The sequence below is a fragment of the Neorhizobium sp. SHOUNA12A genome (assembly GCF_023006505.1).
Taxonomy (GTDB): domain Bacteria; phylum Pseudomonadota; class Alphaproteobacteria; order Rhizobiales; family Rhizobiaceae; genus Neorhizobium.
The window spans coordinates 56,625-171,967 of sequence record NZ_JALBGV010000003.1 but is presented as its reverse complement, the minus strand read 5'-3'; the positions used below and the strand labels follow the sequence as shown (position 1 = coordinate 171,967).

The 115,343-nt window shown below is 61.7% G+C and carries 100 protein-coding genes and 3 pseudogenes (1 of these 103 only partly in view); 35 read left to right on the top strand and 68 right to left on the bottom strand.

Features of this window, described 5'->3' with window-relative positions; genetic code table 11:
• Positions 1-472 precede the first annotated feature (472 nt).
• The 7 genes from MOV63_RS02620 to MOV63_RS02590 are packed head-to-tail and all read left to right on the top strand — an operon-like array spanning position 473 to position 6,471.
• A complete protein-coding gene (locus tag MOV63_RS02620; RefSeq protein ID WP_247031500.1) occupies positions 473-916 on the top strand; it encodes an acetyl-CoA carboxylase biotin carboxyl carrier protein subunit in 444 nt (147 codons plus the stop codon).
• Positions 916-2,307: an acetyl-CoA carboxylase biotin carboxylase subunit gene (gene accC / locus MOV63_RS02615; RefSeq protein WP_247031464.1), complete on the top strand. Its 1,392-nt coding sequence runs from the start codon at positions 916-918 to the stop codon at positions 2,305-2,307. Before MOV63_RS02620 ends, accC begins: the two co-directional genes overlap by 1 nt.
• Positions 2,304-2,726: an acetyl-CoA carboxylase gene (locus tag MOV63_RS02610; RefSeq protein WP_247031462.1), complete on the top strand. Its 423-nt coding sequence runs from the start codon at positions 2,304-2,306 to the stop codon at positions 2,724-2,726. The genes accC and MOV63_RS02610 overlap by 4 nt, the downstream gene beginning before the upstream one ends.
• The gene (gene pxpB, locus MOV63_RS02605) at positions 2,723-3,430 is read left to right on the top strand and encodes a 5-oxoprolinase subunit PxpB (protein WP_247031460.1); all 708 of its coding nucleotides are present in this window, start codon (positions 2,723-2,725) and stop codon (positions 3,428-3,430) included. Before MOV63_RS02610 ends, pxpB begins: the two co-directional genes overlap by 4 nt.
• Complete coding sequence (locus tag MOV63_RS02600) at positions 3,427-4,422, top strand: biotin-dependent carboxyltransferase family protein (RefSeq protein WP_247031458.1); 996 nt, start codon at positions 3,427-3,429, stop codon at positions 4,420-4,422. The genes pxpB and MOV63_RS02600 overlap by 4 nt, the downstream gene beginning before the upstream one ends.
• 28 nt (positions 4,423-4,450) lie before the next feature.
• On the top strand, positions 4,451-5,218 hold the full coding sequence (locus MOV63_RS02595) for a 5-oxoprolinase subunit PxpA (RefSeq protein WP_247031456.1): 768 nt from the start codon (positions 4,451-4,453) through the stop codon (positions 5,216-5,218).
• A 47-nt stretch (positions 5,219-5,265) separates the two neighbouring features.
• Positions 5,266-6,471 (top strand): pyridoxal phosphate-dependent aminotransferase, encoded by a 1,206-nt coding sequence (locus MOV63_RS02590; RefSeq protein ID WP_247031455.1) that lies wholly within the window; start codon positions 5,266-5,268, stop codon positions 6,469-6,471.
• 36 nt (positions 6,472-6,507) lie between these two features.
• Here the strand turns inward: MOV63_RS02590 and nac are convergent, their stop codons facing one another.
• Entirely contained in the window at positions 6,508-7,413 is a 906-nt protein-coding gene (nac, locus tag MOV63_RS02585) for a nitrogen assimilation transcriptional regulator NAC (protein ID WP_040124260.1), read from the bottom strand.
• Positions 7,414-7,646: 233 nt separating this feature from the next.
• Between nac and MOV63_RS02580 the strand changes: the two genes are divergently transcribed.
• The 9 genes from MOV63_RS02580 to MOV63_RS02540 all read left to right on the top strand — a co-directional run bounded on the left by MOV63_RS02580 (position 7,647) and on the right by MOV63_RS02540 (position 15,291).
• Positions 7,647-8,426, top strand: a complete 780-nt coding sequence (locus tag MOV63_RS02580) for an SDR family oxidoreductase (protein WP_040124262.1) — start codon at positions 7,647-7,649, stop codon at positions 8,424-8,426.
• A complete protein-coding gene (locus MOV63_RS02575) occupies positions 8,423-9,130 on the top strand; it encodes an amino acid ABC transporter permease (protein ID WP_040124264.1) in 708 nt (235 codons plus the stop codon). Before MOV63_RS02580 ends, MOV63_RS02575 begins: the two co-directional genes overlap by 4 nt.
• On the top strand, positions 9,127-9,888 hold the full coding sequence (locus tag MOV63_RS02570; protein WP_040124266.1) for an amino acid ABC transporter permease: 762 nt from the start codon (positions 9,127-9,129) through the stop codon (positions 9,886-9,888). The genes MOV63_RS02575 and MOV63_RS02570 overlap by 4 nt, the downstream gene beginning before the upstream one ends.
• A complete protein-coding gene (locus MOV63_RS02565) occupies positions 9,885-10,652 on the top strand; it encodes an amino acid ABC transporter ATP-binding protein (RefSeq protein ID WP_247031453.1) in 768 nt (255 codons plus the stop codon). Before MOV63_RS02570 ends, MOV63_RS02565 begins: the two co-directional genes overlap by 4 nt.
• A 32-nt stretch (positions 10,653-10,684) precedes the next feature.
• Positions 10,685-11,521, top strand: a complete 837-nt coding sequence (locus tag MOV63_RS02560) for an ABC transporter substrate-binding protein (RefSeq protein WP_041364086.1) — start codon at positions 10,685-10,687, stop codon at positions 11,519-11,521.
• A gap of 98 nt (positions 11,522-11,619) precedes the next feature.
• On the top strand, positions 11,620-12,294 hold the full coding sequence (locus tag MOV63_RS02555) for a 4-carboxy-4-hydroxy-2-oxoadipate aldolase/oxaloacetate decarboxylase (protein ID WP_247031451.1): 675 nt from the start codon (positions 11,620-11,622) through the stop codon (positions 12,292-12,294).
• A gap of 54 nt (positions 12,295-12,348) precedes the next feature.
• A complete protein-coding gene (locus tag MOV63_RS02550; protein ID WP_247031449.1) occupies positions 12,349-13,116 on the top strand; it encodes an SDR family oxidoreductase in 768 nt (255 codons plus the stop codon).
• A gap of 185 nt (positions 13,117-13,301) precedes the next feature.
• A complete protein-coding gene (locus MOV63_RS02545; RefSeq protein ID WP_247031447.1) occupies positions 13,302-14,249 on the top strand; it encodes a 2-hydroxyacid dehydrogenase in 948 nt (315 codons plus the stop codon).
• A 10-nt stretch (positions 14,250-14,259) separates the two neighbouring features.
• Complete coding sequence (locus MOV63_RS02540) at positions 14,260-15,291, top strand: L-idonate 5-dehydrogenase (RefSeq protein ID WP_247031445.1); 1,032 nt, start codon at positions 14,260-14,262, stop codon at positions 15,289-15,291.
• Here MOV63_RS02540 and MOV63_RS02535 read toward each other — a convergent pair.
• Positions 15,277-15,465, bottom strand: a pseudogene (locus tag MOV63_RS02535) (IS3 family transposase); the annotation flags it as partial. The gene MOV63_RS02540 and the pseudogene MOV63_RS02535 sit on opposite strands and share 15 nt — an antisense overlap.
• Before the next feature lie 42 nt (positions 15,466-15,507).
• On the bottom strand, positions 15,508-16,425 hold the full coding sequence (locus tag MOV63_RS02530) for a LysR substrate-binding domain-containing protein (protein WP_247031443.1): 918 nt from the start codon (positions 16,423-16,425) through the stop codon (positions 15,508-15,510).
• Between the two features lie 207 nt (positions 16,426-16,632).
• Between MOV63_RS02530 and katG the strand changes: the two genes are divergently transcribed.
• Positions 16,633-18,816 (top strand): catalase/peroxidase HPI, encoded by a 2,184-nt coding sequence (gene katG, locus MOV63_RS02525; protein ID WP_247031441.1) that lies wholly within the window; start codon positions 16,633-16,635, stop codon positions 18,814-18,816.
• A 73-nt stretch (positions 18,817-18,889) separates the two neighbouring features.
• Here katG and MOV63_RS02520 read toward each other — a convergent pair whose 3' ends face one another.
• The 6 genes from MOV63_RS02520 to cyoA form a co-directional block, all read right to left on the bottom strand.
• A complete protein-coding gene (locus MOV63_RS02520; RefSeq protein WP_247031439.1) occupies positions 18,890-19,345 on the bottom strand; it encodes a hypothetical protein in 456 nt (151 codons plus the stop codon).
• Between the two features lie 127 nt (positions 19,346-19,472).
• Entirely contained in the window at positions 19,473-20,222 is a 750-nt protein-coding gene (locus tag MOV63_RS02515; RefSeq protein WP_405029295.1) for an SURF1 family protein, read from the bottom strand.
• A gap of 34 nt (positions 20,223-20,256) precedes the next feature.
• Positions 20,257-20,673 (bottom strand): cytochrome o ubiquinol oxidase subunit IV, encoded by a 417-nt coding sequence (cyoD, locus tag MOV63_RS02510; protein ID WP_040124287.1) that lies wholly within the window; start codon positions 20,671-20,673, stop codon positions 20,257-20,259.
• On the bottom strand, positions 20,670-21,314 hold the full coding sequence (cyoC, locus tag MOV63_RS02505) for a cytochrome o ubiquinol oxidase subunit III (protein WP_247031437.1): 645 nt from the start codon (positions 21,312-21,314) through the stop codon (positions 20,670-20,672). Before cyoC ends, cyoD begins: the two co-directional genes overlap by 4 nt.
• A 4-nt stretch (positions 21,315-21,318) precedes the next feature.
• The gene (gene cyoB / locus MOV63_RS02500; protein ID WP_247031435.1) at positions 21,319-23,322 is read right to left on the bottom strand and encodes a cytochrome o ubiquinol oxidase subunit I; all 2,004 of its coding nucleotides are present in this window, start codon (positions 23,320-23,322) and stop codon (positions 21,319-21,321) included.
• Positions 23,323-23,353: 31 nt separating this feature from the next.
• Positions 23,354-24,544: a ubiquinol oxidase subunit II gene (gene cyoA / locus MOV63_RS02495; RefSeq protein ID WP_247031433.1), complete on the bottom strand. Its 1,191-nt coding sequence runs from the start codon at positions 24,542-24,544 to the stop codon at positions 23,354-23,356.
• A 332-nt stretch (positions 24,545-24,876) separates the two neighbouring features.
• Between cyoA and MOV63_RS02490 the strand changes: the two genes are divergently transcribed.
• A complete protein-coding gene (locus MOV63_RS02490) occupies positions 24,877-26,235 on the top strand; it encodes an MFS transporter (protein ID WP_247031431.1) in 1,359 nt (452 codons plus the stop codon).
• A 69-nt stretch (positions 26,236-26,304) separates the two neighbouring features.
• Here the strand turns inward: MOV63_RS02490 and MOV63_RS02485 are convergent, their stop codons facing one another.
• From MOV63_RS02485 to MOV63_RS02430, 12 genes are all read right to left on the bottom strand, one after another.
• Positions 26,305-27,216 (bottom strand): dihydrodipicolinate synthase family protein, encoded by a 912-nt coding sequence (locus tag MOV63_RS02485; protein WP_247031429.1) that lies wholly within the window; start codon positions 27,214-27,216, stop codon positions 26,305-26,307.
• 55 nt (positions 27,217-27,271) lie between these two features.
• Complete coding sequence (locus MOV63_RS02480) at positions 27,272-28,414, bottom strand: Xaa-Pro peptidase family protein (protein ID WP_247031427.1); 1,143 nt, start codon at positions 28,412-28,414, stop codon at positions 27,272-27,274.
• A 104-nt stretch (positions 28,415-28,518) separates the two neighbouring features.
• On the bottom strand, positions 28,519-29,769 hold the full coding sequence (locus tag MOV63_RS02475) for an FAD-binding oxidoreductase (protein WP_247031425.1): 1,251 nt from the start codon (positions 29,767-29,769) through the stop codon (positions 28,519-28,521).
• Positions 29,770-29,804: 35 nt separating this feature from the next.
• Positions 29,805-30,521: a GntR family transcriptional regulator gene (locus MOV63_RS02470; RefSeq protein WP_247031496.1), complete on the bottom strand. Its 717-nt coding sequence runs from the start codon at positions 30,519-30,521 to the stop codon at positions 29,805-29,807.
• A gap of 115 nt (positions 30,522-30,636) precedes the next feature.
• On the bottom strand, positions 30,637-31,965 hold the full coding sequence (locus MOV63_RS02465) for an FAD-dependent oxidoreductase (RefSeq protein WP_247031423.1): 1,329 nt from the start codon (positions 31,963-31,965) through the stop codon (positions 30,637-30,639).
• Between the two features lie 96 nt (positions 31,966-32,061).
• Complete coding sequence (locus MOV63_RS02460; RefSeq protein WP_247031421.1) at positions 32,062-34,170, bottom strand: beta-galactosidase; 2,109 nt, start codon at positions 34,168-34,170, stop codon at positions 32,062-32,064.
• A 109-nt stretch (positions 34,171-34,279) separates the two neighbouring features.
• Positions 34,280-35,071, bottom strand: coding sequence for a 2-oxo-tetronate isomerase (otnI, locus tag MOV63_RS02455; RefSeq protein WP_247031419.1), 792 nt, complete (start codon positions 35,069-35,071; stop codon positions 34,280-34,282).
• A 12-nt stretch (positions 35,072-35,083) separates the two neighbouring features.
• Positions 35,084-36,790 (bottom strand): ABC transporter ATP-binding protein, encoded by a 1,707-nt coding sequence (locus tag MOV63_RS02450; RefSeq protein WP_247031417.1) that lies wholly within the window; start codon positions 36,788-36,790, stop codon positions 35,084-35,086.
• A 10-nt stretch (positions 36,791-36,800) separates the two neighbouring features.
• Positions 36,801-37,991, bottom strand: coding sequence for an ABC transporter permease (locus MOV63_RS02445; protein WP_247031415.1), 1,191 nt, complete (start codon positions 37,989-37,991; stop codon positions 36,801-36,803).
• 10 nt (positions 37,992-38,001) lie between these two features.
• Positions 38,002-38,988, bottom strand: coding sequence for an ABC transporter permease (locus MOV63_RS02440; RefSeq protein ID WP_040124307.1), 987 nt, complete (start codon positions 38,986-38,988; stop codon positions 38,002-38,004).
• A 109-nt stretch (positions 38,989-39,097) separates the two neighbouring features.
• Positions 39,098-41,206, bottom strand: a complete 2,109-nt coding sequence (locus MOV63_RS02435) for an alpha-amylase family protein (RefSeq protein ID WP_247031413.1) — start codon at positions 41,204-41,206, stop codon at positions 39,098-39,100.
• A gap of 87 nt (positions 41,207-41,293) precedes the next feature.
• A complete protein-coding gene (locus tag MOV63_RS02430) occupies positions 41,294-43,219 on the bottom strand; it encodes an ABC transporter substrate-binding protein (RefSeq protein WP_247031411.1) in 1,926 nt (641 codons plus the stop codon).
• 171 nt (positions 43,220-43,390) lie between these two features.
• On the opposite strand from MOV63_RS02430, the gene MOV63_RS02425 reads away from it, so the two are divergent.
• Positions 43,391-44,440 carry a LacI family DNA-binding transcriptional regulator gene (locus MOV63_RS02425; RefSeq protein ID WP_247031409.1) on the top strand — a complete coding sequence of 350 codons (1,050 nt, stop codon included), beginning with the start codon at positions 43,391-43,393 and terminating at the stop codon, positions 44,438-44,440.
• A gap of 42 nt (positions 44,441-44,482) precedes the next feature.
• On the opposite strand, the gene kduI is transcribed toward MOV63_RS02425, so the two are convergent.
• The 9 genes and pseudogenes from kduI to MOV63_RS02380 form a co-directional block, all read right to left on the bottom strand.
• Positions 44,483-45,331 carry a 5-dehydro-4-deoxy-D-glucuronate isomerase gene (gene kduI, locus MOV63_RS02420; protein ID WP_247031407.1) on the bottom strand — a complete coding sequence of 283 codons (849 nt, stop codon included), beginning with the start codon at positions 45,329-45,331 and terminating at the stop codon, positions 44,483-44,485.
• 153 nt (positions 45,332-45,484) lie between these two features.
• Positions 45,485-46,110 (bottom strand): annotated as a pseudogene (locus MOV63_RS02415) (class I SAM-dependent methyltransferase).
• A gap of 144 nt (positions 46,111-46,254) precedes the next feature.
• Positions 46,255-47,400 (bottom strand): glycoside hydrolase family 105 protein, encoded by a 1,146-nt coding sequence (locus tag MOV63_RS02410; RefSeq protein WP_247031405.1) that lies wholly within the window; start codon positions 47,398-47,400, stop codon positions 46,255-46,257.
• A 6-nt stretch (positions 47,401-47,406) separates the two neighbouring features.
• A complete protein-coding gene (locus MOV63_RS02405) occupies positions 47,407-48,921 on the bottom strand; it encodes a glycoside hydrolase family 28 protein (protein WP_247031403.1) in 1,515 nt (504 codons plus the stop codon).
• Positions 48,922-48,925: 4 nt separating this feature from the next.
• Positions 48,926-50,182: an ABC transporter substrate-binding protein gene (locus tag MOV63_RS02400; protein ID WP_247031401.1), complete on the bottom strand. Its 1,257-nt coding sequence runs from the start codon at positions 50,180-50,182 to the stop codon at positions 48,926-48,928.
• A 33-nt stretch (positions 50,183-50,215) separates the two neighbouring features.
• The gene (locus MOV63_RS02395) at positions 50,216-51,325 is read right to left on the bottom strand and encodes an ABC transporter ATP-binding protein (protein WP_247031399.1); all 1,110 of its coding nucleotides are present in this window, start codon (positions 51,323-51,325) and stop codon (positions 50,216-50,218) included.
• 4 nt (positions 51,326-51,329) lie between these two features.
• A complete protein-coding gene (locus MOV63_RS02390; protein WP_247031397.1) occupies positions 51,330-52,238 on the bottom strand; it encodes a carbohydrate ABC transporter permease in 909 nt (302 codons plus the stop codon).
• Between the two features lie 2 nt (positions 52,239-52,240).
• Positions 52,241-53,125: a carbohydrate ABC transporter permease gene (locus MOV63_RS02385; RefSeq protein WP_040124324.1), complete on the bottom strand. Its 885-nt coding sequence runs from the start codon at positions 53,123-53,125 to the stop codon at positions 52,241-52,243.
• A complete protein-coding gene (locus MOV63_RS02380; protein WP_247031395.1) occupies positions 53,122-53,295 on the bottom strand; it encodes a hypothetical protein in 174 nt (57 codons plus the stop codon). Before MOV63_RS02380 ends, MOV63_RS02385 begins: the two co-directional genes overlap by 4 nt.
• Before the next feature lie 165 nt (positions 53,296-53,460).
• Between MOV63_RS02380 and MOV63_RS02375 the strand changes: the two genes are divergently transcribed.
• Positions 53,461-54,369 (top strand): helix-turn-helix domain-containing protein, encoded by a 909-nt coding sequence (locus MOV63_RS02375; protein WP_247031393.1) that lies wholly within the window; start codon positions 53,461-53,463, stop codon positions 54,367-54,369.
• Between the two features lie 26 nt (positions 54,370-54,395).
• Here MOV63_RS02375 and MOV63_RS02370 read toward each other — a convergent pair whose 3' ends face one another.
• The 5 genes from MOV63_RS02370 to hutI are packed head-to-tail and all read right to left on the bottom strand — an operon-like array spanning position 54,396 to position 60,270.
• Positions 54,396-54,974, bottom strand: coding sequence for a HutD family protein (locus MOV63_RS02370; protein ID WP_247031391.1), 579 nt, complete (start codon positions 54,972-54,974; stop codon positions 54,396-54,398).
• Between the two features lie 4 nt (positions 54,975-54,978).
• The gene (gene hutU, locus MOV63_RS02365; RefSeq protein WP_247031389.1) at positions 54,979-56,652 is read right to left on the bottom strand and encodes a urocanate hydratase; all 1,674 of its coding nucleotides are present in this window, start codon (positions 56,650-56,652) and stop codon (positions 54,979-54,981) included.
• A gap of 13 nt (positions 56,653-56,665) precedes the next feature.
• Entirely contained in the window at positions 56,666-57,484 is an 819-nt protein-coding gene (hutG, locus tag MOV63_RS02360) for an N-formylglutamate deformylase (protein ID WP_247031387.1), read from the bottom strand.
• A complete protein-coding gene (gene hutH, locus MOV63_RS02355) occupies positions 57,485-59,020 on the bottom strand; it encodes a histidine ammonia-lyase (RefSeq protein WP_247031385.1) in 1,536 nt (511 codons plus the stop codon).
• Entirely contained in the window at positions 59,017-60,270 is a 1,254-nt protein-coding gene (hutI, locus tag MOV63_RS02350) for an imidazolonepropionase (protein WP_247031383.1), read from the bottom strand. Before hutI ends, hutH begins: the two co-directional genes overlap by 4 nt.
• A gap of 98 nt (positions 60,271-60,368) precedes the next feature.
• On the opposite strand from hutI, the gene MOV63_RS02345 reads away from it, so the two are divergent.
• Both MOV63_RS02345 and hutC read left to right on the top strand, forming a co-directional pair.
• Positions 60,369-61,715, top strand: a complete 1,347-nt coding sequence (locus tag MOV63_RS02345) for a formimidoylglutamate deiminase (protein ID WP_247031381.1) — start codon at positions 60,369-60,371, stop codon at positions 61,713-61,715.
• Positions 61,712-62,437, top strand: a complete 726-nt coding sequence (hutC, locus tag MOV63_RS02340; protein ID WP_247031379.1) for a histidine utilization repressor — start codon at positions 61,712-61,714, stop codon at positions 62,435-62,437. The genes MOV63_RS02345 and hutC overlap by 4 nt, the downstream gene beginning before the upstream one ends.
• A gap of 61 nt (positions 62,438-62,498) precedes the next feature.
• On the opposite strand, the gene MOV63_RS02335 is transcribed toward hutC, so the two are convergent.
• The 13 genes from MOV63_RS02335 to MOV63_RS02275 all read right to left on the bottom strand — a co-directional run bounded on the left by MOV63_RS02335 (position 62,499) and on the right by MOV63_RS02275 (position 78,971).
• Positions 62,499-64,136: an FGGY-family carbohydrate kinase gene (locus MOV63_RS02335; RefSeq protein ID WP_247031377.1), complete on the bottom strand. Its 1,638-nt coding sequence runs from the start codon at positions 64,134-64,136 to the stop codon at positions 62,499-62,501.
• Positions 64,137-64,138: 2 nt separating this feature from the next.
• Complete coding sequence (locus MOV63_RS02330) at positions 64,139-64,867, bottom strand: SDR family oxidoreductase (protein ID WP_247031375.1); 729 nt, start codon at positions 64,865-64,867, stop codon at positions 64,139-64,141.
• Between the two features lie 86 nt (positions 64,868-64,953).
• Positions 64,954-66,015 (bottom strand): ABC transporter ATP-binding protein, encoded by a 1,062-nt coding sequence (locus tag MOV63_RS02325; RefSeq protein ID WP_247031374.1) that lies wholly within the window; start codon positions 66,013-66,015, stop codon positions 64,954-64,956.
• Between the two features lie 152 nt (positions 66,016-66,167).
• Entirely contained in the window at positions 66,168-67,601 is a 1,434-nt protein-coding gene (locus MOV63_RS02320; protein WP_247031372.1) for an FAD-dependent oxidoreductase, read from the bottom strand.
• A 109-nt stretch (positions 67,602-67,710) separates the two neighbouring features.
• The gene (locus tag MOV63_RS02315) at positions 67,711-69,006 is read right to left on the bottom strand and encodes an ABC transporter substrate-binding protein (RefSeq protein ID WP_247031370.1); all 1,296 of its coding nucleotides are present in this window, start codon (positions 69,004-69,006) and stop codon (positions 67,711-67,713) included.
• A 39-nt stretch (positions 69,007-69,045) separates the two neighbouring features.
• Positions 69,046-69,879 carry a carbohydrate ABC transporter permease gene (locus MOV63_RS02310; protein ID WP_247031368.1) on the bottom strand — a complete coding sequence of 278 codons (834 nt, stop codon included), beginning with the start codon at positions 69,877-69,879 and terminating at the stop codon, positions 69,046-69,048.
• Positions 69,869-70,738, bottom strand: coding sequence for a carbohydrate ABC transporter permease (locus MOV63_RS02305; RefSeq protein ID WP_244447595.1), 870 nt, complete (start codon positions 70,736-70,738; stop codon positions 69,869-69,871). Before MOV63_RS02305 ends, MOV63_RS02310 begins: the two co-directional genes overlap by 11 nt.
• Positions 70,739-70,795: 57 nt before the next feature.
• Positions 70,796-71,896, bottom strand: coding sequence for a LacI family DNA-binding transcriptional regulator (locus MOV63_RS02300; RefSeq protein ID WP_247031366.1), 1,101 nt, complete (start codon positions 71,894-71,896; stop codon positions 70,796-70,798).
• Between the two features lie 95 nt (positions 71,897-71,991).
• The gene (locus tag MOV63_RS02295; RefSeq protein WP_247031364.1) at positions 71,992-73,728 is read right to left on the bottom strand and encodes a M14 family zinc carboxypeptidase; all 1,737 of its coding nucleotides are present in this window, start codon (positions 73,726-73,728) and stop codon (positions 71,992-71,994) included.
• Positions 73,725-74,570 (bottom strand): ABC transporter permease, encoded by an 846-nt coding sequence (locus MOV63_RS02290; RefSeq protein WP_247031362.1) that lies wholly within the window; start codon positions 74,568-74,570, stop codon positions 73,725-73,727. The genes MOV63_RS02295 and MOV63_RS02290 overlap by 4 nt, the downstream gene beginning before the upstream one ends.
• Before the next feature lie 5 nt (positions 74,571-74,575).
• Entirely contained in the window at positions 74,576-75,499 is a 924-nt protein-coding gene (locus MOV63_RS02285; RefSeq protein ID WP_247031360.1) for an ABC transporter permease, read from the bottom strand.
• Between the two features lie 66 nt (positions 75,500-75,565).
• Positions 75,566-77,101: an ABC transporter substrate-binding protein gene (locus tag MOV63_RS02280; RefSeq protein ID WP_247031358.1), complete on the bottom strand. Its 1,536-nt coding sequence runs from the start codon at positions 77,099-77,101 to the stop codon at positions 75,566-75,568.
• Positions 77,102-77,138: 37 nt separating this feature from the next.
• Entirely contained in the window at positions 77,139-78,971 is a 1,833-nt protein-coding gene (locus tag MOV63_RS02275; protein ID WP_247031356.1) for a dipeptide ABC transporter ATP-binding protein, read from the bottom strand.
• Positions 78,972-79,320: 349 nt separating this feature from the next.
• On the opposite strand from MOV63_RS02275, the gene MOV63_RS02270 reads away from it, so the two are divergent.
• A complete protein-coding gene (locus tag MOV63_RS02270; RefSeq protein ID WP_247031354.1) occupies positions 79,321-80,523 on the top strand; it encodes a mandelate racemase/muconate lactonizing enzyme family protein in 1,203 nt (400 codons plus the stop codon).
• A gap of 33 nt (positions 80,524-80,556) precedes the next feature.
• Entirely contained in the window at positions 80,557-81,450 is an 894-nt protein-coding gene (locus tag MOV63_RS02265) for a DMT family transporter (RefSeq protein WP_405029296.1), read from the top strand.
• 61 nt (positions 81,451-81,511) lie between these two features.
• Here the strand turns inward: MOV63_RS02265 and MOV63_RS02260 are convergent, their stop codons facing one another.
• The 5 genes from MOV63_RS02260 to MOV63_RS02240 form a co-directional block, all read right to left on the bottom strand.
• Complete coding sequence (locus MOV63_RS02260) at positions 81,512-82,519, bottom strand: TRAP transporter substrate-binding protein (protein ID WP_040124369.1); 1,008 nt, start codon at positions 82,517-82,519, stop codon at positions 81,512-81,514.
• Between the two features lie 32 nt (positions 82,520-82,551).
• Entirely contained in the window at positions 82,552-83,829 is a 1,278-nt protein-coding gene (locus MOV63_RS02255) for a TRAP transporter large permease (protein ID WP_247031350.1), read from the bottom strand.
• Positions 83,829-84,362, bottom strand: a complete 534-nt coding sequence (locus MOV63_RS02250) for a TRAP transporter small permease (RefSeq protein ID WP_247031348.1) — start codon at positions 84,360-84,362, stop codon at positions 83,829-83,831. Before MOV63_RS02250 ends, MOV63_RS02255 begins: the two co-directional genes overlap by 1 nt.
• A gap of 312 nt (positions 84,363-84,674) precedes the next feature.
• Positions 84,675-85,409 (bottom strand): FadR/GntR family transcriptional regulator, encoded by a 735-nt coding sequence (locus MOV63_RS02245; RefSeq protein ID WP_041364345.1) that lies wholly within the window; start codon positions 85,407-85,409, stop codon positions 84,675-84,677.
• A gap of 35 nt (positions 85,410-85,444) precedes the next feature.
• Positions 85,445-86,890, bottom strand: coding sequence for an FAD-binding oxidoreductase (locus tag MOV63_RS02240; RefSeq protein WP_247031346.1), 1,446 nt, complete (start codon positions 86,888-86,890; stop codon positions 85,445-85,447).
• A gap of 180 nt (positions 86,891-87,070) precedes the next feature.
• Between MOV63_RS02240 and denD the strand changes: the two genes are divergently transcribed.
• Entirely contained in the window at positions 87,071-88,054 is a 984-nt protein-coding gene (gene denD, locus MOV63_RS02235; RefSeq protein ID WP_247031344.1) for a D-erythronate dehydrogenase, read from the top strand.
• Between the two features lie 191 nt (positions 88,055-88,245).
• Here the strand turns inward: denD and MOV63_RS02230 are convergent, their stop codons facing one another.
• From MOV63_RS02230 to MOV63_RS02215, 4 genes are read right to left on the bottom strand one after another with little or no spacing between them, the layout of a single operon-like run.
• Complete coding sequence (locus MOV63_RS02230) at positions 88,246-90,039, bottom strand: ABC transporter ATP-binding protein (protein ID WP_247031495.1); 1,794 nt, start codon at positions 90,037-90,039, stop codon at positions 88,246-88,248.
• Positions 90,033-91,031, bottom strand: coding sequence for a glycosyltransferase family 2 protein (locus tag MOV63_RS02225; RefSeq protein ID WP_247031341.1), 999 nt, complete (start codon positions 91,029-91,031; stop codon positions 90,033-90,035). The genes MOV63_RS02230 and MOV63_RS02225 overlap by 7 nt, the downstream gene beginning before the upstream one ends.
• Entirely contained in the window at positions 91,031-92,134 is a 1,104-nt protein-coding gene (locus tag MOV63_RS02220; RefSeq protein WP_247031339.1) for a glycosyltransferase family 2 protein, read from the bottom strand. The genes MOV63_RS02225 and MOV63_RS02220 overlap by 1 nt, the downstream gene beginning before the upstream one ends.
• On the bottom strand, positions 92,119-93,291 hold the full coding sequence (locus tag MOV63_RS02215) for an acyltransferase (RefSeq protein WP_247031337.1): 1,173 nt from the start codon (positions 93,289-93,291) through the stop codon (positions 92,119-92,121). Before MOV63_RS02215 ends, MOV63_RS02220 begins: the two co-directional genes overlap by 16 nt.
• 344 nt (positions 93,292-93,635) lie before the next feature.
• Here MOV63_RS02215 and MOV63_RS02210 point away from each other — a divergent pair, with 344 nt between their 5' ends.
• The 3 genes from MOV63_RS02210 (at position 93,636) to MOV63_RS02200 (ending at position 98,925) form a co-directional block, all read left to right on the top strand.
• On the top strand, positions 93,636-94,871 hold the full coding sequence (locus tag MOV63_RS02210) for an efflux RND transporter periplasmic adaptor subunit (protein ID WP_247031335.1): 1,236 nt from the start codon (positions 93,636-93,638) through the stop codon (positions 94,869-94,871).
• Entirely contained in the window at positions 94,868-97,924 is a 3,057-nt protein-coding gene (locus MOV63_RS02205) for an efflux RND transporter permease subunit (protein ID WP_247031333.1), read from the top strand. Before MOV63_RS02210 ends, MOV63_RS02205 begins: the two co-directional genes overlap by 4 nt.
• A gap of 278 nt (positions 97,925-98,202) precedes the next feature.
• Positions 98,203-98,925, top strand: coding sequence for a response regulator transcription factor (locus MOV63_RS02200; RefSeq protein ID WP_040124382.1), 723 nt, complete (start codon positions 98,203-98,205; stop codon positions 98,923-98,925).
• Between the two features lie 121 nt (positions 98,926-99,046).
• On the opposite strand, the gene MOV63_RS02195 is transcribed toward MOV63_RS02200, so the two are convergent.
• Complete coding sequence (locus MOV63_RS02195) at positions 99,047-99,895, bottom strand: MipA/OmpV family protein (protein ID WP_247031331.1); 849 nt, start codon at positions 99,893-99,895, stop codon at positions 99,047-99,049.
• A gap of 183 nt (positions 99,896-100,078) precedes the next feature.
• On the opposite strand from MOV63_RS02195, the gene MOV63_RS02190 reads away from it, so the two are divergent.
• Positions 100,079-101,500, top strand: a complete 1,422-nt coding sequence (locus tag MOV63_RS02190; RefSeq protein ID WP_247031329.1) for an ATP-binding protein — start codon at positions 100,079-100,081, stop codon at positions 101,498-101,500.
• Between the two features lie 71 nt (positions 101,501-101,571).
• Here the strand turns inward: MOV63_RS02190 and MOV63_RS02185 are convergent, their stop codons facing one another.
• Positions 101,572-102,441 (bottom strand): hypothetical protein, encoded by an 870-nt coding sequence (locus tag MOV63_RS02185; RefSeq protein ID WP_247031327.1) that lies wholly within the window; start codon positions 102,439-102,441, stop codon positions 101,572-101,574.
• 144 nt (positions 102,442-102,585) lie between these two features.
• A pseudogene (locus tag MOV63_RS02180) lies at positions 102,586-102,705 on the bottom strand (D,D-dipeptide ABC transporter permease); the annotation flags it as partial.
• 74 nt (positions 102,706-102,779) lie between these two features.
• Here MOV63_RS02180 and MOV63_RS02175 point away from each other — a divergent pair.
• Genes MOV63_RS02175 through MOV63_RS02165 form a run of 3 tightly spaced genes read left to right on the top strand, consistent with a single transcriptional unit; the run spans position 102,780 to position 105,565 of the window.
• A complete protein-coding gene (locus MOV63_RS02175) occupies positions 102,780-103,499 on the top strand; it encodes a GntR family transcriptional regulator (RefSeq protein WP_247031325.1) in 720 nt (239 codons plus the stop codon).
• Positions 103,492-104,412: a dihydrodipicolinate synthase family protein gene (locus MOV63_RS02170; protein WP_247031323.1), complete on the top strand. Its 921-nt coding sequence runs from the start codon at positions 103,492-103,494 to the stop codon at positions 104,410-104,412. Before MOV63_RS02175 ends, MOV63_RS02170 begins: the two co-directional genes overlap by 8 nt.
• A gap of 13 nt (positions 104,413-104,425) precedes the next feature.
• Positions 104,426-105,565, top strand: coding sequence for a mandelate racemase/muconate lactonizing enzyme family protein (locus MOV63_RS02165; protein WP_040125716.1), 1,140 nt, complete (start codon positions 104,426-104,428; stop codon positions 105,563-105,565).
• Between the two features lie 46 nt (positions 105,566-105,611).
• On the opposite strand, the gene uxuA is transcribed toward MOV63_RS02165, so the two are convergent.
• The 7 genes from uxuA to MOV63_RS02130 all read right to left on the bottom strand — a co-directional run bounded on the left by uxuA (position 105,612) and on the right by MOV63_RS02130 (position 112,877).
• A complete protein-coding gene (gene uxuA / locus MOV63_RS02160; protein WP_247031321.1) occupies positions 105,612-106,811 on the bottom strand; it encodes a mannonate dehydratase in 1,200 nt (399 codons plus the stop codon).
• Between the two features lie 10 nt (positions 106,812-106,821).
• Positions 106,822-107,877, bottom strand: a complete 1,056-nt coding sequence (locus MOV63_RS02155; protein ID WP_247031319.1) for an L-idonate 5-dehydrogenase — start codon at positions 107,875-107,877, stop codon at positions 106,822-106,824.
• 66 nt (positions 107,878-107,943) lie between these two features.
• Entirely contained in the window at positions 107,944-109,350 is a 1,407-nt protein-coding gene (locus MOV63_RS02150) for a TRAP transporter large permease (protein ID WP_247031317.1), read from the bottom strand.
• Between the two features lie 4 nt (positions 109,351-109,354).
• Positions 109,355-109,933, bottom strand: a complete 579-nt coding sequence (locus tag MOV63_RS02145; protein WP_247031315.1) for a TRAP transporter small permease — start codon at positions 109,931-109,933, stop codon at positions 109,355-109,357.
• 182 nt (positions 109,934-110,115) lie between these two features.
• Positions 110,116-111,090 carry a sialic acid TRAP transporter substrate-binding protein SiaP gene (locus tag MOV63_RS02140; protein WP_247031313.1) on the bottom strand — a complete coding sequence of 325 codons (975 nt, stop codon included), beginning with the start codon at positions 111,088-111,090 and terminating at the stop codon, positions 110,116-110,118.
• 55 nt (positions 111,091-111,145) lie between these two features.
• Positions 111,146-111,859 (bottom strand): FadR/GntR family transcriptional regulator, encoded by a 714-nt coding sequence (locus tag MOV63_RS02135; RefSeq protein WP_247031311.1) that lies wholly within the window; start codon positions 111,857-111,859, stop codon positions 111,146-111,148.
• A gap of 103 nt (positions 111,860-111,962) precedes the next feature.
• Entirely contained in the window at positions 111,963-112,877 is a 915-nt protein-coding gene (locus MOV63_RS02130) for a LysR family transcriptional regulator (protein WP_247031309.1), read from the bottom strand.
• A 177-nt stretch (positions 112,878-113,054) separates the two neighbouring features.
• On the opposite strand from MOV63_RS02130, the gene MOV63_RS02125 reads away from it, so the two are divergent.
• Entirely contained in the window at positions 113,055-113,951 is an 897-nt protein-coding gene (locus MOV63_RS02125) for an MBL fold metallo-hydrolase (RefSeq protein ID WP_247031307.1), read from the top strand.
• A gap of 6 nt (positions 113,952-113,957) precedes the next feature.
• Positions 113,958-114,350: a nuclear transport factor 2 family protein gene (locus MOV63_RS02120; RefSeq protein WP_247031305.1), complete on the top strand. Its 393-nt coding sequence runs from the start codon at positions 113,958-113,960 to the stop codon at positions 114,348-114,350.
• 64 nt (positions 114,351-114,414) lie between these two features.
• Here MOV63_RS02120 and MOV63_RS02115 read toward each other — a convergent pair whose 3' ends face one another.
• Positions 114,415-115,149 carry a GntR family transcriptional regulator gene (locus tag MOV63_RS02115; protein WP_247031303.1) on the bottom strand — a complete coding sequence of 245 codons (735 nt, stop codon included), beginning with the start codon at positions 115,147-115,149 and terminating at the stop codon, positions 114,415-114,417.
• A gap of 146 nt (positions 115,150-115,295) precedes the next feature.
• Between MOV63_RS02115 and MOV63_RS02110 the strand changes: the two genes are divergently transcribed.
• A protein-coding gene (locus tag MOV63_RS02110) for a M20 family metallopeptidase (RefSeq protein WP_247031301.1) crosses the window boundary here: on the top strand, positions 115,296-115,343 show its start. The gene runs 1,266 nt beyond the window's last position; the window shows 48 of its 1,314 coding nt (coding positions 1-48); it begins with the start codon at positions 115,296-115,298; the stop codon falls past the right edge of the window.

The window sequence follows — 115,343 nt, the reverse complement described above, 5'->3', positions numbered from 1 at the left end:
AAGGCCAACGCAGGCGCAAGTATGACGCGTGCAACCGCCGCAGGCCCGTCCCGAAACTCACCCTGACGGATACCTTCATCAATGAGCGCCTGCCCCGTGACGAGGATCGGCTCGACGAGTTCTGCGTAGTGATCACACGATCGCTATGCCGCGCTTGCCCGGTTTGGTGGCGAGCTTGTCAAGGCGGAGGCGCGTGCCCGAGCGAGCGGAGACGTTGGCGTATTGGTCTTCGATGCGGCGGGCGCGGCTGTTGCAAGTCCTTTCAGGCTCGCCGGGCAAATTGCCCGGCAATGACGTCGCCTTCTCCCGGCACGCATCCGGCTGTTTCGTTGACGCGTGCGAGGGCTCCGGTTGACGGTCATTGAAACTTCTTCTGACCCCATCTCGCGATTGGCATGTTACGCAATGGCCAGCCGATCCAGATCCGATTTCCGTGGATTGCGATCGGCATTCCGAAATGCCGAGCACACTGATGGACCTGTCGAAAATAAAGACGCTGATCGATTTTGTCGGACGATCGAATGTGACCGAGTTGTCGGTCACGGAAAAGGACGTCACGGTCCGGATCTTCCGCAACGCGGGCCATGCAGCAATCGTCGTTCCGGTTTCGGATCCGGACGACACCGTGGCTGCGGCAGCGAAGCCTGTTTCCGGCTCGTCGCCTGCGGCCTCGGCAAAACAGGCTTTTCAGCTGAAGGCACCGGTCTTTGGCATATTGCATCGGGCATCCGCTCCCGGACAGGAGCCGTTCGTCAGGATCGGCGATCTCGTGGAAGAGGGGCAGACGCTTTTCATCATCGAGGCCATGAAGGTTTTCAATACGGTCGCGGCGCCGCTTGCGGGTCGCGTTGCGCGGCTGACCGAGATCGATGGTGTGGAAGTTGAAGTCGGCGACGTGCTCGCGGAGATCGCGTAATGGGCGAACCTCCCAAAAACACCGCCTCGGCCAATCGCCGCTTCGATACCGTCCTGATTGCCAACCGGGGAGAAATCGCCCTTCGCATTCAGCGCGCCTGCCGCGAGCTTGGTCTGAAAGCCGTAACGATCTGCTCGGAGGCCGACCGGCAGGCGCCATTTGGCAAGACGGCCGACAGCGTTCTGTGTATCGGCCCGGCGAATGCCGCGAAAAGTTATCTGAACAAAGATGCCATCATCCTCGCGGCAGAGCTGACCGGTGCCGGTGCAATTCATCCCGGCTACGGTTTCCTGTCGGAAAGCGCGGCCTTCTCGGAGGCCGTCGAAAAGGCCGGTCTTGTCTTCATCGGGCCGGATGCTTCGTCGATCTCGACGATGGGCGACAAGATATCGGCAAAGCGGGCGATGATCGCTGCGGGCGTTCCCTGCGTTCCCGGTCCCCAGACGGCGCTGCCCGACGAGCCGGCGACCGTCGAACGGACTGCGCAGGAGATTGGTTATCCCGTCATCATCAAGGCTGCAGGCGGGGGCGGCGGCCGCGGCATGCGCGTCGTGTCCGAGGCCGGCGCACTGCATGAGGCAATCGCGCTGACCCGCGAGGAAGCGCGTCAGGCCTTCGGCTCTCCCGCGCTCTACATGGAGAAATTCCTTCAGCATCCCCGGCATATCGAAATCCAGGTCCTGTGCGACGTCCACGGCAATGCCATCTGGCTGGGGCACCGGGATTGCTCGATGCAGCGGCGCCACCAGAAGGTGGTCGAGGAGGCCCCGGCGCCCGGCATCTCGCCTGATCTGATCGGACCGGTCGGCCTTGCCTGCGTGGCGGCCTGCCGGCAGATCGGCTATCGTGGCGTCGGAACGTTCGAGTTCCTCTATGAAGACGGCGAGTTCTATTTCATCGAGATGAACACGCGCCTTCAGGTCGAGCATCCGGTCACGGAAATGACCAGCGGCATCGATATCGTCCATGCCCAGATCAACGCCGCCCAGGGTATTCCGCTCGAGTTGCGGCAGGACGATATCCGCTGCAGCGGCCATTCGTTCGAGTGCCGCATCAATGCCGAGGCTCCGGAGAGCTTCCTGCCGTCGGCCGGAACCATCACCGAGCTTGCGCTTCCCGAAGGGCCGGGCGTGCGGGTGGACACCCATATTCACGCCGGCTATCGGGTCTCTCCCTATTACGATTCCCTCGTCGCCAAGCTGATCGTCCACGCTCCGACGCGGGCCGAGGCAATGGCAAGGATGCGCGAGGCGCTTGCCGGTACGAGGGTGGAGGGGATTTCCACCAACCTGCCATTCCTGCGGGCGCTCTTCGAGGACGAAGCCTTTGCTCGGGGCGAAACGGACATCCACTACCTGGAGAAATGGCTCAAGCAGCGGAGAGCCGCATGAGCACGATCGATTTCAGTGATCCGGCAACAATCGCCGCGCTGACGGAAGCGCTGACGGCGGCTGGTGTCGACGGCCTCGAGGTTTCCGGTCCGGTTGGGCAACTTCGCCTCGTCGTCTCGAAGGGCGAGGGGCCGCATATCCGTTTGACAGGCGGCATCGGGGCGAACCAGGCCAAAGCGGTGACCGTCAAGGCGCCGATTGCGGGATGCTTCTGCGCCATCCATCCTTCGGTTTCCGAGGAAACCGAGACACTGCCGCGCAGGGTTTCCGACAAGGATGTCGTCGGCTTTATCCGCATCGGATCTGTGCTGCTTCCCGTTCCGGCTGGCCGATCCGGCTTGTTGGCGCGGCGGCTGGCGGAGCCCGGCGCACTGGTCGGATTTGGCGATCCCCTGTTTGAAATCGAGCCCCAGCCATGATCGCCACGTCAAAGCCCCTTGTGTCTTCGCACCAGATCGTCACGGCGACGAAAGGCAGGGCGCGCGTTTCCTTCATTGGAGGGCGCTCCTTCCTGCTCGAAGCGGCGGGTGAATTCGATCTGCCGGCACAGCGTTTCATCTGGGCGCTATCCCATGTGGTCAGAGATTGGGCGGATGTCGCGGAAGTGATACCAGGCATGACAAACCTGCTGGCGATCTTCACGGCAACGCCCGAGGATCCCGAGTTCATCGTCGGCCGACTTCTGGAGGCCTGGGACAGCGTCCCCAGCCTCGATCTCTCCGGAAAGACGATCGAGATCTCCGTCCATTACGGTGGTGCCTATGCGACTGATCTTGCGGCGGTCTGTGATTTTTCCGGTCTGAGCGATCGGGAGGTGGTGCGCCTCCATCACGATGCGACCTATCGGGTCTTTGCGCTCGGAAGCGCTCCCGGTTTCGGTTACCTGCATGGCCTCGATGCCCGTATCTACATGCCCCGCAAGACGGTTCCGTCGCTCAAGATGGAAAAGGGCTGCGTGACGATCGGCGGAATGCAGACGGGCGTCGCGATGCTGACCGGCCCGAACGGGTGGAATTCCATCGGCTATGCCGATCTGCAGATGTTCGACCCGACGTCTTCCACGCCGGCCCTCATGGCACCGGGCGACACGGTGCGCTTCGTGCCGGACAGGATCGAGCTATGATCGAAATCGTCGAAACCGGTCCCTTCAATACGGTGCAGGATCTCGGCCGCCCCGGCTATCGCGATATCGGTGTCTCCGCCGGCGGCGCGATGGATCCGCTCGCGGTCAGGATCGGCAACATCCTCGTCGGCAACCCGCAGGATGCGGCTGCCATCGAGATACAGATGTTTCCCTTCAAGCTGCGTTTCGAGGTTCCCACCGTGTTTGCCGTCACGGGCGCCGATGGTCAGCCACTGCTCGAGGGCCGGGCATTGCTGTCGTGGTGTGCGTATCGGGCCGAGGCTGGACAGATCCTCGAGCTGAAACAGCCGCCGAAGCTTGCACGCGCCTATATCGTGCTCGGCGGCGGGATAGACGTTCCCGTTCTCATGGGCTCGCGAAGCACGGCGCTGCGTGGTGGATTCGGCGGCAATGCCGGCCGGCCGCTCATGAAGGGAGACCGGATCGAGGTCTGTGCCCTTCCTCAACCTCTTCCGCTTCCGGCAGGCGGTATCGCCGCGGTGGCGCCGGCGACCGCGTTGCGCGACGCGTTCCCCGTAGCGGATGACGGTACGCTGCTCATCCGCGCCATTCCCGCCGGAGAACATGAGCTCTTCGCCGATGACGGCGAGGCTTTCTGGAGCCAGGTCTGGAGGATTTCGTCGCGCAGCGACCGCACGGGCTACCGTCTTTCCGGCGCACCGATCAAGCCGGTGAAGACGGTCGAAATGCGCTCGCATGGCGTGGTGCCCGGCGTGGTCCAGGTACCGCCGGGTGGGGAGCCCATCATCCAGATGAGCGACGCCAATACGGCGGGCGGTTATCCGAAGATCGCCGGCGTGATCGAAGCCGATCTGTGGCGGCTTGGGCAGGCGCGTGCCGGCAGCCGACTGCGGTTCGTGCGCTCGACACATGCCGAGGCCCGCGCGGTCGAACAGATAGTCTCCCGGTATGTCGAGGACATCGAGCGGACATCACAAATGGTCAAGCGCGCCTTGAAGGCGATGACCTGACGCCATTCGCGATCAGATGGAGGACGCGATGAAGATTGATCTGAATTCCGACATGGGCGAGGGCTTCGGCCCCTATCGTCTGTGCGACGACGAGGCGATGATGCAGGTCGTATCGTCGGCCAATATTGCCTGTGGTTTTCACGGCGGGGATCCGGACACGATGGCGCGCATGGTGCGCCTTGCCAAGCAGAACGGCGTGGGCATCGGCGCACATCCGGGCCTGCCGGACCGGGCCGGTTTCGGCCGGCGCGAAATGCCTTACCAGCCGGACGAATTGCGCCAGCAGATGCTGTACCAACTCGGCGCCCTGACGGCGATCGCCAAGGCCGAGAACATGACCGTCGGCCATTTCAGCTTTCACGCGGCCATGGGCAACATGGCCAATCGGGATCCCGCGCTGGCGGACCTGCTGATGAATGCCATTTCGAGCGTCGATCCGAACCTCGTGGTGTTCGTGACGCCGGACAGCGAAATCGAGAGGGCCGCGAAGCGCGCCAGGCTGAAGACGCTGGCGCTTTTCCTGGCCGACCGCGCCTATGACGCCGGCGGCAAGCTCGTCGCCCGCGGGTTGCCGGGTGCGCTGGTCAAGGAGGAGGAGGCGGTTCGTGCAAGGGTGCGCCGGTTTCTGACCGATGCGACCGTCGAAGCGATCGACGGGACGATCATCGCCATGCCGGCTCGCTCCATTCTCGTGCACAGCGATACGCCTGGCTCGCTTGAGCTTGCCCGGATCGTCCGCAGCGAAATCGAAGCTTCCGGCGCGACGCTCGCGCCTGCGGCCGAACTCGCGTCCTGACCGGATGCCTGCCATCACAATTTCCGTTTCACCGAGAGACCAAGTCAATGCCGTCCATCGCCGACCGCCTGAAGAACGTTTCCATACCGGCGTCCGCCGCCATGACCCAGCGCGCCCGGGAACTGGCCGCCAAGGGCATCAAGGTCGTCAGCCTTTCCTCCGGGGAACCGGATTTCCCCACACCGGCCCACGCGATCGAGGCCGCTCACGTTGCAGGACTGGGTGGCGATACGAAATATCCGCCGATCGATGGTACGTCGGAGCTGAAGGCCGCGATCGCCAGGAAGTTCAAGCGGGACAACAATCTCGTCTATGACGCCAGCCAGATCGTTGCGTCGGCTGGCGGCAAGCAGACCATTTTCAACGCCATGCTCGCGACCCTGAATCCGGGCGACGAGGTGGTCATTCCGACCCCTTCCTGGGTAAGCTACGCGGATATCGTCCATTTCGCCGGTGGAATACCCGTCGCGGTTCCCTGCTTCGAGCAGACCGGGTTCAAACTGCATCCGGAGGATCTGGACGCGGCGATCACGCCACGCACCAAATGGCTCATCCTGAATTTCCCGAACAACCCCACGGGCGCGGCCTGCTCGCGGGCCGAGATGGCGGCGATCGCGCAGGTCATGCTGCGGCACCCGAATGTCTGGATCCTGACCGACGACATCTATGAGCATCTGGTCTATGACGATTTCGAATTCTGCACCATCGCCGAGGCCGAACCCAGGCTCTACGACCGCGTCCTGACGATGAACGGCGTCTCGAAAGCCTATGCCATGACCGGCTGGCGGCTGGGCTTCTGCGCCAGCGGTTCGAAGGAACTGGTCGCGGCGATCAGCAAGGTCAACTCCCAGAACGCCGGCGGCATCACGACGGTCACGCAGGCCGCCGCCATCGCAGCCCTCGACGGCCCGCAGGATCTGCTTAAGGAGCGTGCGGCGATCTACCGGGAACGGCGCGACTTCGTCGTAGCAAGGCTCTCGGAAATCGAAGGCCTGCGCTGCCACAAGCCGGAAGGGGCATTCTACCTCTATCCCAACATGTCGGGCCTGATCGGCAAGACCACGAAGGGCGGGCGGAAGATCGAGACCGACGTCGATTTCGTCATGGGCCTGATAGAGGAACACCATGTCGCGACCGTCCAGGGGGCGGCCTATGGCATGAGCCCGTATTTCCGCATTTCCTATGCGACCAGCATGGAGATGCTGAACGAGGGTTGCGCGCGCATTGCCGAGTTCTGCAAATCGATGCACTGAGATGAAGTGCCGACTTCCGGCTCGGAAATAGCTTGCTCAGAGTTTCAACCGCTCGGTCAGTTCGACAAGAATGTCCCGGACGGCAAATGCCGGTTCCGACAACGAGTTCTGGTCGGACGTGCAGAGCGAAAGCGTTTCCTCTATCCGGGGCGATACGACCCGGCAGACGAGCGGTTCGCTCGACTCGGAAACGATGCGATCGGCAATGGCCTTCGGCATGATCGTCGCCCCGAGCCCATTTCCGACCGCGCGGGCGAGGGTGCGCACGATTTCCACTTCCGCCACGACCTTGAGATTGATCCTGCTGCGGGTGAAAGCGGTATCGATGGCGCGGCGCACGAAATTATAGGCCGGTGGCAGCAGCATCGGCATTCCATCCAGGGCGCCGAGCGGCACGGGTTTCGAATCCGCCTCGATCGCGAAGTTGCGATGCGCGACGAGATAAAATTCCTCGCTCAGGATCGGTTCGAAGCGAACGCCCTTGATCGGCCCGATACCATGGATCAGCGCCATTTCCAGCCGCCCGTTCATGATCATCTGGCTATAGGTCTGGCCGACGCTTTCGGTCAGGTGAAGCAGAATGCCCGGATGCCGCTTGCGCGTTTCCGCCAAGAGATCGACCGAGAGCGTCGCGGCACTGCTGAACGGCACGAGGCCCACCGAGACCCGGCCCGCCAGTGAATTGCCGGCGGCTGCGGCATCAGCCTGCGCCTGTTCCATCTGCCGCAGGATGATCTGCGCGTGCCTGTACACCGCATGTCCCGCATCGGTCATGCTGACGCCCTGCTGGCTGCGGATCAGCAGTTTCTGGCCGAAATGCTCCTCGAGCGCCGCAAGCTGCTGGCTGAGCGCCGGTTGTGCGAGGTGAAGGATATCGGCGGCGCGGGTGATGCTGCCGCTGTCGACGATGACGATGAAGGATTTGAGGCGCCTAATATCCATGGGGTCGGGTGATGCTCTATTCCGCAGGCCTATGTTTTGCAGACATGCCCGCCTTTGGCAATGCGGCCCTGCAGGATGGCCGCCTACTCCGCCACAAGGAATTCAAGACCTTGGGGCTGGGCGCTCGCCATCCGGCAAGCTCCATAAAACTTGCTTATTACTCCAGAAATAATCGGTCTTAGGCAAGCCGTTAAAGCTTCGATACTGTCCACGCCAACAACAAGGGGATCAGAATGTCATTCTCCGATTACAGGACCGCACTGGTCACCGGCGCATCGTCCGGCATCGGCGCTGCCGTCGTCGAACGTCTCCGCGCCGAGAATATCGAGGTGCACGCGATCGCTCGTAGTGCTGATGCCCTCAATGACCTCGCCGAGCGTACGGGCTGTATCGCGCATGTCATCGACGTCACCGACCGTGCCGCGATCGCTGAACTTGCCGAGAGCGTCCAGTTCGACATTCTGATCAACAATGCCGGCGTCGATCGGCCGAAGAAGTTTCTGCAGGCGGATGCCGAAGACATCGATCTGCTGGTCGACGTCAATCTGCGCGCGGTCCTGCATATCTGCCGCCTGATCGTTCCTGGCATGGTCGAGCGCGACCGCGGCCATGTCGTCAACATTTCCTCGATCGCCGGCAACTACAATTTCGGCGGCAATTCCATCTATCATGCGGTCAAGTCCGGCGTCGCCATGCTCTCCAATCAGCTCAGGATCGACGCATTCGGCAAACGCGTCCGCGTGACGGAAATCTGCCCGGGGCGTGTCGCGACGGATATTTTCAACCACGTGCACGGCAACGATCCGAGCGTACGCGAACGTTTCATCGACGGGTTCGAGCTGCCGCAGGCATCCGACATCGCCGACGCGATCGCCTTTGCGATCGCCGCACCGGTTGCCGTCAATATCGGCCATATAGAAATCACCCCGACATTGCAGGTGATGGGCGGGCTGCAGACTGCCAGGCCCGAAACCTCAGCAGCCGTCTACCAAGCTGAAGGCGCGAAGCGGTGACCGGCTTTGATCTATCCGCGATCCTGACCAATTCCGACTATCGCGCGATGCTGCTGCACGGCATCGAGACGACTTTCGCCATCTATGTCGGTTCGTGGCTGCTGGCGATGACGCTTGCGATCCTGCTGCTGGCGTTCCGCATGTCGCCGGTCAGGATCGGCGAGCCCATCGTCAAGGCCTACATCTCCTACCATCGCAACGTGCCGACCCTGGTGCAGCTGATGCTGTGGTATTTCGGGATATTCACGCTGCTGCCGCAGGGCCTGGCGAATTGGCTGACGGATCACAATGCGGAGGCGATCTTCGCCATCATCGGCCTTGGACTGTGCCAGGCAGCTTATTTCAGCGAAGACCTGCGGTCCGGTTTGCGCTCCGTCAGCCCGGGCCAGATGGAAGCCGCCAAGGCCCTCGGTCACGGCTATATCTCGGCCCTGCGCTTCGTGGTCATGCCGCAGGGCGTGCGCAATGCCTTGCCGCCGCTGATCAATCACAGCGTTTCCCTGTTCAAGAACAGCAGCCTGGCGATCGTCGTCGGCGCTTCGGAACTGACGCACGCGGTCAAGGAGATTGAAAACCTCAGCTTCCGGACTTTCGAAATCTACCTGGTCGGCACCGTCCTCTACCTGTTCTTCTCGCTCATCATCATGGGGGCCGGTGCTTATCTGTCAATGCGCGCTGATCCGGCTCGGAGAGCGCGCGCATGATCCAGGACATCATCACCATCATCCATGACTATTGGCTGCTCCTTCTGATCGGGCAGTATCCCAACGGGCCGCTGGGCGGGCTTGCCAATACGATCATCCTCTCCCTGCTGGCGATCCTGCTTGCCTTTCCGGTCAGCATCCTGCTCGCCCTGGCACGCCTTTCAAAATGGCGGGCGTTGAGATGGCCGGTGACCGGCCTCGTCTACGTCACCCGGGGTGTGCCGCTGCTGATGCTCATTCTGTGGTGCTATTTCCTGGTTCCGCTCTGGACCGGTGCCGACGTACCAAGCTTCCTGATCATGCTCGTGACGCTGGTCGTCTACGAGGGGGCGTTCCTGAGCGAAGTGGTGCGGGCTGGCATCGTCTCGCTGGGCCAGGGGCAGATGGATGCGGCAAGGGCGCTCGGCCACAGCCATCTCAGCGCAATGCGCTTCGTGATCCTGCCGCAGGCGCTCTACAACATGATCCCGAGCATGATCTCGACATTCGTCTCGACGATCAAGGACACGACGCTCGGTTACGTGATCAACGTGCCGGACCTGACCTTCGCGGCAAGCCAGGTGAACAACCAGCTGTTCACCCAGCCCTTCCAGGTCTTCATCATCCTGGCTGCCGTCTACTACGTGCTCTGCTGGAGCCTGACCTATGTGGCCAACAGCCTCGAGCGGCGCATTGCACGCCGCCGCGCAGGTCCGCGCCGCAACGCTCGCCTGGCCACCGAGGCCGTCCCCCTCAAAACACTTGTGGAGCAGCCATGACGATGCCAGTTTCCCCGCTGCAGGATGGCCAGGCCATCCGCCTTTCGGATGTCTGCAAGAGCTACGGCGATTATCCGGTCCTGCGCCACATCAACGCCGAGGTCGGCCGCGGTGAAGTCGTCGTGATCTGCGGACCATCCGGTTCCGGCAAGTCCACGCTGATCCGCACCGTCAACCGGCTGGAGGAAATCAACAGCGGATCGATCAACTTCGAGGGCCAGAATATTCATGCCCCGATGCGCGGACGCGAACTGAACCGGCTGCGCAGCAGGATCGGGTTTGTGTTTCAGAGCTTCAACCTGTTTCCGCATCTCTCGGCGGTCGAGAACGTCTCTATGTCGCCGATCCGGGTGAAGGGCGTTTCTGCGGACGTCGCTCGCGACAAGGCCATCAAGCTGCTCGATCGTGTCGGGCTTGCCGACAAGGCGAATTCCTATCCAGGCCAGCTATCCGGCGGGCAGCAGCAGCGCGTGGCGATTGCCCGGGCACTTGCCATGGAACCGCCGGTCATGCTGTTCGACGAGCCGACCAGCGCGCTCGACCCGGAAATGGTGGGCGAGGTGCTGAGCGTCATGAAGAGCCTGGCTGCCGACGGTATGACCATGCTCTGCGTCACCCATGAGATGGGCTTTGCCCGCGATGTCGCAGACCGCATCTGGTTCATCGATGCGGGCGAGATCCTCGAAATGGCGCCGCCCAAGGATTTCTTCCAGAACCCTCGTCATCCCCGAGCCCAGCGGTTCCTGTCCGATCTGCGCCATTGACCAATCAAGACATCATAACAAGGAGAACAGCAATGAACTGGAAATGCCTGACACTAACCATCGCATTGGCAGCGGCCGGTGCCGCTTCGCCGGCGGTCGCGGACCAACTCGACACGATCCTGGCCAGCAAGACGTTGCGCTGCGCTACGTTCGCCGACGTTCCGCCATTCGCCGCTCCGGATGTGAAGACGCGCGAGATGGTCGGGTTCGACGTCGATCTCTGCAATGCCATCGCCAAGGAACTCGGCGTCAAGGCTGAAGTGAAGCCGGTTTCGGTCGAAGCCCGCGTGCCGGAAGTCAAGCTTGGCCGCGTCGACATCACGGTTGCCAATCTTGCCTATACCCAGGGCCGCGCCGAGCAGATCCAGTTCAGCGATCCCTATTATCTCGCCAAGGAAATGCTGATCGTTCCGGTCGACGATGCCGGCAAGAAGAAGTCCGACTACGAAGGCCAGCGCGTCGCTTCCACCAAGGGTTCGACATCGGAAATGTCGATCAAGCTCAACAAGTCCGATCCGCTGACCTTCCAGGACACCGGCTCCGCCTATCTCGCCGTCCAGCAGGGCAAGGCACGCGGCATGGTCGCCAACACCATGACCACGACCAAGCTGGTGAACGAATCCAAGACAAAGGGCAAGCCGATGCGGATGATCGAGGAGCCGATGCTCTTCCAGCCAATCGGTATCGGCATGGCCAAGGACAATCCCGCCCTGACCGCCAAGGTCAACGAAATCCTGCGCAAGCTCGACACGTCCGGCGATCTCAACAAGATCTGGGACAAGTGGCTTGGCCAGGACACCGAATACAAGATGACCCGCACCGACAAGGTGGTGCCGCTTTCCGAACTGAAGTTCGACCCAATCCCGTAATCGCCTCTCGCTCGGCTCCGCCCGAACTCAATCGCAAATCAACGAAGGCTGCAGGCGGCGGGACGTGCCCGTCGCCGGTCTTGCTATACGAGGTTTCTATGATCCATATCAAAGACATCGCAGAACGGCCAAGCAAGGCCGACATCGAGGCGGTCGCCAAATTCTCGCCGGCCACGATCCATGAAGCGCAGGGGCGCAGGGGGGCGCTTTCCTCGCGCCTCAAGCCGGTCGACTATCGCATGAAGCTGTGCGGCCCGGCCTTTACTGTCAAATGTGCGCCGCGCGACAACATCATGTTGCAGCTTGCCATCAACTACGCCAAACCGGGCGATATCATCGTCGTGTCGGCGGGCGAGTTTGAAGAGGCCGGCTCTTTCGGCGATGTTCTTGCCAATGCCTGCCTTGCAAAGGGCATAGGCGGCCTGGTGACCGATACCGGGGTCCGTGACACGTTGCAGCTGCGGGAGCTTGGCTTCCCGGTCTTTTCGCTCAGCGTCTGCATCAAGGGCACCGTCAAGGAAACCATCGCCGCCGTCAACGATCCGGTTATCGTCGGTGGAGAGATCATCAATCCGGGCGATATCATCGTCGGCGATGCCGATGGCCTCGTTGTCGTGCGCCGCGCCGAGGCGCAGGAGGTAGCGCGTCTGTCGCAGGCCCGTGAAGATGCGGAAGCCGGTTATATCGAAGCCTACAAACAGGGAAAGTCGGTCATCGAGGTCAGCAAGCTTGAACCGGTGTTGAAAGCCAAGGGGCTCGTCGTCGATATCTGAGTAGTCGCTCCAGATGTCGCAGCATTTTTTCCTGTTCAAGGAACGAGGTATCCGATGAGCCATTCCCTGTTTGATTTGACCGGTTTGCGAGCCCTGATAACGGGATCGTCGCAAGGTATCGGCTTTGCGCTGGCCAGAGGCCTTGCGGAACATGGAGCTTCCATCGTTCTGAACGGCCGTGACAGGGCCAGGCTCGAGACCGCTGCAGGACAGCTCAAGGAAACTGGTGCGACGGTTTCGGTCTCTGACTTCGACGTGACGGACGCCGAAGCGGTGAAGCGCGGGATCGATGCGATCGAGGCCGAAGTCGGCGCGATCGACATCCTGGTCAACAATGCCGGGATGCAGTTCCGCAGCCCGCTCGAGGATTTCCCCATCGACCGCTGGGAGCAATTGCTGAAAACCAATATCTCCAGCGTTTTTTATGTCGGCCAGGCGGTGGCCAAGCACATGATCGGCCGCGGTCGTGGCAAGATCATCAACATCGCCTCGGTGCAGAGCGAACTCGCACGCCCGGGCATCGCGCCCTATACGGCGACCAAAGGCGCAGTGAAGAACCTGACGCGCGGCATGTGCACCGACTGGGCCAAGCACGGCCTGCAGATCAATGCGATCGCCCCGGGCTACTTCAAGACGCCGTTGAACCAGGCACTGGTCGACAGCGAGGAATTCTCGTCCTGGCTGGAGAAACGCACGCCCGCCGGACGTTGGGGCGACGTCGAGGAACTGGTCGGTGCGGCCGTTTTCCTGTCGGCCAAGGCCTCCTCCTTCGTCAACGGACACACACTCTATGTCGATGGCGGTATCACCACCAGCCTCTGAGGCAGGAGCCTTCGGGCCGATCGTCGTGATGGGCGTGTCGGGCTGCGGCAAGTGCGACGGCCGATCTTCCGACAGCAGAGCCCGACGTCGTGACCGTCGAACCAGTCGCTTGAATCCATCGTCTCGATGGCAATGACGCTGCTGGCGGCCCGCCAGAGGCGCTCGAACTGAAACCTGGAGGAACCATGAGCAAGCCCGACATTCTTCTGATCGGCCCTTATCCCGAGTGGGATCTCGTCGAGCTGGAGGCGCAGTACAATGTCCTGAAGCTGTACGAGGCGTCCGATCGTGATGCCTTCGTGAGCCAGCACGCCGCCGGTATCCGCGCCATCGCCACGCGCGGCGAGCTGGGCGCATCCGCCGACCTGATCGGCAAGCTGCCGAAGCTCGAAGTCATCTCCGTCTACGGCGTCGGTTACGATGCGGTCAACCTGGATGCCTGCCGCGCTCGCGGCATCCGCGTGACCAATACGCCGGACGTGCTGACCAATGACGTGGCCGATCTCGGCGTGGCAATGATGCTGGTCCAGTCGCGCGGCATGATCGGCGCCGAGGCCTGGGTCCGGGACGGAAGCTGGGGGACAAAGGGTCTCTATCCCCTGAAGCGCCGGGTCTGGGGCCGCAAGGCCGGGGTTCTCGGCCTTGGCCGTATCGGCTTCGAAGTCGCCAAACGCCTTAGGGGCTTCGACATGGACATCGCCTATAGCGATGTTACCGCAAAACCTTATGCGGAAGGGATGACCTTCATCGCCGATCCGGTCGAACTCGCCCGGCATGCGGACTTCCTGTTCGTGACGCTCGCCGCCTCGGCCGCGACCCGCCACATCGTCTCCGAAGACGTGATCGCCGCGCTCGGTCCGGAAGGCATGCTGATCAACATCTCGCGCGCGTCCAATATCGACGAGGAAGCGCTGCTTGCCGCACTCGAAAGCGGAGCACTCGGATCTGCGGCACTCGACGTGTTCGAAGGCGAGCCGAAGCTCGATCCGCGTTTCCTCGAACTCGGCAACGTGCTGGTGCAGCCACACCATGCGTCGGGCACGATCGAAACCCGCAAGGCGATGGGCAAGCTGGTGCGCGACAATCTCGCCGCCCACTTTGCCGGCGCCAGCTTGCTAACCCCCGTTCTCTGAGGACAAGCCCATGAAAGCCGTCGTCATTCATGCCGCCAAGGATCTGCGCATAGAGGAACGGGAGGTCGAGGCGCTCGGCCCCGGACAGGTGGAGGTCGCCATCGAGGCCGGCGGCATCTGCGGTTCCGATCTGCATTATTACAATCACGGCGGCTTCGGCACGGTGCGTGTCCGCGAGCCGATGATCCTCGGTCACGAGGTTGCAGGAACGATCAAGGCACTGGGGGCGGGCGTTTCCGGACTGGCGGTGGGCGACCGGGTGGCGGTGTCGCCGAGCCGGCCCTGCAACGCCTGCGGCTATTGCCTCAAGGGCCAGCAGAACCATTGCCTGAACATGCGCTTCTACGGCTCCGCCATGCCGATGCCGCATATCCAGGGGGCGTTTCGCGAGCGGCTGGTCGCCGAACAATGGCAGTGCCACAAGGTCGCCGACGGTGTCTCCATCCATGAAGCAGCGATGGCGGAACCCTTCGCCGTCACGCTGCACGCGATCGTTCGCGCTGGCGGGCTCGCCGACAAGCGGGTTCTTGTGACCGGCTGCGGTCCGATCGGTGCGCTGGCGATCATCGCGGCACGCGCGCATGGCGCCCGTGAGATCATAGCCACCGACGTGATGAACCCCGTACTCGAGACGGCGCTCCAGGTTGGTGCCGACCGGGTCATCAACGTCGCCCGCGATCCGGAGCTCCTATCCGCCTACGCTGCCAATAAGGGATACTTCGACGTCCAGTTCGAGGCGTCTGGCAATCAGAGCGCCCTGCGCGCGGGCCTTGAGGTCTTGAAGCCGCGCGGCATCCTCGTCCAGCTCGGCCTCGGCGGCGACGTGTCGATCCCGCAGAACATGGTGGTGGCCAAGGAGATCGAGATGAAAGGCACATTCCGCTTCCACGAGGAATTCGGGCTGGCGGTCGACCTCATCAGCAAGCGGCGCGTTGATCTGAAGCCGCTGCTCACCGGAACCTATCCCCTCGAAGACGCCGTCAAGGCATTCGAGGCGGCCGGCGACCGGACGCGATCGATGAAGGTGCAGCTCGCGTTTTGACAATGCGTCGTCAGCAACGAAACCATGAGCAAGGCATTCGCGCCTCACGTCATCAACGACATTGAGGAACCGTCTGCCGCAGGCGAACTGGTCGTGGACGAAATCGAGCGACCGGCGGGAATCGGCCGTCGCCTCGACCAGGATCGGTGCAGACGTGCCGACAGAGTGCCGCCGCTGGTTGGCGAGGTGGCGCAGCTTCGCTGGCAGATCGACGTCTCAACGTCGCATCGCATACTGTTCGCGCACCGTATCGGCTGAGCGGCGTACTACCTCGGAAATCTGCAGGAGCTGGGTGACGAGAGGCGTCGAATGGCGCCAGATCATTCCGATCGTGCGGGACGGCCGGGGCGTCTGGAAGCGGGAGATCGAAACCTGCGCCGAGCGCGTTTCCAAAGGCACCGCCATTTCCGGGATCAGGGTGATGCCGATGCCGGCGCTGACCATCTGGACCAGGGTGGACAAAGAGCTGCCTTCCATGACTTCCCGGGCGCGGGTCGATCCAATCTTGCAGAACGATAAGGCTTGGTCGCGAAAACAGTGGCCTTCCTCCAGCAACAGCAGGCGCATTTCGCGCAACGCCTCGCGTTCGGGGACGGGCTTGTCCTCGTCCTCACGTCGCCGGACCAGCACAAACTCCTCGTCGAACAGTTTGAGCTCGGTCAGGAACGGTTCCGATACGGGCAGGGCGACGATTGCCAGATCCAGTTCGCCCTGCGCCAGTTCCTGGACCAGTTTTGCCGTCTGCGTCTCGCGCACCTGCAATTCGATCCCGTCGAACGTCCTGTTCAGGTCGTTGATGATCGCCGGCAGCAGATAGGGCGCGATCGTCGGGATGATGCCGATGCGCAGGCGCGCCAGGAACGGATCGCGCGACGCGCGGGCGAGATCCGCCAGTTCGTCCACCGCCCGCAGGATATCGCGAACCCGTAGCGCGAAGGTCTGGCCGAAGGCGGTCAGTTTCACTTCGCGCGCATTCCGCTCGAAGAGATCGCCGCCCAATTCCTGTTCGAGTTCCTTGATCTGCATCGACAAAGCCGGCTGGGAAATCGCGCAGGCATCGGCGGCGCGGCGGAAGCGGCCGTCCCGCGCCAGGGCCTCGAAATAACGGAGTTGTTTCAGGGTGACGTTCTTCATAACCTCAGCTTATCGCGGCGATCAGTAAATCCAACTTAAATTTATGAGGCGCTTCCGATAAGAAGGAACCAAGGGAGGGCGCGCGTGACCATGATCCTTGCTCGAAAGGCGGGGACGACAGTCTGAAACAGCGCAGCCGGGCCGGACGGTTCGGCAGAAACAGCCTCTTTTGCACGACAGATAATGAAAACAATCAAGGAGATAGTCATGGATGCGAAATCTAGCGAAAACGCCGGCAAATGTCCGGTCGCGCATACGCCTCGCGGCCGATCGAACCGCGAGTGGTGGCCCAACCAGCTGAACGTCCAGATTCTTCACGGGCACTCCGTCCGCTCCGACCCGATGGGTGAGGCGTTCAATTACGGCGAAGAGTTCAAGACGCTCGATCTCGACGCCCTGAAGAAAGACCTTCATGCGCTGATGACCGACAGCCAGGAATGGTGGCCGGCCGATTTCGGTCATTACGGCGGCCTGTTCATCCGCATGGCCTGGCACAGCGCCGGCACCTACCGTATCACCGACGGCCGCGGCGGCGCAGGCCAGGGGCAGCAGCGTTTCGCGCCGCTCAACAGCTGGCCGGACAACGTCAACCTCGACAAGGCCCGTCGCCTGCTGTGGCCGATCAAGCAGAAATACGGCAACAAGATCTCCTGGGCGGATCTGATGATCCTCACCGGCAATGTCGCGCTCGAATCGATGGGCTTCAAGACGTTCGGTTTTGCCGGCGGCCGCGCCGACGTCTGGGAGCCGGAAGAGCTCTACTGGGGTCCGGAAGGCACCTGGCTGGGCGATGAGCGCTACAGCGGCGAACGCCAACTCGCAGAACCGCTCGGCGCCGTGCAGATGGGCCTCATCTACGTCAATCCGGAAGGCCCGAACGGCACACCCGATCCGCTCGCCTCGGCGCGCGACATCCGCGAAACCTTCGCCCGCATGGCGATGAACGACGAAGAGACCGTGGCGCTGATCGCCGGCGGCCACACGTTCGGCAAGACCCATGGCGCCGGCGACCCGTCGTTTGTCGGTGTCGATCCGGAAGGTGGCGAGCTCGAGGCGCAGGGCCTCGGCTGGTCGAGCAAGTTCAACACTGGCGTCGGTCGCGATGCGATCGGCAGCGGCCTGGAGGTGACCTGGACCCAGACGCCGACCCAGTGGAGCAACTACTTCTTCGAAAACCTGTTCGGCTTCGAATGGGAGCTGACCACCAGCCCGGCCGGCGCCAAGCAGTGGGTGGCCAAGAACGCCGAAGCTTCCATTCCGGACGCCTTCGACCCGTCGAAGAAGCAGCTGCCGACCATGCTAACCAGTGACCTGGCGCTGCGCTTCGATCCGATCTACGAGAAGATCTCGCGCCGGTTCCTGGAAAATCCGGCCGAATTCGCCGATGCCTTCGCCCGCGCCTGGTTCAAGCTGACCCATCGCGACATGGGTCCGAAGGTCCGTTATCTCGGCCCGGAAGTTCCGGCCGAAGACCTGATCTGGCAAGACGTGATCCCGGCCGTCGACCACCCGCTCGTCGACGACAAGGATGTCGCCGATCTGAAGGCGAAGGTTCTGGCGACCGGCCTCTCGGTGCAGGAACTGGTTTCCACCGCCTGGGCTTCCGCCTCGACCTTCCGCGGTTCCGACAAACGCGGCGGTGCCAACGGCGCGCGGATCCGGCTTGCGCCGCAGAAGGACTGGGAAGCCAACCAGCCGGCGCAGCTCGCCAAGGTCCTGGGCGTTCTCGAAGGCATCCAGAAGGATTTCAACGCTGCCCAGGCAGGGGGTAAGAAGATCTCGCTGGCCGACCTGATCGTGCTTGCCGGCGCTGCCGGCGTCGAAAAGGCTGCCAAGGCCGGCGGCCAGGACATCATCGTGCCCTTCACGCCGGGCCGCATGGATGCTTCCGAGGCACAGACCGACGCGGCTTCCTTTGCCGCGCTGGAACCCCGCGCCGACGCCTTCCGCAACTATGTCAACAGCGGCAAGACGCAGTTCATGAAGGCTGAAGAGGCCTTGCTGGACCGCGCCCAGCTTCTGACGTTGACGGCACCGGAAATGACCGTTCTTCTCGGCGGCCTGCGCGTGCTGAAGGCCGGCCAGCCCGAACACGGCGTCTTCACGTCCCAACCGGAAACGCTGACGAACGACTTCTTCGTCAGCCTGCTCGACATGGGCACCGAATGGTCGCCTGTTGCCGGTAAGGATGGCGTTTACGAAGGCCGTGACCGCAGGACCAAGGCACCCAAGTGGACCGGCACCCGCGTCGACCTGATCTTCGGCTCGCATTCGCAGCTTCGTGCGATCGCGGAAGTCTATGGCCAGTCCGACGCCAAAGCGAAGTTCGTCAAGGACTTCGTGTCGGCCTGGACCAAGGTCATGAACGCCGACCGTTTCGATCTCGTCTGATCGATCAAAATCGCCCGGACGTGGCTCAGCTGCGTCCGGGCATCTTTTCAATGCTGATTTACCGCCGAGCTTTTCAGGTCGGCACGAAGGCCGAGGCGATGGCGAGCACGAATCCGAGGATCGTGGCGCAGACGGACAAGGCCTCGCGCGTCTTTTCGGAACTGACGCTCCACCCCTCGCTGGTGAGATACCGTGCGATCAGGCCCAGCGAAAGCAGGCCGACGCAGCCGAGGAAGGCGAAGAAATAAACCCCGTACTGCATGTTCGAGATCTTCTTGGTCAGTACTTCGGTAATCCCGACCAGGGTCGAGAGGGACAACAACAGGCTGCCGATGATCAGGTATTCCGCGTGTCGCGACCTGACTGCCGAATAGAGCGACAGGATCGTGAACAGGAATCCCACCAGAACAATCGCGATATAGTTGCCGCTGACATGCCCGGTCGCGGAGATCGACATGAATACCGACGTCAGGATGAACAGCGCGGCCGTAAAAAGGATCTTGTATTTCGAGTTGAAAAACTGGCGCATAATATCAAATCCGCTCTTAGCCGGCCGCCCGCGGCGCTGGCAAATGCCGTTTATCGAGTATGAGAAATTCGGCGCGCGATGAACAGGTTGCGGACCTGCTATTCCGTGGAAATCCACGCCTCAAGTTTCAGGCGAGCCGCCGGCGCTGGATCGCATAGGCCGCAGCGGCACTCATCACCGCCAGCAGATACCAGGTCGCGGCATAAACGAGGTGGCTGTTGCGGAAGCGGATCACCGTCAGTCCGCCGACGGGCAGGCCGCCGGGGATGGGCGTCGCGTCGGCATCGATGAAATAGGGTGCGACCCTTTCGAGGCCGGTGGCGGCGGCAATCGCGGCCACATCGCGCGAGTACCAGCGATCACTCGCGGGATCGTTGGAGCGCAGGAAGGCGCCCTCCGGCTCGCTGATGCGGATGAGGCCGGTGATCTTCACCGGGCCTACGAGCTGCCCATCCGGCCGCAAGGCCGGATCGCGGCGGTTGGCAGGCACGAAGCCGCGATTGACGAGGACGGTGGTCCCGTCCTTCTGTTCCAGAGGCGTCAGAATCCAGAAGCCGGGACCGAGATCGGTGACCGCCTGGACCAGCGTTTCCGCGTCATGGCGGAAAGTGCCGGTCGCCGTGACGCGCCGATACTCGTCGTCTTCGGCGTTGATGGTGGGCCAGGCTGGCGATGAGGGCGCGGGCGCCGGGGTTGCCGTGACCCGGGCATCGACGCGGGCGATCAGGTCGAGCTTCCAGAAGAGCCGCTGCACCTGCCAGGTGCCGAGTCCGAGGAAAACGACGGTCAACAACAGCATCGCGGCGGCAAAGACCAGTCGGGAGCAGACTGGGTCAGCATCCGCTGTTTCTCCGGTCAAAGGATGGTCGAGAGCCACGCGTCTATCCCTTCCCAGTTTACCCCCGAAGGGGTCACGGCATGTTTTTCATCATCTCCGGCGACATCGGCATCATGTTGGTGTTGAGATGGTGCATGACCCAGAGCGATCCGGCAAGCGTGATACCGACCAGGACAAGGGTGAAGAGCAGCGCCATCATCGTCCAGCCGCCTTCCGAGCGCGGGTTCATGTGCAGGAAATAGACCATGTGCACGACGATCTGAATGACGCCGAGCCCCATGACGAGAAAGGCGGTGAACAGCTTGCTGTCGATGGCGCCGCTCATCACCAGCCAGAACGGGATGGCGGTCAGGATCACCGACAGGCTGAAGCCGATCAGGTAACCTTTCAGCGTGCCGTGGCCGGCCTGATGGCCGTTGCTGTGGCCGTGATGGGCCTCTGAGGCACTTTCGTGAGCAGGGGCGTGCGGGGCTTGGCCGTGCGAGCTCATCCGAGGACTCCCATAAGGTAGACGAAGGAAAAGACGCCGATCCAGACGACGTCGAGGAAGTGCCAGAACATCGACAGGCACATCAGGCGGCGCTTGTTTGCCTCGATCAGTCCGTGTCTGCCGACCTGCACCATCAGCGTGATCAACCAGACGATGCCGAAGGTGACGTGCAGCCCGTGGGTGCCGACCAGGGTGAAGAAGGAGGAGAGGAAGGCCGAGCGGGTCGGTCCGGCGCCCTCATGGATCAGGTGGTTGAATTCGTAGAGTTCGAGGCCGAGGAAGATCGCTCCGAACACGCCGGTCACGCCGAGCCAGAACAGCGTCTCGGTCTTGGCGCTGCGTTCCATCTGCAGCATGGCAAAACCGTAGGTGATCGACGAGAACAGCAGCATTGCCGTGTTGAGGGCGACGATCGGCAGGTCGAACAGGTCGGCCGGCGACGGACCTGCCGCATAATTGCGGCCGAGCACGCCGTGGGTGGCGAAAAGCACCGCGAAGACCAGGCAGTCGCTCATCAGATAGAGCCAGAAGCCCAGCATGGTGCTGCCTTCCGGATGATGCTCTTCCGTGACGTAGAACCGCGGCTTGTCGGTTTCGTGATTGCCCGAGGGGCCGTGGGTCTGAACTTGCGTCTGGCTCATCGTCTCAGGTCCGTTCCGCGAGCAGCTTCGAGCGCGCGTCCTCTGTTGCGGTCACGGTATCGGCTGGAATGTGGAAATCCCGATCGTAGTTGAAGGTATGGCCGATCGCGACGGCGATCATGGCGACAAAGGCGACGATCGCCAGCCACCAGATGTACCAGATCATCGCGAAGGCGAAGACGACACTGATAGCGGCAAGGATGACGCCCGTGCCGGTATTTTTCGGCATGTGGATCGGCTTGAAGCCGCCGAGCGGGCGCTCATAGCCGCGGCTCTTCATGTCGTACCAGCTGTCGTGGTCGTGCACGACCGGCGTGAAGGCGAAGTTGTAGTCCGGCGGCGGCGAGGAGGTCGACCATTCGAGCGTGCGGCCGTCCCAGGGGTCACCGGAGGTCTCGCGCAGCTGGTCGCGCTTCAGGTAGCTGACGACGATCTGGATGATGAAGGCGCCGATGCCGCAGGCGATGATCACCGCGCCGAAGGCGGCGATGACGAACCAGATCTGCAGCGACGGATCCTCGAACTGGGAAACGCGGCGGGTGACACCCATCAGGCCGAGCACATAGAGCGGCATGAAGGCGACGTAGAAGCCGATCAGCCAGCACCAGAAGCTGATCTTGCCCCAGAACGTATCGAGCTTGTAACCGAAGGCCTTCGGCCACCAGTAGACGACGCCGGCCATCAGCCCGAACACCACGCCGCCGATGATGACGTTGTGGAAATGGGCGATCAGGAACAGCGAATTGTGGAGCACGAAATCAGCCGGCGGCACGGCGAGCATCACACCGGTCATGCCGCCGATGACGAATGTCACCATGAAGCCGACCGTCCACATCATCGGCAGTTCGTAGCGGATGCGGCCGCGATACATGGTGAACAGCCAGTTGAACATCTTGGCCCCCGTCGGGATGGAGATGATCATCGTGGTGATGCCGAAGAAGGCGTTGACCGACGCGCCCGAGCCCATGGTGAAGAAGTGGTGCAGCCAGACGATATAGGAAAGGATCATGATCACGCAGGTGGCGTAGACCATCGAGGCGTAACCGAAAAGCCGCTTGCCGCAGAAGGTGGCGACCACTTCGGAAAAGATGCCGAAGGCCGGCAGGACGAGGATGTAGACCTCCGGATGGCCCCAGATCCAGATGAGGTTGATGTACATCATCGGATTGCCGCCGAGATCGTTGGTGAAGAAGTTCGTGCCGGCATAACGGTCGAGCGACAGCAGAACGAGGGTGGCGGTGAGGATCGGGAAGGACGCGACGATCAGCACGTTGGTGCAGAGCGAGGTCCAGGTGAAGATCGGCATCTTCATGAAGGTCATGCCCGGCGCGCGCATCTTGACGATCGTGGCGATCAGGTTGATGCCGGAAAGCGTGGTGCCGATGCCGGCCACCTGCAGGCCCCAGATGTAATAATCGACGCCGACGCCCGGACTGTAGTCGGCGCCCGAAAGCGGCGGATAGGCAAGCCAGCCGGTGCGGGCGAATTCTCCGACGAACAGGGACATCATGATGATGATCGCGCCGGCCGTCGTCATCCAGAACGAGAAGTTGTTGAGGAACGGGAAAGAGACGTCGCGGGCACCGATCTGCAGCGGCACGACATAGTTCATCAGGCCCGTCACGAAGGGCATGGCCATGAAGAAGATCATGATGACGCCGTGGGCGGTGAAGATCTGGTCGTAGTGGTGCGGCGGCAGATAGCCCTCCGAACCGTTGAACGCGATCGCCTGCTGGATGCGCATCATGATCGCATCGGCAAAGCCGCGCAGCAGCATGATGATCGCCAGAACCACGTACATGACGCCGATCTTCTTGTGGTCGACGCTGGTGAACCACTCGTTCCAGAGATAACCCCAGAGCCGATATTTGGTGATAACCCCTAAAACGGCGAGACCGCCGAGCGCGACGACGACGAAGGTCGCGACGAGAATGGGCTCGTGATAGGGAATGGCTTCGAGGGTAAGCCGCCCGAAAAGGAATTCCGTCAGAGTGCTGTTGCCGAACATGGGTCTGTCCAAAATCTCTTGAAATGCAGTCTCAGGGCTGAGTTGCAGGCTGCGCCGGAGCATTGCTGTTGAGTTGAGCCGGCGCCGGACCGCCCTGGTTGCCGTCGGGCGCGGTGTTGCCTCCCGGCATATCTTGCATGTTGTGCATGTCGTGGTTGGTTGACTGCGGCTGGTCCACGCTCTGTCTCGCTTCGGGCATGCGGGAGGGTTCGCCGCTGGCCGGCACGGTCGCGCCAAGCCTTTCTCCCAAGGCATGGCGATTGTCATGCTCCAGACGCGCCCGGTTTTCCTGGCTCTCGGTCCCGCCGCCGCCCGTCATGTCGATATGCATCATTTCGTCCATGCACATCTTGCCGGGCGTGGCGCACATGTTGAGCACGGTCCTGTAGAGCCCGTCCTCGACATTGGCGTAATAGCGCACCGGTTCCTTGGTGCTCGGCTTTTCGAGCTTCAGATAGGCATCGCGGTTGAGCGCGGTGCCGTTCTGCTTCACCCGGGCGATCCACTGGTCGAAGCCTGCCCGGTCGACGCCATGGAACTTGAAGCGCATATGCGAGAAGCCGTCGCCGCTGTAGTTCGATGAAATGCCTTCGTATTCCCCCGCCTTGTTGATGACGGCATGCAGCTTCGTCTCCATGCCCGGCATTGCGTAGATCATCCCGGCCAGCGCCGGCACGTAGAAGGAGTTCATCACCGAGGAGGCGGTGATCTTGAAATTGATCGGTACGTCGACGGGGGCCGCCATCTCGTTGACCGTGGCGATGCCGTATTCCGGATAAAAGAACAGCCATTTCCAGTCGAGAGCCACGACTTCCACGGTGATAGGCTTCACCTCGGCGGAGACGGCGCGTTGGGCATCGATCCGGTCGAGCGGCCGGTAGGGGTCGAGCTTATGGGTGCTCATCCAGGTGACGGCGCCGAGCGCGATGATGATGGCGAGCGGTGCCGACCAGATGATGACTTCGAGCCGCGTCGAATGGTGCCATTCGGGATCATAGGGCGCATTGGTGTTCGAGCCGCGATAACGCCAGGCGAAGAACAGCGTGAGGAAGATCACCGGCACGATGATGATCAGCATCAGCACCGTGGCGACGATAATCAGGTTAGCCTGCTGTCGGGCGATATCGCCGGAAGGCGACATGACGACCAGGTTACATCCGGAAAGCCCCAAAAGGGTGAAGAGAGCGAACAACCGTGCGACGATTTTCAACTGAGGGGTCATCTCGGGCTCGAATTTGTGTTTTGTCTAGTTCGGAATAGTCAGGTTCCTGCATGGGCTGGAATGAGGTCGTTCGTCGCAGTGCAGCAATCTGTCGCAGTGCAGCAAAAAACCGCATGGTCTTCCGAGCCGTTTTGCTGCACCAACCTGCACGCTCAGTATCCGCATTCGCCCATCGGAAATCTAGGACAGCCTGCGGGGGCGACCAGAGGGTGTGGACGAGAAGACGGTGCGGTCCGTCGCATATGTCAGGTTTTTTTAGTCTTGTTCCTTGATCTCGACGGCATGTTGATCAACATTTCGAGGACGAGGCGAACTATCGCCAGGAGGAATTCATGACCACGGTCGTCAATCCCGCGTCAACAGGCCCGACATCGTCCGGCCTCGAAAGGGACGCCCGCCGCATTCATGACGACGGGCCGATCTCGCCGGGCAGCATCGCGCTTGGTGTGATCATCGGTCGCATGTCGGAATTCTTCGATTTCTTCGTTTACGGGCTGGGCTCTGTCCTCGTTTTCCCGAAGCTGATCTTTCCGTTTGCGCCGACCCCGGTCGCCGCGACCCTGATGTCGTTCGCGATCTTCCCGCTCGCCTTCATGGCGCGGCCAGTCGGGTCGTTCGTGTTCATGTGGATCGACCGCAATTATGGGCGCGGCACCAAGCTGACGATCGCGCTGTTCCTGCTCGGCGGATCGACGGCTTCGATCGCCTTCCTGCCCGGCTACGACACGATCGGCTACTGGGCCGTTGCCTTGCTGGCGCTGTTCCGCATGGGGCAGGGTTTTGCGCTCGGCGGCGCCTGGGATGGGCTCGCATCGCTCCTGAACCTCAACGCGCCGCCCAACCGACGCGGCTGGTATGCGATGATCCCGCAGCTCGGCGCGCCGATCGGTTTTGCGCTGGCGAGCATCCTGTTCGGTTATTTCGTCGCCAATCTCTCGGAAGCGGATTTCATTGCCTGGGGTTGGCGTTATCCGTTCTTCGTGGCCTTTGCGATCAACGTCGTGGCGCTGTTTGCCCGCCTGCGCATCGTCGCCAGCAAGGAATTCGGCTCGGCGCTCCAGGCCAACGAGCTGCAGGCCCGGCCGATCTTCGAAATGCTGAGCAAGCATGCCCATGACGTCGTGCTCGGCGCGTTTGTGCCGCTGGCAAGCTTCGCCATGTTCCATCTGGTGACGATCTTCCCGTTGAGCTGGGTGACGCTCTATGGCGGGCAGTCGGCGGCGGAATTCCTGTTCGTGCAGGTGATCGGTGCTGCGGTCGGCATCGTCGGCATCATCCTGTCCGGCCTGATCGCCGACCGCATCGGCCGCCGCAGCCAGCTGATGATCGGCGCTGTGATCATCGCGATCTTCTCGTTCTCGGCACCCTTCCTGCTCGATGCCGGCGGCAAGGGGCAGGATGCCTTCATCATCATCGGCTTCGGGATCCTCGGCCTCTCGTTCGGCCAGGCCTCCGGCGCCGTCTCCTCGCGCTTCGGGCAATATTACCGCTATACCGGTGCGGCACTCACCTCCGACCTCGCATGGCTGATCGGTGCCGGCTTCGCACCGCTGGTGGCGCTCGGCCTCGCCAGCAGCTTCGGCATCATCTTCATCGGTGGATATCTGATCTCCGGCGCGATCTGCACGATCGCAGCGCTCAGCCTCAGCCGGGTCCTGGATCAGAGCGGCGAGCCTGGGCAGCAGCGGTAAAAGAGAAACGAAAAAAGCCGGGCGAGCCCGGCTTTTTTGTATGCGTATCCTGCGGGATCCGTCCCGCTATCAAGCAGCCTTCTTGGCAAGCGTCGGCCGCGTCGCAGCGGCCTTTTCCACCATCGCCGTCACTTCCGCACGGCGGGCACCCGTCAACAGCATGCGCGGCATGCGGACGCGCTCGGAGCCGCGGCCCATGATCTGCTCGGCGAGCTTGATCGACTGGACGAGGTCGTGCTCGGCATCGAGATGCAGCAACGGCATGAACCAGCGATAGATGGCGCGGGCCTCGACCCAGTCGCCGCGATTGGCGGCGGCCACCAGCGCTACGGATTCCTGCGGGAAGGCGCTGGTGAGGCCGGAGACCCAGCCCTTGGCGCCGAGCATCAGGCCTTCGAGCGCCACGTCGTCGAGGCCGGCGAAGATGTCGAAGCGGTCACCGAAGGTGTTGATCAGGTCGGTGAAGCGGCGCGGATCCGGTGCGCTTTCCTTGACGGCCTTGATGTTCGGCACGTCTTCGAGCTGGCGCAGCACGTCGGCGCCGATGTTGACGCGATAGGCCGGCGGATTGTTGTAGAGCATGATCGGCAGCGAGGTGGCCGCGGCAACCGTCTTGAAATGGGCGACCAGTTCTTCCGGCTTAGGCACATAAACCATGGCCGGCAGCAGCATCAGGCCGTCGGCGCCGAGCTTTTCAGCATCGCGGGCATAGGCGACGGCGCGGCGGGTGTCGAATTCGGACACGCCGGTCACGACCGGCACGCGGCCGTTCACCACTTCGACGGCGGCCTTGAGGATGGTGCGCTTTTCTTCCGGATCGAGCGAGTTGTTCTCGCCGCAGGTGCCCATGACGATCAGGCCGTTGACGCCGTCATTGACGAGCGCGTCCTGCACCCCTTGGGTCGCCTTGAGGTCGATCGAGAAGTCTTCGTTGAATTGCGTCGTCACTGCGGGGAAAACGCCGCTCCAGCCTGTGGTCATGAAATGCACTCCTCTGGTTGATGGGTGATAATATGCGCGGTCGCGCCGATATCTGTCACGCGAAGGGCTCGGCCGGGCCTTTCGACGGCAGGGTGAACCATTGCGGCCCGGTTTCGGTCATGTGGATATGGTCTTCGAGGCGGATCCCGAAACGGTCCGGGAAAACGATCATCGGTTCGTTGGAGAAACACATGCCCGGTTCGAGTACGGTCGCATTGCCGCGCACGATATAAGGCTCTTCGTGGATTTCCAGCCCGAGCCCGTGGCCGGCGCGATGCGGCAGGCCGGGAAGGAGGTAATCCGGGCCGAGTCCGTGGCTGGCAAGAACCTTGCGGGCCGCATCGTCGAGGCCGCCGCAGGTGGCGCCGAGGCGGGCGGCATCGAAGACGGCCTGCTCCGCCTCGCGCTCGATCGCCCAGGCCCTGGCGAATTCCGGAGCAGGCTCTTCCAGCACATAGGTGCGGGTGAGATCCGAATGATAGCCGTCGAGCCGGCAGCCGGTATCGACCAGCACCACGTCGCCGGGAGCATAGGTCTGCTCGCCGTCGGCGCCGTGGGGAAGCGAAGTCGCGACCCCGAAGGAGACGATACAGAAGCTCGAACCGCTTGTCGCCCCCAGCGCGCGATGCTGTTCGTCGATATGGCGCACCACGTCGGAGGCAAGCACGCCCGGCTTGATGAAAGCATGCGCGCGGCGATGCACTTCGAGCGTCAGGTTCATCGCATGCTGGATGAGATCGATCTCGGCCTTCGACTTCCGAAGCCTGAGATCGCGGATCAATCGGCCGCCATCGACCAGTCGCTCAGTGCCGAAGACGGCGGCAAGCTGGTGGTAGACGAACAGCGGCAACGCGTCGTCGAGCGCAAGTTTCACATTGGCAGGCAGAAGCGAGGCGACCAGTGCGGCACTCGCCTCATCCTCCTGCCAGACGACGATCTCGCCCGGCAGATGCGGCAGGCTTTCAACCCGGCTCCGCTCGAACCCCGGCACGATATAGGTGACCGATTTGGGCGTCACCAGCGCGCCGAGCAGGCGTTCGCTCTGGTGCCAGACGAGGCCGGTGAAATAACGCAGGCTTTCGCTGGCGCCGAGCAGGATGCCACCCAGCCCCTTTTCGTCCAGCGTCGCCTGGAGCCGGACAAGACGCTGCCGCCGCTCGTCGTCGGTGATCTTCGGGACGGGATGCGACCAGGCCATGTCCGGTTCCTTTCGATTTCACCGACGTTATATCGCGCTGTAGTCAGTTTGTCGACAGAGATATTCAGCACATATAGCCAGCCGCCATCCCGCCGTCGCAAATGTCAGCGAAACCGGCTGATGCTGTAAGGTTCGATATCGACGGCAGGCTTTCGGCGTGCGGCGATATCGGCGACCAGCCGGCCGGTCGCGGCCGACTGGGTGAGGCCGAGATGCCCGTGGCCGAACGCGTAGATGATCGCCGGCGTCGCGCTCGACGGGCCGATCACTGGCAGGCAGTCCGGCATGGACGGGCGAAAACCCATCCACTGGCGGCCGCCCTCGGTTTTCAGGTCGGGCAGGAAGCTTTTTGCCTTTTTCAGCATCGCCTCCGAGCGCTTGTAGTTCGGCGCCAGTGTCAGCCCGCCGAGCTCGACCGCGCCTCCGACGCGGATGCCGGAGGAAAGCGGCGTCACCACGAAGCCGTGGTCGTTGAAATAAAGCTGGCGATGCAGCGGGAAGGCCCCTTGCGGCAGCGTCGTATTATAGCCGCGCTCGGTTTCGAGCGGCGCATGATCGCCGAGGCCGGTTACGATCTTCTTCGACCAGGCGCCGCCGGCCAGTACGACCGTCTTCGCATCGAAGACGGCGCCATCCGCCAGGATGACCCTGGCGCCATCGTTTATCGGCTCGATGCGGATGACTTCACCGATCCTCAGCGATGCGCCACGGGACATGGCGTTGCTGAAGAGGGCCTGGGTGAACTCCAGCGGGTCGGAAACCTGCAGGCCGGAGGGCGTGAAGATGCCGTGCCGGAACTGTGGCGCAAGGCCCGGCTGCAGGGAGTCGATCTCATTGCGGCTGACCTTCTGGAACTCGAAACCGGCCTTGCGCTTCGCCTGCCAGTCGTCGCCGGCGGCATTGAGGCTCGCCTCGCTGTCATAGAGGTCGAGCGTGCCGGTCTGTTTGACCATCGCCCGAAGGCCTGTGCGTTCGACCGTGCGCAGCATTTCGCTGCGCGCCATCGGCATCATCCTGGCATGTACGCCGACGGTGCGCTCATAGGCCGGCCGCGCGCTGGCCCGCCAGAGGCGCCATAGCCACGGCACCATGTTGAGCGCATAGGACGGAGGCAGGCTGAGGGGACCGAGCGGGTCGAGCAACCATTTCGGCGCCTTCCACATCATGCCGGGCGCGGCGATCGGGATGATTTCCGGAAAGGCGAGAATGCCGGCATTGCCGCTGCTTGCACCCCGCGCCACCTCCCCGCGCTCGATGATCAGCACCGAGCGGCCGTCTTCCAGCAGGTAATGCGCCGACATGGCGCCGATTATGCCCGAGCCGATGACGACGGCGTCGACCGAAGAGGAATTCATGATTTCTGTCCTGTGAAGCGAATGCGGAAGGTGGGTCAGGAGACGGCAAGATCGATCGGATTGCCGAGATCGCGGGCGATATAATCCTGGATCTGCCGGACAATCTGTTCCGCATGCTTGATGGCGAGCCTGTCGGAGCGCTCGACGTCACGGGCTTCGATCGCTGCGATCATCTCCTCGTGTTCGTCGACATACTGGCGTGGCAGCCGGTCGTCGAACGTACGATAATAGAGGCGCAGGATGCGCCGCCCCTCGTCGAGCAGCCGGGCGAAGAAGGTGGTGTAATAGGCATTGCCGGCGAGCTCGGCGATCGCCACGTGGAATTCGCGGTTCGCCTCGATCATCGCGAAGGCGTCGTGGGCGGCAACCGCTGCCGCGAACTCTGCCTGTCGCTTGCGGATCTCCCCCATCGCCTGCGACGTCGCGCGCATGGCGGCGCCGCGGGTGGTGACACGGTACATCAGCGTCAGCGCATCGAAATAGGGAGGCAGGGAGGCGAAATCGATCGTCGCGACGATGGTGTTGCGGTTCGGCAGCGTGGTGACGAGGCCATCGGCGGAAAGCCGCAACAATGCTTCGCGGATCGGCGTGCGCGACATGCCGAAACGCTCCGACAGCCGGACCTCGTCGAGCGGACTGCCGGGGGCCAAGGTCATGGCGAGAATTTCCCCGCGCAGGATCGTGTAAACGCTCTGCGTCCCGGAGCCACGCGGGCGGGGGATATCCGTTTCTGCAGGTTCGTTCTTCGCCATCATTTAACCGTTCTGCGTCGCAAGCCAATGCGGCAGGACAATTGCACACGTATTGTCGACAGGAAAGCCCACAAGGTGGCAGAACGGATTTGGTGCGGTTTATCGGGTCGAAGCTTCAGTGGTCACTGGCCTCGGACTGGCCGCGCAGGGTCGCCGCGATGATCCGCGCTGCGGCCAGCCTGCCAGCGACGATCGCGCCGTCGACATAGCCAGGATAGGACGGGGAGAGTTCCGACGACGCGAAATGGACAGGGGGCACGCCTTCGTTGATGATGTTTTCCGCATATCGGGCATCGAGATCGACGACGACGTCGCTATAGGCACCGCCGCTCCAGGGATCGTCGACCCAGTCGCGGACATGGATGTCGCGCGGATTGCCGCCTTCGGGGCCAAAAGCTGCGCTTAGCTGCTCGCGGATGAACCCGGTGAACTCCTCGCGGGGCCGCCCATGCCATTGCTGCGCTTCCGGCCCGCCCACAAAGACGATCAGACCGGCATAATCGTCGTGGCTGGCATCGCACGCATAGAGGCCCTGGGGCTCGTGCCACATGACGGCACCGGAAAGCCCGCGTTCTCGCCAGAACGGCTTGTCGTAGCTGACCTGCAGCTTGATCGACAGGCCGGGCGCCCAGGCGGAAAGCGCCTTCCGCAGCCGCTCGGGAAGAGCGGGCGAAAACGGTAACCGGCGGATCATCACCGGTGGCAGCGCCAGGATGATGTGTTTCGCGAAGAACCGCTCGTCGCCGGCTGCGACGATGACCCCGGTATCGGAATATTCTATCCCGGTCGCCGGCGTGCCGAGGCGCAGCCGGTCGCCGAGCCTGGCCGCCAGCTGCTCGGCCAGTGCATGCAGCGTGCCGGGCAGGAACATTTCCATTTCCGAATAGGTATTGGTGATCCGCCGGTCGTTCGAGGCGAGCCAGGTGAAGGCAACCTCCTCGGGCGCACGGCACCAGAGGCCCTTAATCAGCCGCAGGAAACTTTTCCGCACGTCGGCCGGCACGTCGTCCTGCCGGTCCACCCAATCGGCCACCGTCAGTTTCGCGAGATCCGGATCATCCGGATCGGTAGCGATCATCCGGTCGCGGAGCGCATCGACCCCCTGCCAGCGCGCATAACCCTGCTGCTGCGGGACCGGTGGCCGGTAGATGGCCTCGCCATCATAGTGCGTCATGACCGGGGTTTGGCCGTTTTCCGCGATGAGCGCCATCAGCTCGCTCATGTCGCGGCAGAAGAATTGCCCGCCGGTGTCGATCCGGGTGCCGTCCGGCAGCGTCTCGGACTCGACCTTGCCACCGACCCGGTCGCGGGCCTCGAGCAGCAGCACGTCGAACCCTGCCTCGACAAGCTCCAGCGCGGCGCTCAGGCCCGTAAACCCCGCGCCGACGACGATGGCATCCCGCTCAGGCATTCTTTTCTCCGACAGTCTTCCTGCCTTTGCCATTACCGCAAGCGCTTCGGGACGTCTACGAGGCTGTAGACGAACGATCGGAATCCATGCCGCCCTCGGGCGTCGATGGCTGAGGGCGGCAAATTGGTGTCAGGTGAGCGGCAGGATCAGCACGTCGCGGGCCGGCACCTCGATCTTGCCGCCATCATGGGTGCTTCCGACCGGCCAAACCACCTTGCCGGCAGCGAGGCGGCCATGGCTTTCGGCCAGTTTCACCTCGGTCGCCTGCGCCGAGCGCGTCGGGTTGACGAGCCAGAGGAAGCTGCCTTTTTCGCCCTCGTGGACACGCGCGAACAGCGCCCTGTTCGACAGGGTCGCATGCGGCGCGCAGTCGCTCCAGCGCAGCAATTCGGCGAAAAAGGCGCCGTTCGCCTTGCCCTGCGACTTATAATAGGCGACCGACGGATTGGTGCCGATCAGCAGGGTACGGCCCTTGCCATAAGCGTTCTCGACCACGGCAAGACGCCCGTCGTCGAAATTGCCGCGTGCGGTGCCGCCGGCAAGTACATAGGATTGCAGGAACCCGCCGCCATCGACCGCCGCTCCATCCAGCTTGAAATGGATGCGGTCGCCAATATCCGGCATGAACTCGACCTGATCCTCGCGGACTCCGAACACCTTGTCGAGGCCCATATTCGGCTGCACCTGGCCGACATGGCCGCGGTCGCCGAAATAACCGGGGCAGGCTTCGGCGATCAGCGTACCGCCGTTTTCCACCCAGGCGGCAAGGCGTTTTGCCTGACCCGTGGTGAACATGATGGGATAGGGGAAATAGAGACGATCATAGGCATCGATATCGTCGATATGGACCCAGTCCGGCTGGACGCTGTTTTCGAGGAAGGCGCGATAGGCGCCCCACATCGCTTCCGGATAGGGCTTCTCCTTGCGGTCGTAGTTCAAGAGGTAATCCCATTCCTGCGTCTCCGGAACGACGAGGATGCCGATTTCACCGCGCACCGGCTTTGCCTCCCAGAGAGCTGCCTGTGCCGGGTCGTTCGCCCATTTCGCCATATCGCTCTGCAGCTTCGAGCGCGGCGTGCGGGCGCCGTCCATGCCGTATGCGCCGAACGCACCGAAGAGCGGGCCGTCGAGCAGCGGCCGCCAGCGCAGGTTCAGCACGCCGCGGGCGCCGCCCGCAAACGAGGTCATGCTCCACAGGCGGATATCCTCGGGTTCTGCGACTCGGCCATCGTCCTTGTCGCGGCCGATTACCTGCGGCTGCAGCCAGAGCGGTCCACCCTGGCGCTCGGCATGCCAGAAAGGTTTGCCGCGGGCGGCGGCGCGGTTGATGTCGACGCCGTACCAGTTCTTCCAGGCTTCCGACCCCTTGCGCGCCTGGATCCAGGTGAACCCGTAGATCTCGACCTTGGAGGCGGCCAGCCAGTCGTCGCAGCCGTTCGCCGCCATGTTGGGGATCGCGCCCGAAATGCCGTGGGCGGCGATGGTGTTCTTCGGATCGACGGCGCGGATGGTGTCGATGCGCCATTGCATCTGGTCGTAGAAATTGTCGCGCTTGAACTGCAGCCAGTCTATGCATTCCGGATAGGGCGCCATGTGGACCGGCGGTTCGACATCCTCCCATTCCGCATAGCTGTAGCGATGCCAGGCCTTGGCGAGTACTTTCAGCGTGCCGTATTTTTGCTCCAGCCACTTCCTGAAAGCCGATTTGGCGTAGCTGCTGTAATCGACATCGGCGGAGTAATTGCACTCGTTCCAGACGTCGTAGCCGTAGATTGCCGGATGGTCCTTGTAGTGGGTGGCGAGCGCGGTCAGGAACCTGCCGGCCGCTTCCTTTACTTCGGGGCAATTGAGCGTCAGCGCGCCGGCGCCGCCGCCATTGTTGGAAAAGCCGCCGGTCGCCGCCGAGACGCCCATATAGGAGCCGAGCCTGGTGCCGTCGGCATTGACCTGCAGCGCATCGGCATATTTGCGCACCGCCCAATCGGGCACGGCGTGGATCAATTCGGCGATGACCGTCTTGATACCGTTCTTGGCGGCGAGGTCCATCTGCCGGTCGTATTCCTCCCAGTCGTAGACGCCGGGCGCGGTTTCGATGGCGCTCCACATGAACCAGTGGCGGAAGATGTTGAGGCCGTCTTCCCCCGCCGTCGTATAATCGCGCTCCCAGTCTTCGCGGGGCGGATTGGACTTGCGGAAATAGACGGCGCCGTAGGGGAATTGGATATCGGTTTTGAGCATGGTCCTGTCCTTCTTCATCGATGTTCGGACATGGCTCCGCCTTCCGGAGAAAGGCTCCGGTTTGGAAGTGGCGTCGATGGTGTCCGGTTAGGTCGGAAAAGTGTTGATCTTAGCGTGGCCCTCCGCCGAGATGGGGCTTCATCCAGCCAAGGCCTTCGCTGGTGCCGGCCTTCGGCCTGTATTCGCAGCCGACCCAGCCGTCGTAACCGAGGCGGTCGAGTTCGGAGAGTATGAAATCGTAGTTGATCTCGCCGGTGCCTGGCTCGTTGCGACCGGGATTGTCGGCGATCTGCACGTGGGCGATCCTTTCCTTCAGGCGGGTGAAGGTCGGGATGAGATCGCCCTGCATGACCTGCATGTGGTAGAAATCGTACTGGATGTAGAGATTGTCGGAGCCGACCTTGTCGAGGATGCGTTCGGCATGATCCGTCATCGACAGGAAGAATCCGGGAATGTCGCGCAGATTGATCGGCTCGATCAGCAGCCTGACGCCGGCATCGGCGCAGCGCGGTGCGGCGTATTTCAGGTTGTCGACCAGCACCTTTTCCAGAATATCGACATCGGCACCCTTCGCCACGAGGCCGGAGATGACGTTGACCTGTTTGCAGTCGAGCGCCTTGGCATAATCCAGTGCCAGGGCGACGCCGTCGCGGAATTCCTGGATGCGGTCCGGCAGGCAGGCAATGCCGCGCTCACCGCTGGCCCAGTCTCCCGAAGGCACGTTGAAGAGCGCCTGGACGAGGCCGCTGGCCTTCAGTGCATCGACGACCTTTTCCTTCGGCTCGGCATAAGGGCCGAGATATTCGAGCCCGCCGAAACCGTCCTTCGCGGCAGCCGCAAAGCGATCGAGGAAGGGCAGGTCCTGGTAGAGGAAGGAGAGATTGGCGGAGAATTTCGGCACTGGCGCTGTCCTTTAGAGAACGGGTGCGACGAAGCGGTGCCGGTGCAGCATGCGCTTGTCGCGGGGGTCGGGATTGGGAACGGCGGAAATTAGACTCTTGGTATAGGCCTCCTGTGGCGCCGTGCAGATCTGCTCGGCCTCGCCGAGCTCGACAATCTTGCCACGATGCATGACGGCGACACGGTCGCAGAAATAGCGCACAACCGAAATGTCGTGCGAGATGAAGATGAAGCTGAGGTTCAGCCGCTGGCGGATATCGAGCAGCAGGTCGAGGATCTGGCTGCGGATCGACACGTCGAGCGCCGACGTCGCCTCATCGGCGATGATGATGCGCGGATCGAGCGCCAGCGCCCGGGCAATGCCGATGCGCTGCCGCTGGCCGCCGGAAAAGGCGTGCGGATAACGTTCCATGCCCATCGGATCGAGCCCGACGAGGCGCATCAGTTCGGCGACGCGTTCCTCGAGCGCCTTGCCCTTGGCGAGACCGTTGATGATCAGCGGGTCGCCGATCACTTCCTTGACCGTCATGCGCGGGTTGAGCGAGGCGAACGGATCCTGGAAGACGAGGCGGACCTCCCGATGGAAGCCGCGCAACTCCTTCTTGGTCAGGCTGGTGACCTCGACCTCGCTGCCATCCTTGTTGCGGTAGACGACGGTGCCGGTGGTGGGCTCGACGGTGCGCAGGATCAGCCGGCCGAGCGTCGTTTTGCCCGAGCCGCTTTCGCCGACGATGCCGAGGTTTTCACCGGGATAGAGATCGAAATTGGCGTCGTCGACGGCCCGCAGCGAATTGGTTTTGCCGTGCCAGCCGAACGTCTTGCCGAGATTGCGGACCGAAAGGATCGGCCGCAGCGGCTGCGACGACAGGGCCACCGCCGGCACCCTGCTTTCGACATGCCGGGTGAGCTTCACCGTCGAGGTCAGAAGCTGGCGCGTATAGGGATGCTGGGCGTCGTGATAGATCGCATCGACCGGACCGCGCTCGACGATATGGCCGAAGCGCATGACGGCGACGTCGTCCGCCACTTCGGCGACGATGCCCATGTCGTGGGTGATCAGCAGCATCGCCATGCCGCGCTCCACCTGCAGGCGCTTGATCAGATCGAGGATTTCGGCCTGGGTGGTGACGTCCAGCGCCGTCGTCGGTTCGTCGGCGATCAGGATGTCTGGATTGCCGGCGAGCGCCATGGCGATCATCGCCCGCTGGCGCATGCCGCCGGAAAATTCGAACGTGTAGCGGTCCGCCATCTGGTCAGGATTGGGGATTTCCACCTGGCGCAGCAGTTCGACCGTTTTCGCCCGCGCGGCGCGCTTGTCGAGATCGCTGTGCAGGCGCACGGCTTCGGTGATCTGCGAGCCGATCGTATGGACCGGAGAGAGCGAACTCATCGGTTCCTGGAAGATCAGGCCGATCCTGCGGCCGCGGATGGCGCGCATGGCCTGGCCATCCGGATCGAGCCTGGCGATGTCGGTGACCGCGCCGGCGTTGCGCAAAAGGATGCGCCCGTCGACGATGCTGCCGGGCCTGTCGACGATCTGCAGCAGCGAGCGGGCGGTGACGCTCTTGCCCGAGCCGCTTTCGCCGACGAGGCAAAGCGTCTGGCTGCGCTTCAGCTCGAAGCTGACGTTCTCGACGGCATGCAGGATATGGGTTCTCAACCGGAAATCGATCGACAGGTTCTCGACGGAGAGGACGGTGTCTTCGGCAAGATCGGTCATGGTTACCTCCTCAATTGTCATAGGGGTCGGCGGCATCGCGAAGGCCGTCGCCGAAGAAATTGAAGGACAGCACGGCGACGATCACGGCAAGCGAGGGCCAGATCAGCAGCCATGGCGCGGTTGCCACCGTGCGGATGTTCTGGGCGTCCTGCAACAGCACGCCCCAGCTGACGACCGGCGGTTTCAGCCCGATGCCGAGGAAGGAAAGCGAGGTTTCAGCAACGATCATCGTCGGCACTGCAAGCGTCACGACGGCGAGAATATGGCTGGTCAGGGATGGCAGGATATGGCGGAAGATCAGCCGCTTTTCACTCGAACCGTCGAGCCGGGCGGCGGTGACGAAATCCTCGCTGCGAAGGGCGAGGAAACGGCCGCGCACCTCGCGCGCGAGACTGGTCCAGCCGAGCAGCGAGACGATGATGGTGATGACGAAATAGACGTTGACCGGCGACCATGTGAGCGGGATCGCCGCCGCAAGACCGAGCCATAATGGGATGGTCGGCATGGCGCTGACCACCTCGATCATGCGCTGGATCACCGTATCGACCCAGCCGCCGTAAAAGCCCGATATCGAGCCGAGCACGACGCCCAGCACAAGCGACATGACGACGCCAACGAGGCCGATCGACATGGAAATCCGCGTGCCGTAGACCAGCCGCGAGAAGACGTCGCGCCCGAGGCGGTCAGCGCCGAGCAGATACATCGGATCGCTCGGGTTGATCGGGCCGATCAGGTGGCGGTCCATCGGGATCAGGCCCCAGAGTTCGTAGCGCGGGCCTTTGACGAACAGGCCGACCGGCACGACCTTGGTGTCGTCGACGACGAAGGTGCGGCGCAGCGCCACCTTTTCGATCTCGACCTTGTAGCCCTTCACATGGAAATTGAACTCCGAACTGCCGTCCGGCTTGGTGACGAAGAAGCTCAAGCCCTGCGGCGGCGCATAGGTATATTGCGGCCGCGAGGTCGAGGGCAGGCTGGGCGCCAGGAATTCCGCAAACAGGCCGATCAGATAAAGCATCAGGATGACGATGCCGGCGAACATCGCCACCTTCTGGCGGACCAGCTTGCCGGCGATCAGCTTCCAGGGACCGACGGTTGCGGTCGAAACGGTCTTGCCGGCTTTCAGCGGACTGATCGAAGGGCCGTCGGCGACGGTGGGGACGGGGCCGGAATAGGTTCCGAATGTTTCGTGCGTGCTCATGCGGCCTCCCTCAATTGAACCGGATGCGCGGATCGAGCAGCGCCAGCAGCAGATCCGATAGCAGCATGCCGACAAGGGTGAGGGCGCTCAAAAGCAGGATGAAACTGCCGGCGAGATACATGTCCTGCGACACCAGCGCTCGGAACAGCAGCGGCCCGGCGGTCGGCAGGTTGAGCACGATGGCGGTGATCGTCACGCCGGAGACCAGATGCGGCAGCACCCAGCCGATCGCCGAGACGAACGGGTTGAGGGCGATGCGCACCGGATATTTGAGGATGACCTTGTATTCCGGCAGGCCCTTGGCGCGGGCGGTGATCACATAGGGCTTGTGCAGCTCGTCGGTCAGGTTGGCACGCAGAACGCGGATCAGCGCCGCGGTTCCAGAGGCGCCGATGATAATGATCGGGATCCACAGATGGGCGAGGAAATCGCCGACCTTGGCAAGGCTCCAGGGGGCCTCGGCAAATTCGGGAGAGTTGAGGCCGCCGACGCTCTGGCCGAGATAGCGGTAGGCGAAATACATCAGCACCAGCGCCAGGATGAAGTTCGGCACGGCAAGCCCGATGAAGCCGAAGAAGGTGAAGACGTGGTCGCTGATCGAATGGCGGCGGACGGCGGAATAGATGCCGATCGGCAGTGCGACGATCCACACGAACAGCAGGCTCAGAAGCGAGATGACCAGCGTCGAACCCATCCGGCCCCAGATCAGGCCGGAGACGGGCTGGTTCCACTCGAACGAATAACCGAAGTCGCCGCGGCTGACGATGCCCCAGATCCATTTGAGATACTGGATGTAGAAGGGATCGTCGAAGCCGTAGATTTCCTTCAGCCGCTCGATCTGGGCCGGATCGACGGCCTGGCCGCTGTCGCTCATCGTGGCGATCATCGACGTCAGGTAGTCACCCGGCGGCAGCTGGATGATCAGGAACGATATCAGCGACATGCCGAACAGGGTCGGGATCATGTAGAGCACGCGCTTGAAGATGTAGCCAAGCATCGGAATAGTTCTCCTCCCGTTGAAGGCACCGCGCAGGCGCCACCTTCGGATCTCCATCCGCTACCGGCCCTTTGAGGCCGGCAACGCTCCTCCATTTTAGGCTCCCACCCTATTTCCAGGTGAGATGCAGTACCTCCAGCCGCTCTATTCCCGGCACGTCCACCTCCGCGCGTCCATCCTTCACGCTGAAACTTGCCGCCCGGTCCGCAACCACCAGCCAGGCTTTCGCCACCGACTTGCCTTCTGGAACTTCCACCGAAACGGTCTGAGCCGCCAGAGGGTAATTCTCGCGTATCGGGCCTTTCATCATCATCGGGTTGGTGAGGTTGAAGAGGCTGAGCGCGATCCCCTCGGCGTTTTCCCTGAGCGCGAGGTCGATGACGCCCGGGCCTTTGACGGTGACGCGCGGGGTCTTGCCGAGCGCCCAGTGGACGGCGTTGGACAGAAGCCGGGCGTGATCGACGGCAAAGACTTCCCAGAAGATTTCACCGATATTCCAGGGAATATAGACCGTGCGCCCACCTTTGCCGGTTTCGCGGGCGATGACCGCCGCCCCTTCCGGGTCTTTACGCGGATAAACTTCCTCCATCGGCAGGTCCGGGAAATCGGGCACGTAGAGGAAGGGTGTTTCAGCGCCCGCAGCCGGCTCGACATGGATCAGCCTTGTGCCGCCCATGATCCGCTCGGCACCGTCAAAACCCTTGTTGACCGGGTGGTCGCCGGACAGCGCTACATAGGTGTTCTTGACGATGCCGCGCGGGCCGGAGACGAATTTCATCCCAAGCACGTCCGACAGGCCGAATTCTGCCCGCGTCTTGCCGAATTCGTCGCGAAGCGAGGTCTCGTAGGAGGCAACGACGCTGCCGCCGCGCGCTACATAGGCGCGGATCGCCTCGTTCTGCGCGTCCGAAAGGCAGGAGGCGTTGGCGAGGATGATCACCTTGAAGCGGTCGAGATTGTCCCTGGTGAGCACCTGATCGGACAGGAGTTCGAAGGGCAGGCGTGCCTCGACCAGGGCGTGATAGACGCCGAGATCGTGTTTCTCCGCGGCGTGGCGTTCTTCCGGCGCCCAGTGGCGCAAGGTCGTCGACGGGTCGATCACGGCGATTTCCGCGGTCGGCGTCATGCTTTCGAGCACCGGCTCGACGGCCGACTGCAGCACGAAAGCCTCGGCAACCGGCTCCACCCAGCGCTTGTCGGGCACCACGCCGTTGAATTTCGTGAACCAGGCGAAAAGCCCATGGGCCGTGCCGTTGTTGATCCACAGCTGCATTTCCTCGCCAGAGGTCACCGCATCCTTCCAGCGATATTCCTCCTCCGGACCGATCGAGGTGATCAGCACCACGGGGCGATCGGCGAAGGTGGCGCGGATGCGCTTGCCGTTGCGGCCGGCCGACCAGCCGAGTTCCAGCCCCTTACGGCCCTGATGGTCGACGACGAGGAAGGGGCAATGTTTGGTGATGACGGAGAGATCGAACTCCATCAGCGACGCGCCGCTCATGTTGGGGATAAAGCTCGCATGCGGCCGGATGGCTTTGACCGCGTCGTCCCACTGGGCGATCATGTCGGTCAGCACGCGGCGGCGCCATTGCAGCCAGGCCTGCCAGGCCGGGTCTTCGGCATCCGCCTTCCTGGGCAGGGCATAGCCTGACATGTCCTTAAAACGGCGGGCGCTATCCTCGCTGTAGTCGACACCATGGCCCTGCCAGCGATTGGCGAAGATCGCATCGATATCGTATTCGCGGACGATCTCCTTCACCACCTCCGGCATGAAGACGGAATTGTAGTCGCCATAGGCATTGGCGACCCAGACATCCGGATAGGCCCAGTGGCGGCGCGGCGTGCCGTCGGCATTGATCATCACCCATTCCGGATGAGCCTTGGCCGCATCGTCGTGGATGGCATGCGGATCGACGCGGGCCATGACATGCATGTCAAGCTTGCGGGCCGCATCGACGAGCGCGCCGAAAATGTCTTTGTCGCCTAGATATTGGCTGACGTAGTGATAGGGAACCTTGCTTGGATAGTAGGCGATGTAACCGCCAGCGCTAAGGCAGACGGCATTGGATTTCGTGCGCTTGAAGACGTCGATCCAGAAGGCGGGGTCGTATTTGTCCGGATCGTCCTCGACGAAGGTCAACTGGGTCCAGCGCGTCGCGGTCCGGAACCAGTCCGGGGTCCGCAAGGTATCAGTGTTCTGTCGTCTCGCCTCAAGCATGATAGCGTCCAATCATCGGAAAAGGGGTGCCCTCGGCGCCGGCCGGGTGAGACCGGCGCCCGGAAAACATCGGAATGTGCGAGGTCGTCAGACCTTGTAGAACTGCTCCGGCATGGTCGGGGCGGGGGTCGGCCAGCCGAACGAATTCGGCATGGTCTTGGTGATGTTCTTCATGTTGTTCTTGACGATGCCGTAGCCGTCCGGCGGCTGCGAAATGCCGAACACGTAGAAGGTTTCCGCGGCTCCCTGCAGGAGCTGTTTCATGATCTCGCGCTGGCCTGCCTGATCCGAGGTCGCCTTCAGCTTGTCGTAGAGCGCAAGCTGCTTCTTGGTGTCTTCCGGCGGTTCCTCGGCATTGGCGTTCTTCGGGTCGAGATACCAGAGCTGCCAGGCCGGGGCATACATCGCATTGCTGTCGGTCGGCACGTAATAACGCGGGTCGAGCATCGCCGCGACGCCGCCATTGGCGCCGAACTGGTGTGCGGTGGCGTCGAAGTCGCGGCCCTGGCGAACGCGGGTTTCCCAGAGGGAACGGTCCATGGTGCGCATCTGCGCATCGATGCCGACCGCCTGGAACATCGGGATGACCAGCTGGAAGAGATCGAGGAAGATCGGGCGTGCCTGGTCGATCTCGAAGATGATCGTCAGCCGCCGACCCTTCTCGTCGAGACGGAAATTCTGGCTGTCGCGTTTCGGGATCAGTTCGTCGAGCATGGCATTGGCCTTGTCGACGCTGTACTCGGTGAACTGCTTGGCAAGCTCTTCGTTATAAAGCGGATCGCCTTCCTTGATCGATGGCTGGGCGGGCGCGCCCTGGCCGACAAGCACTGCGTCGATCAGGGTCTGGCGGTCGAGCGCCGTCGACAGCGCTGCGCGGAACTTCTTGTTGCGGAAGAGCTTTCGTTTCGTCTCGTCATTGTGGTTGAGGTTGAAGATGAAGTTCATCACGTTGGCCTCGGTCGAGGTCAGCGTGTAGAAGTCATAGCCGCCCTGCTTGCGCGCGTCGTAGAGAACCGACTTGTTGTTGGGGGTGGCGATATACTGGTCCATCAGGTCGATTTCGCCCTGCATGCATTTCAACAGCAGTACCTGCGGATCGGCCACCATCTGGTAGACGATGCGGTCCATATAAGGCAGCTGGTTGCCCTCGGTATCGACCTTCCAATAGTAGGGATTGCGCTCGGCCACCACCCGCTCGGTGTTTTCGCCCGGCGCGATCGTGAACATCCAGGCATTGAGGCAGGGCTTCTTCGAGGAATTGAGGAAGAAGGCGTTGTCGTCCTGGAAGCCGGAGGCCGACTGGAATGCGGCGATCCAGCTCTGGAAACCGCGCTGTTTGGCCAGCTCATCCGCCTTCGGATTGTAGTCGATATGGAACTGTTCGAGATAGTGTTTGGGGCAGCGGGTGGTGTGGTCCAGGTTGGACCATGCGACCTGCAACGGGAACATACCGTTAGGTTTTTCGAAGATGACCTTGAAGGTCTGCTCGTCGACTACTTCCAGCTTGGCGGGCTTGCCAGCGGTTTTCCAGTGGCCCTGGCTGGTGACGGCGACGCGCTTGTCGGTGAGCACCGTGTCATACCAGAACTTGACGTCGGCCGTGGTGTAGGGATGCCCGTCCGACCATTTCATGCCCTTGCGCAGGCGGATGGTGTAGACGGTCGAGTCCGCGTTGCCTTCGAAGGCTTCCGCGACATTCAGCGTCACGCCGGACCAGTCCGGCGTATAACGCAGCAGCGGTTCATAGGCCTGGTAACGGAACAGCATGGAGAGCGAACCGCCGCCGACCAGCGCCAGCTTCCAGTCGCCTCCGTATTTCCCGACGCTTTCGACCGGCTTGATGACAAGCGGGTTGGCGGGCAGCCGGTCCTTGATAGGGGGCAGGGCGCCGCTGGCGACCTTGTCCTTCAAAAGGCTTGCTTCCTTGTAGTCGACGGCTAAGGCCGGCAGGGCCGGCAAAATCAAAACGGCCGAAGTCCCGGCCAGAAACGCGCGACGTTTCAGCTTGATCATGGGTGTCTCCTCCACACAGTCCCCGCCGTCACCTATTATTTCCCTTGGGCGTGGATAACGAAAAGTTTGCATTCGAATACTGTTAGGTAAAGTGTTATGTAGCGTTGTTTGGCAAAATTGCGTTTTGCAGTGCAGCAGTGTAGCCACACGGTAGCTGCAGGGGGATGGGTTATGAAGAGCAGGGGGCGGGTTACCTTACAGACCATCGCGCGCGAGGTCGGCCTTTCGAAATATGCGGTATCCAGATCGTTATCGGGCAAGAGCGGCGTCAGCGAGGAAACTCGCGAGCGGATCCGCGAAACAGCCCTGCGTCTCGGCTATAGCAAACCCGCGAGCCAGACCGCGCTGGGCGATATCGCGGTGGTGTTTCACGACCTCGATCCGGTCAATAGCGAGCTGCACATGCAGATCCAGAACGGCGTCCAGGCAGAGGCGCACAGGCTCGGCATGGCTCTCAGGATGTTATGGACCCACAGCCAGGGCCAGCTTGAAGAACTGGCGCGCACCTGCGCCGGGCTGTTGCTGGTCGGACCGCACGACCGCGAGGCGATCCGCGCCGCCATGGCGACCGGCACTCCGATCATCCGGTTCGGCTGGGTCGATCCGCTGGAAGATGCCGATCAGGTCTCCGGCACCGACCACGAGGCAGGACAGGCGGTGATCCAATACCTGGTGGACCTCGGTCACCGTTCCATCGCCTATGTCCATGGCACGCCCGGTTATCGCGGCCGCCGCGAGCGCTTTTATGGAGCCCGCGAAATCGCCGAACGTCACCCGGATGTCACGTTGCACGTCCTGCAGTTCGAGGAGGAGAACGGTTTTGCAGAAACCTATCGCGCACTGAAGGAAAAAGGTGCTCGGCCGACCGCCTTCTTCTGCGCCCATGACGGCTTGGCGCTCACCGTCGTTTCCGAACTCCTGGGCCAAGGCTATCGCATTCCCGACGATGTCTCGGTGGTTGGTTTTGGCGATTTTTCGCCGGCAAAGCAGATCTCGCCGGCGCTGACGACGGTGCGCATGGAAGGCCAGGAATGTGGAGCCGTCGGCCTGCGGCTTCTGCTCGAGCGGATCGAGAACCCGCGCCAGCCGGGAACCCCCGCCCGCAGGGTCCAGGTCGCATCGAGGATCATCGAGCGCCGCTCCACCGGCCCGTGCAAGGAGCCGGCGCATCCAAGCGATCGCGCGGCACCTCGGCAGGAGCCGCGCATCGTGTCCGTCTGACGGAGCAGATCGGTGCTCCGCTGGCGGATCGATTTCGAGAGCCTATTTGAGGCTCTTCATATCCACCATGTCCATGTCAGTGAAGGACTGGTTGTCACCGGCCATGCTCCAGATGAAGGCGTAGGCGCCGGTGCCGGCACCGCAATGGATCGACCAGGGCGGCGAGAGCACGGCCTGTTCATTGCGGATGATCAGATGGTTTGTCGCCGCCGGCCGGCCCATCAGGTGAACGACGAAGGCATTTTCCGGGATTTCGAAATAAAGATAGGCTTCCATCCGCCGGTCATGCAGATGCGCCGGCATGGTGTTCCAGACGCTGCCGGTCTCCAGCCGGGTCAGCCCCATCAGCAGCTGGCAGGTCGGCAGCACCTTCGGATGCAGGTACTGGTAGAGCTTGCGCTTGTTCGATGTGGCGCTCTCGCCGAGATTGTTCTCGATCGCATCTGCGCTGCCGACGAACCGCGAGGGTAAGGTGGCGTGCGCCGGTGCAGCGTTGATATAGAATTTCGCGGGCGCAGCCGGGTTGTCGCTCTCGAACAAGATTTCCTTCGTTCCCATGCCGAGATAGAGCCCGTCCATCGGCTGGAGCGCGTAAGTCAGGCCATCGGCGAAGACGCGACCCGATCCGCCGATATTGATGAGGCCAAGCTCGCGGCGTTCCAAGAGGTAATCCGCGCCGACAAGTTTCGCCAGCTCGCTGCCGACACCGAGGCTTGTCTGTGTCGGCGTGACACCTGCCACCAGCATGCGGTCGTAGTGGGTATAGACGGCCTGCAGCGCCCCGGCGACAAAGAGATCCTCAATCACGAAGTTTTCGCGCAGCTCCGCGCTCGTCATGCGCTCCGACTGGCTGTAGTGAACGGCATGGCGCGTCCGGACATCGATCGTCATGGTCTGTTTTCTCCTGTTTCTCGGCGCGAGGGCGCTGGGGTAGTGTCTCAGTTTGAACTTCGGCTTTCGACCCGGGAAGTTCGATCCAACCGGGTTGGTGTCCCGTGCGGACGCGGTACACCGCTTCCATCCGGACCTGGAACTTTATGTGCGTCATGCCCGAACCGCCCGAACGCTCAGCCACCAATCATTGGGGCTTCCGACGCATCGACGTACGTCGCTGACGATCCAGCCAGCGTCTGTGAGTGCGGATCGCAGGCAGGCTCGCGCCAGTATGTTTCGACGTAGCGCCGAGGCGCTGCAGCGCTGCCGTGTGTGGACACATCCTCGCCATCACCCTCTCTAACCGAGGCGTGCAGCCGGCCACCGGTCCGGGTCGCCTCGGCAAGCCGTCCAAGCACCACCCGCAAATCTTCGCGCGCAACGTGAATCAGGCAGGCACAGGCCCATATCCCGTCATACGGGGTGGTGGGACGCTGCGGGTCGGCTAGGTCGTCGGTCAGCGGGTCCAAAAGATCGGCCTCGAAGCCACTCTCGCGAAGCAGTTCGACGAAGCCGTTCGAAATGTCGGTGCGCCGGACGCTAATCCCCCGCTTCTCAAGCGCAAGGGCGTCTCGCCCGCCACCGCTTCCGATCTCCAGTACCCTGCCCGAGCCACCAAGCCCGGTCACGAACGCATCGATCTCTGTCGCGACCCATTCGGGCATCGCCGCGGCGTCAGCAGCGTACTCCGCCGCGACCGCATCATAGGACCGCACAGTGTCCCTGTCGGTGCTCATCGTAGCGCTCCTCCCTCGAGACAAAGACTCCCACAATGGGCGAGAGCCCGTTGCGCGCTTCACACTTTCGGCAGTTGGTGACAACGCGGGCGTTTTGCTTCCCACCCATAGCAGAAGTTCGATCTGAGACACTACCCAGCGCTGCTATCGCTTGACGACGGCGGTGAGCTCGACCCGGTCCTCCGGCTGCGCAGCCTGGGGCATCATCGATTGCGTGTCTAGCAGCGTTTCCGCATAGGCCATCATCATCGGTCCGACACCCTTGATGTCGTCGGCGCGGATTTCCTCGGAGAGGTAATAGCCGACGGTGCCGTCGCGATAGCGGCCGTTGAAGCCTCCGAGACCCGCAACGCAACAGATGTTATGGAGCCGGAGCCGTCCATCCGCATCCCGCCGCAGTTCCTGTGCGACGAGCGATTGCAGGCTCGCCCGACCGGCCTCGGAAACACCGGCCGGGCCGCCGAGCCGCGCGAGCTTCTGGAGGAAATAGGAGAACATCGCGGTCGCCGAGCTTTCCGGGTAGTTCTGCGCTTCGTCCGGCCGGTCGATCACCTGCAGCCAGCGGTGATCCGCAGTACGAAGAGCGATGATCCGGGACGCCAGTGCCGCGGCGCGGTCGGTCAACTCCCGCCGCGCAGCGCCGGCGGACAGGTTTTCGATGATGTCGACGAAGGCCATCGCCAGCCAGCCGATCGATCTTGCCCAATGGGCCGGGGAAAGGCCGCTTTCGGCGTCCGCCCAAGCCTGTTGCCGGGCCTCGTCGTAACCATGGCGATAAAGATCCGCCTGCCGGTCATGGGTGAGGTCGAGCGCGGTGGTGAACTGCCGAAGCGCCTCCTCGACCATCTGGGGCTCGGAAGCTGCGCGGGCGTATTCGACCTTGAAGGGCAGCGCCATGTAGAGCCCGTCCAGCCAGATCTGATGCGGGTAACGCAGCTTGTGCCAATAGACGTCGCTGCCGGTGCGCGGATGCGTTTCGAGCTGCCGCGCCAGCGGGGCGGCGGCGTCGAGCCAACGGGGTTCTCCCGTCAGCCGATGGAGAAAGACAAGGGCACGGCCCGGCAGGATGTTGTCGATGTTGAACTCGTCGATCTCGTAGCCGACAAGCCGGCCCTGCGCATCGATCTGGCCGCTCACCAGCCGGATGAGATGATCCAGCCATGGGCGCTCGCCGGTCGCCTCGTAAAGCGCGATCAGGCCGCGATAGAGGCAGCCGTCCTCGTAACACCAGGCGCCGCCTTTGTAATATTGGTAATCGCGGGCGTAAGTCTCGAAATAGTCCTGAAGCATCGGATTTCAGTCTTGAGCTGGATGAATGGAAACCGGAGAAAGTCGCGCAAGGCGGCTGAAAACGGCGTTTTCCGCAATGATCCCGGCATGCCGGAGCGGCAGGAGGAGAGAGGCCATTTCCGGCACTTCGGCCTCGGCATCTGGCGCGAAGGAGACGGAGTAGTTTTCGAAGGCAATGTCCCGGATTGCCGCCTCCGGCAGTCCGTAGAAGACGGCGGCGGCCGTTCGCGCGCCTGAAACGGTGACGTTTTTCACGGTGATCGAGCTGATGCTCGGTGTTTCCGTGGAGACCGGCAGCGGCGACCGGGACTGGACGTAATCGGACCGGCCGTCGGTATCGCAGAAATAGAAGGAATTGACGGCGACCGGGGTCGCCACGTCCTCCATCAGGCTGTCGGTCAGCCGGATGTCGGCGACCGTGCCGCCGCGTCCCCTGCGCGTCTTGATGCGCAGCCCGCGGTCGGTGCCCCTGAAGTGACAGTTGCGGATGGCGATGTCGCTGATGCCGGCGCTCATCTCGCTGCCGATGACGACCGCACCGTGGCCGCGTTCCATCAGGCAGTTCTCGATCCGCACATGCTCGGTCGGGCGGTCCGGTCCGCCGAACGGGCTGCGTTTGCCGGCCTTCAGTGCGATGCAGTCGTCGCCGACCGAAATGTGCAGGCCGACAAGATGGATATCGGAGCTGCTTTCGGGGTTGAACCCGTCGGTATTCGGAGAATCCGGATCGTTCTTGATCGTCAGGTCCGCCGCGACAAGCCCCTTGCAGAGGACCGGATGGACCGTCCAGGACGGCGAGTTGCGGATGGTGAGGCCGGAAAGCGTGACGTTTTCGCAGGCCGAAAGGAAGACGGTACGGGGGCGTCTGGCGCCCTGGCGGGTCTCCTTCGGCCATGACCACCAGTCGCCACGATCACCGCCGCCATCAATGACGCCGGTGCCGGTAAGATGCAGGTTCCGGCAATCGATCGCGTTGATCAGGCTGGCGTAACAGGGCTCTGCCACGCCTTCCCATGTGCCGAGAATGCGGCCATCCGCATGACGCGCCGGCAGGATCGGGAAGTCTTGCCTGCTCGCGATTGCCGCGAGTTCCACACCCTCTTCGACGAGCAGGGTCATGCCGCTCTTGAGGAAGATCGGACCGCTCAGCCAGTGCCCGGCCGGTATTCTCAGCGTGCCTCCGGGAGCGAGCACCGCGATGGCCCGCTGGATCGCCGGCGCGTTGTCCTGTGCGTCCGTCGAGGCGCCGAAATCACGGATGTCGATCAGGGCCGTTTCCTGCCGTGTGGTAAATTCGAGCCGGGCTTCGCCTGCATGCAGGTGATAGGCAGCGCCCGGCTCAAGGGAAGCGACCGTGAAGACGACCTTCGACGTCGTCCCCTCGGCCGCCAACGCGCCATCGAGCCTCCGGACCTGCCAGGCAAGCGCTTCCTTGCGCGTGTGGAGATGCCTTTCGGCATCGACGCGGAAGGTCGCGCTGCGGGGGCCGGTGATCAGGAGTTCGATGGCGACGTCCGTCACGTCCTCAGATCCCCGTCAGCGCCTGGTTGATGCCGGCGATGATCTCGGTCGCGGCATCCTTGGAGGATTGCTGGCCATAGGCGAAGGCTTCGAAATTGGTGTCGAAGACTTCGGTGACGCGCGGATGCTCATTGAGCGGCGAGACACCGGGGCTGGTCGGCTCCATCACCCGCTTGTAGGCTTCGATCTGCACCGGTTTGATCTTGCCCTCCTTGGTCAGCGTATCGAGCGCTACCTTGCTGGAGGGAATGCCGCGCGTGGCGCCCATGATCTTGACCGCTGCCGGATCGTTGAGCAGGCAATTGAGCACCTGGGCCGCGCCCTTCGGGTCCTTGCTGTTCCTGGAGATCGAGAACAGCATGGAGGGCTTGCGGTAGACGCCGTCGGTCTTGGCGCCCTCGATCGTCAACAGCTTGACGGGCACCAGTTCCTGGCCCTTTTCCATCGGAGTTGCGATCTTGCCGTAGGTGCTGTCCCACTGGTAGGTGCCGGCGATCTGGCCCTTGGCCCATTTCTGGTTTTCATGCAGCGGGGTGTTGCCGCCGGCAGCAACCGTCTTCCAGCTCTCGATGACGCCCTTGTCGACCAGGGTCTTGTAGAATTCCAGTCCTTCGGCGAGTTCGGCTTCGCTCCAGGCGACCTTGTTGGTGGCGGGGTCGATCAGGTCCTTGCCGGTCTTCTGGGTGGTGCGCAGGATCACCATGAGGCGGGCATCGAGGGCGGCACCTTCAAAGGGATAAAACTCCTTGCCGAGCTTTTCCTTCATCTTCGGCGCGGCGGCGATCAGCTCCTCCCAGGTCTTCGGGATCGGGATGCCGGCCTTGTCATAGGTGGTCTTGTTGAACATGAATACCCGGCCGGTGGTGGAGACGGAAATGCCGTTCAGCTTGCCCTTGACGGTGCCGCTGTCGAGATCCGACTTCGACCACTGGCTGAGGTCGATGATGTCCTTGTACTGGTTCAAATCGGCAAAGCCGTCGCCGTTCTTGGTGAACAGCGGCAGCCAGGGCCAGTTCACCTGCATGATGTCGGCCTCGGTGCGGCCGGCGAGCTGGGTGGCGATCTTTTCCTGATGGCCTTGGAAGCCGGTGAATTCAGGCGCGATCGTGTGGCCGAACTTGGCACCGCAGAGTTTCAGGGCCTCCTGGGTTGCGATATGGCGGTCGTCGCTGCCCCACCAGGACATGCGCAGATCCGAAGCGAATGCGGTCGAAAGGCTGGTGGCGGCAAACAAAGCCGCCGTCATGATCATGGTTCTCATTTTGGCTCCTCCCAAGTTGGAACGATGCAGTTTTCAAATCGCCAGGCTGATGTTTTCCCCGGACTGGCGGTCGAACAGATGGACACCCTTCGGGTCGGCGGAGAGCCAGACCCAGTCGTCGCGAAGCGCGCCGCGGTCGTAGGACGCGGACGGCACGACGGCGATCAGGCGTTTCGGGCCGATGTCGACATAGAGGTAGACTTCGTGGCCCATGAACTCGATATGGGTAAGCTTGCCCCTGATGGTGCCGGGCGTTTCAGCTGCGGCGATGCGCAGATGCTGCGGGCGGATGCCGAGCGTGACGTGTTCGCTGCGTCCGGAAATCCGCTTGGTGAACTCGTCGCCGAGCGTGACCAGCTGTTCCGCCGCCCGCACGCTGTTGTCGCCCTCGAACGTGCCGTCGAGGAAGTTCATTTCCGGGCTGCCGATGAAGCCGGCGACGAAGGTGTTGGCGGGGCGGCTGTAGAGCGTCACCGGATCGGCGACCTGCATGATGTGGCCGTCCTTCATGACGCAGATGCGGTCGCCCATGGTCATGGCCTCGGTCTGGTCATGGGTGACGTAGATGACGGTCGCCTGCTGGTTTTCCGCCTTCAGCCGCTTGTGCAGGTCGGTGATGCGAACGCGCATCGAGGCGCGCAGCTTGGCATCGAGATTGGAGAGCGGTTCGTCGAACAGGAAGACCTGCGGTTTCTTGATCAGCGCCCGGCCGACCGCGACGCGCTGCGCCTGGCCGCCGGACAGCTGTTTCGGCAGCCGGTCAAGCAAGGGGTCGATCTCCAGCAGGCCGGCGACATGGTTCGTCGCCTGCTCGATCTCGGCACTGGGACGGCGCTTCAGCCGCATGCTGAAGGAGAGGTTCTTGCGCACCTTCATATGCGGATAGAGCGCGTAGTTCTGGAAGACCATGGATATGCCGCGGTCGCCCGGCGTCTTGTCATTGACCAGTTCGCCGCCGATGCGGATCTCGCCGCCGGTGACCCGTTCCAGCCCTGCGATCATTCTGAGCGTGGTGGACTTGGCGCAGCCGGAGGGGCCGACCAGCACCATGAACTCGCCGTCCTCGACATCGAGATTGATGCCATGCACCGCGCGGAAGGTACCATAGTCTTTTTCGAGGTTTCTCAGCTGAAGACGCGCCATGTGACTATCCTTTGATCCCGCCGGAGGAGATGCCGTCGATGAAATATTTCTGGGCGAGGAAGAAGACCGCGAGCGCCGGCGCCAGCGACAGCACCGACATCGCCAGAACCCGGTTCCATTCGAAGGCTTCGGTCGTGTCGATCGACAGTTTCAGCGCCAGCGAGATCGGGTATTTTTCGACCGAGGAGATATAGATCAGCGGGCCGAGGAAGTCGTTCATCGTCCACATGAACTGGAACAGGCAGACCGAGATCAGCGCCGGCATCAACAGCGGCACGACGATGAAGACCAGCGTCTGGATGGTATTGGCCCCGTCGACGCGGGCGGCTTCCTCCATGTCGCGCGGGATGGCGCGCAGGAACTGCACCAGCATGAAGACGAAGAAGGCATCGCCCGCCAGCGCCGAAGGCACCCAGAGCGGCAGGTAGCTGTCGAGCCAGCCGAGATCGCGGAAGATCAGGTATTGCGGAATGCGGGTGACGACGTTCGGCAAAAGCAGCGTCGCGATCAGCGCGGAAAACAGCACTTTCTTGAACGGGAAATCGAAGCGGGCGAAGCCGTAGGCGACCGCCGTGCAGGATATCGCCGTGCCGATCACCTTCGGGATAACGATCCACAGCGTGTTGATGAAGAACGTGCCGAAGGAATAGGGCGTCGAGGTCTTCCAGCCCCTGATATAACCGTCGAGCGTCGGGTGTTCCGGCCAGAAGCCGGGGTTGGAGAAGATCTCCGAATTGGTCTTGAACGAGGCGCCGATCAGCCAGATCAGCGGATAGAGCATAAGCAACCCGACCACGGTCAGCAGGGCGTAACGCAGCACGGCATTGAAGCGGTGGCGGCGCGTTTCGCGGCTGCGGACGACGTCGACGTCGCGGGCGGCTGCGGAGTTCTGGGAGAGGATGTGATCGGTCATGGTCAGCTCCTCTTGTCGCCGGCGTAATAGACCCAGTGGCGCGAAGACCAGAAGGCGATGAGGGTGAGGGCCATGATGATCAGGAACAGGACCCAGGCGATCGCCGAGGCATAACCCATGTCGAAGCGCTTGAAGGCCTCGTCATAGATATAGATCGGCAGGAGATAGGTGGATTTCAGCGGGCCGCCTTGGGTGATGATGTAGGGGCCGTTGAACTCCTGGAAGGCCTGGACCATCTGCATGATCAGGTTGAAGAAGATGACGGGCGTGATCAGCGGCAGGGTGATGTAGACGAAGCTCGTCCATTTGCCGGCGCCGTCGATCGAGGCCGCCTCGTAGAGCGTCTTGTCGATGCTCTGAAGGGCCGCGAGGAAGATCACCATGGCCGAGCCGAATTGCCACAGGCGCAGCAGCGTGATGGTGAACAGCGCGTTGGTGGGATCGCCGAACCAGTTGACCGGCTCGAAACCGATGAGCTGCAGGCCCATGTTGACGAGGCCGACATCGGCGAAGATGTAGCGCCACAGGACGGCGATGGCGATCGAGCCGCCGAGGATCGAGGGCACGTAATAGGCCGTCCTGAACACGTTGATGAACTTCAGCTTGTAATTGAGGATCACGGCCATGAAGAGCGCGAAGACGAGCTTCAGCGGCACCGTCGTGAACACGTAGACCAGCGTCACCCACAGCGATTTGCGGAACGTCCGGTCGTTGGTGAACAGCCTTATATAGTTCTGCAGGCCGGTGAAGACCGGCTCGTTCATCAGGTTGTAGTTGGTGAAGCTCAGATAAAGCGATGCGAGGAAGGGCAGGGCGGTGAAGACCAGCAGCCCGATGATGAAGGGCGAGAGGTAGAACAGCCCCAGAAATTTGTTGTCGCCGCTCATGCCGGCTGCCCCAGTCCGGCCGGTGCATCCGGCAGGCGCAGCATCCGGCCGGCATGTGCGGTGACGGTTCCGTCACAGGCAAAGTCGCCCATGGATTTCGTCGCGCAGTTGAGCGAACCGCCGCCGATAGAGGCGACGTTGAACGAAGAGACACTTGCTATATTGTGCATCGCGATCTCTGGCCCTTCCGTCTGCGGACACGCCTGATCCATCAGGCTTCCGCAATTGAAGCGCCATTTCCTCCCATTAATGTCTCAGGCGTGTTGAGTTCTCAGCTCCCAGGCTGATATTCTCACTTTGCCAGTCAGATCAAATCGACGAATTCGGGGAAAAGGATGGAGAAAATCGAAGGTAGCATTCTGTCTGCCATTCCGATGAATGCGATGGCGTTGACGCTGACACGTTCAACCATAAGGATGCAGCACTCGCATACCTGGGGCGTCGACAAATCGAACAGCGTGCACGACCTGATCATTTGCCTGACGGGTTCGGCGCGTTACGAGGTCGAAGGCGAGACGATCGACATGGCGCCGGGCAGGGCGATGCTGCTGCCTGCGAATACCTGGTTTTCCGGCCATTCGACCTCGCTGGAGGCCTATACCGGCATCGCCCAGCATTTTACCCTCGACCTCTTCGGGCGGCTCGACCTGATCGCTCAGATGAACCTGAAACATGCCGTCACGCTCGCCCGGTGGGAGATGATGGAGCCGCTGACGCGTTATTACCACGACAACGCGCCGCCCTATTCGACGACGCTCCTCCAGCACCATCTTTTTATGTTCCTGTTGATCGAATTTATCGAGCAGGCCCATATCGGCTGGAAGGAACAGTCGGTCGGCAATGTCAACAATCCCGATGCGCTGTCCTTTTCAGTCATGGTGGCCGCCAGCCAGATCGCTGCCGATCCGCTGGGCGAGGAGATCGTCGAAAGAACGATCAATTCGGCGCCCTACAATCCGGATTATTTCAAGCGAGAGTTCAGGAAGCGGGTCGGCTGGACGCCCGACAAGTTCCAGGAATTCAAGCGGATGGAGCGGGCGATGGGCCTTATGGCAGGCGGCTGCACGGTGAAGCGCGCCGCCGAGCTTTCCGGCTATGCGGATGCCTATTATTTCTCCCGCATGTTCAAGCGCTATATCGGCATCAGCCCACAGGGCTACCAGCAGTCCGAAAAGCGCAGCCGCGAGGGTGCTTTCCCAAGAGGCGAGGAGGATGGCCAGCTGATCTATCCACTGACCCGCTGACGAGGCTTGGATCGGTCAAACGTAAATCACTCATCTCCGACTTCGGGATACAGTTCTATCAGGAAAACATCTTTGCCCCCTGAGACAACGAAGTTGCCGGCGCCGTCGGACTCAAGGGCCAAGCAGTCAAAGGGCCCGAGGTCAGCTTTCTCCGACCCGAACGCAATCGCGTGTTTTCCGGTCGCAAGAATGAACCTCAAAGATGGGGATGGCGGCAGCGAAACCGGCGTCGGCTGCCTGATGATACGGTGGGAAAACCGACCGCGCCGCGTCATAATGTTGAGGTCGGTTACGATGCCGTTCGCAAGCCTTGCCGAAGCCGGTTTGTCGGCCGGAAATGGGCAGGGCTCGGAATCGAGATCGAGGATCAGGGGCTCGCCGCCATCGATCGTCAGCTCCATGCCCGCGCCGGAGAGGATCGACAGGGTTCTGTCCACGCCCGGAAAGATCGAGAACGGTCCGTCGGAGGCGACGGTCGCCAAGCTGATGCGCCAGTCGAAATCCTCGATCGATGCGCCGGCGGGAAAGACGGCGATCTCCACCGTCTCACCGCCGCCGTTCTTCCACGGCATTCGCTTGTGGTCGGAGGCGCGCAGGATTTTCATGGGTTCACTTCCCGAGGATGCCGGGCAGGCGCAGTCCGTTTTCCTTGGCGCAATCCACGGCGATCTCGTAGCCCGCATCCGCATGGCGCATGACGCCGGTGGCGGGGTCGTTCCAGAGCACGCGTTCGATCCGGCGGTCGGCGTCCTCGCTGCCGTCGCAGCAGATGACCATGCCGGAATGCTGCGAATAACCCATGCCGACGCCGCCGCCGTGATGCAGTGACACCCAGGTGGCACCGGAGGCCGTGTTCAGGAGCGCGTTCAGCAGCGGCCAGTCGGACACCGCATCCGAGCCGTCCTTCATCGCTTCCGTCTCCCGATTGGGAGAGGCGACCGATCCGGAGTCCAGATGGTCGCGGCCGATCACGATCGGCGCTTTCAGCTCACCGTTGCGGACCATCTCGTTGAAGGCGAGGCCGAGCTTGTGGCGCACGCCCAGGCCCACCCAGCAGATGCGCGCCGGCAGGCCCTGGAAGGAAATCCGCTCGCGCGCCATGTCGAGCCAGTTGTGGAGATGCGCGTTGTCCGGCAGCAGTTCCTTCACCTTGGCATCGGTGCGATAGATGTCTTCCGGATCGCCGGAAAGGGCTGCCCAGCGGAACGGCCCGATGCCGCGGCAGAACAGCGGACGGATATAGGCCGGCACGAAGCCGGGGAAAGCGAAGGCGTTTTCCAGCCCCTCGTCCTTGGCGACCTGGCGGATGTTGTTGCCGTAGTCGAGCGTCGGGATGCCGGCGTTCCAGAAGGCAATCATCGCCTCCACATGTTCGCGCATCGACGCGCGGGCGGCTTTTTCCACCGCCTTCGGATCGGTCTCGCGTTTCGCTTTCCATTCGGCGATCGTCCAGCCCTTCGGCAGGTAGCCGTTGATCGGGTCATGGGCGGAGGTCTGATCGGTGACCATGTCCGGACGAATGCCGCGACGGACCATCTCGGGGAGGATTTCCGCCGCATTGCCGAGCAGGCCGACGGATTTTGCCTCGCCGGCTGCCGTCCAGCGGGTGATCATCTCCATGGCCTCGTCGAGCGTTTCCGCTTTCGCGTCGACATAGCGGGTGCGCAGCCGAAAATCGATACTGTCGGGATTGCACTCGACGGCCAGGCAGCAGGCGCCGGCCATGACGGCGGCAAGCGGCTGGGCGCCACCCATGCCGCCGAGACCGCCGGTCAGGATCCATTTTCCTTTGAGGTTGCCGCCATAATGCTGGCGTCCGGCTTCCACGAACGTCTCGTAAGTGCCCTGCACGATGCCCTGGGTGCCGATATAGATCCACGAACCGGCGGTCATCTGGCCATACATGGCCAGCCCCTTCTTATCGAGCTCGTTGAAATGGTCCCAGGTCGCCCAATGGGGCACGAGGTTCGAGTTGGCGATCAGCACGCGTGGGGCGTCCTTGTGGGTGCGGAACACGCCGACCGGCTTGCCGGACTGCACCAGAAGCGTTTCTTCCTCCGTCAGCGTCTTCAGCGTTGCAACGATCCGGTCGAAATCGTCCCAGGTACGGGCAGCGCGTCCGATGCCGCCATAAACGACCAGTTCATTGGGGTTTTCCGCCACGTCGGGATCGAGATTGTTCATCAGCATCCGCAGGGGCGCTTCCGTCATCCAGCTTTTGGCGTTGAGCTGGTTGCCGCGCGGGGCGCGGATTTCGCGGATATTGTGGCGGGGATTGGTCATCGGAACGTTCCCTTTATCGGTTGTTGTTTTTCTGCGACGCGAGGCCGAGCGCGATCCGCTCGATCCGCGTCAGGATATTTTTCAGATGGACCCGCAGCTGCTCTGCCTTGGCCGGATCATAGGCAAAGGGCAGGGCCTCCGCCGCGAGATGGGTGGACTGGGCAAGTTCCATCTGGATGGCATGGACGCCGGTTTCCGGCTTGCCGTAAAACCGTGTCGTCCAGCCGCCCTTGAAGCGACCGTTCAGAATGCTAGTGTAGCCCGAAGCCGCAGTTGCCACATCGAGCGCCGCCTGTTCGATTGCCGGGGCGCAGGTTTGGCCCATGTCCGTGCCGATGTTGAGGTCAGGCAGGGTGCCTTCGAACAGGAACGGAATGTGTGAGCGGATCGAGTGACAATCGTAGAGCACCGCAATGCCGTGGATGGATTTGACCCGTTCGATTTCGGCTGCAAGCGCCGCGTGATAGGGCGCATGGAAATCGCGCAGCCGCTCAGTGGTGTCGGCCTCGGTCGGCGCGGCGCCCTGTTTCCAGATGCTCTTGCCGTCGAAATCCGTCTCCGGGATCAGGCCGGTGGTGTTCTGGCCGGGATAGAGGCTGGCGCCTTGCGGATCGCGGTTGGCGTCGATCACGTAGCGGTGGAACGTGGCTCGCACCGTCGTCGCATCCGCCAGAAATCCGTCATAGAGCTGATGGATATGCCAGTCGGTATCGGCGAGCAGGCGGCCGTTGTCGTTCAGCCGCTCCCAGATCGGCTGGGGCACGTCGGTTCCGGTATGCGGAAAGCCGAGAATGACGGGGGAGGCGCCTTGTCTGGTTTCGACAATAGCCATTTACGCCTCCAGGACCGGCAGGATGTCCGCTGAAACGGACGCGGCGAGCGCGCCTGAAGCGACGAGATCTGTCGCCGCCTTGAGGTCGTTTGCCATGTAGCGATCCTCTTCCAGGCTCGGAACGGCGGAGCGGATGGTGGCGATCACCTTCTGGAGTTCAGGGCTGGTCGTCAGCGGCTTGCGCAGTTCCACGCCCTGTGCCGCCGTCAGCGCCTCGATGCCGATGATGGTTGCAAGGTTGTCGGTCATCTGCAGAAGCCGGCGCGCGCCATGGCAGGCCATCGAAACGTGGTCTTCCTGATTGGCGGAAGTTGGCGTCGAATCGACCGAGGCCGGATGCGACATCTGCTTGTTTTCCGACATCAGGGCGGCGGACGTGACTTCCGCGATCATCAGCCCGGAATTGAGCCCCGGCTTTTTCGCAAGAAACGCCGGCAGTCCATAGGAGAGGGCCGGGTCCACCAGCAGCGCAATTCGGCGCTGGGCGATCGCGCCGATTTCGCAGACGGCAAGCGCGATCTGGTCGGCGGCAAAGGCCACCGGCTCGGCGTGGAAATTGCCACCGGAAACGACGGTGTCATCCGAAAGCACCAGCGGATTGTCGGTTACCGCATTGGCTTCGATCTCGAGCGTGCGGGCGACCGATCGCAGCAGATCGAGGCAGGCGCCATCCACCTGCGGCTGGCAGCGGATGCAATAGGGATCCTGCACCCGTTCGTCGCCCTGCAGATGGCTTTCGCGGATGACCGAGCCCGACAATAGCGCGCGCAGAGCCGCGGCAGCATCGATCTGGCCCTTGTGGCCGCGAAGTGTGTGGATATCCGGATGGAAAGGTGCGGAGGAGCCCATGGCGGCATCCGTCGACATCGCGCCGGTCACCAGCGCTGTCTGGGCAGCACGGTGGGCGCGGAACAGGCCGGCCAGTGCCAGAGCCGTGGAGGTCTGGGTGCCGTTGATCAGGGCAAGGCCTTCCTTGGCGGCCAGCACGACCGGTTTCAATCCGGCTTTCGCAAGGGCCTCGGCAGCCGGCAGCAATGTGCCCTGATAAAAGGCCTCGCCTTCGCCCATCATCACGGCCGCCATATGCGCAAGCGGCGCCAGATCGCCGGACGCGCCGACCGAGCCTTTTTCCGGAATGAGCGGGATCACGCCCTTTTCCAGCATCGCCTCGATCAGGCGCACCAGTTCGAGCCGGACGCCGGAGGCGCCGCGCCCAAGCGAAATCAGTTTCAGCGCCATGATCAGGCGAACGATATTTTCGGCAAGCGGGGCGCCGACACCGCAGCAATGCGACAGGATCAGATTGCGCTGGAGCGTCGCGACATCGGCACTTTCGATCTTGATCGAGGCCAGTTTTCCGAAGCCGGTGTTGATGCCGTAGACCGGTTCATTGCCGGCGGCGATCTGGGCGATCCGGGCGGCGGCCTTCTCAATGCCGGCGTCGAACGCAGGATCTATCCGAGCCGGTGTGCCGTTCCAGTAGATGTCCTGGAGCTCGCGAAGGCTCACTGAGCCGGGTGTCAGAACGATGCTCATGCGGAGACCCTCTCGCCCTTGAATATCCGCGTCTGCAGCGGATTGAAGCCGATGCGATAGACAAGCTCCGCCGGCCGTTCGATATCCCAGATCGCGAAGTCGGCGGATTTCCCAGCTTCGAGCGTGCCTGTTTCAGCCTGGAGACCGAGGGCGCGGGCGGCTTCCCGCGTGACGCCGGCAAGGCATTCCTCGACCGTCAGACCGAACAGCGTCGCGCCCATGTTCATGGTCATCAGCAGCGAGGTCAGCGGCGAGGTGCCGGGATTGCTGTCGGTCGCCAGCGCGATACGGGTGCCGGCATCGCGCAGCGCCTGGACGGGCGGTGCCTGCTTTTCGCGAAGCGTATAGAAGGCGCCCGGCAGCAGCACGGCGACCGTACCTGCCTGCGCCATCGCCCTGGCATCCGCCGCCGAAAGATATTCGAGATGATCGGCTGACAATGCGCCATAGGAGGCGGCGAGGCGCGCGCCGCCAAGATCGGAGAGCTGTTCCGCGTGCAGCTTGACGGGAAGGCCAAGCGCCTTCGCCTTGTCGAAAACCCGGGCGATTTCGGCGGGCGAGAAGGCAATGCCTTCACAGAAACCGTCGACCGCATCGACGAGCCCTTGCGTATGCGCCGCCTCAAGGCCCGGCAGGACCACGTCGGTGATGTAATCGCCGTTACGGCCCTTGTAGTCCGGCGGTGTCGCGTGCGCGGCAAGCCAGCTCGTGACGATCCGCACCGGCCTGACTTCGGCGAGGCGGCGGGCAACCCGCAGTATTTTCAGCTCGCCTTCGATATTCAGCGCATAGCCGGATTTGATCTCGACCGTGCAGAGGCCCTCGGCCAGAAGCGTGTCCAGCCTGCGGAGCGCTTGCTCAAGGAGCTCGTCTTCCGAGAGGGCATTGGTTGCCTTCACAGAGGAGATGATGCCGCCGCCGGCCCGTGCGATCTCCTCGTAGGTCGATCCCGCCAGGCGCATTTCGAATTCCATCGCGCGGTCGCCGCCGAATACCAGATGGGTATGGCAGTCGATCAGGGCCGCGGTGATCCACCGCCCGCCGCAATCGGTTTTGTGTTCAGATTTCTCAAAATCGGCAGGCAGGTCGGCGAATGCGCCGACGAAAGCTATCCGCCCATCGCGCACGGCGATCGCACCGGCTTCGATTATGCCGAAACCGGATGCCGAGGGAGCAAAAGTGGCGATCCGCGCATTGTGCCAAAGCGACGTGGAGCCTGCTGCAGATTTTGAAGAATCTTCCCCATCCATAAGCTTTTCGCCTTTCCTTATGAGCGAACATGTATATACATAATAATCCGAGTGACAAGAAGAAATTTGGTCTCCGCAAGGAAAAGGGAAGGGCGTCCATGGCCACGCTTCATGCGCAATTGGCTCTTCTGCCGGAAGGCTGGCAGCAGAATGTAAGGTTGACGATCGAGGCAGGCCGACTTGCGGGAGTGGAGGTCGGCATCGAGGCGGCGACCGAAGACGAGCGTCACAAAGTCCTGGTGCCTGCGATGCCGAACCTGCACAGCCATGCCTTCCAGCGCGCCATGGCGGGTCTCACGGAAGTTCGAGGCCCCGGCGACGACAGTTTCTGGAGCTGGCGGACGCTGATGTACAGGTTTGCGCTGTCGATCACCCCGGAACAGGTCGAGGCCGTTGCCTCACAGCTCTATATGGAAATGCTGGAAGCCGGCTTTTCGCGGGTGGGGGAATTCCACTATCTCCACCACGACAGGGATGGCGGCCACTACGCCAATATCGCCGAGATGGCCGAGCGCATCGGCGCGGCGAGTGCGGAGGCGGGAATCGGCCTGACCCTCCTGCCGGTCTTCTATGCGCATTCCGGCTTCGGCGGCGTTTCGCCGATCGAAGGCCAGCGCCGTTTCATCCATTCTGTCGAGGATTTCGCCAAGACGATGGAAGGTTGCCGTCGCCTGACTGCGGCCATGCCCGGCGCCAAACTTGGCGTCGCGCCCCATAGCCTCCGCGCAGTAATTCCGCAGGAACTCCATGAGGTCGTGCAGATGGCAGGCGAAGGGCCTGTGCATATCCACATCGCCGAACAGGTGAAGGAGGTCGAGGACTGCCTTGCCTGGTCCGGCGCCCGGCCCGTCGACTGGCTGCTCGCAAACATGCCGGTGACCGAACGCTGGTGTCTCATCCACGCGACGCATATGACAGAGGATGAAACCCGCCGCATGGCGGACAGCGGCGCGATCGCCGGGCTTTGCCCGATCACCGAAGCCAATCTCGGCGACGGCATCTTTCCCGGCGAAGACTTTGTCGCGCAGAAGGGCCGCTTCGGCATCGGCTCGGATTCGAACCTACTGATTTCCGTGGCGCAGGAGCTGCGTCAGCTCGAATATTCCCAGCGCCTCGGCTTGAAGAAGCGCAACGTCCTTGCGCAGCCGGAAGGTTCGACGGGTCGGCGGCTATTCGAGACGGCGCTGTCGGGCGGCGCGACGGCCCTCGATGCGACTGCCGGCTTGGTAGCTGGCAATTACGCCGATATCGTCTCGCTCGACGTCAATGAAGTTCCCTATCTTGCTGCCGATCAGATTCTCGATCATTGGATATTTGCGGGCGGCATTGCCGTGGATTGCGTCTGGGCGCTTGGCCGCAAGCAGGTCGAAGGCGGGCGACATGTCCAGCGGGACGCGATCGGCCGCCGGTTCAGGATGGTAATGCAGGAATTGCTGACAGCATGACGAATGGCAAGGAAGCTACCCTCCATCATCGCATTTTGAGCGACATAGAGGGACGGATCGTTTCCGGCGAATGGCCTCCCGGGTATCGCCTGCCTTTCGAGGTCGACCTTGCCGTACAATACGGCTGCTCGCGGATGACCGCCAACAAGGTGCTGACGCATCTGGCGAGGGCTGGGCTGATCGAGCGGCGCAAGAAGTCCGGCAGTTTCGTGGCGCAACCGGTGACGCAGGCCGCGGTGCTCGAAATCCATAGTATCGAGGCGGAGGTCCGCTCCCTTAAGCTTGCCTATTCCTACCGGCTGGAAAATCGGGTTCGACGCGAAGCAACCCCCCTAGACCGGCAACATCTGGAGCTTTCGGAAACGGCCTCGGTCCTCGATCTCGTCTGCCTTCACCATGCCGGCGAACGGCCGTTCTGCCTTGAGGAGCGGCTGATCAACCTGACGACCGTGCCCGAAGCGGAGAGCGAGGATTTTTCGAAGTCGGCGCCGGGGACCTGGCTCATCAGCCAGATCCCGTGGAGCACAGCGGAACATCGGATCTATGCCCAGTCGGCCGGCGCGGAGGTCGCAAAGAGGCTCGACATTTCCAGGAACGCGGCCTGTCTGGCCATCGAACGACGGACCTGGGGCAGCACCGGTCCGGTAACATTCGTGCGCTTCACCTATCCGGGCGACCGGCACGCATTGGTCGCCCGGTTTACACCCGGCGGAGAGAGCTAGGCGACGCCACTGCGCTATCAATGTCATGTGGAGCTGGAAGCGAGCCCTCAGTCCAGATCTCTCAAGACGATAGCGTTCTGCGATCTGACCGTATCTGCCGTTCCATCTCCTGAAGCCGACCAAAAGCGCGGTATCGGTGATCGTGCATTTGACGGACCGTGCCTCCGGCCGGCCTGTAGACCGTCGAGAGACGTGACATCGCGCTCATGGCTTCCTGCAGCGATCCGTATCGGCCCCCGGCGGCGGCTCCAAGCATCGCGCTGCCGAGCAGGACCGGTTCCTCCGTATCGGCGACAGCCACCGGCAGATTTGTCGTGTCCGCCAGGATCTGCCGCACGAGGTGACTTTGCGCGGCACCACCGCTGGCGATGATCAGGTCGAAGGCCATGCCGTTCTGTGACAGCTTGTCCAGCAGCTGCCTGAGGCCGTAACCGATGCCGCAGAGCCCGGCGACAAACAGCGAGATCAGGCTGGCAATATCGGTTTCCAGCCCGAGCCCCGCAATGACGGCCCGCGCATCGGGGTCCGCATGCGGCGACCGGTTGCCCATGAATTCGGGCAGGACGTGGATGGTGCCGGCAAGTTCGACGGCCTGGGTGAGATTTGGACGCAGTCTCGTCGCTTCGCGGTCGAGCCAGCTTACGAGCGATATCCCGTCGGCTTCGGCCCTGGAGCGCGCTTCAGCGGATGCCGGGTGCATCGTGACCAGGTGATCGATGGCAGCGCCGGCTGCCGACTGGCCACCTTCGGTCAACCACAGTCCAGGGACCATCGACGAATAATAGGGGCCCCATACACCATCGACAAACACGGGATTGTCGCTGGAGGCCATGGAACAGGCGGATGTCCCGAAAATATAGGCGAGCCTGTTTCGAACGTCTGCGCGGCCTTCTGGATCTTGACCGCCGAGCGTGCCGATGCCGCCCGCATGGGCGTCGATCAGGCCTGCACCGACAGGGGTTCCCGGCCTCAGGCCGAGATCGGCAGCGGCCTGTTCCGTCAGGCCGTCTGCAACCGGCGTTCCCGGATCGACGATGTCGGTTCCGATCCGCTTGAAGCCTTCGTCGGCGAGTTCTCCAAGGCCAATCGCCCTGAAGTACTGGCCGTCCCAGCGCTTCTCATGGGCGAGATAGGTCCATTTGCAGGTGACCGTGCAGGCCGACCGGCTGAGCGATCCTGTCGCGCGAAAGGTCAGATAGTCGGCGAGATCGAAGAAATGTCCGGCATCGGCAAACGATCGTGGCAGGTTGCGCTTCAGCCAGAGAAGCTTCGGCGTTTCCATCTCCGGCGAAATTTTGCCCCCGACATAACGCAGGACCTCGTGCCGCCTGCCGTTGATCTCGGCCGCCTCGCCGGCGGCGCGGTGATCCATCCAGACGATGACATTGCGGTCGGCCTCTCCCGAGGGGCTGACCGAGACCGGCATCCCGTCAGCGTTGACGACGACCAGCGAGCAGGTCGCGTCGACACCTATTCCCGCAACCGCCGACAGCGGGATACGGGCAGAACCGACGGCTTCCCGGACGCTCTCGCAGACCGCCTGCCATATCTGTCGGCTGGATTGCTCGACGATATTGCCGGGCTCGTGCCAGATGGTGATCGGGCGTTTGGCGGATGCCAGCAGCGTCCCGGCTTCATCGAACACGCCGGCCCGCGCGCTGCCTGTTCCCACATCGATGCCGATAAAGAAGCGGGTCATGACTAGAGATCCGTGCTGAGAGGCAAAATGACGAGATCGCGAATAGTGATGTTGCGGGGTCTCGAGAGCATGAACATCACGGCTTCGGCGACTTCCGTCGCCTCCATCAAACCTCCCGCCGCGATCGCCTCATCGAGTTTCGCCTGGGGCCAATCGCTGATCAATGCGGTGATGACAGGCCCGGGTGCGACCGCGCCGACGCGGATGCCGTGTCTGGCGACCTGGCGCCGCACGGTGTGAACGAACGCCTGCACCGCATGTTTGGAGGCGGTGTAGATCGGCTCCCAGACGACCGGCACCAGGCCGGCAATCGAGCTGGTCATGATGATGTCGCCGGTCTTGCGCTCGACCATATGCGGCAGCACGGCCTGGACGGAACGGAAGGCGGCATTGATGTTGAGATTGAGCATGCGGTCCCAGGCATCCGGGTCGCCCTCGACCACCTCTCCGCCGATATAGGCGCCGGCATTGGCGTGGAAGATATCGAGCTTGCCGAACCGGTCGAGGATGCGCGGCATCATCGTTGCGACGCTGGAGGAATCGGTCAGATCGATCGCCAGCGGAAAGGCGTTCGGCCCCAGTTCAGAGCATAGCTTATCGAGCGTATCGCCCGCCCTGTCGACAAGTGCGACGCTGACGCCTTCGGCCAACAGGGCTCGGGCGCATTCGAGGCCGATGCCCGACGCCGCACCGGTCACTGCGGCCACCTTTCCGGAAAGATCCTGTCTCATGTCGTTCCTTGCTTCAATATTATTACAGTCGGTATGGGAGCCGCGTTGGAGCCGATTGCCGTGGCCCGGCTTGGCTTGTGCCCCGATCAGTGAAACAGATGCGCAGCCTGCGGGTTGAACTGAAACTCGGCGGCATCCCCGAACGCCAGTTCCACATCCACCGGGATTGCGGCGACCACGCGCTCGTTTTCGGCGGTATCGACCGCGATGATCGTCTCGGTTCCCAGACGCTCGACCAGCGCAATGCGCCCGCGAAGAGCTCCTTCGCCGTCCGTCGGCGGGCCAGGTTTCAGGAATTGCGGCCTGATCCCGAGCCAAGCCGGATCACCAACCGAAAAGCCTCTTCCCTTGACCGGGATCGGGGACATCGTATCGGAGGCGACCATCGCAGTATCGCCGGCGACCGACTGCACCTTCACGGGCAGGAAATTCATCTTCGGCGCACCGATAAAGCCTGCCACGAACTTGTTTGCCGGGTTCTTGTAGAGTTCCATCGGCGAGCCGACCTGCTGCACCAGGCCGCCGTCGAGCACGACGATCTTGTCGGCAAGCGTCATCGCTTCGATCTGGTCGTGGGTGACGTAGATCATCGTCGCCCCCAGGTCGCGATGCAGCTTGGCAAGCTCCATGCGCATGTCCACGCGAAGTGCTGCGTCAAGGTTCGAAAGCGGTTCGTCGAACAGGAAGACACCGGGCTTGCGCACGATCGCCCGGCCGATGGCGACGCGCTGGCGCTGGCCGCCGGAAAGCTGGCTCGGCTTGCGCTCCAGCAGATGCTCCATCTTCAGGATACGGGCCGCCTCGCGCACCCGCGCATCGAGCTCGGGTTTCGGCGTCTTGTTCAGGGAAAGCCCGAAGCCCATGTTGTCGTAGACGGTCATATGCGGATAAAGCGCATAGGACTGGAATACCATGGCGATCCCGCGCTCGCGCGGCTGCACCTCGTTGCAGAGCCGGTCGCCGATATAAAGCTCGCCGCCGGATATGTCTTCGAGACCCGCGATCATCCGCAGCAGCGTGGACTTGCCGCAGCCGGAAGGCCCGACAAACACCACGAATTCGCCGTCCTTGATCTCGAGGTTGACGCCCTTGATGATATCCACCGCGCCAAAACTCTTCTTGAGCCCGGCCAGACGCAAACTTGCCATGCTTCCTCACTTTCCTTGAAATCTTCGAGCACGGCACCGGCGGACAAGCCACCGGACCGCACCCGTCGCCCACGGTCCGCCTGTGGGCAAAACAAACGTTCCAAACCATCCCATTCCCGGCAGCGTGCACCGCCGGGCCTGCCGGTTTGCGGTCAGGCGTCTTCCAGTTCCCTTGCGCGCTCGGTGCTGTCCTTGACGCGCAGATAGGCGCCCTTGGCGATCAGCTGGCGGCGGAGTTCCTTGACGTCGATATCGGCCGGCGCGCGGTTGCTGCGCACCGAGATCTTTGCCGCCCGCCCTGCCGCTTCGCCCATCGCCATGCAGGTCGCCATGACGCGGATCGCGCCCATAGCCTCATGGGTGGTGGAAATCGCCCGGCCTGCGACGATCAGGTTGCTGACCTTGGTTGGGATGAGAGAGCGGTAAGGAATGTCGTAGCAGTCGCCGCACCAGATCAGCGTGCAGCCGTCGTCGGCAGGGCGGTGGATGTCGATCGGATAGCTGGCAACGGCAATCGAGTCGTCGAAATGGCGGCAGCCGAGCACGTCCTCCTGGTTCATCACATATTCGCCGATGATCCGGCGTGTTTCGCGGATGCCGAGGAAAGGCGCCGTCTTGGTGAAATAGGCCTTCTCGAAACCCGGGACGTAGTTGATCAGGTAGGTGACGATGTCGTCGATCTGGCCGCGGGCCTCGATTTCGCCCATCGTGAGGCTGGATGCATCCGTCCCATCGACGCCCTTGACGCGGGTCATGTTGATCCAGACTTCGCCGGCCTTCAGGCCGGTGATGATGATCGTGCGTTCATTGGCGATCTTCAGACCCATCTCGGCCTCCGCCTTGATGATCAGCTCGCGCAGGCCAACCACGATGAACTGATTGTTCTGACCGAAATACTCCGCCGGGATGAAGTCGGTGAGATAGGTGCGTGCCTGTGGCGGCTGGTTGGCGATGCTGAGGCGCAGCTTTTCGGTATCGACGCCGGCTATGCAGAACATCAGCGTTGGCGGCTGCATGCCGCCATTTTCGTTGCCCTTCTCGCAGGGGACGCCGGCGCGATAGGCGACGTCCGCGTCACCGGTGCAGTCGATGACGACCTTGCCGAGGATCGCGCCGCGGCCGCTCTTGCTCTCGGTGATGACCCCGCGGATCATGTCGCCGTCCATCACGACGCCGGCGCAGAAGGTGTAAAACAGCACCTCGACGCCCGCTTCCGTCAGCATTTCGAGCGCCACGGTCTTCACTGCTTCCGGTTCGACCAGCGTGATGCCCATGTGGAGCGGGCAGGGCCGGTGTTCGCTGGCGCCGTCGCGTGCCTTGAGGCGGTCGATGAATTTCTGTGGCAGGCCTTCGATGATCTGGTTGCCCTTCTGGCCGAGGAAACCGAGGACCGGAAGGCCGATGGTCATGTTGCCGCCGACGAAGCTGCGGCTTTCGATAAGTCCCACCCGAAGCCCGTCTTCCGCGGCGGCGAGCGCCGAGGTCAGGCCGGCCGGTCCGCCGCCGATAACGAGCACGTCATATTCCGCCATGATGGGGGTTGCCCGGGCGGGCTCCTGGATCGATCGACTGGTGGTGTTCAACATTGTCCTTGTCTCTTTCGTGGATGGACCTTCAGGGTCCCGCATCAATCATGCTAATTTCGGCGATATCCGACGTCCGGGCGGCTGGCGCCCGGACGGTCTTCACAAATGTTCAGGCCTGAAGCAGGGGCTTCACGCGCGTGGCGATCGAGGCCACTGCTTCCTTGACCTCCTTGCGGCCGAGGACAGCGAGCTGGACTTCCTCCAGGAAGATCGACTGGGCGCGTGCCGCTTCGGGGAAGGGCGGGAAGGCGCCGCGAGCATTCTTCAGCACCGCGGCCTCGACGGCGGCGACCGGGCTGTTCGCGGCGAAGGACTGGTCTGCATAGGTGGAGACGCGGACCGGGCCATTGCCATTCTTGGCCATGCCGAGCGTGGCGCGCTTGCTGGAGACTTCCTTGATGAACTTCCAGGACAGGTCCTTGTCCTTGGAGTTCGCGGGGATGACCATGCCCCAGGCCTCGACGATCGAGGACATCGGCATCTTGCCCTTGAGGCCCGCCGAGATCGGGAATTCGATCGCCTTGATCTTGCCGGGGTACTTGCTCTGTTCCTTGTTGTTGAGTTGAGCGAAGCGCGCGAAGGGCAGCACGGTGAAGGCGGCGCGGCCCTGCTGCAGCCAGGTCACCTGGTCGTCGTTTTTGGTGGTCGCGTAGCTGCGCGGCAGGGCGCCGCCCTCGAACATCTTGCGAAGGATGGTCAGGCCCTTTTCCATGGCCTCTGGATTCGGCAGCAGTTCGAACTTGGCGTTGATGAAATCGCCGCCGAAGGCGCGGGCGAACATGACCGGGAAGACGGCGAGGTCGCTTGCCAGCACCATGCCGGCGACCGGCGTGCCGGCCTTGGAGGTGAAGGTAAGCTTCTGGGCCTGCTCCACCAGTTCTTCGAGCGTCGTCGGCGGCGCGGTGATGCCCTGCTCTTCGAGGAGCGCTTCGTTATAGAAGAGGCCTTGGGTCGCGTGGCGGACCGGAATGCCGATCAGTCTGCCGTCGACGGTCATGCCTTGCACGAGGCCCGGTGCGATATCGCCGAAGTCCTCGATGGCATCCTTCTTGAGATAGGCATCGAGCGGCTCGAACATCGCGGCGATCTGCTTGGTCGGGCGATTGTCGACGATGTAACCGACATTGAAATCGGTAGCGCTGAGGCTCGCCTCGCGGAACAGGCGATCCTGCAGCGGATTGGAATCGAACGTCGTCCAGACGACGTCTGCATCGTTTGTCGCGCGCCAGTCCTTGAGCAGGTCACCGTCGCCGGTGCCGAGCACCGTCTGGTGCACCTTGTGGCTCAAGACGTTGAGCGTCTTGCCCGCCGCAAACGACGGCCCTGCGGCGAGCATCGCCGCTCCTCCCATCGCGGTGCCTAAGAAGCCGCGCCGTGTGATGTTGGTAAGCGATTTGTCTGACATGATTTCCCTCCCTTGCAGACAGTTGAATAACCCTGGTGACTAACCCTTGGTCGCGCCGGCGGTGAGGCCGGCCACGAGATAGCGGTTCATGAAGATGACGAAGAGCAGAACCGGTATGAGCTGGACGGTGGACGCCGCAAACAGCACGCCCCAGTCGACGCCGTCGATCGATCCGATCATTTCGGAGATCACCAGCGGTGCGGTCTTGGCCTTGGTCGCGGTGAAGATGAAGGCGAACAGGAACTCATTCCAGGCAAAGACGACGACGAAGACGGCGACCGCGAGAATGCCGGGTGCCGCGAGCGGCACGATGACGCGCCTTAAGATCGTCAGCCGCTTGGCGCCATCGATCTGGGCCGCTTCGTCGAGTTCACGCGGAATCTGGTCGATGAAGGTGCGCATCAGCACCGTGCCGAGCGACACGAAGAAGGTCGCGTAAAGCACCATCAGCACGATATGCGTGTCGTTGAGGCCGATCGCGTTGATGATCGGAAACAGCGGCAGCGTCACCACGATCGGCGGAATGAGGCGCACGATGATCAGGAACATCACGCTCGCATCCAGCATCCGGCTGCTATAGCGCGAGTAGACGTAACCCGCCGCCGTGCTGGTGGTGATCGCGATGATGGTCGCACCGGCAGTGATGATGGTGCTGTTCAGAAGTCCGGAAAAGAACACGCCCCAGCCGTTCCAGAGTTCGACATAGTGCTGCACTGTCGGCGAAAAGACGAGTTTCGGCGGCACGGCGAAAATGTCCTGGCCGGGCTTGAACGACGACAAAACGAGGAAGGCGATCGGAAACAGCGACCAGACGAGGATGACCGCGACCGCGACTGTTTTTCCAAGGCCGATGGCGAGCTTGTCAGTGCGCATTGCCGGCCACCTGCTTGCGAAGGAGGAAGACATAACCGGTCGCCAGAAGCAGCGACGCGAGCACCATGATCCAGGCGGTGGCGGCCGCCGTGCCGAAGGCGTTGAAGCTGAACGCCTCCTGATAGAGATAGACCGCGACGACCTCCGTCGAACGGGCAGGCCCGCCCTGGGTCATCAGCCAGACTTCCGAGAAGATGCGGAAGGCGAAGATATAGCGGAACAGCAGCGCCACGACGATCGCCGGCCCGAGCAGCGGTATCGTCACGCGGCGGAAGGCATCGAAAGGTTTGGCGCCGTCGATGCGGGCCGCCTCGTAGAGATCCTTCGGGATCGCCAGGCGCGCCGCATAAAGAATGATGAAGGTGAAGGGCAGGTGCAGCCAGATGGTCAGCAGGCCGATCATGATCAGCGCGTGAGACGGCTCGAAGGACCAGTCGAGCATCGGCAGCCCGAGCCATGTCAGCATGGCGGTGACCGGACCGACATCCGGATCGAACAGGAAACGCCACATGGCGACGGCGATGACTTCGCTGACGGCATAGGGCGCCAGGACCGCAACAAGGAGAACGCGCCGGCACGGCAGGCCGCTTGCAAACAGCAGCGCCATTCCAAGCCCGAGCGCCAGTTCCAGATGGACTGCGAAGATGACGATGAGGACGGTGTTGCCGAGCGCCAGCAGGAAGGCCGGATCGGTCAGCACCTTGATATAGTTCTGAAGGCCCACGAAAGTCGCGGACTGCCCGAAACTGGAGGCATGCAGGCTGAGCCATACGACATAAAACGACGGTATGACGATGACACTGAGGATCAGTATCTGTACCGGCGCCAGGAATGGCACGACCTCGGTGATCTTGTTCAAACGCAAAATGCTCCTCCCATGCGAGCGTAGTCTTTGACTGGCGTTCTTGCCCGACGCCTAGTGGATGCGGTTCGGTCGCTCCTTGACCTTGTCCGGCGTATCGGCCGGCTGTTCCTCCACAACTTTCAGAAGCCCCTCCACGGGCGGTGACACGAGGCGGCGGGTCGAATCCCGGACCTGAAGGCTGGTGTTGAGAATGCTCGGCGACGGCGCCGAGGCATCGCCCCGCATGCGCTTCTGCAGCCGTTCCCAGGCAAGGTGGGCGATCCCGTCGACCGGCTGCCGGATCGCGGTCAGGGCCGTCTTGCGGGCGCTCATCCATGTGTAGTCGTCGAAGCCGATGATCGAGACCTGGTCGGGAATGTCGATCCGCTGCCTTGCGAGCGCGGTGAGGACCGCAAGCGTGGTGACGTTGGTCAGGGCAAAGACCGCCGAAGGCAAAGGATGGCGTTCGAGCCAGTGGGCGAAGATTTCGGCGCCCCGTTCGGCATTGGAGCCGAGCGCGATCGCCACGGGCTCGCGGCCGATCATCTCGCGCACGATCGACGTCGCGCCGCGGACACGCTCGCGGATCGGCGCGATATCGAGATGCGAGGCGGCAAGCACGATATCGGTATGGCCCATCTCGACGAGATAACGGCCGGCGATTTCTCCCGCCTCGAAATTGTCGATCGTCACCGTATCGGCGGCGGCCGATTGCGGGATCACACGGTCGACGAGCACGGTCGGCAGATGCCCAACTTCGCGGGCAAGTGCTGCCGGTATCGTATCGGAGCAGGGCACGGCGATAATGCCCGAAGGCCGCCAGCCGAGCAGCGTCTGCAGCCTGGATTCCTCCAGTTGCCGGTCGTCTCGCGAGCTCGCGACGATGACGTCGTAACCGTCCTTCAATGCCATCACCTCGATGCGCGAGATGAGCGAGGTGAAGAACGTGTCGTCCAGATCCGGCACGAGGACGCCGACCACCCGGGCCTTGCCGGATTTCAGCTGCGAAGCGGCGCGGTCGATCTGGAAGGACAGGTCCTTCGCAGCCTGCTCGACCTTCTCGCGCAGATCGTCGTTCACCGGCTTGCGGCCGCTGAAAACGTTCGACACGGTGGCGATCGAAACGCCTGCACGTTCGGCGACTTCCTTGAGCGTTGCACGTTTGCGGGACACCGCAGCCTCACTGTTAAACGTTTTACCGTTAAACGTTTAACACCTCTTGCCGGATAAGCAAGAGGAAATGCGTGCCGAGTGTTTGCCGGAAATAACTATGCCGAAGGTTGCGGGCTCGCGGCCGGTTCCTCGATCGCCTGGATCGCATCATAGGCGGCAAGCACGGTCTCCATCTGCGCCGTGTGACCCTGGATGAAGGCCGAGCCATAGATGGTTTCGTCCGGATATTCGGTGATCAGCGTCAGCGGAACCGTGTGGCGGTCGTCTATCGAGATCAGACAGGGGAAACCGTTGATGATGCGGAAGCCGGTCTCGCCGGCATGGGTTTCGAAAAGCCTGATCTGGGCCGCGTTATAGGCGACGAGGCCGGGAATGGCGGCGAGGTGGCGGCTGACGCGGTCGATCAGGATTTTCGCCTGAGCGGTCCATTCGGCGTGATGGCGCATGATGAGGAAAAAGCCCTTCGGCACCGTCCACATGGCGAATGTGCGCGGCACGTAGCCGGAAAGCGGCCGCGTCCATTCATGCGAGGGATAACCGTGCAGGTTGACGTGCAGCTTGGCGCCGCTCAGGCTTTCCGCCTCGATGCGGATCGCCTTTTCGAAGAGCTCCTTGCCGGAGCGGTATTCGAGATCGTCGCCGAGCGCGGTGTAGCGCGCCGCATGATGCATGTGCAGCGGGTTGTCAGTGCGAAGGCGCCAATGCACCTGATAACCGTCGGGATTTTCGAGCGGCGAGATGACGAAATGCGAATTTGGCCTTGAGTGAAGCGTCTGCGCGGCGCGCAGCGCCCCGACGATGCCGGTCGTCTCGTTGGCATGCTGGCCGCCGCTGATGATGACGGGTTTGTCGCCGCCGGCGTGATAGCGGGCCTCCACGGCACGGCCGGTCCGCGAGAGGGCTTGGAAGGCGACGCCATCGATCGCGGCGAGTTCCCGGCGGATCTGCGCCACCGAGACCGGCGACACGGCGGAGGCAAGGCGCTGCGGCTCGGTCACGGCCTCGGAGGTCCACAGTGCCCGTGTTTCGATGCGGACGGAGACGGTTTCTCCGTCGCGGATTTCCGGGATGATCTGGCCCGGCTGCAGGCCGCGGTCGCCGATCGGCCGGCCGGCCTTTTTCTGGAAGACTTCGAGAAGCGAGAAATAGAAATCCTCGTGCAGCGCCTCGCGCAGGCTGACAGCCTCTTCGCCCACGGCCAGACGCCGGTCTTCGGCCGGCAGGGTGACGGCGATGTTGAGCTCGTCGAAATAAGGCTCCGTCGCCCCCCAATCATGCGCCGCGATGGCTTCGACGGCCGAGGAGAACAGGAGCTCGTAGTCAGTCTCCAGCCGTTCGCCGGCCCCCCCGTCGAGGCACAGCCAGCCGGTCGGCGACAGCAGCGTTTCGCCGATGAAATCGGTGTGGAGCCGGTTCGGCGCAAAAACCTTATGGGCTTCGGTGCTGCCGTCCTTTGCGGTCAGCGTCAGAGCGTAAAAGGCATCTTCAGCCCCCGCTTCGAAGGTCAGCCGCGCTTCGTTTACAAGACCGGCCAGAGGATAGGCCTCGAGCAGGAAACGGTTTTTCGGGCAGGCCGTGTGAACCGGATAAACGATGTGCAGGGCCGAGAGGTTGTCGAGCTCGACCTCTTCGAGGAGGAAATGCAGCAGGGGCTTATAGGCGCTGCGGAACTTCGCCTCGACGCCGGTGGCGGCGAGCTTCGCTTCGGCCTGCCTGCGGCTCTTCTCGTCGTCGAAAACCCAGGCTTCGATCTTCGTGCCCTTGGTGCCGGAAAAACGTGCGACGAGGGCATCGAGCGTGCGCTCGACCTGCTGTTCGTGGATCAGTGTCATGCGGAGGTTCTGCCTGTGGGATCGAGACTGTCGCGCAGCCAGTCGCCGAGGAGGTTGAGGCCAAGGACGGTGAGGAGGATGGCAAGGCCCGGGAAGACGCTGACCCACCAGGCGGTCTGCAGATAGGTGCGGCCTTCGGCGAGCATGCCGCCCCAACTCGGAATGGTCGGATCGATGCCGAGGCCGAGGAAGGTGAGGCTCGATTCGAGCAGGATGTTGGTGGCGACGTTGAGCGTCATCAGCACGATGACCGGGCCGATCAGGTTGGGCAGCAGATGCTGGACGATGATGCGCCAGTTCTTGACCCCGATGGCACGGGCCGAAAGGATGAATTCGCGCTCGCGCAGCGTCAGCACAGAGCCGCGCACCAGGCGGGCATATTGCACCCATTGCGAGACGATCAGCAGGATGATGGTGTTCGTCAGCCCGCCACCGACGATGGCGATGAAGGTGATGGCGAGCAGGATGAAGGGGAGCGCCAGCTGGATATCGGCAAAACGCATCACCAGCATGTCCCAGATGCCACGGTAATAACCGGCGATCAGGCCCATGAAGACACCTATCGTGACGCCGCCGGCGACGGAGACGAAGCCGACCAGAAGCGAGATCTTGCCGCCGGCCATGACGCGCGCAAGCACGTCGCGCCCGAGCGGGTCGGTGCCGAAGACATGTGCCGGCCTGACGAAGGGTGGCACGAGGCGCGACATCAGGTCGATCTTGTCGGCGCCGCCGGGAAAGATCACGCCGGAGAAGATGACGGCAAGGCCGATCACGCCGACCAGCAGGGCGCCGAGGACAAATTCGAGCTTCAGGAAATTCGAGGAAGCAGTGCGCGAGGCCATGGCTCTCACTCCGTCCGGATACGGGGATCGACGAGGCCGTAGGCGATGTCGACGATGAGATTGATGCCGATGATCATCAGCGACAGGACGGTGATGACCGCCTGCAGCACCGGATAATCACGGGCGCCGACGGCATCGAAGGCGAGCGTGCCGAGGCCCGGCCAGTTGAAGACGCGTTCGACGACGACGATACCGCCAAGCAGGCCGCCGAACTGCAGGCCGAAATAGGTGATCAGCGGAATGGCGCAGTTGCGCAGCGCGTGCTTGTAGAGCACCGCGTTTTCGCTGAGGCCCTTGGCACGGGCGACCATGATATATTGCGAGCGCAGCGTCTCCAGCATGGTGGTGCGCACGAGGCGGACATTGGTCGCCGTCAGGATGATGCCCATGGTGACGGCCGGTAGGATGAAGCTTTCAAATCCGTCCATGCCGCTTGGCGGAAGCAGCGGCACTGCAATCGCGAACAGCAGCACGAGCATGGTGGCCAGCCAGAAATTGGGGAAGGACAGGCCGACGAGCGACAGGATGCGGATCATCTGGTCGGCCCACTTGCCACGCGCGGTGGCGGCCTTGATGCCGAGCGGAATGGAAATGACGATCGAGACGAACAGCGAGGTGAAAGCGAGCGCCAGCGTCGCCGGCAGCGCCTTGCCGATCAGCAGCGACACCGGCGTGCCGCCCAGAAAGCTCTTGCCGAAATCGAGCGTGAAGATGCCCTTCAGGAAATTCAGGTACTGAACGAAGAACGGTTCGTTGAGGCCGAGACCCTCGCGGATGCGCACGAGATCGGCCTCGGTGACGCTGCCGGCGCCTTGCGTCAGCATCAGCGCCGGGTCACCGGTGAGGCGGATCGCGAAAGCGACCGTCAGCGTCACGGCAATCACGACGAAAATCGCCTGCAAAAGGCGTTTTACCAGGAATACGGCCAATCTCTCGTTCCTCGTTTTCTTGTCGGAGCCGCCGCCTCCACTCGAAGGCGGCGGCTCCGCGAAGTCTTAGTCGACGGTGACGTCGGTGAACTTCAAACGGCTGTCCGGCACCGGCGTAAAGTTCTTCACGCGCTTGCTGATGCCGAAGATGGCGTTCAAGTTGTAGAGCGGCATTTCCAGCGCCCGGTCTGCTGCGTAATGGGCGATTTCCTGCAGAACCTTCTCGCGCTCGGCGACATTGGTGATGGTGCGCTGCTTGGCAAGCAGTTCGTCCATCTTCGGGTCGCTGTCGTAGGGGTTCCACTTTTCGCCGGTATGGTACATGGCGACGGCCGTGTTGTCGTAGTCGAGCGTCCAGCCGCCCCAGGACTGCTGGAACATCGCGCCGGTCTTGCCGCCCGGAATGATGTCGTTCAGGAGAACGTTGGTCTCATAGGGCTTGATCGTCGCGGTGATGCCGATCGTCTGCAGATAGGCGGAGATCGCCTGGGCGACTTCGATGAAGGTCGCTTCGTTGCCGCGAAGGTCGATTTGTACGGCAGCGCCCGGCGCGACGCCGGCTTCCTTCAGCAAAGCCTGTGCCTTGACCGGATCGTAGGGAAGCGGCTTCATGGCCTTGTCGAAGCCGAAGGACAGCGGCCCCTGGAAGCTTGCGATCGGCTGTGCCTGGCCGCCGAGGATCGACTTGATGATCGCATCGCGATCGACCCCCATGATCAGCGCCTGGCGAACCTTCGGATCCTTGGTGATGCCGTCGCGCGTGTTGAAGCGCAGCGCATAGACCGTCGGGCCCGGCGAGGTGACCACGGCAAGCTTGGCATTGCCCTGGATGGTCGGGATCATGCCGATCGGAATGGTCGGCGGAATGACGAGGTCGACGCGGCCGGCCTGGAGTTCGGCAACGGCTGTCGCCGGCTCGGAGATGAACTTATATTCGAGGTCCGAGATTTTCGGCGCGCCGCCGAAGTAATCGGCATTGGCGGCGAGAACGATGTTCACCTTCGGCTCGTAGGAAACGAACTTGAAGGCGCCGGTGCCGACCGGATGGGCGTTGAAATAGGCATCGCCCTTTTCGGTGATGTATTTCGGCGGCACGATCATGCCGCCGTAACCGGCAAGCTTCGTCAGGATGACCGGATCGGCCACCTTCAGCTTCATGTCGATCGTGTTGGCATCGACAACGTCGACGCTGCCGATCGAATTGTAGTTGGATTGCTGCGGCCCCTTGGCGCCTTCCGGGCCGAGCAGGCGGTCGAAGGTGAACTTCACCGCATCGGCATTGAAGGCCTCGCCATTGTGGAATTTGACGCCTTCACGCAGCTTGAAGCGGATGCGCATGCCGTTGTCGAGCACTTCCCAGGAGGTCGCAAGACCCGGGACGAGCTTCAGGTCGGGGCCGCGATAGGTAAGGCCGTCGAAGATATTGGTCGAGACAGAGGCCCAGTTGACCAGGAATGTGTCGATCGGATCCCAGCTGCCCGGATCCTGCGGCGAAGACACGGTCAGCTTGCCGGCCGCGAGAGCCGAGACCGGCGCGAATGCGACGCCTGCGAGCGCCATCGCCACAAATGCCGTCCGCAAACCCCTCTGCATTTTTATCATCGTTTTTGCTCCTGTTGAAAAACCGAATGTCAAATCGTCATGCACCGCGCGCCACGTAGTGGCCTGGCGCGATTTCCTCCCGGGCGAGAAGCACCGGTTCGTTCCCAACAGCCCTGATCGGGCTCGGAATGTCGCCCTCGATCATCGCCAGCGGCTTGCGCCGGCGCGGATCGGCGACCGGCACGGCCGACAGAAGCCGGCGCGTATAGTCGTGCGACGGCGTTTCGAAGATCTGGCGGCGATTGCCGAATTCCATGATCTGGCCCAGATAGAGAACCGCCACTCGGTGGCTCATCTTCTCGACCACGGCCATGTCATGGCTGATGAAGAGGTAGGCGAGGCCACGCTCTTCCTGCAGATCCATGAACAGGTTGATGATCTGCGCCTGGATCGAGACATCGAGTGCGGACAGTGCCTCATCGGCAATGATCAGCTTCGGTTTCGAGGCGAGCGCGCGGGCGATGCAAACGCGCTGGCGCTGGCCGCCGGAGAACTCGTGCGGATAACGGCGGGCGTGCGCGGAGGTGAGGCCGACCCGCTCGAGCAGGGCATCGACGGTTTTTGCGATCTCCTTCTCGCTGTCGAGAAGGCCGTGGGTGCGGATCGGCTCGGCGATCGAGAAGCCCACCGTCTTGCGCGGATCGAGCGAGGCGAACGGGTCCTGGAAGATATATTGCACGTCCCGGCGCAGGTTGTGGCGCTCGGCCATGCTCATCGCTGACAATGGTTTGCCCGAGAAGGTGATATTGCCCGCCGTTGCCTTCTGAAGCTGCTGGATGGTGCGGCCGATCGTCGACTTGCCCGATCCGGATTCGCCGACCAGCGCCAGCGTCTCGCCTGGATGGATGTCGAAAGAGACCTTTTCCACGGCATGGACGCGGTGTGTGACCTTGCCGAGCAGGCCCTTCTTGATGTCGAAACGCACCACGAGATCGCGCACCGACAGCAGCGGATCGGCGTCATAGCGGGCGGTATCCTGGATGCGTTCGATGCCCGAAAGCTTCGGCTCTCCACCTTCGAGCACGGTCAACGGCAGGCGCTTGGGAAACTCCTCGCCGGTCATGCTGCCGAGCTTTGGCACCGCCGCGAGCAGCGTGCGGGTATAGGCATTGATGGGTTTCTCGAAAATGTCGAGCGCCTTGCCCTTTTCCACCGCCTTGCCCTTCCACATCACGACCACGTCGTCTGCCATCTCGGCGACGACGCCCATGTCATGGGTGATGAAGATGACGGCGGCACCGAGTTCCTTCTGCAGGTCGCGCAGGATATTGAGGATCTGCGCCTGGATGGTGACGTCGAGCGCGGTGGTCGGCTCGTCGGCGATCAGCAGCCTGGGCCGGCAGGCAAGTGCCATGGCGATCATCACGCGCTGGCGCATGCCACCGGAAAGCTGGTGCGGATAACGGGTCAGCAGTTCCGCCGCATCCGGCAGCCGCACCATGTCGAGAAGCCGCTTCGCCTCGGCAAGTGCTGCGCTGTTCGACTTGCCCTCGTGCAGTTTCAGGATTTCGGCCACCTGATCGCCGATCGTGAAGACCGGGTTGAGCGAGGTCATCGGCTCCTGGAAGATCATCGAGATCTCCTTGCCGCGAATGCTGCGCATCTTCTTCTGGTCGAGTTTCAGGAGATCGATCTCGCCGCCTGATGTCTGGAACAGGATGCGGCCGGTCGGGTAGTTGGCGCCGAGCATATCGGCAAGCCGCATGATCGACAGCGAGGTCACCGACTTGCCCGAACCGGACTCGCCGACGATCGCGACGGTCTGGCCGGCCGAAACGGAAAAGCTCAGGTTCTCGATGACGCGGGAGGCGCCGAACTCGACCGAAAGGTCATCCACGGCCAGAAGCGGGGTGGGGGCGGTTGGCGTCACTCGGGGAACTCCTACCGGATAATGGCGGCGCAGGCCGCTCGAATGAGGGCGTCGACGGCGGGATCCATAAGATGCTCATGACGTTTGGCACGGCAGCTGTCGGCAGCCACGCTCACCGTCATCTGCCTGCTCTCCCATGTATGGCGGCCCCGAATTTCTTTCGGTTTTTCCGTCACCTGCCTCACCCTTGCCTTGATAAGAATATGTCATCACTTTGTCGACATTTTGTCAACGGCGCAATAGGCTGATTTTGCCCAGCCCAGGTCGTGGTGTTCTGCGGGCGGGAAAATGCAAATCCTGCCTTACCAAAGACCGCGGCCTGTGGTTGAATTTCGCCAAGGGAGGAAACATGAAAATCACCAAGCTTGAAACTGTGCGCGTCGCAGAGCGTGCGAACCTGTTGTGGGTCCTTGTCCACACCGACGAGGGAATTACCGGCCTCGGCGAAACCTTTTTCGGCGCCGAGACCGTGGAGAGCTACATCCACGAATATGTCGCTCCAAGGGTCATCGGCCGCGACCCGCTCCAGATCGACCTCCTGGCGCAGGAACTGGTCGGTTATATCGGGTTTCGATCCTCAGGCGCGGAAGTGCGGGGCAATTCGGCGTTCGATATCGCCCTCTGGGACATTTTCGGAAAAGTCACGGACCAGCCGATCGCCCAACTGCTCGGAGGCTTCAGCCGTAGGGAAATCCGCACCTACAATACCTGCGCCGGCACGGAATATATCAAGAAGGCCACCGGCCAGGCGACCGCCAACTACGGTCTGACCGGCGGCACAGCTTACGACGATTTGAACGGCTTTCTGCATCGTGCCGACGAACTGGCCTTGTCGCTGCTCGAGGAGGGCATCACGGCGATGAAGATTTGGCCGTTCGACGCGGCTGCGGAAAGGACGAAGGGCCAGTATATCTCGATGCCGGACCTGAAGCTTGCGCTTCAGCCTTTCGAGAAGATCCGCAAGGCCGTTGGCGACAGGATGGATATCATGGTCGAGTTCCATTCCATGTGGCAGCTCCTGCCGGCCATGCAGATCGCCAAGGCCCTGACCCCTTACCAGACCTTCTGGCATGAAGATCCGATCAAGATGGACAGCCTGTCGAGCCTGAAGCGTTATGCGGACGTATCGCCGGCGCCGATCTCAGCCTCGGAGACGCTCGCGACCCGCTGGGGATTTCGCGACTACCTGGAAACCGGCGTCGCCGGCATCGTCATGCTCGACATTTCCTGGTGCGGCGGCCTTTCGGAAGCCCGCAAGATCGCGTCCATGGCGGAAGCCTGGCATCTGCCGGTCGCGCCGCACGACTGCACCGGCCCGGTCGTTCTCTGCGCGTCCACCCATCTGTCTCTCAACGCGCCGAATGCACTGGTGCAGGAAAGCGTGCGCGCGTTCTACAGGACGTGGTATCGCGATCTGGTGACGGCGCTGCCGGAGGTGAAGAACGGCATGATTACTGTTCCGCCAGGTCCGGGTCTTGGGCTGGAGCTCAACCCTGAGCTCGATCGTGCCTTCACCGTCAGCCGGCGGACGTCCGACGCCTCCATTTTCTAAGGTGCGACTGAAATGACGATATCCTCGGCGACCATGCTCAGAACCGCGAGCATGACCGGCCCGATGCTGATGCTTCTCGGCATGTTGATGTTTGCCTTGAACGACGCCATGGGCAAATGGCTCGTCGCGAATTATGGGCTGGGTCAGGTTGTCCTGATCCGCAGCCTTGCGGCGCTGATCATCCTGGTGCCGATGGTCTGGAAGGCAGGTTTTAGCAATCTGCTGACCGTCGAACGGCCCGGCATGCAGTTCTTCCGCGTGGCATTTTCGACGGCTGAGGTGTTCTGCTTCTATTATGCGGTCATGTATCTGCCGCTCGCTGACGTCATGACCTATTGGCTGGCGGCGCCGATCTATGTCGCGGCCTGCTCGCCCTTTCTGCTTGGCGAGAAGGTCGGCTGGCGACGCTGGACGGCGATTGCCGTCGGCTTTGTCGGCGTCATCATCACGCTCGAACCTTCGAGCGCCATGTTCAGCATGCCGGCGGTCATTTCGATCGTCGGCAGCGCCGCGTTTGCCTTCATGCTGATTTCCGGACGTTTCCTGCGCGGTACGCCGGATAGTGCGCTGGTGTTTTTCCAGGTCGTTGGCGCCGGCATCGCCGGCCTCGCCTTCGCGCCCTTGGACTGGTCGCCGATCGCGTCGAACCGTGACCTTGTTCTGCTCGGACTGCTCGGCATCGTCGCCATGGCGGCGCATATGCTGGTCAACCGCGCCCTCAAGATCTCCGATGCTGCGACCGTCGCGCCGCTTCAATATACGTTGCTGCTCTGGGCGGTGATCTTCGGCTGGATGTTTTTCGGCGATATGCCGAGGCTCGGCATGATGATCGGGGCAGCCCTGATCGTCGCTTCCGGCCTCTTCATCTTCATCCGCGAACAAATGCTCAAGAAGCGCCAGAGCGTGCTTCCCGCCATTCCCGAATAGAGAAAGCCCGCGATCGCTCGCGGGCTTTCCCAAATGGTCGCTGTCGCGCAAAGCCTTCGGCTTACTTCTTGCGGACTTCCTTGAGCTCGGCGACAATGTTATCGACCACCTCGGCGCCGATTTCAGCCTTGTGCTTCTCATAGACGACCGCGGACTTTTCGCGGATGCGCTGCTGCTCTTCCGGCGACAGCGTGTTGACCTGCAGGCCAGCCGCCTTGATCTTCTCGAGCGACTTCTTGTTCAAATCGCCGATCACCTGGCGCTCCACGTCGCGTCCGACGACTGCGCAGGCGCGCAAGGCTGCCTGCTCGTCCGGCGCATAGGTGTTGAATATCGCCTTGGAGAACAGGAAGAGGAATGGCGTGTAGGCGTGGTTCGTCTCCGTGACATATTTCTGCACTTCGAAGAACTTCGACGTGTCGATCGTCACGTAGGGATTTTCCTGCGCGTCGATCGCCTTGGTTTCGAGAGCCGAGAAGACTTCGCCGAAAGCCATCGGGGTGGCGTTGGCGCCGAGGTTCTGGAAGGTATCGAGGAAGATGTTGTTCTGCATGACGCGAACCTTCATCCCCGAGAAGTCTTCCCACTTGGTGACGGGGCGAACCGAGTTCGACAGGTTGCGGAAGCCGTTTTCCCAATAGGCGAGGTTGACGAGGCCGGCAGCGTCGAGCTTCTGGTTCATCATGTCGCCGAACTTGCCGTCGAGGACCTTGTAGGCTTCCTGGGCGTTGCCGAAGAGGAAGGGCAGATCGAAAACGCCGAGGGCGGGGACGATGCCGACCAGCGGCGACGACGACGTCACCACGGCTTCCTGGACGCCGGAACGCAGCGCCTGGGTGGCCTGCAGGTCGCCGCCGAGTGCGCCGCCCCAGAAGGCGGTCAACTTCATCTTGCCGCCAGACTTCTCGTCCAGGCATTTCTGCATCGCATTGATGCCGTTTCCAACCGGATGGTCGGCATTGATGCCGTTCGAGACGCGGATGTTGCGCGCCTTGAATTCGGCGAAGGCCGGTACGGCCGACGCGCATGCGATGGCAAGGGCGGTGGTCGTCAGTAACAGTTTTCTCATATTATCCTCCCATGGATGAGCTTGAGACAGGTTTAATGGAGCCAGCGTGCAGGCACGAGCACGAGGTCTGGAAACAGGACCAGCAGGAACAGCACAATCGTTTCGGCAATCAGGAACGGCCAGACCCCGGCCGTCACCTTGCCAAGCGGAATGCGCGCTACGCCGCTGACCACGTTCAATACGACGCCGACCGGCGGAGTGATGAGGCCGATGGAGTTGTTCATGATGAACAGCACCCCGAAATAGACCGGATCAATTCCCGCCTGCTTGACGATCGGCATCAGGACCGGCGTCAGGATCAGGATGGTCGGCGTCAGATCGAGCGCCGTGCCGACGACCAGCACCAGGATCATGATGGCGAACATCAGCAGCATCGGACGGTCGATCAGCGGCTCGATATAACCGACGATCTCGGACGGAATATTGGCGGCGGTGATCAGCCATGAGGACACCAGTGCCGAAGCCACCAGGAACATGATGACCGATGTGGTCTTGGCAGCCTGCAGGATGACACGCGGCAGTTCGCTCGGTTTAAGCTCCCGATAGATGACCATGCCGACGAAGAGCGCATAGGCGGCGGCAACCACCGCAGCTTCGGTCGGCGTCATGATGCCGGCCTTGATGCCGCCAAGAATGATCACCGGCATGCCGAGCGCCCAAGCGGCCCTGCCGGTCACATGCAGCCGCTCGCTCATCGGCGCTTTCGGTAACGGCTGGACCTTGTCCCGGCGCACGGTGATCAGCCAGGCGATGACCAGCGCCGCGCCCATCAGGATGCCGGGAAAGATGCCGGCGAGGAAAAGCTGGGTAATCGACACGTTGGCCGCGACGCCGAATACGATAAAGGCCATCGACGGCGGAATGATCGGCGCGATAATGCCGCCCGCCGCTATAAGACCGCCGGAACGGGGCACGTTATAGCCAGCCTTCGCCATCATCGGGATAAGGATGGCGGCAAGGGCTGCCGTATCGGCAGCGGCCGAGCCCGAAATGCTGGCCATGATGACGGCTGCCATGATCGCGACAATGCCGAGGCCGCCGCGGATATGGCCGACACAGGCAATCGCGAAATCGATGATGCGGCGCGACAGGCCGCCGGAGTTCATCAGCTCACCGGCCAGGATGAAGAATGGAATGGCAAGCAGGGTAAAGGTGTCGACACCGGCGATCATGTTCTGGGCGATGATCTGGGTGTTGAACATGTCCATGTACCACATGAGCACGACGCCGCAGAACATCAGTGAGAACGCGACGGGCACGCCAATCGCCATGGCTCCGAGAAGCGATACGATGAATACGATAAGTGTCATCAGGTACGCTCCGCCATCTGCTCGATCGTCAGGTTTTCACCGGCAAAGATGCTGATCTCCTCCGCCGTCGCGCGGCCGGTGACATAGCGGAACAGCCGCTCCAGCGCGATCAGCGACAAGCCGGCGCCGGTAAACAGGCCGATGCCGTAGACCCAGATCATCGAAATGCCGGTCACCGGCGCGCTCATGCTGGCGTTGATGTCGAACTGCTGCCAGGTCCCCCAGAAAAAGATCATCGAGCAAGCGAGGATGATGAGGTTAGACAGGATCATGCAGACGAGCCGGCCCTTGCGGCCGAAAAGCGCCACGACACTTTCGACGCCAAGGTGACCATGTTCGCGAAAGGCGACGACTGCGCCGACGAAGCTCAGCCAGACGAAGAAGTAGCGGGACAATTCCTCAGAGACGGACATGCCGGAATTGAAGGCGTAGCGAAGAACCACATTGGCAAACACCATGATCGCCATTGCTGAAAGCAGCAGGATCAATAGGACTTCCAATGCCTTAAAAAATAGATCGATTGCCTTTTGCATATTCCCCTCCCGAATTCCTACAAACGCCCGCGCCGGGCGAGCGTCTTCGTCACCGTCGACAACCTCAAGCTCCGCTCCGGGCATTTGCCCCGATGATCCGCTTCATCGACCAGCGGCTCAAGCGGCAGGCTGGACGTCACGATGCGGTTTCCTATTTGATATGCGATCAGCCTCTCCTCCATCGCAAAGACCTCTCCAGCGCCCCCTCAATTGTCAGGATGTCTGACAACCCTCCACCTGCGGTATCTCTAAAGACAGTTTTACCCGCTGTCCAGCGGCCCTTGGCCTGTTTCAGGAAATCGCTGGATCGATCTAACTTGAGCCCCGGCCGACACCCCAATAAACCTCCAATTGAAGGTCGAGGCGGCTTGCCGCGCCGTGGAGATGATGGCGCATCGCTTCCCGGGCACGGACCGGATCGCGGCTCGCGAGGGCGTCGCGGATCGCGACATGTTCGGCGATCGTCACCTCGACGATTTCCGTCAATACGGCTGCCTCCCGAGCCGTATTGATGGCAAGATGAATTCGCTCCGCGATGAAACCGATGAATAGCAGGAAGTATTCGTTATGCGTGGAAGCCGCGATCTGGCGATGAAAGGCGAGGTCGGCGAGAATGCCTTTTTCGGTCCACTTCTCTCCGCCCGTCATCTGCTCGAGCGCTTCGTCGAGCCTCACAAGGTCTTCGTCCGTGTGATTGACCGCGGCGAGACCGGCAGCTTCGATCTCCAGTGGCAGCCTCAGCTGAAACAGGCTTTGAAAACTGGCTCGGTGGGCGAGATTGCCCTGTTCGATGCGAATCGAATGGCGGTGCTCGATATCGGTGGCAAACGCTCCGACACCCTGCCGGGTCTCGACCAGGCCCTCATTGCGAAGCTGCGCGATCGCCTCGCGCACGACAGACCGGCTGACGCCAAAGGTCTTTGCCAGAATATGTTCGGTGGGCAATTTTTCGCCGGCCGTTATCCGGCCGTCGCTGATCTCGCGTCCGATCTGCGACGCGATCCGGGCGGGCAGGTGTTCGTTTCGTCTGATCTGGCTGAAGTCCATTACCACGGCGCCGGCTCTCCCCTTGTGACGCTCTTCTACGACTTCCCGGTAAAATTCAACTGGCAGCCCGGGTTCATCACCATGTCAGGATCGATGGCATTCTTGATAGCCGTCAGCAGTCGGCGCTTGGTTTCGGGGAGGCGTGCATCGAAATCCGCCCGCTTGAGCCGGCCGATGCCATGTTCGGCGCTGAGGCTGCCGTGGAAACGATCCAGCACCTGGTTCAGGATCGTTTTCGACTGATAGATCCTTTCGAGCCGCTGCTGATGGGGCAGTTCCACGGACGGCAGAACGTTGAGATGAACATTTCCATCTCCGACATGACCGTAGGAGACACAGACGCAATCGGGCAGCGCTTCGTGGATCGCCTTTTCGGCCTCGGCGACAAAGGAAGGTACCTTGGAGAGCGGAACCGAAACGTCGCTGCGCATATGAACTCCACGTTTCGCCTGACCCTCGTTCATTCCTTCACGAATCAGCCAAAGGTTTCTCGCCTGCGCCTGTGACGAGGCAATCGCGCCGTCGACGACGATGCCATCTTCCATGACCCCTTCGAGGAACCGCTGCATCAGGTTGTCGATATCGACGAGGCCCGAGCCGGATACTTCCATGAGGACATAGCAGGGATAATCGGTCGCCATCGGGATCGGCAGGTCCGGAATGGCCTCACGGGCGAGCGTGAAGGCAAGCGGCGGCATGAATTCGAAGGCTGACATCAGGTCGCTGCAGTCGCGCCGGGCACGGCGATAGAGGGTGATCGCATCCTCCAGGGATGCGAGACCGACAAGGGCGGTCGTAACCTGATCCGGATAGGGCGTCAGCTTGATCGATGCGGCGGTGACGATGCCGAGCGTTCCCTCGGCGCCGATGAAGAGCTGCTTTAGATCTATGCCGCGATTGTCCTTCCGGAGCGTTGAAAGCCCGTCGAAAATCGTGCCGTCCGGCAGGACGACCTCCAGGCCCAGCACCAGTTCGCGCGTCATGCCGTATCGGAGCACGTTGATGCCGCCGGCATTGGTCGAAATATTGCCGCCGATCCGGCAGCTTCCCTGCGCACCGAGTGCCAGCGGAAAGAACATCCCCTCTGCGGCGATAGCTTCCTTCAGTTCCCACAGGATGCAGCCCGCCTCGACGACGGCGGAAAAGTCGTCGGCGTCGATCTTGCGGATGCGGTTCATGCGTTCGAGGCTGAGAACGACCTGACGCTCCGGCATATCCGGGATAGCGCCCAGCACCAGGCCGGTATTGCCTCCCTGCGGGACAACCGCGAGGCCGAGTTCACGGCAGGCTTTGACGCAAGCGGCCACGTCTTCCGTCGACCGCGGCCTGAGGACGGCAACCGCCGAACTCGTGACGTCGCCGTGCCAGTCGCGACAATACCGCGCCATCGCATCCGCATCCGTCAAGACAAGGTCTTCGCCAAGCATCGATCGCAGGAGGAGGCGATGCTCTCCGGACGGGTCAGTTTGCAGGCTCGTCATTCTCGGTGGTTCCTTTGGAAGATCCGTCCCTTGGCTGGATAGTTTGATTTGCTCTGCGCCTTGTCTCGGCGCACAACTATCCTGTTTTCAACGGAAGCATATAAGGTTATCAGACAACCGTACAATATAAATATTAGCGTATCCGGGCAGTCGTCGCCTCGGGTCGAGACGGGAGGAAGCATGCATATTCTGATCATAGGCGCGGCCGGGATGGTAGGCCGCAAACTGACGGCGCGTCTCATTGCGGAGGGCGGCATTCTCGGCAAGCCGATCGACAAGCTGACCCTCGTCGACGTCGTGAAGCCCGAGCACCCACAGGGGGTTTCCGGCTCCGTGGTGTCGAGCGATGCCGACCTCTCGATGCCGGGCGAGGCTGAAAAACTCATCAGGACCCGCCCCGACGTGATCTTCCACCTTGCCGCGATCGTTTCGGCGGAGGCTGAACTCGATTTCGAAAAGGGCTACCGGGTCAACCTGGATGGCACCCGCTACCTGTTCGATGCGATCCGCCTCGCAAATGGCGAGGACGGCTACAGGCCGCGGGTCGTCTTCACGTCGTCCATCGCTGTCGCGGGTGCCCCGCTGCCATTCCCCATTCCCGATGATTTCCACCTGACGCCGCTTACCAGCTATGGCACCCAGAAGGCCATTTCAGAGCTGCTTCTTTCGGACTACACCCGCCGCGGTTTCTTCGAGGGCATCGGCATTCGACTGCCGACCGTGTGCATCAGGCCCGGCAAACCGAACAAGGCCGCATCCGGCTTCTTTTCCAACATTCTGCGGGAGCCGTTGATCGGGCAGGAGGCGATCCTGCCCGTGTCGGATGACGTGCGCCACTGGCATACGTCGCCTCGCTCGGCCGTCGGATACCTCGTCCATGCGGCGAATATGGATCTCGATCAGGTCGGCCCGCATCGCAATCTTTCCATGCCGGGCGTCAGTGCGACCGTCGGCGAGCAGATCGATGCGCTCCGCCGGGTGGGGGGCGAAAGAGCGGTAAACCTCATTCGTCGGGTACCGGACGAGATGATCATGAAAATGGTTGCGGGCTGGGCGCCCGGTTTCGAGGCAAAACGCGCCACCGCCCTCGGCTTTACCGCGGAGAAAAATTTCGACGAGATCATCCGGGTCCACATCGAGGATGAGCTCGGAGGCTGCGCGTGATGAGAAATCCGCGCGGCGACTAAAGGGTTTGTCCTTCAAAACGAACGGTGGCCTTCGCTCAGATGTCCGAATGCTTCAGAACGAGGCCGCTGCCGACACACCCCGATCGTCGGATCATCAGGGGCAGCGTCGATTGTCGCTTGGCAGTCGATTGTGAGAGCGCAGCAACTTTGCGGATTTGAACGGGATTTTCACGATTGGCTGCCATGCGACATCTCATGTTCGTAAAGCTGTTCCATGCTCAAGGATGCAACTTCGGCAAAGGGCGTCTGATTGCGGACGCGGCCGGCACCGAGAATGACAACCTCGTCGCAGAAGGAAATGGTGCTGTGATGATGGCTGACAACGATCGTGGTGCGGCGCCCGGCTCTTAATTTCAACGTCTCCACGATCGATGCCTCGGACAAGCCGTCCATGGCATTCGTGGCCTCGTCGAGGATCAGGATTTCCGGATCGCGGACCAGAGCTCTTGCCAGGGCGATCCGCTGTCGTTGACCGGCAGACAGGCTCGCTCCCCGGTAGCCGACGACAGTTTCATATCCGTCAGGCAGCTTCTCGATAAATTCATGCGCCTCGGCAAGTCTGGCCGCGTTTTCCGCCGCGAGAAGGGAGGTCTCGTGGCCGTAGACGATATTCTCGAAAATGGTGCCATCAACCAGTTCAAGATCCTGGCTGGCAAGCGCAATCTGTCGGCGCCACTCGGCGGGATCGATTTGGTCGAGTGGAATGCCGTCGACAAGAATATTCCCCTGATCAGGCTCCACAAACCGGCATAGGAGATTGACGATCGTGCTCTTGCCGGCGCCCGACCGTCCGATAATTGCCGTCGAGCGGCCCTGGCGAATATCAAAGCTTACCGAACGCAGGACCACGGGCCGTGTGCTGGAGCCCGGATACCTGAAGGTCACCTGGTCGAACTTGATCTGCCGGCGGAGCCCCTGGATCGGGTGGCTACCCTGGGGCGCCGCCGGTTTGTCGGAGGAATCCAGTAGCCATCCAACCTCTTCCAGCGCCCCACTCCATCCCTGAATCTGGCTCCAGGCCATCTGCAGCGCGCGGACATGCGGTTGCAGCCTATAAAGCAGGACGACAAAAGCCACGATGACCGGGAAACCGACCCCAATCCGCCATGCGCTGACAACCACACCCAGAAAGAGGGCGGAATGCAGGACTTCGGTTAGCGGGGGGAGAGCTGCCTGGCGGCTGTTAAGAACGAAACCCGCCTTTCGCACGGCATTCGAAGCCGCGTCGAAGATCGTTCCTTCACGTTGTTCCTGTCCGAATGCGCGGATGAGGCGCCCGGCATGAACGAGGTGAAGCATCCTCGCGGCAAGCTCACTGTTGAACGACGTGACGTTGCGGCTCGGGCCCTTCAGGCCTGCCGATAGCAAAGCATGGATGGCCTGGATCAGGACAAGCCCAAGTGTGACACACAGCGACATCTGCCACGAAAGAAGCAGCAAAAATGCGAGCAGGATAATGGCGGCTGACGCATTCACGATCGCTGCAAGGATGGTCTGGACAGCATCCGAGGCCCGCCAGGACTCGTTGGAGATGATGTTCAGCAACCGCCCCGGGCTTTGCTGCAGGAAGAACGGATAGCCGATCGTCAAAAGCTGGTCCGCGAGACGGTTCCGGATCGAATGGCCGGCCTTGCCGTATATGAAATTGGCAAGCACCGCGTTGGCAAAAGCCAGCACGTTCTTCACGGTGATCAATCCGAGAATGGCGGCCGCGATGACGATCAGCCGGGTTTGATCGTCCAATCCGGTTCCCACCCGCTGAAAAACGGCGGAAAGGCCGGCCATTCCCGAAGCATCATTTTCACCGGCAATGATGCTGAGCATGGGAATGACAAGACCAATGCCGGTGCCTTCGAGAACGGCGCTGCTCAGTCCCAGGATGACGACGATAGCCAACAGACCGGTGTTTTTCCCCAGAGCGTTGCGCAGGAGGTGAGAACTCGATGTGAGGACATCTAGCATGGCGGCGATTCCCGTTGCGGACGGGGCAGATGGCTGGTCGTCCCAGGATCCGCCTGTTTGGGCCACCGAATGGCAAGCAAGGCAAACTTGGCTGCTCCGACCAGGTTCATGCCCACGATCGTCAGGTGGGAGAGGGAAATCTCCGGATCGAAACGGTAGCCGCCGAACAGTTCCCGCCAGGCCGATCGGGTCGTCCAGCAGAAATGACGAAGCAGCCAGGGAGCCTTGAACGCATGCTTGATGCAAAGACCGCCGTTTCCAAGGCTGTAATCCCGGTGAAGTTGTTCGATTGCATCGCGTGTGGTTCGCCCGTGAAAATGCTGGACCGTCATGTCGGGAACATATTCGATTGGAATGCCGAGTTGATAGGCACGGACGAGGTAATCCGTGTCTTCTGCGGACCGCAGCGGGCCGCCGGCCCCGAACCGCTCGTCAAAGCGCCCGATGCAGGCTGCCGCTTCTCGATGCATGGTCATGTTGCAGCCAAGCACGAACCCGCCCGGATGAACATCCGGCGTGAAACGGGCCCGGAATCGCGACCGCTTGATTGTAAAAGGCAGATCGTGCGGGCTGCCGAGATCGACGCGGCCGCCCCGGACGATGCATCGCTCGCCTGCCGAATAATGCCGGTTCAGATCCTGGAGGTAGGAACCGTCGACGACGCAGTCATCATCGACAAAGATCAGAAGCCTGCCTCGCGCCCGCTCCATTCCCGTATTGCGCGCGGCAGCAAGGCCAGGCCGCGGCTCCACCATCCATCTGACGGGAACAGCGGATTTCGCCGCGATGCGGGATAAACGCGTGGCGGTATCGTCGGTGGATCCATTGTCGACCACCACCAGCTCGCAGTTGAGGGAACAGGCTTCGCAGGCGGCTTCGATCGAGCTGATACATGCCTCGAGCGCGGCCGCCCTGTTGCGGGTGCAGACGATAAAGCTTGCATCGATGGGGTGACCCCCATCGGGGGACAGAGGGGGACGCTCTCTGGGCATCAGGCGAGCCCTCGAAGCGGTAACACCGTCTTGGCCGGCACCGATTGATAGTACCGTGCCACCCCATCGAGCCGCCGGATCGCCTCTTCCGACATGCGGCTCAACCAGGGCGCAGCGACGGCGGCTCGAAGGCCATAACGCTCCCGCCGCCGGATGACGTCCCATTTTCCCGTTCGCATAAGAAATGCGTGGGTCAACTCCGGACGGTGCTCATCAGCAATGAATTGGTAGAGGAAATAGAAGAAGCACAAGGCGCCCTCTGCGTAACTGCTGGCGCTTGCACCAACTTGCTCGGCGACCTTTCCTTCGATCGCGAGCATGCAATCGGCGGCTCGGCGCACCGTTTCCGGCGTAACGGCCGCGCCGATGGCAAGAAGAGCGCCGGGATCGTCGTTAAGAGCCTCGCGTTCGAGGTTCTCGGCGACGATCTTCAGGTGGGTTCTGCGCATTTGGCGCCTGTGCCTGTTGGTAACGCTGTCGCTGTGGATACGATAGGCGATCAGGCTCTCGTCGATCATCGCCGCCGGAAACGCGCGGGTAATGCGCCTGAAGAGATCGAAGTCCTCCGCATGGACATAGCTTGCGTCATAAACCAGCATATCTTCCGGAATGATCTTGCGATTGTACATCACCGTCGAATGCAGGAAGATCGTGAAGAACAGCGACAGTATGTGCCAATCTCCTGACTGATAAATGGGATTTGGCGTGCTGCGCACGACGCGGTTGCCGAGAAGCCGATCGACTTCCGTTCCGCAGATCGCAAGCTGGGGCTGCTGCTCAAAGAGTGCGACCTGGCGGGAAAAGCGGGTTGGATAGGAGATATCATCCGCGTCCATTCGGGCGATCAGGTCACCTCTAGCCAGGGCGATGCCCTCGTTCAAGGTCGCGATCAGCCCGCGGTTCTCGCGCGAGACGATGCGAACGCGATCGTCAAGCTTCTGATATCGGTGCAGAATATCCAGCGAGAGATCGTTTGAACCATCGTCGATGGCGACGATCTCAAAGCGCTTGTAGTCCTGGCGCAGAATGCTCTCGACCGCCGCAGCGAGATAAGGTTCGCCGTTGTAGACGGGCAATACGACGGAGATCAGCGGGGAGGACATCGTTCGACTCGCAATGGCGTGGCAATTTGAAGTTCCTGTACTTGCCCAGCCTTCGAAATGGCTGCGGCAGACGGCGCGTCATACGTCGGGTCAAGCCTTCTTTGGGGGACGTATGGGAAATAGCGCTTGAACTGGTTGAGTGGTTTTTCGAACGCCAGCCACGAGATCGCGGCCAATACCAATGTTCCGGTGGTTCCTAAGATGAGGCGACCGAAACCCTGTTCCGAGACGTTGAACGGAATCCAGGGTTGTGCGCCTACGACGAAGGAGAGGACGATCGGATGGAACAGGTAAACCCCGTAGCTGACACGTCCGACAGCGTTAATCGGAGCGGATTCCAATAGACGGCCGGGAGTTCCCCGCAGGCCCGACGAACAGTATCCGACCAAGGCCGTGAGCGGAACAAGAGGAAGGACCTCCAAGCCGATCCAATTCATCCAGGCAAGCGTCGGTGACAATGGGAGCGGTTTCAGCCACATCAAAATGGCTGTTGCAACAAGCAAGGGTGCCGAGCTTAGCCGCATCCACTGCGGCAATGTCTGAGATCGCGCTCGATGGAGCGCAAGGAGCGCGCCGGCCACCAGGGCGTCCATCGACGCTGGAGGAAGAAGATCCCGCGCGAGCGAAGGCGTCCCCGTGAACGGCCAATAGAACCGATAGGCGAGCGAGCATGCGATGAGAGCCATGCAGATCGGCTCAAGCCAGCGACGCGGGGCGAGCAGGATGACGAGCGGCCACACGACATAGAACTGCTCTTCTATGCTCAGGCTCCAGGTGTGACAAAGTACCCAGGGCGTCCATTCATCGCGAAGGGCATACCAGAAATTCGAGAGATAAAGCGCATGCCATTTGATGCTACCACGCGCCTGCTCGAGGTTGACCAGCCAGACGAAGCTCAGCACCGCAAAGTACGGCGGAAATATGCGCAGCGCCCGGCGAATATAGAACGATCCTATCGCGGTGCGTGGTTCGTACTGGGCGGTGGAGCGCGCTTCCAGCAAAACTCGCGTTATCAGGAAGCCGCTGAGAACGAAGAACAGGCGTACGCCGATATGGCCCCAATGCGACCCGTCGGCCGCGAAAAAATGCGCGTATAGAACCATTGAGATGGCAAGAGTTCTAAGACCATCCAATTGTCGGTCGCGTGCATGAAGCATGGAGCCCCCAGTTGAGCAGAACTTGTGATAACTCCCGCTTCGCTTGTATTTTGCCGCCGTGCTTTGTTTGGAACCCCGAAAACCTATTTTTGCAGCCCGAAAAGTTCAGGCAAAATCCGACCAAACTGTGGCCGCCACCGCGATTCAGACTTTAGCCCCGCAGCAGGCCAGCCTTTAGTCCTACTTCCAGACGCGGAGTTTAGCGGGCCGCGCCTCTTGAGAATCCGAGGCACGAGCGGGCCGCAACATTTCTTAATGCGACTACACAGTGCGGCTCCTCCCCATCGCTATCGTGTGACCAAACAAGCCAGGGCGCTCGCCGGCCCAGTTAAAAGGTCCACTCCATGATCGCGTTATCGACCGTATCATCCACGCTTCGACGCTGCTGCGCGCTTTTCGGTAAAGCAGCGATGCTCGCATGTGCGTTTTCGACAGTGGCTTTTGCAGACGCTCAAATGCCGGTGACGACGATCGTCGCCAAGCGAGGCGCGTTGACGGAAAGGATCGAGGTGGTTGGTTCGCTCGCGGCGCGGGAAGAAATCGAGGTCTATCCCGCCGTCCTCGGCAAGGAGGTCAGGCAGATTCTGGTAGAGGCCGGGCAACATGTTGAACGCGGCCAGGCGCTCGCGCTCCTGGACACGACCGAAGCACTGATGTTGCTGGACAAGAATGCGGTGAGCCTCCTTCGCGCGCGTGCTGCCGTGGCGGTTGAGAGCAGCAAGATAGAGGTGGCGATGGTCACCGAAGCCGAAGCGCGCAAGAAGCTGGAACGCAGTCGCTCGCTACAGCCAAAAGGAGCGATCGCCGACAATGTCCTCGAGGAAAACTTGAACGCTCACGCCCGAGCCGTCGCGGAATTGCGACTGGCGCGCCAATCGTTGGAGCTCGCCAACGCAGATCAACAATTGATCGCCAGCGAGCGGCGGGAAATCGAACTGACTGTTCAGAGAAGCACCCTGCGAGCCCCCAGCTCGGGTCGGATCTTGAGCCGGAAAGCGCGTGTCGGGGGGATGACATCGAGCTCCGCCGACCCTCTTTTTGTCATTGCTGACGATGATGATATCGAGTTCGTGGCGCAGGTGACGGAGACGAGCTTCGTTCGGCTGCGCGAAGGCATGAGCGCCGAAATTACCTTGCCAGGACGCGACCGAGCCCTCGCGGGAACCGTCCGGTTGAATGCCGCGCAACTCGATCCCAAGACAAGAAGCGGGACGGTGCGGATCGAACTTGCAGACAAGGCCGGACTTGTCCCAGGCGTTTTTGTGCGGGGTAACATCAGTGTCGAAGAGCGGCAGAATGTTCTCCTCCCGGGAACGGCCGTCAAAAGCACGGCGGCCGGCCACAACGTTTACGTCGTTTCAGACGGGCTCGTGGATATCCGCCCGGTCCGCATCGGATCACGGCAAAGCGGCTTCGTGGAAATCGTAGACGGCATCCGGGAGGGAGAGGAGGTGGTCCTGAAATCAGGTGCCTTCCTGAAGGCACAGGAGCGGGTGAGGCCCGTATTGGCCGCGACACCGGCAACGCGTGCCGACGCATCCGCATCTACGCAAAATCGGCTCGGAGCCCGACTTCAATGAACATATCGGCCTGGGCGATCCGCAATCCGCTTCCTTCGATCCTCCTATTCCTACTCCTTGTCACCGCGGGTCTTTACAGCTTTTCACGACTGCCCGTTACCTACTTCCCGACCATCGACGAGCCGGCGGTGAATGTGATTATCGACCAACCCGGCGGCGCGCCGAGCGAGTTGGAGACTGAAGTTACGCGTCTTGTTGAAGACGCGGTAGCGTCTCTTGCAGGCGTGGAAGAGATCAAGTCGACCGTCACTCAAGGCCGTTCTGTTACCGCTGTCGAATTTGAGTTGGGCGTGATTTCGCCAGACCGCGCCATGGGTGACGTCCGCGACGCGGTTGCGAAAATCCGCAGCGATCTTCCCGATGGAATAGATGAGCCTGTCATCGAACGGGCTGAGGAAGAAGCGCAGGCGGTGGTGACTTATGCCGTGACAAGCCAGGACATGACCGTTGCTGAGCTTTCGTGGTTCGTCGACGATGTTGTTGCCCGGCAGTTGCAGGGTCTGAAGGGCGTTGGCCGCATTGATCGTGTCGGAGGTGCTGACAGGGAAATCCATGTCGAACTCGATCCTTCGCGATTGCAGGCGCTCTCCCTGACGGCGAATGCCGTTAACGAAAGCCTCATCGCAAGCCAGTTGGATCGTTCTGGCGGCCGCAGCAACCTGAATGGCCGAGAACGGACGCTGACGACCGCCGCGGCGGCGCAGACGATTGCAGAACTGGGTGGTTCTCGCATCCTCCTGTCGGACGACGCCAGTGTGAAACTGGAAGATGTCGGCAGCGTCCAGGATACGATCACGGAGGCCCGCGCCTTTGCTACTTTGGATCAGGAGGACGTTGTAGGTTTCGCGGTCTATCGCTCAAAGGGTTCGAGCGAGCTAGCTGTTGCGGAGGAAGTGGCCGTCGCACTGGAGAAGCTACATCTCGAACAGCCGTCGATCCGCGTCAAGCTGGTCGACGACAATATGTCCTACACGGCGGGCAACTACAACTCGGCCATGCATACCCTCTATGAGGGCGCGGCATTGTCAATCGTCGTCGTATTTCTATTCCTGCGCGACTGGCGGGCCACGGTCGTGGCCGCAATCGCGCTTCCGCTTTCGATCATCCCGACCTTTTTTGCCATCGATCTCCTGGGCTTTTCCCTCAACATCCTCAGTCTGCTTGCGATCACCCTGGTGACAGGAATTCTCGTGGACGATGCGATCGTTGAAATCGAAAACGTGGTGCGTCATCGCGACATGGGCAAATCCGCCTACCGGGCTGCGTTGGACGCCTCTGACGAAATAGGGCTTGCTGTCATAGCCATATCCGCAACGATCATGGCTGTCTTCACACCCGTGGGCTTCATGAGCGGCGTGGTCGGGCTGTACTTTCGAGAATTCGGGCTGACCGTTGCGATAGCGGTGTTCTTTTCACTTCTGGTGGCCCGATTGATCACCCCAATCATGGCTGCATACATCATGACGAACGCTCCTCCGTCGCACATTCGGAAAGGGCGTTTGGTGTCGGCCTATGAGGGGCTGCTGAAGGTCAGTCTGCGGTGGCGATGGATGACAGTCGGGTGCGCATTTGCGGCTTTCGCATTGGCTCTATACGCTCTGACCTCCCTGCCGACCGCTTTTTTGCCGGAAGAGGACACCGGGAGGTTGACCCTCTCGGTGGAGCTGCCCCCTGGGGCGGCTTTGCACGAAACAAGGGCGGCGACGGACGAAATAGCTGCCCTGATCCGGCGGGATTCCGCGGTGGAAGGCGTATTCGTCAGGGCGGGGTCGAGTACGGCCGGACAGGAAGACGTACGATATGCGGTCGTCCTGATCGATCTGCTCCATAAATCCGAGCGCGACCGTTCATCGTTCTCGATACAAGCCGATCTTGAAAAGGCGCTTTCCTCCATTTCGGACGTCAGGCTGCGCTTTCTCAACACCCGCGGCGGGCGGGACATATCTTTCGCTGTCCTGTCCGCGGATGGCGTTCTGGCTCAGCGGGCCGCAGATAACATACTGCAGGAGCTCGCAGCCGACAGAAACTTCGTCAACCCGACCGCCGACAACGCGGCAACACGACCGGAATTGCGGGTGAAAGTCGACGCGGACAAGGCCTCAACGATCGGCGTATCTCCGGCAGAGCTTGCGCGCACGATCCGCGTATCGACGGTAGGCGATGTCGACAGCCGACTGCCCAACTTCATCGACGGCGGCCGACAGATCCCAATCCGTGTGCTGCTCCAAACGGATGCTCGCGACGATTTGCCAACCCTTGAAATGCTGTCGGTACCGACGACGCGAGGGACGTCGGTTCCGTTGTCTTCCGTCGCCGACGTCAGCTTCGATGAGAGGGTCGCCGCCATCGAGCGATTTGATCGCCAGCGTCGCATCGAAATCTCAGCGGACATGGCTGACGGCATGACGTCGGGCCAGGGTCTCGACAGGCTGGCACAGCTCGATAGCGTCAAGAGCCTGCCGGCGGGCGTGCGCATTCAGGCGACCGGGGATTCCGATACCGAAGGCGAGGTGTTCTCAAGCTTTGCGGTGGCGATGGGATCGGGCGTCATGCTTGTGCTTGTCGTTCTCATCCTCCTCTTCGGAAGCGTGCTGGCGCCCTGGACCATCCTGGCCTCCCTTCCCCTGTCGATCGGCGGCGTTGCAGCTGGCCTCATGCTGAGCGGCAACGCCGTCTCGCTTCCCGTCGTCATCGGTATCCTGATGCTGATGGGGATCGTGACGAAAAACGCCATCATGCTCCTGGACTTCGCCATTGAACGCGAAGCCCATGGGCTGTCTCGGGTCGATGCGATCGTCGAAGCCTGCTCGGAGCGAGTCCGCCCCATCATCATGACCACGTTCGCTATGATCGGGGGAATGGCCCCCTCCGCGCTCGGGGTAGGGGACGGAGGCGAATTCAGGGCGCCGATGGCGATCGCGGTGATTGGCGGTCTGCTCGTGTCCACGGTTCTATCGTTGATCGTCATCCCGTCGCTCCACCTGATCGTTTCCGACTTTGGCGATCGTACCGCTCGGATCTTCAAGCCCTTCCTCCAGTCGGCCGAGATCTGAAGGGTGCAGGCGCCGCAAGGACGCTTGCACTACCAATGGAGGGCCGGCCAACCACCTGGCCGGCCCTGCCGTATATCGCAGAGCGTTTTTTCCGCAGCGCCGCCACTTTGCCGGTCACGTCAATTCTGCGTCGCGATGCGAGCGGCTGCGGCTCTTATCGCCATGGCTGGGCGCGTTTGGTATCACTGCGTGTAGTGACCGCAACAAAACTTAATAAAGCGAAATATTCCAGGACCAACAGCCGGCCCATTGTCAGGTCCTTAAACAGGAAAAGACCCATGCAGCCCAATTCAGCATCCGCGAAGATATTGATCGTGGAAGACGACTTCGAAATCGGCAATCTTCTGGCGTCGACAATTCAGGAAAGCGGGATGCTGCCGACTGTGGCTGAGGACGGAAACGTGATGCAGTCCCTGCTTCGCAGCAATTCCTATGACCTGATCATCCTCGATGTCATGCTGCCGGGCGAAGATGGCCTAAGCATTTGCAAACGCATCCGTTCGGAAAGAACGATCCCCATAATCCTGTTGACGGCACTCGGAGAGGAAGTCGACCGGATCGTGGGACTGGAAGTCGGCGCCGATGACTACATTACGAAACCCTTCAGCCCAAGAGAGGTGGTCGCTCGGATTCGCAGTCTCCTGCGTCGCGCCTCTTACGGCCTGACAAGTAGCTCTGCTCAAAGGAAGCTGCGGTTTGACGGATGGGTGATTGACCCGATGCGGCGCCGGCTTCACGACCCCGGCAACGCTCGCATCGCTTTGACAACGACGGAATTCGATCTTCTGCTGGCGTTCTGCAGAAATCCGGGCAGGGTCATCACCCGCGAGGAGCTGCTCTTGTTTACCCATTCCGGGCTGGCTGGGCCGATCGAGCGCAGTATCGATGTGCATATCAGCCGCCTCCGCCAAAAGATCGAGGCTGATCCTCGCGAGCCAACGCTCCTGCAGACGGTCAGGCTGGGAGGATATACTTTCACCGCGTCGGTGGAGGAGGTCTGAAGTAGCGGCCGCGATCTTTCTCCGCCGCCGCAACTGCCATATTGCGCACGGCAACGCATGTCGCCTGCGGATCGGATGCGATCCGTGCAGGCGACACGCCATTTATCTTCGCTCGCCGGCTTTAGAACTTGTAGCCAACAAAAGCAGAAACGGAAGGCTGGATCTTCTTCTCGACGATCGGGCTATCCGCGGCATCTCCGGTGAGCACTCCGATGCCTGCTTCACCACGCACCAACCAATGATCGCTCAGTGCGTATGTGGCAGAGGCAGAAAGGTCGACACGCTTCAAGCCTGCTTCCGCTTTATATTCAGGCAGGCCTGAACGTGCCGACTGAGCGGCATCGACGCCAAAATAGGCCTGCATATGTTTGTCATTGGCCACGGTGGCTTCGGCGCGTGCGCCCAGAATGAGACGCTCCGTGACCGGGGCCGAGTACTCTACCCCAAACTTTCCGATCAGGCTTTCACTGCCATTGATGGTCTGGTCGACGCTCGCATAGATTTTGACCGGACCCCAATCATAGCCGACTTTTGCGCCGACTGTTGCGGCGAAGTCGATGTCGCCGAGGCCGCGGAGGCGATCACCGTCACCCTCATCCCGCCCTGATTCGTAGCCAACCGCAGCGGAAATGGAAAATCCGCCTTGATCCAGGACAGTGACGCTGATCCCACCTGGATCGATTTCCAACCATTTGCCGTAGGTAAACACGACGGAGGGAATGGGGCTGACTTCAAATTCGTCGCTCCCTTCGTATTTAGGCTCGTAAGAAGCGCCTGCGCCAAGGATCAGGCTCCAATTGCGCTCCGGTTGGCGTTTGTCGAAACGCTGCTTGTCGAAAGGTGGCTCCGGCGTCTGCTCGGTGGCGGTCTGGTCGGCGCCATAGGCGTTTGGAGAAAATCCCGCAACGCTGAATGCGGCGCATAAGGCGAGGGGCGAAAGACGCCGCTTGGCTTTTTTAAGATGTAGCATAAGGGCTCCAGAACAGGTTATCAGTCCCCCCAACAGAGGAGCCTGCGATGGCTTGTGTTTCATGCCGAAGCCCTCGGTTGCGTGTTTTTTTGTTGCACTTTGTTGCAGCCCGCCGCGATCGGCAACGAGGCGGCCCCGCCGTAACAAAACGTAATAATCGCGCAGCAGGAAACGCGGGATCTTGTGAGGGAGTTCGACTATGTTTCCGGTTCGCCGAGCGGCCTCGGCTCAAGCGCGCTTCTCAATTCCAAAAGGGTGCTCATGTTCTTTCGCCGGCTTCCAGGCCTATCGACGATCCATAGTCAGATCACGGGCGTCATTCTTCTCAGCCTCGCCATCACCGTTTTAGGCGGCTCTTTTCTCAAGCAGCGGGTTGAAACCGGATACTCGCTAGTTGATGTTGAGGAACTCGCCGACAGTGTGTTCACGATAAGCTCCATCCTCAAAACGTCCACGCCCGAAGAGCGCGACATCGTTCTTCAAGCAGCCAATCGTGCCGGTTGGCACTTCACTCTGCGACCTCGCGCCTTGGCGGAAACGTTCAAGAGTTCATGGCCGGGGGAAAGCGTCCTGGACGCTACGATGGACTGGCTTTTTTCGCCCGATGGGAGACAGACGCCACTCGGCGGCTGGAAAACCTTTGTTGATGACAAGCGCGTCGTCTCAGCTGAGATTGACGATAAAACAATCCTCGTTTTGGACGGCCTTCCCAGCACGGCGTTCTGGAGCGAGGTCCTCGATTATCTGGTGGCGGTTATTACTTTGATCGTGCTGTTTTCTTCGTTCGGGGTCTGGGCAATCACGCGGCCGCTACGGAAGATTGCTTCCGCGGCTGCGAATGCTGACATCACGTCTGGTCGGGTAATCTTCGAAGAGGAAGGCAGCGTAGAGATCGTCGCTGTTGCGCGCTCCTTGAACGGGATGAGCGATCGTATCACCGATATGATCCACGGCAGGACGCGGATGCTGCGTGGGGTGAGCCACGATCTGCGCACGCCATTGACGAGACTAAGACTTCGAATAGAGCGGGTCGGCGACGGGCAATTGCGCGATATGTTGCTGGCGGATATCTCTCGCATCGATAGTCTCCTCAAAGAGAGCCTCAGCTATCTGCGTGACGACCATCATCGAGAGCAGGTAGAAACGATTGACCTGGCAACGACGCTGCAGACGATCTGCAGCGAATTTGACGATGTGGGCCACAAGGTCGACTATATCGGCCCCAATCATCTGTCCGCCAATTGCAAGCCCCTCGCGATAACGCGTGCAGTGACCAACCTTTGCGAAAACGCTGTGAAATTTGGCGACAAGGTCGCAATCGAGCTGAAGCGAAGCGGAGACAAGGTCGTTGTCGACGTATCGGACAATGGCCCCGGGATACCGAAGCAATCTCGTGCACAGGTGTTGGAGCCATTCTTCAAGCTGAATGCGGCGAGGACTGACGGCAACGCCGGGTTCGGGCTGGGATTGTCCATCGTTGGGGAAATCGTGCAAGCTCACCGAGGAACGCTGGAACTGTTGGACGGGGAGTCATCCGGCCTCTTGGCGCGGTTAACGTTTCCAGCAGATCTCCAGGCTGACAGCGTCACCGCGCAGGTTCGGTGAACGCCTGGGCGATGGCTTTGATCGGCCTGCGAGCGTGCTTTCTGGATTCGCCTATCTGTGCAGTAAGGACCTCAGCTATGGCTATAACTCGGCGGGTTTGCCCGCTCTGGGCCGGCATTTGCTGCGGAGGCATGGGCGCCCGCGTCGAAATTGTCTGCAGCATTGGTGAGGGAAGCCAACATCGCGTCCGCCTGGTTGAAATATTGTTTGATCCATGGGACGGGGCCGACGCCAAATCGCCTTTTCGATCCCCACCGCTGGCCTTTTTCGACCATTGTATCCCAAGGTCTCGGCTTCCCGTGGAAGACGATGATTTTTGCGTTCCGCGGCTGCCTGATCCTCGGCAGGAGCAGATTGATCGGAAAGTATTTCGTGCAGCTTCTCTTGAAGCTGACGCAGAAACCTGTCGGCCAGTAACTTTTTTGCCGCACCGCCTGCGTCAGGTAGGACTGGTCGTTCTTGAATTGCGCGATGATCGCCTCAGCTTTGCCTACGAAGTCGTGGTAAATTCCATCGACATGTCCTGCATGAAATCCAAAGACAGATGACTGGGCACCCCTGTCCGGCCTGAAGCTATTTGGGAGAAGGCTCCAGAGATCCGGATTCCATTCCCGTTGGATCACAAAATGACGGCGCTCCCGAAGCACGCCGACCAGCGGGGCGAGGGATTGTTGGATCATGACGTCGAGATCGAGGAAAAGCACGACGTCTCCGGGCGGGAAAAGACCCGGGGCAAACACGCCGATCTTGGGCCAGCACCCTCGTCTCCACGCCTGCTCAGGCAAGCCGAGATTCGGGATATGACGAGTGAGAATGCCGGAAGCAAGGCCGCGACGATCGTCGGTCAGGCAGACAAAGTCGAACGGCTCCTCCATGTTGCGCAGCACACCGGCATAAAGAGCATTGACATGGCTGGTGGTGAAAGCCGTGCCCCATTTCATGCAAACAATCGTAACCAACATGCCGCTCCATCGATAATCTGGAGACGGTCTAAGCGACTTCGGCGCGAATGATTGTTTATAGTTGTTATATGATGTTGCCGAAGATTGTCATCGATGTCGGCGGGTTCCCACCACCAGTTGTGCCCTGGCGCCGAGGCCGAGAAAGCCGAGACCGGCGACCGTGAGGAGGATGCCCGACATGTTGAGGGTCGGGCGGATGATGATCGACGGCGCGCACAGCGGCACGCGAAGCAGAACGCGACCCGTATCGACATAGATCTGAAATCTGGTATATCAGATGCTGTACTCTCACCGCCTCGTCAACGGATTTCGCGAAAATGATTCCTGAGCCCACTGGAAGCCCACGGTCCGAACCGTTTGCGAAGATCGACCCGAAATTTCAGATGACCGTGCGCGATCACGTCCATCGCAGCTTGAGGGCTGCCATCCTCGCGGGGCGGTTCGCAACGGGGGAGAAGGTCAACGAGCGCAGCCTGGCCGAACAATTCGGCGTCAGTACCACGCCGATCAAAGAGGCGCTGCGGCAACTCGAGACGGAAGGCCTGGTCGAGGCGCTGCCCCGGCGCGGCGTCATCATCCGGTTCGATATGGGATGGGCGGAGGAGATGATTCTTGCCCGCGCGGCGCTCGAATCGATGATTGCGCACCTGGCCGCCAAGCGCATCGGCAAGCCTGCCGGCGCCGAGCTGACGGCAATAGCCGACCTGATGGCAAAGGCGACGACCTCGGCGGATGCGGACAGCCTCATTTCCCTCAACGAGCAATTCCACGAGCACATTCACCGCAGTTCGCGCTGCAGTTATCTGGCGAAACTGATCGAGCGGCAGCAATTTTATGACGCCAGCATCCGCCGCGTCATCCACATGGATCCCGCCGAGCGGCAAAAAGCCCTCGAAGAACACACCGCCATCGCTAAGGCTATCGTCACCGGTGATGCGGATCTCGCCGAGCGGCAGATGCGCAACCATGTCGTGCGCTCCGGCGAAACCTATTTGAACATCGTTTTCGGCAGCAAAAAGGATATCGGACGTGAATGACAGGCTTCAGACTGTAAGAAAGGCGCTGACCGGCATTTCCGGTGTTCCCGTGACGCCTTACCGGCAAGACGGGACTGTCGACGTCGAAAAGCTGGGAGAGCTGATCAGGCGCCTGGCGGTTGCCAAGGTCCACAACTTGATGGCGGCTGGCAATACCGGCGAGTTCTTCACGCTCACTATGGACGAAGTTCGCATCGTGCATGCCACCACGATCAAGGCGGCCGACGGCATGTCGCTGGTGAGCGCCGCCGTCGGTCGCTCGCTGACCGAAGCAAAGGCGCTTGCCAAGGACGCGATTGCCGAAGGTGCGGACGCGATCATGGGCCATCATCCCATGGACCCGTTTGCCGGGCCGTCCTATCAGGCCGGCTATTTCCTGGAACTGGCGGAGTTTTGCACCGTACCGGTCATCGCCTACGTGCGCAGCGATAGTTTCTCGGTCGAGGATTTTCGCAAACTCGCACTGCATCCGAACATCGCCGGCATCAAGTTCGCCTCGTCGAACCTGATGCTGCTCGCAGAAGTCATTCGTGCGACCCGCGACGCTCCCGCGATCTGGGTCTGCGGTCTGGCCGAAGGCTGGGCGCCGGCATTTTACGCCATGGGCGCCAAGGGCTTCACCTCGGGTCTCGTCAACGTCTTCCCCGAACGCTCGCACGCCATCCACCGGGCGCTGGAGGCGGGCAATTATGCGACGGCGCGAGAATTGATCGACAGCATCGCCGGCTTCGAAACGCTGCGCACGAAATACAACAACGGCGCCAACGTGACGGTTGTGAAGGAAGCGCTCGGCATGCTCGGCACCGATGTCGGACCGGTGCGCATTCCGGGCGTCGTCGCTCTCAACGAGGATGAGCGGCGGATCCTGCGCGGCATTGTCGACCGCGTCAAAACTGAAACGTTCGCCGCCTGAGGAGGAAACCAAGGTGCATATTACCGGAATAAAGACATACATGCAGCGCGTCGACGACCGTCCTCGCCTGCTGCTCAAGATCGAGACCAGCGAAGGCATTTCCGGCTGGGGCGAATGCTACAATCACGGCCCCGACTGGGCGCTTCCGCCGCTTCTCGATTACTTCTTCCACCAGATCGAGGGCGAAGACCCGCGTCGCGTGGAATTCCTCGTCCTCAAGCTCAACCAACAGTGCCGGTTTCCTCCCGGGGCGCTCGGCCTTGCCGCGATTTCCGCAATCGATCACGCATTGTGGGATATCGCCGGCAAGGCTGCGGGTCTGCCGGTCTACATGCTGCTCGGCGGCAATGTGCGTGACCGCGTCCGCGTCTATTGCGGCGTCTATACCGCACCGGATCCACAGGATGCGCTCGATCAGACGCTCAAGCTCCATGAAGACTACGGTTATACCGCGTTCAAGCTGAGCCCCTATCGCCGCGATCTTCACAACAGCCGCTGGGGCGAACTGGTGAAGGAAACGGGCGACTATTTCGGCAAGATCCGCGAGATCACGCCTTCGCATTTCGAATTTGCCTTCGATGCACACGCGAAGATCTACGAACCTTACCAGGCCGTCCAGCTGGCTGCGGCGATCGCACCCTATGATCCGCTTTTCTACGAAGAACCGATCCGGCCTGAACATATTCCCGCATGGACGGAATTGAAGTCGAAGGTAACGGTGCCGCTGGCGACCGGCGAATCTCTCTACAACCGCTTCGAATTCCTGGCGCTGCTCTCCGCCCGCGGCGCCGACATCATCCAGCCGGACATCTGCGTCGTTGGCGGCGTCAGCGAAATGCGCCGCATCGCGGCGATCGCGGAAGCCCACTATGTCACCGTCGCACCGCATAATCCGATGGGGCCGCTCGCAACCGCGGTGAACATCCACTTCTCCGCCGCCCAGCCGAACTTCAAGATCCTGGAGTTCAAGCCGCATGTGCACGCGCCCTGGGCGCTCGACCCCTATATGCCGGTGGACGGATATATGAACCTGCGTCCGGATCGCCCCGGCTGGGGTATCGAGATTGACGAAAAGGTGCTGGCCAAGGACGATTACATTCACTGGGAGCGCAAGATCACCCGCAAGCCGGACGGCTCGACGGCCTATCCGTGAGCGGATATCGGCCTTAAGCATGCGATGCCGAACCAGTGGCTCATGATCATGCCCGCAAGCCGTAGCGGGCATGTATCAGAGTTCTCTCGATGCCGCGAAGCTCCGCCAGCCCCTTGAGACGTCCGATGGCGGGATAGCCCGGCTGAGCTCCGCGCGTCAGATCGTCGAGGATTTCCTGCCCGTGATCCGGCCGCATGGGGATGCGATGATCCCCGCGGCCTTCCTCGCGCCGACGGGCCTCTTCCGCAAGCAGCGCGGCGATCACCGCAACCATGTCCGTTCCGCCTTCCAGATGTTCGTCTTCGAAGAAAGAGCAGGGGACCGTGTCGGTGTCCCGTGTCACATTCCGCAGGTGCACGAAATGGATGCGGTCGGCAAAGCGCGAGGCGATGAAGGGCAGATCGTTATCGGGCCTGGCACCGAGCGAGCCGGTGCAGAGCGTCACGCCATTGGCGCGCGCGCCGACCTGATCCAGCATATGTGCGTAATCGGCCTCGGTCGACAGGATGCGCGGAAGGCCAAGCAACGGCCAGGGCGGATCATCGCCGTGGGCGCAGATATTGATGCCGACCTCTTCCGCCACCGGCGTGACTTCAGTCAGGAAGTCGACAAGGTTCTGCTGCAGCCGTTCCCGGTTGATACCCTGGTAGGAGCGAAGCTTTTCCAGCAGTTGGTCGAGCGTATAGCCATCCGCCGAGCCCGGCAGCCCCGCCCCGATGTTCTTGCCCAAGGCTGCGATCTTCGCATCCGCCATCTCGGAAAACCGTTCCGCCGCACCCTCCTGCAGCCATTCCGGGTAATCACTGTAAGCCTCGGGACGCTTGAGGATATGGATATCGAAGGCGGCAAAATCCGTCAGGTCGAACCGCATGGCCTTGGCGCCATGGCGGGTGTCCCAGCGCAAGTCCGTGCGCGTCCAATCGAGGATCGGCATAAAATTGTAGCAGACCGTGCGGACGCCGGAGGCCGAGAGGCGCCGCAGCGTTTCCTGCCAGTTGGCGATATGGCGCTTCCAGTCGCCTGTCTGCGTCTTGATGTCTTCGGAAACCGGAACACTCTCCACGACATCCCACACCAGGCCGCCGGCCTTGATCTCCTCGTGTCGCCTGGAAATCTCGTCGACCGGCCAGACCTCGCCGGTCGCAATGTGGTGGAGCGCCGAAACGATGCCTTCCGCGCCGGCCTGCGCCGCGTCTCTTACGCTCACTTTGTCGACCGGGCCGAACCAGCGCCACGTATGTCTCATGTCTCGTCCTTCACGCTTTGTCAGTTTGTTTAAATGTGATCTGCACCTTGCAGGCCCTGGAACGATCTCCGGCCTGTTCGAAAGCCGCGGTCGCCGCATCAAGCGGGAAACTGTGCGAGATGATCGGCCGCACGTCGATGCGCCGCGTGGCGATCAGATCGACCGCCTCGGCAAATTCCGCATGGAAGCGCTGCGAGCCGCGCCAGACGATCTCCTTGCCGACCAGCGCATTGAGCGGGATGGTCATGTCACCGGTCACGCCGACCTGGACGAGGGTTCCGCGCGGCTTGATCGCGGCAAATGCCGATCGCAGAGCCGGCCCCGAGGCCGAGCATTCGAACACCACGTCGAAGCTGCCCTTGTTCTCCTGGAAGGGGAGAAGCCCGTCCGGATCGGAGGCCACGTTGATCGTTTCCGTCGCTCCCATTGACGGCGCCCGCGACAGGGCTGCGTCAGCCAGATCCGTCACCACGATCCTCGCGGCACCCGCATGCCGGGCCGCGGCAACCGTCAGAAGCCCGATCGGGCCTGCCCCCGTGACCAGCACGTTGCGACCCGACAGGTCTCCGGCCTGGGCGACGGCATGCAGGCACACCGCAAGCGGTTCCGCACAGGCAGCCTCGCCCGGCGACACATCCTGTCCCAGCGGATGGCACTGGATCGCGGGGACGACCAGCCTTTCGCGGAACATGCCGTTTTCGTGCGGCAGGCGCATGGCCGAGCCCATGAAACGCATGTCGAGGCAATGGATCGGCTGGCCAATCCGGCAGTATTGGCAATGGCCGCAGGGCTGCGATGGGTTGACCGCTACCAGTTGCCCAAGATCGAGCCCGGAAACCCCTGCACCCAAGGCTTCGACGAAGCCGGAGGCCTCGTGGCCGGCGATGATGGGTTCGCGAACCCGCACCGGCCCAAACCCGCCATCCTGGTAATAATGCAGGTCCGAGCCGCAGATGCCGCCCGCCGCCATGGCCAGCAGCACCTCGCCCGGGCCGGGCGTGCGGTAATCAAGATCTTCGATCCTGATGTCACGGATACCGTGGAGACGAGCGACGCGCGTCTTCATGCGATGCCTTTCTCTTTCAGAGAGATCGTGCCCCGTACGCGTCAGAAAGCCGTACGGGACCGGGTTTCAGCGGATCAGTCCCATCTCCGTCGGCAGCCAGAGGGTGATAGCCGGGATGAAGGTGATCAGCAGCAATGCGATGATGAGCGGCACCAGCCAGGGAATGATCGCCATCGTCGTACGCTCGACGGACAGCCGCGCGACACGCGACAGAACGAAGAGCACCATGCCGAGCGGCGGATGGAGGAGGCCGATCATCAGGTTCAGCGTCATTATCAACCCGAAATGCACCGGATCGATATCGAACTGCTTGACCAGCGGCAGCAGGATCGGGACGAGGATGGTGATCGCCGCGATCGTATCGAGGAAGCAGCCGACGAACAGCATCAGCAGGTTCACCAGGATGAGGAAGAGCCATTTGTTGCTGGTGATGGAGAGGATCGCTTCCGACAGGAGCTGCGCCGTCTGGCTGACCGTCAAAAGCCAGGCAAACACGGAGGCTGCGGCCACGATGAACAGGACCGATGCCGTCGTTTCAATCGTGTCGAAAGTCGCCTTTGCGATCGTCCTGAATGTCATGGTCCGGTAGCGCACCATGCCGAGGAACAGCGACCAGAGAACGGCCGCGACGGCTGCTTCCGTCGGCGTAAACCAGCCCATGGTCATGCCGCCGATCAGGATGACCGGGGTCATCAGCGCCATCACCGCGGAAAAGTTGAAATACCAGTCGCATATCAGCAGCGCGGCCAGTGCAATGAAAATGGCAAAGTTGAGCGACAGGCCGAGCGTGAGCAGAACCCAGATGGTGGCCGGGACCAACATGACGACGAGGATCTCCGACGACGCGCCGATCAGGCCCTTGATGCTGAACGGGGCATCCGAGCCCCAGCGTTTGACATAGGCAAAGATCGCGACGGTGACCATCATCAGCACCGTCATGACGACGCCGGGCACGATGCCGGCCATGAAGAGAGCGCCGATCGAGACATTTGCCATCATGCCGTAGATGACGAAGGGCAGCGACGGCGGAAAGATCGGCCCGAGCGTGGCAGAGGCCGCGGTAACGCCGACGGCCGCTTCCACCGGATAGCCGTGATCGCGCATGGCCTTGATCTCGATGGTGCCGATGCCTGCGGCATCTGCCAGTGCCGTTCCCGACATGCCGGAAAACACCACCGAGCCGATGATGTTCACCTGCGCGAGGCCACCCTTCATCCAGCCGACAAGGGCAACGGCGAAGGCGTAGATGCGGCCGGTGACGCCCGCGATATTCATCAGGTTGCCGGCGAGGATGAAGAAGGGAACCGCCAGCAGCGGAAAGCTTTCGACGCCGGCAATCAGCCGCTGCGCGGCAATGATGTCTGGCGCGACGTCATAGAAGACAATGTAGAGGACCGATGACACGGCCATGGAGACGGCGACCGGAAGTCCGATCAGCATCAGGACAAGAAACGAACCTATGAGCAGCAACATGGCGTCAATCCTCCACGCTCTGGAAAGCTTCCGGTCGCTCCAGAACGGAGTAACCCCGGCGCATGTTGGCGATGAAGACCTGGATCGAGCGCAGCAACATCAGCACGAAGGCGGCAAGCACGGAATAGAAGACGATGTTGCGCGGCAGTTGCACCGTCACCATCTCCTCGTCCGCCACGATCTCCATGTAACGCCACATCAGCCATGATCCGTAGAGGAAGAAGCCGATGCGGATGAGATCCACCGCCGTCGCCATCACGCGGGTCACGCGGGCGGGCAGGTAATGATAGAGGACATCCACCTGGATATGGCGTGACGTACGCACGCACATCACAGCGCCCAGGAACACCACGCCGATCAAGCAGTTGACGGCGATTTCCTCTGTCCATGCATAACTGTTGTTGAGGACGTAGCGCGTGAAGAACTGGAGGAAGACGCAACCCGTCATCAGCCAGAAAAGGGCCAGGGTGATCCAGTCCTCGAACGCATAGGCGCTGAGATTGGCCTCAGTTGGAGCCTCGTCAAATGTATGGGCAAGTTCTTCAGGCGTGACCTTGGTATGAATTTCCTGCGACGCTGACATCGATAGCATCCTGTCCGGATATGAACCTCACTGCGCCGGGAAAACGTTCGCCGGCCGGGCGAGCCCCCGCAGCCTTCAGAAAGGTGCGGCGGGCCCGCCTGGTGACCAGCCGAAACGGCAGGTCCCATGCGCAATGGAAGGAATTGTCGAACAGGCGCGGCCCGAAGACCGCGCCACGGGCTTTACTTGATTGCGCGGATTGCTTCCCAGTCGGCCTTTTCATAGCCGAATTCTTCGAGCTTGACCTTTTCGACGACGTTCTTCAGGAAGTCCGCCTTGTCGACTTCCGTCACGGTCAGGCCCTTCTTCTTGAACTCGTCGACCAGTTCCTTTTCACGAGCGTCGATCGTTTTCGATGAGCGCACGCTGGCTTCCTGCGCGACGTCGGAGAAGATCTTCTTGTCCTCGTCTGACAGGCTGTTCCAGAGCTTTTTCGAAAACAGCGTGTTGAGGTGGTCGACGATATGGCCGGTCAGGACGATATTCTTCTGCACCTCATAAAACTTCTTCGCCTCGATCGTGGTCAGTGGATTTTCCTGCGCGTCGACCGTCCCATTCTGCAGGGCGAGGTAAACTTCGGCAAAGGCGATCGGCGTTGTATTGGCGCCGCAGGCCCGCGGCATGGCGAGATAGGCTGGAACATCCGGCACGCGCATCTTCACGCCCTGCAGGTCGGCGCACTTGGAAATCGGCTTGTTGGATGTGGTGTGGCGCGTTCCGTAATAGGTTACGGCGGCGATATGGTTGCCGGTCTTGTCTTCATAGCCCTTGGCAAGACGCTTGAAGATGTCGCTCTTGGTATAGGCGATCAGGTGGCTCGCATCGCGGAAGATATAAGGATAATAGGTGACGCCGATCGGCTTGTAATCGCGCGCTGCAAAGCTGGAGCCGGAGATGATGATATCCACGGTGCCGAGCTTGAGGCCCTGGTTGATGTCGGCTTCTTTTCCAAGCTGTGAAGCCGGATATACGTCGATCTTGTAACGGCCATTGGTCCGCTTGGCGATCTCGCCGGCGGCCCAGACGGAGTCGGTGTGGAAAGGCTCGGATGTCTCATAGACATGAGCCCATTTCAGCACGGTTTCGGCATGCGCCGAAAGCGTCGATGCAATGATGACTGCGGCGGCGCCAAGCAATGTCTTCAGTCGGTGTTTCATTCTTTCCTCCCAGTGAAACGGAACTGTATGGTCGACCCCACCGCAGTGGTGGAGGTCAGTCTTCTCTGGTCTGCTCCTCCTCGAAGCTTTCCGAGAATCTCTTTTGCGCCAGCGTCAGATGACGGCGCATGGCCTCGCGTGCCGCGGCAGGGTCTCCCGCTGCAATGGCGTCACGAATGATGCGGTGCTCCTCAAGCGCCAGCTTCCATGTGTGCGGCCCTTCGAAGTAGCTGGCGAGCTTCGTGAAATAGGGCGACATCCGCGTATCGTAGATCAGCCCGGTGAAGTGCTTCAGGGCCGAATTGCCGATGATGTCGGCAATCGCCGTGTGAAAATCGCGGTCGCAGGCAAGAGCGACCGGGCCGTCGTCCAGCGACTGCTCCATGCGCTCCAAAAGCAGATCGATCCGGGCGATGCCATCGGGCGTCACCAGACGCGCGGCCTCCTCCGCGATGCTGCTTTCGATCAGGCAGCGCGCCTGAAGGATTTCCAGGGGACCGCCTCCTTCGTCGTTCGGCAGGACGCTGGCGGGCTGTCGCGGAGTACTGCTGATATAGACGCCGGATCCCATCCGGATCTGAATCCGGCCTTCGACCTCGAGCACGATCAGAGCCTCGCGGACCGTCGGCCGTGAAACGGAAAATCGCTCGGCAAGCTCACGTTCGGGCGGAAGCCTCGAACCCGGCTTCAACTCCCCCGTATCGATCAGCACACGAATCTGCTCCGCAACCTGGCGATAAAGCCGGCGCGGCTCCAAGGCCACGAACATCGAACTCCTCCGAGCGCATCACTCCTCTGATGCGCAAGCGGTCAGATTGTCTGACCAATTTCTACTATGGGTTAATTGAAAAATCTGTCAAGTGTCCATCTGCCTATTCCGCGCGCGGTGTTTCCGTTCTCAACGCCGCTATCAGCATGTCCACGAATGCGGAAACCTTAGGCGGGCGAAAACGTGCAGCCGGATAGACCGTGAAGACGCCGCCCGACGGCAGCTGCCATTCAGGCAGGACGTGAATAAGGCGTCCATCGGCCAAGTCAGCAGTCGCGAGGAAATCCGGCAGGACGGACAATCCGCCACCTTGCCTTACCGCTTCCATGACCGCCGGCGTGGTATTGATCGCGATAGACGCCTTGAACCGCACCGTGAGTGCCTCCTGATCACCGCGCGTAAACGTCCATTCCAAAGGTTCTCGCAGCGCGTTATTGGCAACGAAGGGCAGGGCAGGCAAATCGGCGAGCCCGTTTAATTCCGCTAGTCGTGCGGCAAACTGAGGCGGGCCGACAAGATATTGCCGAAAGAAGCCGATCCGTCTGGCCTGGAGGCTTGAGTCAGCCAGCCACCCGACGCGAATGGCGAGGTCCATGTTCTCGGAGACCAAATCCACCATCCTGTCGCTGAGATTGAGTTCCACCCTGCAATCCGGATAGCGGGACGTGAAGGCGGTGACCAAAGGCACGACTACCGACGTGCCATAGTCGTAGGGTGCCGTGATCCTCAACAGGCCCTTGGGTTCCGACCTGGCTTGAGCCAGTTCCCCCAGCGCATCCTCGGCCTCTCTGAGGATCGACACGCAACGGGCGTGAAACATCTGTCCTGCCTCGGTAGGCTGGACCCGCCGCGTCGTGCGCATCAGCAACGTCGTGCCGACCTCCTGTTCGAGCCTGGCAACCTGCTGGCTGACGACTGCCTTGGTTATGCCGAGATACTCCGCCGCCCGGGTGAAAGATCCCGCGTCGACGACAGCGACAAAATAGGCGAGCCGGTTGAGATTCCTCGCTTCTTGCATGAAAGCTCCCGTGTGACTGTCAACTCCTAGCATACATTCTGTCGTATTTGTTGGTCTTCTTCGTTCTATCTCGCCGTGTCATCTTTGGCTTCACAAGGAGCGAGGCAGGAGAGGCAAGACCTGCAAGGCAGCCATCTCTCTCAGCCCCAGATAGCGAACGAAGCACCGGAGACATCCATGTTTACGAGGAGAACGATCATGAAAACCACTCTCGCCGCAGGCGCCACCGCCGTTTTTGCCCCTGCAGGACTTGGCCATGCCGCCGGAACCCTGACCTGGAAGCATTTCCCCGCCGGACAGAACGGCTTTTTCCGCGCTCCCGTTCTGGTTTCCGGTGCGAAGGAAGCCGTACTGATCGACAGCGGCTTCACGCTCCCAGACGGCAAGGCGCTGGCGGACGCGATCAAGGCCACCGGCAAGACGCTCACCACGATCTACATCAGCCAGTCCGATCCGGATTATTATTTCAGCCTTGGGCCGATCAAGGCGGCTTTCCCGGATGCCAAGGTAATCGCCGCGTCGGCAACCGTTGCCGCCATCAAGGGCAGCGTCGAGAAGAAGCTCGCCGTCTGGGGTCCGCAGCTGAAGGAAAACGGCCCGCAGACGCTGGCCGACGTCGTCATGCCGGAAGCCTTTGACGGCAAGACGCTGACGGTCGATGGGGAGACGATCGAGATCGTCGAAGCGGAAGGACTTGCCAACCGGCGCTATCTCTTCGTCCCGTCGCTGAACGCCGTATTCGGCGGCGTGCTGATCTTCAATGGCGTCCATGTCTGGACTGCGGACACCAACAGCGCCGAACTGCGGGCCGCCTGGATCGGCAATCTCGAGAAGATCGCAGCCCGCAAACCAACAATCGTGGTCGCCGGCCATATGACCCCGGAAGCACTGAGCGACCTTTCAGGTGTCGCGCATACCCTCGCCTATCTGAAGGCGTTCGAGGAGGAACTCGCTAAGGCCAAGGGCTCGGCCGAGCTCAAGGCGGCGATGGAAGCGCGCTTCCCGGGTCTCGGCATGGGCATCGCGCTGGACATCGGCTCCAAGGTCGCCACGGGCGAGATGAAGTGGGGCTGACCGGTCATGGGTGCAAATCTCGATCTCATCCGTGCCACGTATGAGGGCACCTCGGAAGATAATGGCCGCAACTTAGTTGCGGCCCTGGCGCCCGATGCGACCTGGACGGAGGCCGAAGGTTTTCCTTATGCCGGCACCTATGTCGGAACCGACGCCATCATCGCCGGTGTCTTCCACAGGCTCGCCACCGAATGGATCGGCTACAGCGCCAAAGTCCACACCTATCTGGAGGATGGCGATCGGGTAGCCGCCTTCGGCTTCTATTCCGGCACCTACAAGGCCACGGGCAAGTCGATGACCGCGAGCTTTGCCCATCTCTACCGCGTATCCGATGGCAAGATCGCAACCATGGTCCAATATGTCGACAGCCATCTCGTCATGCAGGCATTGGAGAACTGACGGCGGCAGGATGGACGACCTTCCCGTTCAGGATGGTCGTCCATCACCGTCAACGGCCACATTCTCATTGAACCTCGTTGACATACCGATGGTGTGCGGTCGTCGCGCGATGGGCGGAGATGAGAACCGGAACCGCCAGTTGATCATAGGCGACCTCGTCGATTGTGAGAACGGCAGCGGGTAGAGCCAGATCCAGCCACCGGGCATCGGAATCGTTCGCAAGATCGGCACCGATCTGCTCGCGTATGGCCGAAATGCGGATCCCATAATTTTCCAGCAGATGCAGGTAGAAGAGCTGAGGGATTTCCTCCGGCCTTTCGGGGAAGTCCGGGACCCGTTCGCGGGAAAGCGTCAGTGTCTCGTGCATGATCGGCCGCTCGTCGACGTAACGCACCCTGTGGAAGGTGACGATCGGCGATCCCTCGTCGATCTGAAGTTTTCGCGCATCGGCAGCGGAAGCAATGCTCCTGTCGAGCGAAGTCACCTTCGTGACCGATTTGCTGAGCGAACCATCCAGACCGTGCAGTCGAAAATACTGAAAAAACAGGCGCAGGCTGTGCTGCGGCTTGCGGCCGGTCACGACTGTGCCGGTCTTGCGACGGCGGCTGAGAAGGCCGTCATTGGTGAGATCCATCAGCGCCCGCCGGATGGTGCCCACGGCCACGCCATAGGTTTGCGACAGCGCCACTTCGCTCGGCAGAACCGCACCCGGTTCCAGTTTGCCAAGCATGATCGCTTCGGTGATCTGTCGTTTGACCACTTCATAGAGCGGCAACGACAGTTCCGTCAGTTTGATCACTCCTGATGAATTATTGGGCAGTTCCGGCAATGATTTGCCTCTTCTTTAGAGTTGACTCAGGGTCTCGATCTACGCAGTATTACTATATAGTTTATATTAAAGCGCAAGCTCGGGAGGCTGGCGCGCCGGGTACCGAGGACACTGCCATGAACACGCCGCAGCCAGCTTCTTCGCAACAGATCCTTGGACCTGCC

Coding starts and splice junctions, on each gene's coding strand:
- MOV63_RS02620 (WP_247031500.1), top strand. CDS start 473: ATGGACCTGTCGAAAATAAAGACGCTGATCGATTTTGTCGGACGATCG.
- accC (WP_247031464.1), top strand. CDS start 916: ATGGGCGAACCTCCCAAAAACACCGCCTCGGCCAATCGCCGCTTCGAT.
- MOV63_RS02610 (WP_247031462.1), top strand. CDS start 2,304: ATGAGCACGATCGATTTCAGTGATCCGGCAACAATCGCCGCGCTGACG.
- pxpB (WP_247031460.1), top strand. CDS start 2,723: ATGATCGCCACGTCAAAGCCCCTTGTGTCTTCGCACCAGATCGTCACG.
- MOV63_RS02600 (WP_247031458.1), top strand. CDS start 3,427: ATGATCGAAATCGTCGAAACCGGTCCCTTCAATACGGTGCAGGATCTC.
- MOV63_RS02595 (WP_247031456.1), top strand. CDS start 4,451: ATGAAGATTGATCTGAATTCCGACATGGGCGAGGGCTTCGGCCCCTAT.
- MOV63_RS02590 (WP_247031455.1), top strand. CDS start 5,266: ATGCCGTCCATCGCCGACCGCCTGAAGAACGTTTCCATACCGGCGTCC.
- nac (WP_040124260.1), bottom strand. CDS start 7,413: ATGGATATTAGGCGCCTCAAATCCTTCATCGTCATCGTCGACAGCGGC.
- MOV63_RS02580 (WP_040124262.1), top strand. CDS start 7,647: ATGTCATTCTCCGATTACAGGACCGCACTGGTCACCGGCGCATCGTCC.
- MOV63_RS02570 (WP_040124266.1), top strand. CDS start 9,127: ATGATCCAGGACATCATCACCATCATCCATGACTATTGGCTGCTCCTT.
- MOV63_RS02565 (WP_247031453.1), top strand. CDS start 9,885: ATGACGATGCCAGTTTCCCCGCTGCAGGATGGCCAGGCCATCCGCCTT.
- MOV63_RS02560 (WP_041364086.1), top strand. CDS start 10,685: ATGAACTGGAAATGCCTGACACTAACCATCGCATTGGCAGCGGCCGGT.
- MOV63_RS02555 (WP_247031451.1), top strand. CDS start 11,620: ATGATCCATATCAAAGACATCGCAGAACGGCCAAGCAAGGCCGACATC.
- MOV63_RS02550 (WP_247031449.1), top strand. CDS start 12,349: ATGAGCCATTCCCTGTTTGATTTGACCGGTTTGCGAGCCCTGATAACG.
- MOV63_RS02545 (WP_247031447.1), top strand. CDS start 13,302: ATGAGCAAGCCCGACATTCTTCTGATCGGCCCTTATCCCGAGTGGGAT.
- MOV63_RS02540 (WP_247031445.1), top strand. CDS start 14,260: ATGAAAGCCGTCGTCATTCATGCCGCCAAGGATCTGCGCATAGAGGAA.
- MOV63_RS02530 (WP_247031443.1), bottom strand. CDS start 16,425: ATGAAGAACGTCACCCTGAAACAACTCCGTTATTTCGAGGCCCTGGCG.
- katG (WP_247031441.1), top strand. CDS start 16,633: ATGGATGCGAAATCTAGCGAAAACGCCGGCAAATGTCCGGTCGCGCAT.
- MOV63_RS02520 (WP_247031439.1), bottom strand. CDS start 19,345: ATGCGCCAGTTTTTCAACTCGAAATACAAGATCCTTTTTACGGCCGCG.
- cyoD (WP_040124287.1), bottom strand. CDS start 20,673: ATGAGCTCGCACGGCCAAGCCCCGCACGCCCCTGCTCACGAAAGTGCC.
- cyoC (WP_247031437.1), bottom strand. CDS start 21,314: ATGAGCCAGACGCAAGTTCAGACCCACGGCCCCTCGGGCAATCACGAA.
- cyoB (WP_247031435.1), bottom strand. CDS start 23,322: ATGTTCGGCAACAGCACTCTGACGGAATTCCTTTTCGGGCGGCTTACC.
- cyoA (WP_247031433.1), bottom strand. CDS start 24,544: ATGACCCCTCAGTTGAAAATCGTCGCACGGTTGTTCGCTCTCTTCACC.
- MOV63_RS02490 (WP_247031431.1), top strand. CDS start 24,877: ATGACCACGGTCGTCAATCCCGCGTCAACAGGCCCGACATCGTCCGGC.
- MOV63_RS02485 (WP_247031429.1), bottom strand. CDS start 27,216: ATGACCACAGGCTGGAGCGGCGTTTTCCCCGCAGTGACGACGCAATTC.
- MOV63_RS02480 (WP_247031427.1), bottom strand. CDS start 28,414: ATGGCCTGGTCGCATCCCGTCCCGAAGATCACCGACGACGAGCGGCGG.
- MOV63_RS02475 (WP_247031425.1), bottom strand. CDS start 29,769: ATGAATTCCTCTTCGGTCGACGCCGTCGTCATCGGCTCGGGCATAATC.
- MOV63_RS02470 (WP_247031496.1), bottom strand. CDS start 30,521: ATGGCGAAGAACGAACCTGCAGAAACGGATATCCCCCGCCCGCGTGGC.
- MOV63_RS02465 (WP_247031423.1), bottom strand. CDS start 31,965: ATGGCAAAGGCAGGAAGACTGTCGGAGAAAAGAATGCCTGAGCGGGAT.
- MOV63_RS02460 (WP_247031421.1), bottom strand. CDS start 34,170: ATGCTCAAAACCGATATCCAATTCCCCTACGGCGCCGTCTATTTCCGC.
- MOV63_RS02450 (WP_247031417.1), bottom strand. CDS start 36,790: ATGACCGATCTTGCCGAAGACACCGTCCTCTCCGTCGAGAACCTGTCG.
- MOV63_RS02445 (WP_247031415.1), bottom strand. CDS start 37,991: ATGAGCACGCACGAAACATTCGGAACCTATTCCGGCCCCGTCCCCACC.
- MOV63_RS02440 (WP_040124307.1), bottom strand. CDS start 38,988: ATGCTTGGCTACATCTTCAAGCGCGTGCTCTACATGATCCCGACCCTG.
- MOV63_RS02435 (WP_247031413.1), bottom strand. CDS start 41,206: ATGCTTGAGGCGAGACGACAGAACACTGATACCTTGCGGACCCCGGAC.
- MOV63_RS02430 (WP_247031411.1), bottom strand. CDS start 43,219: ATGATCAAGCTGAAACGTCGCGCGTTTCTGGCCGGGACTTCGGCCGTT.
- MOV63_RS02425 (WP_247031409.1), top strand. CDS start 43,391: ATGAAGAGCAGGGGGCGGGTTACCTTACAGACCATCGCGCGCGAGGTC.
- kduI (WP_247031407.1), bottom strand. CDS start 45,331: ATGACGATCGATGTCCGGACGCGCCATGCCGTTCACTACAGCCAGTCG.
- MOV63_RS02410 (WP_247031405.1), bottom strand. CDS start 47,400: ATGCTTCAGGACTATTTCGAGACTTACGCCCGCGATTACCAATATTAC.
- MOV63_RS02400 (WP_247031401.1), bottom strand. CDS start 50,182: ATGAGAACCATGATCATGACGGCGGCTTTGTTTGCCGCCACCAGCCTT.
- MOV63_RS02395 (WP_247031399.1), bottom strand. CDS start 51,325: ATGGCGCGTCTTCAGCTGAGAAACCTCGAAAAAGACTATGGTACCTTC.
- MOV63_RS02390 (WP_247031397.1), bottom strand. CDS start 52,238: ATGACCGATCACATCCTCTCCCAGAACTCCGCAGCCGCCCGCGACGTC.
- MOV63_RS02385 (WP_040124324.1), bottom strand. CDS start 53,125: ATGAGCGGCGACAACAAATTTCTGGGGCTGTTCTACCTCTCGCCCTTC.
- MOV63_RS02380 (WP_247031395.1), bottom strand. CDS start 53,295: ATGCACAATATAGCAAGTGTCTCTTCGTTCAACGTCGCCTCTATCGGC.
- MOV63_RS02375 (WP_247031393.1), top strand. CDS start 53,461: ATGGAGAAAATCGAAGGTAGCATTCTGTCTGCCATTCCGATGAATGCG.
- MOV63_RS02370 (WP_247031391.1), bottom strand. CDS start 54,974: ATGAAAATCCTGCGCGCCTCCGACCACAAGCGAATGCCGTGGAAGAAC.
- hutU (WP_247031389.1), bottom strand. CDS start 56,652: ATGACCAATCCCCGCCACAATATCCGCGAAATCCGCGCCCCGCGCGGC.
- hutG (WP_247031387.1), bottom strand. CDS start 57,484: ATGGCTATTGTCGAAACCAGACAAGGCGCCTCCCCCGTCATTCTCGGC.
- hutH (WP_247031385.1), bottom strand. CDS start 59,020: ATGAGCATCGTTCTGACACCCGGCTCAGTGAGCCTTCGCGAGCTCCAG.
- hutI (WP_247031383.1), bottom strand. CDS start 60,270: ATGGATGGGGAAGATTCTTCAAAATCTGCAGCAGGCTCCACGTCGCTT.
- MOV63_RS02345 (WP_247031381.1), top strand. CDS start 60,369: ATGGCCACGCTTCATGCGCAATTGGCTCTTCTGCCGGAAGGCTGGCAG.
- hutC (WP_247031379.1), top strand. CDS start 61,712: ATGACGAATGGCAAGGAAGCTACCCTCCATCATCGCATTTTGAGCGAC.
- MOV63_RS02335 (WP_247031377.1), bottom strand. CDS start 64,136: ATGACCCGCTTCTTTATCGGCATCGATGTGGGAACAGGCAGCGCGCGG.
- MOV63_RS02330 (WP_247031375.1), bottom strand. CDS start 64,867: ATGAGACAGGATCTTTCCGGAAAGGTGGCCGCAGTGACCGGTGCGGCG.
- MOV63_RS02325 (WP_247031374.1), bottom strand. CDS start 66,015: ATGGCAAGTTTGCGTCTGGCCGGGCTCAAGAAGAGTTTTGGCGCGGTG.
- MOV63_RS02320 (WP_247031372.1), bottom strand. CDS start 67,601: ATGTTGAACACCACCAGTCGATCGATCCAGGAGCCCGCCCGGGCAACC.
- MOV63_RS02315 (WP_247031370.1), bottom strand. CDS start 69,006: ATGTCAGACAAATCGCTTACCAACATCACACGGCGCGGCTTCTTAGGC.
- MOV63_RS02310 (WP_247031368.1), bottom strand. CDS start 69,879: ATGCGCACTGACAAGCTCGCCATCGGCCTTGGAAAAACAGTCGCGGTC.
- MOV63_RS02295 (WP_247031364.1), bottom strand. CDS start 73,728: ATGACACTGATCCACGAACAGCAGGTCGAGCGCACGCTCGATGCCCTC.
- MOV63_RS02290 (WP_247031362.1), bottom strand. CDS start 74,570: ATGGCCTCGCGCACTGCTTCCTCGAATTTCCTGAAGCTCGAATTTGTC.
- MOV63_RS02280 (WP_247031358.1), bottom strand. CDS start 77,101: ATGATAAAAATGCAGAGGGGTTTGCGGACGGCATTTGTGGCGATGGCG.
- MOV63_RS02270 (WP_247031354.1), top strand. CDS start 79,321: ATGAAAATCACCAAGCTTGAAACTGTGCGCGTCGCAGAGCGTGCGAAC.
- MOV63_RS02265 (WP_405029296.1), top strand. CDS start 80,557: ATGCTCAGAACCGCGAGCATGACCGGCCCGATGCTGATGCTTCTCGGC.
- MOV63_RS02260 (WP_040124369.1), bottom strand. CDS start 82,519: ATGAGAAAACTGTTACTGACGACCACCGCCCTTGCCATCGCATGCGCG.
- MOV63_RS02255 (WP_247031350.1), bottom strand. CDS start 83,829: ATGACACTTATCGTATTCATCGTATCGCTTCTCGGAGCCATGGCGATT.
- MOV63_RS02250 (WP_247031348.1), bottom strand. CDS start 84,362: ATGCAAAAGGCAATCGATCTATTTTTTAAGGCATTGGAAGTCCTATTG.
- MOV63_RS02245 (WP_041364345.1), bottom strand. CDS start 85,409: ATGGACTTCAGCCAGATCAGACGAAACGAACACCTGCCCGCCCGGATC.
- MOV63_RS02240 (WP_247031346.1), bottom strand. CDS start 86,890: ATGACGAGCCTGCAAACTGACCCGTCCGGAGAGCATCGCCTCCTCCTG.
- denD (WP_247031344.1), top strand. CDS start 87,071: ATGCATATTCTGATCATAGGCGCGGCCGGGATGGTAGGCCGCAAACTG.
- MOV63_RS02230 (WP_247031495.1), bottom strand. CDS start 90,039: ATGCTAGATGTCCTCACATCGAGTTCTCACCTCCTGCGCAACGCTCTG.
- MOV63_RS02225 (WP_247031341.1), bottom strand. CDS start 91,031: ATGCCCAGAGAGCGTCCCCCTCTGTCCCCCGATGGGGGTCACCCCATC.
- MOV63_RS02220 (WP_247031339.1), bottom strand. CDS start 92,134: ATGTCCTCCCCGCTGATCTCCGTCGTATTGCCCGTCTACAACGGCGAA.
- MOV63_RS02215 (WP_247031337.1), bottom strand. CDS start 93,291: ATGCTTCATGCACGCGACCGACAATTGGATGGTCTTAGAACTCTTGCC.
- MOV63_RS02210 (WP_247031335.1), top strand. CDS start 93,636: ATGATCGCGTTATCGACCGTATCATCCACGCTTCGACGCTGCTGCGCG.
- MOV63_RS02205 (WP_247031333.1), top strand. CDS start 94,868: ATGAACATATCGGCCTGGGCGATCCGCAATCCGCTTCCTTCGATCCTC.
- MOV63_RS02200 (WP_040124382.1), top strand. CDS start 98,203: ATGCAGCCCAATTCAGCATCCGCGAAGATATTGATCGTGGAAGACGAC.
- MOV63_RS02195 (WP_247031331.1), bottom strand. CDS start 99,895: ATGCTACATCTTAAAAAAGCCAAGCGGCGTCTTTCGCCCCTCGCCTTA.
- MOV63_RS02185 (WP_247031327.1), bottom strand. CDS start 102,441: ATGAAATGGGGCACGGCTTTCACCACCAGCCATGTCAATGCTCTTTAT.
- MOV63_RS02175 (WP_247031325.1), top strand. CDS start 102,780: ATGATTCCTGAGCCCACTGGAAGCCCACGGTCCGAACCGTTTGCGAAG.
- uxuA (WP_247031321.1), bottom strand. CDS start 106,811: ATGAGACATACGTGGCGCTGGTTCGGCCCGGTCGACAAAGTGAGCGTA.
- MOV63_RS02155 (WP_247031319.1), bottom strand. CDS start 107,877: ATGAAGACGCGCGTCGCTCGTCTCCACGGTATCCGTGACATCAGGATC.
- MOV63_RS02150 (WP_247031317.1), bottom strand. CDS start 109,350: ATGTTGCTGCTCATAGGTTCGTTTCTTGTCCTGATGCTGATCGGACTT.
- MOV63_RS02145 (WP_247031315.1), bottom strand. CDS start 109,933: ATGTCAGCGTCGCAGGAAATTCATACCAAGGTCACGCCTGAAGAACTT.
- MOV63_RS02140 (WP_247031313.1), bottom strand. CDS start 111,090: ATGAAACACCGACTGAAGACATTGCTTGGCGCCGCCGCAGTCATCATT.
- MOV63_RS02135 (WP_247031311.1), bottom strand. CDS start 111,859: ATGTTCGTGGCCTTGGAGCCGCGCCGGCTTTATCGCCAGGTTGCGGAG.
- MOV63_RS02130 (WP_247031309.1), bottom strand. CDS start 112,877: ATGCAAGAAGCGAGGAATCTCAACCGGCTCGCCTATTTTGTCGCTGTC.
- MOV63_RS02125 (WP_247031307.1), top strand. CDS start 113,055: ATGTTTACGAGGAGAACGATCATGAAAACCACTCTCGCCGCAGGCGCC.
- MOV63_RS02120 (WP_247031305.1), top strand. CDS start 113,958: ATGGGTGCAAATCTCGATCTCATCCGTGCCACGTATGAGGGCACCTCG.